This window comes from Erwinia tasmaniensis Et1/99 (assembly GCF_000026185.1).
GTDB classification, from domain to species: Bacteria; Pseudomonadota; Gammaproteobacteria; order Enterobacterales; family Enterobacteriaceae; genus Erwinia; species Erwinia tasmaniensis.
In genome coordinates this window covers 1,149,964-1,265,306 of sequence record NC_010694.1, presented here as the reverse complement: position 1 = coordinate 1,265,306, position 115,343 = coordinate 1,149,964, and the positions used below count along the sequence as shown (strand labels likewise).

The window sequence follows — 115,343 nt, the reverse complement described above, 5'->3', positions numbered from 1 at the left end:
TAGCACAAACATTGTGACAACTGCACCATTCTGACAGGCGCTCAAAGCGCTTTAACCGTTGCTTCTATAGATAAAAACCCAGACTCCGTCAGCGCTGTGACATGACTCGACAACGGGCATTGACTGACGACAACGTCACCCGGTGGCGGCAGGAAAAGATGAGGGATAAAATGGATTAGGCAAAAGAGGCATTTCAGCCGTAAAGCCCGTTGCCATTGCGTGCCAGGGAAGACAAAAGAGAACCGCGCAGATGTTATCTCAAGGGGCAATGGGAGGAGCGGGAGAACAGCGCCATTGCGGTAATGGGAACATAAACAGCAGGATGGGCGAAGGCTCAGCGTCCGACCTCATCTTTCTTGTATGATGCCCGCATCCGTGAACTTGCCTACTTCGAAAATGACTACATCCATAATAAAAAAAAATAGTACATATAATTATTTTTAATGGTTCCCTGGTGTCGGGCAGTATACGCCTTCCTTGCGCACCTTACTTTTGCGGCTGACATGCAGATTGCCAGCCTGTTCCTTCATTTCATGGTTATAGTAGCATCATAAAAGCGCTTGGATCGAGTGTGTTTTGAGTGTCATTTTGTATTTTTTTTGAGTGTTATTTTTTTTCCCGATTTATCAACAGGATGTATTGGTAAAAAAAATTTCTTATCACGCCATGATCATGTAACATTTGTTAATGTATTGCTGAAATTCTTCACGCTCAGGCCACGCGACAACTATTCAACTGACGACGATCATGGACAAAAAAACAACAAACCTGCACAAAATCCACGAGTTGCTCGATGAAAAAGGGGTTGATAAAAGAAAACAGGCTTCGACCGTGGCAGACATACTCACCATTAAATACAACAGCGCCAGGCAGAAACTCGATGGTAAAAGGGGTGTGACGATTGCGGAAATAAAGAAAATATACCGCTACTTCAACGCCTCTTTTGATGGTGGCAGAGAGCACAACTGCATTTTCGTTATCAAGGATATGCACGTAAGATGCAATGTAGAGGTTGACGCGGAAGCCACGGAAAATATCGAAAAAGAAGAAAACTATGCGTTCAAGGATGGTCAGAATTATATTATTGATGCTAATTACCATCAGAAAAACACAAAGATGTATCGCGTCAGAAAACTCGATTTCCTGCCAGCACCCAGAATCGCTATACTTGACAATGATGCCGATATCCTTGAGTTATTAAAGTCCGTTTGCAGCAGGTTTGGCATCGAAGCAGAAATATTTCAAACGAAAGATGAGATCTTACGGGAAATAGGCAATAAGAGCTTTGATTGTTTCATTATTGACTGGCTGTTAGATTACGGAGAAAACTCCGAACGGGTGATTGAGGCCATCAGAGAAAAGAACGATCGCTGCCCTGTTATCCTTCTCACCGGACAGCTCAATCAGCATGAAAAAGAGATTGGCAAAGCGATAATTAAATACGACATTGAAATTATTGAGAAGCCGACAAGAACGTTAATTCTCTCATCCATTCTTTTGAACACCCTGTTTTTTAAAGATTGAGGTTAATCAATGAGCATCACTTTCCATAAGTTAACTGAGCAACACCTGAAGGACGTTTACGATATCAGATTTTCAGTGCATGAAAATCTGGTACACGGCCATCAGATCCAATATCTGCAAAGAGAACAGGCTCTGGATGACATCCGTCAGGGCGGCGGATGGATTTGTAAAAAAGATAACGACTGTGTGGGATACGCATTGGGTATTTTTATTCCTGAACCCTTAGTTGGCGGGCTGTTTGTTAAGCCTGAATATCACCATAAAGGCATAGGATCACACCTTCTTTCACTGGTCACAACGTGGTTTTTTGAACAGGATACATCGGAAATTAGCCTGACCACAGATGCGGGATCAAAAGCCGAACGTTTCTATCGACAGCGTGGATGGCAGCCGGCGGGCGTTGATGAGTTTGGTCAGCTAATATTTAAAAAATACCGGGAAAATATATGAAATATATTCTTTTCGTGTTTTCAATCTTCTTCAGCTACTTCTGTCTGGCTCAAGGAGACAGTCTGGTTTTAGTCAATAAGGGCATCAGGGTTAACATCACGACCCCCGACTTGGAAAAAATGCCGTCTTTGGAAATAAAGACCTCCACAAACTTCACGCCAGAGAGCGTTTTCACCGGAGTCAGACTGAAAGATCTGCTGGAGGCTTACCATGTCAGTTCAGGATCAATACGCGTATTTGCACTGGATGATTACAGTTATACGCTGCCCGTTGCCGAGCTGCTAAAATATAACGTCATTCTGGCTTACAAGAGAGATAACAACTATATTGACATTTCCGAAATGGGGCCATATGTGGTTATCTATCCCAGAGACAAGTATCCAGAGCTAAAGACATTAGACGTCAACGCGAAAACCGTTTGGCAGATCGGTACTATCGAGGCTCTGTAATGAAAAGAACATACCTGTACATGCTAATCCTGTTGTTAATGTTTAGCGTAATGATATTTAGCACGATAAATAAATTCAATAGCGTCAGAGAGCAGTACAAAGAGATTGAACCCAGCCTTGATAACTATTCAACCGCAGAGGTCACTTTCCTCGCATTCGAGCGCATGAGAATTTTTTTACTGTCGGGGGGAAGCCTCGAGGATTTTTCAATCAAAAAGAAAATTTTCGATTCAAAAATCAAAATTCTGCAAAACAAATCCAACAGCAACACCGATTTTTTCTACGACGACGAATTCCTTATTTTATTAAAAAAAATAAAAGATGAAAGCGAGCAATTGAGTGCAATTTACTCTACCAACGCCAATAATCCGGATAGAAACGTCAAAGCCCTTGCTTTTATGCCGCAAATGCAGTCGAGCATGATGGACTTACAGGAGGTTATCTACAAAATTCAAATAGACCACTTTAACACCACAAAAAACATCATAAAAGATAACTCGGCTTACGCCAAATATTATGCCTTATTATGTATCATTCTTTTCTTTGTACTAATTATACTTTTGTGGCGGCACATTACAAAATTGAAGCAAACTTTACTTGAAAAGAACGTATTTATTTCCGCCATATACCATGAGCTATCAGGATCGATCCAAAAAATACAGATATCTTCTGAAATGATAGATGTCAGCGGTGATTATACTGAAGCCTACAGGCATATAAAAAATATAAAATCGCATTCCGAAAAAATATTCCATCAAACCAGAGAAATTCTCGAATACTCGAAAATAGAAACAGGTAACACACGGCTAAACAACTCAGCATTTTATCTTAAGGAACTAATAAATGAGTCACAACTCCCCTTTCAAAATAATAATAACAATAATGTTTTTATACCACGCTGCACGTCAAAGAATAAACGCATTCAGTCCGACAAGCAAAAATTACTCTCAATCATTATCAATTTATTAGATAACGCCGACAAGAACACAAAAAATGGCAGAATTTACCTGTCCATAAAAATTACAGGTTCTCATCTTTACCTGCGCGTAAAAGATAATGGTTGTGGATTTGATATAAAGAAACTCAACACGCTTTATCGTCCTTTCAATCAGGGTGCTGAAAAGGAAACCCGGCAAGGACTTGGTTTGGGGCTTACCATCATAAAAAACTTTGTCAAAATATTTAATGGCAAAATCCGAGTGAAATCCCGTCAAAATATGGGTTCAACATTCCTGATACGTGTTGATGTAGGGTCTGCATAGCTTTGCATCAACAATTAAATAGGGCTGTTCAAGGTAAAGCTTGAAAAAACATGAGCTTTTACGCTAAGATAGCGCCCCGGTTTAGCAGTGATGCGCCGTATCCCAATGTCTCCTTAGTTAAATGGATATAACGAGCCCCTCCTAAGGGCTAGTTGCAGGTTCGATTCCTGCAGGGGACACCATTTGCACTTCCCAGTACGTTCCAGAAAGTCTAACCCCCTCCCCTTTACATACAGCAATATAACAGCGTACCCACTTCCCATGGCGTCCAGCTATATCTCATGGGTTCTATACATGGTTGTGCATAGCATTGTGTGTAACCAGGTTCGATTTTTTTCTATACACATGCTGCTTATCTGATATCCCAATTAAACGCTAAAACACTGGAAAACCCTACACGCTCAACAATGCCGAGGGTCTGTTGCTTCTTGTTGAGGTGAACAGCGCAAAGGGCTGGCGTTTTCGCTGTCGCTTCGTTAGCAACCCCGAGATGCTCTCTTTTGGCATTCACGGGGAAGTCTACCTGGCTGGGGCACGCCGTAAGCGTGATGAGGCGCGTTCGATACAGGCAAAAGGAATCAACCCCAGCGATGCCCGTAAAGCCAAAAAGATAGCGCTGCTTTTGTAAAGACACCCGTTTGAGTTCCACACACTTTTTGAGGTTCCGGCGTAATTGACCTTCTCCCTGAAACAGGGATTTCTTCATTTTTTTCAGTACCGGCGTAAAGTAGGGTTTCCGACCTTTCTTACCCTGAACAAATAAGGTCATCCGGCATGAAAAAGACGCGTTATACCGAAGAGCAGATCGCTTTTGCCCTGAAGCAGGCAGAAACAGGTACGCGGGTGGAGGAAGTCTGCAGAAAGATGGGGATTTCTTTGGCCGGTGCAGAAACCCGCATTCGTTAGGGTGTACAGCGGATCCCTATCCTGCTGCGGCGCGAGGGCTGGCTGGTTAACCACTAGAAAACCCATCGGATTTAACGTCTGGAAGGGCTGAACCTGCGGTCAAAACGCCCGCGGCAGTACGTGACGGCCAGCACATGCGTATCCGCCCGGCCGTGAGCGCTGTGGATCCGTGCCCTGACTGTAGTCGATAATTTTAGTCGTGAATGCGTGGCGATCGAGGTAGGCCAGGGACTTCGCGGTGACGATGCGGTCGACGTGATGGAATGGATCAGGCAGACACAGCAGCGTGTAACACGGCGGCTACAGACGGACAACGGCAGCGAATTTATCTCGAAAACGCTGGATCACTGGGCGTATACAAACGGGGTAACGATGGACCTCTCCCGCCCCGGGAAGCCTACAGATAACGCCCTGGTTGAGTCATTTAACGGCAGCCTGCGTGAGGAATGTCTGAACGTGCACTGGTTCCTGTCACTGGAATATGCTCAGAAGAAGATCGAGCACTGGCGGCAGGAATATAAGCCGTAACGGCCACATTCCTCGTTAAATAACCAGACTCCTGCAGAATTTGTCCGAAGCCTGCTAACAGGCCCGGATCCCTGATTTATCCTGGCACCGATATTGGGAGGAAACCGCTCTAGCTATGGCTGCACTGATATTGGACCAGGGTCATGTTCGAGAACTAACTGGGCTTATTCGCGTTTAAATTCAGGACTGAAATTTCTTCTGTTCATTGGAAAACCTGTGTTGTTCTGAGGTCAGCATATCACCTCTGTTCAGGTGCCAAAATTCAGTAAACCACCACAGAACAACTATAATTTTAGTTGAAATTCTATACGCATGAAGATAGCCACCTCGTAAATTGTGGTCTTTGGTGATATTATGAATTTGATTTTCGCTATTAGACGCAACAAAATATATTTATATTAATGGGATTTAAAATGGAAAATAGGAATAGATTAAATTACAGTATAGGGATATTCTTCTTACTATTTGCTTCATTCTTTCCAGCATATGTATTCGACTACGCATTTTATGATGACTATTCATCATTAAATAATATCTTGTCTGGAAATACCCCATCAATGAAATGGGATATAGAATCAGGGAGGCCAACTTATGCTATATTCAGATATTTAGCCGAGGTATCTTCGAATGGAATAGAGTCATTCTCATTCCTTCGGTTAATCTCTGCACTAAGCGTTGGTATACTAGGCGTAAGGATATATCATTTCCTTAGTAGAAATGACATATTTAACAGCCCAGAGAAAAGGGCTTTTCTTGCTGTTTCGCTATGCCTCACCCCATGCATACAGGTTTATACGGCGTGGGCAACATGCTTCCCTTTTGTTATCTCATTAATTCTAGCTCTTGAGTCTTACTCGTTGATAAGCTCAAATAAGATAACGCCTCTAAGATTTTCATCGTCTTTGCTATTGATTTTTTTATCATTTGCAATTTATCAACCAACTGCGATGGCCTTTTTGGTTTTTTGTTTTCATTAAAAACATCCTTGGCAATGACAGGGTTTATATAAAAAACCTTATCCCTCCTTTCTTCGTATCTTTATTTGGAGCTATATTCTCCGCATTCCTTGTTAAAGTTTTACCTTCTATCATATATGGTGATAGTGAAGGCCTTGAAAGGTCAAAGCTGGTAACAGGGTATAAGGAGAAAATATATTTGTTTTTCGATGGCCCGATAAGTTACTCGGTTTCAAATTATGATATTACCACAAATTTACATTATGCAATATTCAGCGGTTTTTTAATTTCCATTGGCGCGCTAGTATTATTTAAAAGTAAGGGCGGGTTATATAAACTAGGCTTATCTGTTATTCTTCTTGTTGGTTCATTTTCGTGTAATTTGGTTATAGAGGAATCTTTCACATCCTTTAGATCTATTGTCGGGATTGAAATGATTGTTGTCTGTTTAATGTTTATTGCCTTGGTATCAATGACAAACTTCATCAAGCGACATCAAAAAATAACTTTCCTGTCAATGGCCTTGGTGCTCTCTTCTCTTTCCCAATACAATATCATAAGAGGCTTTATAATCCCGCAGAATGGAGAGCTTCATGCGATAACGGGAGAATTATCCGCCAAAATTGACAGAGAATATAATGGCAAGGTTATGTTTGATATTAGCGATCCGGCATATAACGTCTTCTCTAATGTACAGAGAAGCGATGAATTTGGCGGTATTTCCTCAGCTGCACCCTGGGTTATTAAGGGTATGGCAGAGCAAATTAAAAAAGTTAAAGGTTATAACTTCACAATACCTGATAATTATATAGTTTCAGAAAATAACCACTGTGATGAAGACTGCATAGTAATTAAGCCTGGTGACGCAATGCGTAAAATCAACATAGCTTACTAAGAATATCTGGCCCTTTCGGGCCAGATATTCAATAGCGCTTCTATTCAGTAAGCGGATAACTTGCAGTGGCATGCAGTGTTATATTTTTGTCTAGTTCCATTAAATATGTTGGCAACTTTGTCTGACATGCCAGGAGCATAAACCGATTCAATCGGCACCCCTGAAGAGGCTACTTTTGACATAGAGATAGCTGGAGATTCTATAAGGGGATATTTGTACACCCAACAGTATGATATGTTGGACGCAATAGAGGTCTTTTTGGTTTGCAGCTTTGAATTTAATTCCAAATTCATATTACCTGAAAGGGTTATATCTAATTCGGTCCCTGATGCTGTATTGGGGACGCCCTATATACCGTATGTAGAATAAGATCCAGAGTAATAGCAAATTAGCTTTACGCTTTTCTTCCCTGCATCCGCATCGGGTAAAACTTTCTATCACCAAAGCTTACAGGCATTTCGCACGCATCTTTAGTTATTTCTATTGAATTGTGTGAAACCCCATGGCTTCCTTTTCTAAATCTGATCCCCCAATTTTCATTCCCGGCCTGAAACTTCCAGCCCCCCATAGAATATAAAAAGTGCAGCCGTCATCAAACTGAATTCCGCTAGATGCTAACCTTACACAATCCTTAGCTCCATCAAATGGAGTTCCACCATAGAACCTGCACGGGCCTTCAATGTTCTCCGCATACCTGTATGTAATAGATGAACCCGTTCCAGCGTTGTTTTCGCCGTTAGATACGTGTAGACATCCCGATGTTACCAGACAGAGTGCTAGTGACTTAAAAAACCATCGTACAGCGCATGACCAATTCAAGACCCGTTAATCATTCCTACATGGTGTATCGCTGAGTCATAGGGGTCTGCGCAATGCCAGCCCTCTTTTCCGCAATTAGTTATTCGGATGCTGTAAATACTAGACTCAAACCACGGCGCGAGGTAATCCAAATGTTGGTCTATGTCGTCTGTATAAGCCCTTTCTCTGCGCAGTTTATAAGATCTATATTGAACAATGCGGTATCGGGAACCCCATATGGCTATACCATGCCCTGTATGGCGGCTGGAATAATGGAACTTGCTTCCCGTCTACGCCACCGTCGATAACAAAATCAGACAATGTAAAATGGTAAGCAAATTCTGAAGCGTTACTGCTTATTGTCTCTCAAAGCCAAGATGAGTTAACACCCAGTATCACACTTTTATTTCTTCCGGGTTTGCGCCTGATTACCGTTGGTCTTTCAGCCCCCTGCATCAGGGTATGGGCATAGTTAGTCAGAGAATCTACAATCTATGTGCCGGGGGGCAGATATATGGCTAAAGGCGACCCAGCGCTGTTATTTTCTTTCGCTATATCAATCAATGCCTGCATCACGGAGGTGTCATCTGTCACCCCATCACCTTTAGCTCCGAAATCTTTTATACTAACAGTGTCTGCGCTCTTATTGTGCAGAGTAAGTGCAACGGCTCCGGCATATGGCTGGCTGCTTGACGCCGATCGGGGCATCACCAGGCCATCTTCAGTGCTGGACAGTGTCGAGTTACCCACGCTTACCCCTGCATCTAAAGAATTGCCATTGGTTTCCTGTCGGGAGGATGCAGGGGACACCAGAAAAACCTCTTCAGCAGGCTCCGTGAGTTAAAACATCGTTTAAACAATACGATAAGAACATCCCCAAAAAAAACGTACTCACCATATCCGACAGTCCCGTAACTCACTGCGGGTAAAATACCGGGTAAGCCAGTTCGTCTTTTAACAAAAATGCTGTCATACGGTATTCAAAACGACCGTGGCAAAAAACCACGTCGGGTGATGCGCGACGGCGATACCGGTATTTAAATGAGTGCCAAAGGCGCTGTCGCAAGCATAAGCCGACATTCGCTGCGGCTGGATAAGCTTATTGTCACCAGCACATTCAGGGATGCCATAGCTGCATCCCCTATTGATTCATGGTTCTATCAGTATGAATTCAGGCCCGCGATGGCGCGCACGTCGCTCCCGGTGGGTGCCTGATGAATGCGTAAGCCAAACTCGTCCACCACGGCAAACACATGGTCAAAAATATCAGCCTGAATGCTTTCGTATTCCAGCCATGCCACGGTGTTAGTGAATGCGTAAATTTCAAGCGGTAAACCTTCCGCTCCTGGCGCCATCTGGCGCACCATCAGCGTCATGTCCTGGCGTATGGAGGGATGCTGGCGCAGATATTCATTCAGATAGGCGCGAAAAGTGCCGATATTCGTCATTTTACGCTGATTCAGAATGGAGGCTGGCCCCGCATTCTGTCCATTCCAACTGGCGATTTCTTCCTGGCGCATCTCCATATAAGGTGACAGCAGGCGCGCATGAGCCAGCTTTTCCTGCTCTTCCTCCGTCAGAAAGTGGATGCTGGTCGTATCAATGTTGATGCAGCGCTTGATGCGACGACCGCCAGAGGCCGACATACCGCTCCAGTTTTTAAATGCGTCGGAGACCAGAGCATAAGTCGGTATGGTCGTAATGGTGTTATCCCAGTTACGCACTTTTACCGTGGTCAGACCAATATCCGTCACCGCGCCGTCAGCCCCATATTTTGGCATCTCCAGCCAGTCTCCCAGCTTCAGCATATTGTTTGCAGAAAGCTGAATGCCCGCGACCAGGCCCAGGATTGGGTCTTTAAATACCAGCATCAGGACGGCTGCCATTGCGCCCAGCCCGCTGATCAGGATCGCCGGAGATTTTCCAATCAGCAGCGAAATCATCATAATACCGATGACAATAGCGGCGATCAGCTTGATGCCCTGTAGCAGCCCTTTGAGCGGGAACTGCGCGGCAAAGGCGAAACGGTTTGATAAGCTGTTCACCACATCCAGCAGCGAGAAAAACGACATCAGGCCGTAGAGCATGACCCAAAGCTGCGCACAGGTTGACAGAATAGCCGCCGCGTCGCTGTCCTTATTTAGCCATAGTACCGCCTGGACATTGACAATAATCCCCTGCAGCGTAAAGGCCAGCCGGTGAAAGAGCTTATTTTCGGTCAGGATATGCAGCCAAAGATGTGAGCTGGCCTGAGCACGCTTTTCACAGACGGCCAGAACGATGCGGTGCAAGATAAAGTGAACGACGATTGCCGTAAGAAAAATGATGGCAAAAATAATCGTCAGCGAAATAGCATGATTAGGCTCAATACCAAACTGTTTGAGTTGTGCAATCAATTGCTGCATAGCGTCTCCTTAAAAACCAGCGGTGATCATGCCTTGAGCAACGGACAGGTTCAACCCTTGTTGGCAAATGTTGGTCACCTTTGCGCCTGAACGCATTTATCATCATAAAAAAAGGTGGATATTCAGCGGATTGATTTTGCCGCCGGGGCTTAAACTGCTGGGCATATTGCTGACTTTACCCCGGAGTTCATCGTGCCAGATAAAGATCCTGTTGTTGAGCGCCTCTCTTTAGAGGTTCTTGCGCTACGTAACATTGTGCAAATGCTTATCGCCTATGGCAATGTGCCGACCGGCGGCAAGCTGAATAAGTATCTGGAAAAGGTCGCTGATGACGTCGAACATCGCGATGAACGTGACGCAAATAAGGCGATCGCCAATGTGATCCGTAGCTATATTCGCTGAGCGCTTTGCAGCCCGGCATTCGTCGGGCTATCTGTCTTACGCCCCCTCCGGCCAGTTGCAAAGCGTTGGGCAGGAAATCTCTTCCCTTGTTATCGTGAGCAACCTTAGCAATCAATACCGTTCATGTCGCTACAGGTGCCGTTCATTCCCTGCCAGAGGCAGTTCATTCCCCTATTCCGCGCCGCACCCATCCCTGCCGTTATTATGTCCCCATCGAGATAGTTGACATTTCCTTCGGGAGAAGCCCTGATGAACTCACCTACCGCCAGTCACAAGATACACCGCACCCGTTGTTTAACCCTGATCGGCACCATCATCACCCAGTTTGCCCTGGGATCGGTCTACACATGGAGTCTTTTCAATGGTGAGCTGTCGTTAAAAATGGCGGCTCCAGTGAGCCAGATCGCCTTTTCATTTGGTTTATTGAGCCTGAGCCTGGCGCTGGCTTCTTCCGTCGCGGGAAAGTTACAGGATCGGTTCGGCGTACGTCATGTCACCCTCGGGGCCGGCCTGCTGATGGCCATCGGCCTGGCGCTAACCGCAAGCGCTAACAACCTGTTTATGCTCTATCTGAGTGCCGGAGTGCTGGTGGGACTGGCGGATGGCGCGGGCTATCTGATGACGCTGTCTAACTGTGTGAAGTGGTTCCCTGAACGCAAGGGCGTTATTTCCGCCTGTGCGATCGGCGCATACGGTCTCGGCAGCCTGGGCTTTAAATTTATCTGCGGTTTTTTGCTCAGCGTGACCAGCCTGGAGATGACGTTTATGATTTGGGCTGTTATCGCCATGAGCATGATGACGATCGGCGCCTTATTAATGAAAGATGCGCCCCTTCAGGCGGTTAGCGTTCGCGTCGCTCATACGGCGCGGGATTATTCATTTGCCGAGTCGGTGCGTATGCCCCAGTACTGGATCCTGGCCCTGATGTTTCTGGCTTCATGTATGAGCGGCCTGTATGTGATTGGCATCGCAAAAGACATTGGCGAAGGCATGGTGCACCTCAGCACGCAAACCGCTGCCCAGGCGGTCACCATCATTGCGATAGCTAACCTCAGTGGTCGCCTGATATTGGGTATTCTGTCGGACAACGTCGCGCGTATTCGGGTGATCACCCTGGCGCAGCTGGTGTCACTGGCAGGTATCAGTATCCTGTTGTTCAGCCGGATGAATGAAAGTACCTTTTTTATCGCGGTTGCCTGTGTCGCCTTCAGTTTTGGCGGTACGATCACCGTTTATCCCTCGCTGGTAAGCGACTTTTTCGGACTGAATAACTTGAGTAAAAACTACGGGGGAATTTACCTCGGTTTTGGGATCGGCAGCGTCATGGGATCTCTGGTCGCCTCGCTCTTCGGTGGCTTTACCATGACCTTTAGTCTGATTATGGGCCTGATGGCGATCTCATTACTGCTGTCGATCACCGTGCGAGCGCCATGCAAAGCGGTGGAAAAGTCAGGCGCAGCGCGCCTGATTGCCAGCTGAATAGCGAGATGCCCGCAGCAGCTCTGCCTGCGGGCATCTCCGGATTACTGCTGGAGGAACAGCGGTTCAGGAAGGCCGGCAACCGCAACCCTGACGGCAAACAGATCGCCGGACTGCGGGTACTGTGCCAGTTCCTCCGCGCTGCGGTCTTCTCTCGATGAGGTGATGTACAGGGTCTTCAGATCCGGGCCACCAAAAGCGACCATCGTCGGCCAGCGTACCGGCAGCGGGATTTCATCAACAATATCCCCACTGTGCGGATCGAGGCGGATAACACGCCCTCCGTCAAACATTGCCGCCCAGTAATAGCCTTCACTGTCTACCGCCGCCCCATCCGGGATCCCGCCCTGCTGCTGGATAAAGTGACGTACCACCTCGCGCTGACCGATTTCCCCTCTGTCCGCATCCATCGGATAACGATAAAGCACGGCATTCGGCGTATCGCTCTGATACATCCACCGTCTGTCGGGAGAAAAAGCCAGCCCGTTGGAGATCATAATATCGGCGGCCTGCTCGGTAAGTTTGAGCTGATTATCCACGCGGTAGAGTTTCGCGCCGTTGCGATCCTGCGGTTCCCACAGGGTGCCACACCAGAATCGACCAAACGGATCGACGCGGCCATCGTTAAAGCGGCTGCGTGGCGCATCGCCGGGGTTATCGGCGATCCGGCGGGTGATTTCGCCACGATGATTGAGATAACAGATGCCGCCGCGCAGCGCGGCGATCAGCCCCCCGTCTTCACACAGGCCAATACAACCAATATCCTCCGCCACCGGCCAAACCTGATGCTCTCCGCTGGACGGATCGAAGCGGTGCAAAGCAGGGGCCAGGATGTCAACAAACCACAGCACCTGTTGCTCCACGCTCCACAGCGGGCACTCGCCTAATTCTGCCTGTACTGATAAGACATTTTCTACCCGGTAGGCCATCTTCAGCTCCTTGCTGGTATGTATGTACGTTTGTTTGGCTAAAGCTTAGGTTATTTTTTCAGGCTGCCGCAGGATAGTGTAGACAGATTTACTGAGGATGAGCAGGCGCTGTTGGCCCGCATTACCTGTCCGGATAAGAAAATGAGGGGAATGTGGCCCTTAGAACCGATTTGCAATGGCTTGTGGAACAAACCTGTACGCGTATATCGGGCGGGCATCGTCCTACCCGCCCTCGCTTTAGCTTTTGATACGGTAATTGCACTGATACCAGGCTTTCATTAATCCCGGTATATGGCTTTCCTGCGGTTCAAGCGCTTCAACTTTATCAAAGCCCCGCTCGGAGCAGTAATGTTCAACGTCTTTTTGCATCGCGGTCCGATCGACCTGGCCGGGTTTAAAACGGTACTGAACGCTATTGACCGCCGGATCTTCATCCACCCTTTCATAAGCGCCGGGTTTGCCCGAAGTACAACCGGCTAATACGAATAGCGCCAATGCAGCTATCGCTTTTTTTTTCATCATGGCTCCTTCTTCTGGTGTCGCATCATAACAACTCCGACACGGACAACTATCAGACACCGGCGCATTTGCAAAATTTTACTTAACTAATGCAATGTTTCCCCGATTGAATTGATTCAGGGATCCATGTAGCGGAGTCTGACTATCAATGCGACTATGCTCACAGACAACGCACTAAGTCTGCACAACACCAGGAATTATAAAAATTAAAAATAGTTATGCCCGCGCAAGCGGGCTTTTTTTTAGGGTACTAGTTATCTGAACCGCCAATAATCATACGCAACACGCTTGCTGAATCGTTATCTGTTAGTGCCAACACGGACTGATAAAGGTCAATGGTCATATCGCAAAGCTTCGTTTCATCAGCGCCCGGCTCACCGGGGGTATTCAGCGTCTGCAAATCACTGCCCCAGCGGCTATAAAGCGCCTGCACCACTTTCTGTAGCTGTTGCCGCCCACGGGATGACTCAACCGGCGGCGCGCCATCATCGCTATGCTGTAGCAGGGTATCCATTGCCGACAGGTCGCGCGCGATCAGATCCTGCGGCAGCAGTTCACCGATGTTCACTCCGCCTTTTACCTGTGGAAACAGGAAACGGAAACACTGTGCGGAGCTGCGCTGACGAACCTGTTTCATTTCCTCCAGCGAAACCTGCATATAGGCAATCAAATCCCGATCGCGGGCGGTATTAATACGCTGGTTCAGCAGGTCGGCGGCCATCGGCCGCAAGAGTTCAACCGCCTGACGAAATGGCATCCCCTGACGCAGATGGTCGATCAGCCTGTCGCTGGCCTGTTGATAAAGCGCCGGCTGTTGCAGCCTGATGGTCCGCCAAACGGGGAGAGAAGCCATCTGCGTTCGGGCATACTCAATGCCTGCCTCTTGCTGGCGCTGCGGGGCCACCCAGCGGTAGTAGCCGATATTGCCGACCAGGACTGGCAGCATAAATAGCAATATGGCCATGGGTGCGGTCAGTTTTTGTTCTTTCCACAGCCATCGAGTCAGCACCAGCCAAAATACCGTTGAGAAGACTGAGATAAGAATAGCGTTCGAAGTCAAAATAATTTCCTGAAGTGTTCAGACCAGAGGCGCGAAGGTTAACGTCAGTCAACGCGTACATCGACCAGTACCGTGCAGCTGGCGCGTTCGATGACGGCGGCGCTGCATGAGCCTTTTAGCAGGCGATTAAATGAATTGAGCTGGCGACGCCCCATGATAATCATCATCGCCTGAAGTCTGTTGGCTTCAGCAACAATCGTGGATGCCGGCTCCCCGGCCACGATGCGCCCACGCGCCGTCACCCCGGAGCGCTGTAACTCGGCCAACGCCTGACGCACCGCCGCTTCAGCCGTGTTTTGCTCATCCCGCGCCATGCCATATTCGCTGGGATCTTCGCCGGCTTCAATTTCCAGCGGCCCACAGGCACAGCTGGCGTCGACACAACACAGCACCACCACCGAAGCCCGCAAGGCCAGAGCCTGAGTGCTGGCCAACGCAACCACTTTACGGGCCATCATTGATCTATCGATGGCGACTAAAAGCGTTTTCATTTGCTTCTCCTGTCGGTCACATTTCGCTGCGTTTTTCGATTTTTTCTGCTGCACATTCTGCACATGTTCGCCATGCGTTAATAATGCGGGCAGTGCCAGCGCGCTCATCACTGAACAAAGCCGATGTTCGAGATATTGTGATTTTCATAAGCATAATTGAACGTAATTGTAGCATCGTTCGACCCTTTTACGGTCAAATGGCGATGTTGCCATATCATCAGTCGCCAAAACCAATGATACGACAAATAATAATGAGCCGGGTGGGTTAATCAGCAACAAAGGCGTACAAAGAGGTTATGCGGGGAAATGACAGTTAAAGTGAAGCTCTTTTATCCTGTTGACCTGATAACGCATAAAACGGCCCGGGTTAAGGTATCAGTCAGCTTGTCTGACTGATACCTTTCTCTCCGCAGAATTACTTCACGTTCGTTTTGACCGTGGCTGGCAACACGCCTTCGGCGCGGAACATAGATTTGATCCCTCTCACCGCCTGACGAATACGGTCACTGTTTTCAATCAGCGCAAAACGTACGTGCGTATCGCCGTAATCACCAAACCCGATGCCCGGTGATACGCAGACTTTTGCCTCCTGCAACAGCAGTTTGGCAAACTCCAGCGATCCCAAATGTGCATAGCGCTCGGGGATTTTCGCCCAGACATACATCGAGGCTTTGGGATTATCCACCATCCAGCCCGCCTCATGCAGGCCTTTCACCAGCACATCGCGACGACGTTTATATTTCTCCGCAATGTCACGCACGCACTGCTGATCCCCTTCCAGCGCCGCGATGGCAGCCACCTGTAGCGGGGTGAAGGTGCCGTAGTCGTGATAGCTTTTGATGCGTGCCAGGGCGGCTACCAGCTCTTTATTGCCAACCATAAAGCCAATACGCCAGCCGGCCATATTGTAACTTTTCGACAGGGTGAAGAATTCAACCGCCACATCCCGCGCGCCCGGCACCTCCATAATGGAAGGGGCTTTCCAGCCGTCGTAAACAATATCTGCATAGGCGAGGTCGTGGATAACCAGCACGTTATACTGCTTCGCCAGGGCGATGACCCGCTCAAAGAAGTCCAGCTCCACGCATTGCGCGGTAGGATTGGAAGGGAAACCGAGGATCATCATTTTCGGCTTCGGGTAGCTTTCACGGATGGCTCGCTCCAGCTCGTTGAAGAAATCCACCCCGGCCACCAGCGGCACGGAACGCACCTGCGCGCCGGCGATCACCGCGCCGTATATGTGGATCGGATAGCTGGGATTTGGCACCAGTACCGTATCACCGTGATCGAGCGTGGCCAGCATCAGGTGGGCCAGCCCCTCTTTCGAGCCTATCGTCACAATCGCTTCGGATTCCGGGTCAATCTCAACCTGGTAGCGGTCGGCATACCAACGCGAAATGGCGCGGCGCAGACGGGGGATCCCGCGTGATGTGGAATAGCCGTGCGTGTCTTCACGCTGTGCCACGGTACAGAGTTTTTCCACGATATGAGGCGGGGTCGGGCCATCAGGGTTGCCCATACTGAAATCAATGATGTCTTCACCACGACGGCGTGCGGCCATCTTCAGTTCCGCAGTGATATTAAAAACGTACGGCGGCAGGCGTTCAATACGGGAGAAACGACGGGGGGATTGGTTGTCAGTCATAGCATCCTCTGATTTACGTAAGCGCCCGGACCGTCCGAGCGACGCAGACCACTTGAAGTGGTCGAGTCATGAACATAACGTAACCGTACTGAAGCTGTCGAGAGGCAGAATAAAATATTTCAATCGCGCGGATTAATGCGGCCAAACAGCCAGTCATTTACCCACCGACCGTTAAACAGATAATTATCTCGCAAGGTTCCTTCCAGCGCGAAGTTGTTCTTTTCCAACACCCGCCGCGAAGCCTGGTGCCCCTCCACCACCTGGGCTTTCAACTTATGAAATCCGCAATCGCTGAAAAGAAGGTCGCACAACGCGTCCAGCGCCTCGCTGCTGTAGCCCTGGCCGAAATGCTCACGAAGCAGTGAATACCCCACCTCCGCCTGACGATGCGGCATCCATTCGGGCGTGGCCCCCATTAAGCCAATACTTTCCCCGCTCTCTTTCAGACGGATCACCAGGCAGAGCATATGAAAACTGGTAGCCTGCCACGGCATCAGCCTGTCGTGAAAACGCTGGCGGATATCGGCCAGCTGCGGCACCGGGCTGATAAATTCCATGCAGGCGGCATCGCTATGCACCTGAAGAAACAGCGGCCAGTCTTCGGGCTGCAGTCGGGTGAGGGTCAGTCGTGGTGTGATTAATTTCATATACTCGCCTTAAATGGGGAAAAACGACTTGAGAGATATCGCTTTAACTGCCGTATTTGCGCCCTGTCTTTGACATCGTGACGACACAACAGTAACCCATTTATAACAGGTGTATAAAGATGACATCTCTTAAAATGGACAACGTTCCCGCAGAAATTTGTACCATAAAACCCGATTCAGGCGGCAAGATCGCCGAACTTGATGCTGAAGCCGGACGCACGCTGGCTATCAGCGAAAATTCTATCCTCTTTACCCAAAGGTTTTTCCTCAATTCCTGATATAGGGCCAGACGATACCCTGTTCTGGCACTACGATGTGGTGCGCGCGGTTGAAAGTGAGCATCAGGGCGAATTTGACAGCAAAGTGATGAATACCGCCGCCGATGATGCTGAAGTGAGCTCTGGCGGTCGCGCCGACGGATGCAATCTGATGCCGCTGAGAGATAGACAGATGCGGAGGACCCACTGCATTCGGGCCGTGACGATCGTTTGCCGCCCCCCTTGCTGGTTGTGCAGAGGTTTTAGCTCCCCCCCCTGGCTGGCCCTTCTGCTGGCACATCCCCAAGGCTTTCCTTATGATGTAAACCTGTTTTCCACCAGCCGAGTCGCCCGTGTATTCGATGTTTGAGATGCTTCTTGCGGTTTTTGATCGTGCAGCGCTGATGTTAATCTGCCTGTTTTTTATCACCCGAACCCGACATTTCCGCCAGCTGCTGCAAAAAGAGCAGCATTCGCGACAGGAGCTGTTCGCGGTTACCGCCATTTTCTCACTGTTTGCCCTTTTCAGTACCTGGACCGGTATCCATGTCGAAGGATCGTTGGTAAACGTGCGCACTATCGCCATTATGTCCGGCGGCATCCTGTTTGGCCCCTGGGTGGGTATCGCCACCGGCGTGATTGCAGGGCTACACCGTTTCCTTATCGATGTTCACGGCGTTACCGCTATCCCCTGCCTGATGACCAGCATTATCGCCGGGATCGTTTCCGGCTGGATAAATATCAACATCACCAAACGGAAACGCTGGAGCGCGGGGATTATCGGCGGCATGGCCTGTGAGTCACTGACCATGCTGCTTATCGTACTGTGGACGCTGCCGAAAGCGCGCGGCCTGGATATCGTCGCGGAGATCGCCGTTCCGATGATCCTCGGCACGACCAGTATTGGCCTGATCGTACTGCTGGTGCAGAGCGTTGAGGGGGAAAAAGAGGCCATTGCCGCCCGTCAGGCGAAGCTGGCCCTGGATATTGCCAACAAAACCCTGCCACTGTTCCGTCAGGTCAACAGCGACTCGCTGCGCCAGGTTTGTGACATTATCCGCCGTGATATTCATGCCGATGCCGTTGCTATGACCAACACCAGCCGGGTTCTGGCCTATACCGGTGTCGGTGAGAATAACTACCATCACGGTGATAAAAGCATCAGCCCGACCACCAGCACGGCGATCGTGGAGGGAAAAATCATCATCAAAAACAATGATGAGACACACCGCACCCCTGAAATCCGCTCTATGATAGTTATCCCGCTTTGGGAGAAAGGTGACGTCACCGGCACGCTCAAGATCTACTACCGCCATGCGCATCGTATTACCTGGTCGCTGAAGGAGATGGCGGTAGGGCTGTCGCAGATCATTTCCACTCAGCTGGAGGTTTCCCGCGCCGAACAGCTGCGCGAAATGGCGAACAGGGCCGAGCTGCGCGCATTGCAAAGCAAAATTAACCCTCACTTTTTGTTCAACGCGCTGAACGCCGTTTCTGCGTCAATCCGCCTCAATCCCGATACTGCCCGCCAGCTTATTACCAATTTGTCACGCTATCTGCGTTACAACCTTGAGCTTAGCGATGATGAGATTATCAATATCAAAAGAGAGTTGTGCCAGATCAAAGACTATATTGCCATTGAGCAGGCACGCTTTGGCGATAAGCTGACGGTCATTTACGATATCGATGAGGATATCAATTTTTCTCTTCCCAGCCTGCTTATTCAGCCGCTGGTGGAGAATGCCATCATCCACGGCATTCACCCCTGCCGGGGCAAAGGCGTGGTGACGCTAACCATCGAGGATTTGGGCACGCACATACGCATTGCGGTGCGCGATACCGGCTATGGCATCAGCGAGGAGGTGCTGACGCGCGTAAAAAACAACCAGATGCCCGGCAACAAAATTGGGCTATTGAACGTCCACCACCGGGTGAAGCTGCTTTACGGCGAAGGCTTGCAGATCCGTCGGCTTGAACCCGGCACGGAGATTGCCTTTTGTATGACGAAAAGTGCATCAGGCCCGGCACAGAACCCGATATTCGGCGAACGTAACGTGGGAAAATGACGTGAAAGCAATCATTGTTGAAGATGAAGTCCTTGCCCAACAGGAGTTAAGCTGGCTGATACGTCAGCACAGCCAGATCGCCATTGAGGGCGTTTTTGACGATGGGCTGGACGTGCTGAAGTACTTACAGGGCAATCACGTTGACGTGATATTTCTCGACATCAATATACCGTCTTTCAACGGTATACTGCTGGCGCAAAATATCAGTAACTTCGCCAAAAAGCCGCTAATCGTCTTTATTACCGCCTGCAAAGAGCACGCGGTGGACGCCTTCGAACTGGAAGCCTTTGACTATATCCTGAAGCCCTGGTCTGAAATGCGTATCATCACCCTGCTGCGCAAGCTGGAAAACCAGGCGCATCACCATGACGCCCTCCTTAACACCCGCGCATCACACCCGGCCGCGCACAGCATTAATCTGGTCAAAGACGAACGCATTATCGTGACCGATATCAGCGATATCTACTACGCCGAAGCGCATGAGAAGCTGACCTTTGTTTATACGCGGCGTGAGGAGTATGTTATGTCGATGAATATGAGCGAATTTTGCAGCCGCCTGCCGGAGGAGTATTTCTTCCGCTGCCATCGCTCGTACTGTATCAACCTCAGCAAAATCCACGAGATAGAGCCCTGGTTTAACAACACTTACATCCTCAAACTGCGCGACCTGGCATTTCAGATACCGGTCAGCCGCAGTAAGGTGAAGGCGTTTCGCCAGCTGATGCGTTTGTGACAGGGCCGTAACAGGGAGGCGCTGGGCGTTACAGCACGCGGCCCAGCGTCTGACGCAGATGGGCGCCAGACCCCAGCAGCCCCGGATAATCGTGGGTAATAAGGTAAACCGGGATCGGCGCGACATAATCTTTAAAGCGGCCTTTGTCTTCAAACGCCGCGCGGAATCCAGAGGCTTTAAAGAATTCAAGGAAGCGCGGCACGATGCCACCGGCAATATACACGCCGCCAAAAGTGCCGAGGTTCAGCGCCAGATTGCCACCAAAACGCCCCATAATGACACAGAACATCGACAACGCCCGGCGGCAGTCGGTACAGGTATCCTGCAACGCGCGCTCGGTGACATCGCGCGGCTTCAGATCTTCAGGCTGGCGGTGGTCTGACTTAACGATCGCGCGGTAGAGGTTAACCAACCCATTGCCGGAGAGAATACGTTCGGCGGAAACGTGCCCCAGCTCTTCGCGCAGCACCTCAAGGATCAGATCTTCCTCCTCGCTATTGGCGGCAAAATCGACATGCCCCCCTTCGCCCGGCAGACTGACCCAGCGTTTATCAACATGCACCAGGTGCGCAACGCCGAGGCCGGTTCCGGCGCCGTAAACGGCAACGGGCTTATCTTCAGCCGGCGTGGTGCCGCCGAACTGCATCAGATGTTCCTCTGACAGCATCGGAATAGCCATTGAAACGGCGGTAAAATCGTTAATGATCTCCAGCGAGTCAAAAGCAAGATTCGCCTTCATGCTACTGGTAGAAAAAGCCCAGTCGTGGTTGGTCATCTCAACCCAGTCGTCAGTGATTGGGCAGGCAATGGCAATACAGCCATGTTTGATATCCTGCTGTTTTTCAGCCAGATAAGCGCGGATCACCGCTTCCAGGCTGTCATAATCTGCCGTGGAGAACGTTTTGGCCTGGGAGATGGCGCCGTTATCTATTTCACACAGTGCCAGACGTGCGTTAGTGCCGCCGACATCTCCCACCAAAGCATACTTAGTCATTGTGATTTTGCTCCGCTTACGTCAATTAGACACACTATAAATCTCCACCGCTGAAACAACAACGCTCACCGGGGAAAAGGTGAGCGTTATGTTCCCTGCTACATTAACCATGTTCAACGCCGTTGCCCAAGGGTAACAGTCTGAATTACGACTAAAAAGCACGTTCAGCTACCATTGCGCTGGTGCAGGGCGCGACTGACTGAAGCCAGCAGCGGCGGAACATCAAGCCTCGGCAGAACCACTTCCACCAGCGACAGTTGCTCACGATGTTCCAGCCGCTGCATGATTTCGCGTAGCTGCGCCGTGTGCGTCACGCGCCAGCTCTGCGCATCACTGCCAACGTCAAGGGTTTGCGGCAGCCGCGTCCAGTCCCAATGGGCAATATCGTTATAACGCTGCTGCGCCCCGTGTATCGCGCGTTCTACGGTATAACCATCATTATTTAACAGGAAAATAACCGGCTTTTGTCCGTCACGCAGCATGCTTCCTAACTCTTGCACCGTCAGCTGGGCGGAGCCGTCGCCAATAATCAGCACGACCCTCTGCTGCGGTCGTGCGGTCTGGGCACCAAACGCCGCTGGGAGCGTATACCCTATCGACCCCCACAGTGGCTGTATCAGCAGCCGGACGTCCTGCGGCAGGCGCAGAACTGCGGTGCCAAAGGCCGCCGTGCCCTGGTCGGCCAGCACAATGTCACCGGGGCGAAGAAAATCCTGTATCGCATGCCAGAACGTATTTTGTGTCAGGGCGTCTGACGGCTGCTCTACGCTTACCGGCGGGGCCACTATGCCCTGCTGCCAGCCCTGACCATATTGCTGCGCTAGCTGATGCAGCGCCTTGAGCGCATCCGCCATCGGTATCTGCTCAAAATTTTGGCCAGCCACGCTGCTGGCATGCAGGCCAACATCAATATTTTGACTACGCGCGATCCGCTGGGTAAAACCGGCGGTAATCGTATCGGTATATTTGACGCCTACGCTGATTAATACATCACTGCTTTCAATGACATCACGCGTGCTGTCGGCGCTGGATGCCCCGGCGTAGGTTCCGGCAAAACCGTAGAGCATTTCCGGGAGCACGCTTTTGCCCATCAGCAAAGTGGCAAAAGGCATCGGAACCTCCGTCAGCCAACGTTGCAATCTCTGCCGCTGCGCTGCCCGATCGGCAAGGAAGTCGGCCAGCAGCGCCACGCTGTTGGCCGACGCCAGCAAAGATTGTGCCGCATCGACAAAGGCCGCCAGCTGCTCCTGGTCGCAGTGCAGGCGCAAAGGCAGCGGTGACGAAGGTGGAGATAGCAGGCTCTCTGCCACATTTGTCGCCAGCAGAAGATAGACCGGACGACGCCTGGTCAGCGCCTCGACCAGCACCCGATCGATTTCAGCGGCGGCGTTGGTCGGGGTCAGGACGCTGCTGGCGACAGAAATTTCCTGCTGCATACGAATAAAATGACCGAAGTCGCCATCGCCAAGCGTATGGTGCAGCAGCTCGGCGTTGTTTTGTGACGTTTGTGACGGCGCGCCGACGATGTGAACAACCGGCAGATACTCAGCGTAGCTACCCGCCACGCCGTTTATCGCACTGAGTTCTCCTACGCCAAAGGTGGTCAGCAGCGCGGCCGCGCCGCGACAGCGCGCGTAGCCATCGGCAGCATAGGCCGCGTTCAGCTCATTGGCACAGCCAACCCAGACCACATCGGGATTATCGATCACATGGTCAAGGAATTGCAGATTGTAGTCGCCCGGCACCCCAAACAGGTGACCAATACCGATTTCATTTAAACGGGTGAGCAGATAATCGCCAACGGTATACTTGTTCATCACGCTACTCCTTTCGGGTATGTGATCTGAGTATTAGCGATATTTATGAACTGTTTCAGGAATCAGCATAAGAATATGGCAACTGAACGTTACACCCCTGCCACCGTTGCTAAGTTGCGATCTGTCGCGCGCTTTGCAAATTTGTAAACGTATACACTGGCAGACCATCGACCGCTCCATCGTTTTAATTGCAGGGTTTATTCATGGTCTATCAGGCAGATATACAGCGTTATCACAAAATGACCTGGCACCGTTGTGGGCACAGCGGCCTTAAACTTCCGGCTGTCTCACTCGGCCTGTGGCACAATTTTGGTGACAGTTCGTGCGCGGATAATGGTCGTGACCTGCTGCGTCACGCGTTTGATAACGGTATCACTCATTTTGACCTGGCGAATAATTACGGGCCGCCCCCCGGTTCAGCTGAAGAAAATTTCGGTCGCGTATTGCGTGCAGATTTCGCCAGCTACCGTGATGAGCTGATTATTTCCAGTAAAGCAGGATATACCATGTGGGAGGGGCCATACGGAGACTGGGGGTCGCGAAAATATCTGATTGCCAGCCTCAATCAAAGTCTGAAACGTATGGGGGTTGAGTATGTGGATATTTTTTATCATCATCGCCCGGACCCGGAAACGCCGCTTGAAGAAACCATGACCGCACTCGATCACCTTGTGCGCCAGGGGAAAGCGCTTTATGTCGGCCTGTCTAATTATCCGGCAGAGCTGGCGGCCACGGCCATTGCGTTGCTAAAAGGTCTCGGTACGCCCTGTCTGATCCATCAGCCCAGGTATTCAATGTTTCACCGCGCGCCTGAAGAGGCCCTGCTGGATGTGCTGGCACAAAGTGGAGTGGGCAGTATCGCCTTCTCTCCGCTAGCCGGTGGCATACTGACAGACCGCTATCTCGATGGAATTCCGCAAGACTCGCGCGCGGCCAGCGGCAGCCGCTTTCTTAGCAGTGAACAGCTCACCCCGGAAAAGATGGACAAGGTGCGGCGCCTGAACGCCCTCGCCGTTCAGCGCGGGCAGAAACTATCGCAAATGGCGCTGGCCTGGGTACTACGCGACCGTCGCGTCACCTCCGTTCTGATTGGCGCCAGTAAAACCAGTCAGATTGATGATGCGATACACATGCTGGCAAATCGCGACTTTACTGCGCATGAGCTGGAGAAAATTGAGTCCATTTTGGGCTGACAGCCCTCAATGTGTGCTATCAGGTCATATCAGAAATATTAAAACTCTCGCGGCTGATGGGGTTGTTGTGCATAACCCACCCTGCGCCAGACATGGCGCTGGACCCGGAAGCGATAACCGCCGATATTTCTGGTTGCGGGCTCCGCGTTAAGCCTGTGTTTACAGATTTAACGCCATCGCCACCAGCAGGTAGCCATTGAGCGCTATCACCACCACTACAATAAGCCGACCGAAGTTCTGCATCAAACGCGAATTAACCATATCGCCCATCAGCCCGGGGTTACCGGTAAATGCCAACAGGGGTATCAGCGCCAGCGCAATACCGAAACTTAACAGTACCTGGCTCATGACCAAAATACGCGTCGGTTCCCATCCTGCGAGGATGACGATAAACGACGGCAGCATAGTGATGACGCGTCGCAGCAACAGCGGAATGTGAAAGTGGATAAAGCCCTGCATCACAACCTGCCCGGCCATCGTACCCACCACGGTGGAGGACAGCCCGGCAGCGAGCAGACTCAGGCCAAACACCAGCGCCGCAGCTTTCCCCAGGAGCGGATCGAGCGTCAGGTAAGCCTGATCGAGATCGGCAACCCCGCTGTGACCGCTGAAGTGGAAGGTGGCTGCCGCCGTAGCCATCATCGCCAGATTGACAAAACCGGCAATCGTCATGGCAATCGCCACATCGAGTTTGGTCGAGGAGTAACGTTCAGAGCGCGAGCCCTGATCGCCGCTGTTTTGCGTGAGCGACGAGTGCAGGTAGATAACATGCGGCATGATGGTTGCCCCAAGCACCCCTGCCGCCAGCAGCACGGCATCTGCCGTGGGCAGCGATGGCACCGCCATGCCCTGTAGCAGGTCGACAACCTTGGGCTGCGAGAAAAACAGTTCAATGACGTAGGCCGCAGCGACAAACAACAGCAGGCCCCCGATCACCAGCTCCAGTGGTTTCTGACCTCGGTTTTGCAGCATCAGTATCAAAAATGTTGCCACCCCGGTGAGCATCGCGCCCTGCAACAGAGTCACGCCAAACACCAGCTTGAAGCCGATGGCGGCACCGATAAACTCCGCCAGATCGGTAGCCATGGCAATGATTTCCGCCTGCACCCAGTAGAACCACACCGCCGGACGAGGAAAACGGTCGCGGATATGTTCAGCCAGGTTTTTTCCGGTAGCGATGCCAAGCTTGGCCGACATAAGCTGGATCACCATCGCCATCACGTTGGCCCAAACGACAACCCACAGGAGCTGGTAGCCGTAGGAAGCGCCAGCCTGAATATTGGTGGCAAAGTTACCGGGATCGATATAGCCGATGGCGGCAATAAAGGCTGGCCCCATCAAGGCAAATTTGATTTTACGATTGCTGCGGACGCTTCGCTCCACGGTGCGGCTTTCCGACATAACGATTACCCCTGCTGCCTTACGGCAATGTTGCCTTTAAAAGACAAAGATTATCCGGTAAACCGGTTCTGATTATAGGTATTACTGCGATAGCCAGCGCTATAAGGTATAGCAATGGCTATATCTAACGCGAAAAAAAACGCACTTAGATTTTCCGGCACTCCTCACACTGTAGGATATTAGGAAATGACTTACCAGCCCTATGGTTATATTTTAGACACCCATGGGTTCTCTTGTTACTAAAGTAACAAAGATGGGTCATGTGTTTTCGGACAAATTGTTACATTGGCGTTAACTTGTGTGACAAAGGTGGATTAACGGGATCTTGTGACGATAGGGAATTATTATATTGCAGCACAGATCTCGTTTTTCCGCCCCTTGTTACATAGAATGTGCAACGAAATATAACAGCCCTCAATTTTGGAGCAACCATGTCCCGCTTTCTACACTTTGCTTTAGCACTGGTGGTGGTCACACTGCTGGCGCTGTTGGTCAGCCGCGACCGAAAAAATATCCGTATCCGTTTCGTCATCCAACTGCTTGTGATTGAAGTTTTGCTGGCCTGGTTCTTCCTTAACTCCGAAGCTGGCCTGGGGTTTGTTAAAGGATTTTCGGATCTGTTCGATAAATTATTAAAATATGCGGCGCAGGGAACCAACTTCGTCTTCGGCAATATGAGCGATAAAGGTCTGGCATTCTTCTGGCTTAACGTACTCTGTCCTATCGTCTTTATCTCCGCGCTAATCGGTATTCTGCAACACTTCCGCATTTTGCCTATTATCATCCGTGCGATCGGCACGATCCTGTCGAAGATTAACGGTATGGGTAAACTGGAGTCGTTTAACGCGGTAAGCTCGCTGATTTTGGGACAGTCAGAAAACTTTATCGCCTATAAAGATATCCTCGGCAAAATGTCTGAGCGCCGCATGTACACGATGGCAGCCACGGCCATGTCGACCGTTTCTATGTCTATCGTCGGTGCTTATATGACCCTGTTACAGCCGAAGTATGTGGTTGCGGCGCTGGTTCTGAATATGTTCAGCACCTTTATCGTTTTATCGTTAATCAATCCCTACCGCGTTGATAGTGAAGAAGACCTGAAGCTGGGTAATACTCATGAAGGGCAAAGCTTCTTTGAAATGCTGGGTGAATATATTCTCGCCGGTTTCAAAGTGGCGGTGATCGTTGCAGCCATGCTCATCGGTTTTATCGCGCTCATCTCCGGGATAAATGCGCTGTTTGACACCATTTTTGGCATCAGCTTCCAGGGTATTCTCGGTTACGCCTTCTTCCCCTTTGCGTGGGTGATGGGAGTGCCAAGCAATGAGGCGTTACAGGTAGGCAGCATTATGGCAACCAAACTGGTTTCCAATGAATTTGTCGCGATGATGGATCTGCAAAAAATCGCCGGCACGCTGTCGCCGCGTGCTGAAGGCATCCTGTCGGTGTTTCTGGTCTCATTCGCCAACTTCTCCTCAATCGGTATCGTTGCCGGTGCGATAAAAGGACTGCATGAGCAGCAGGGAAATGTGGTGTCACGTTTTGGCCTGAAACTGCTTTACGGTTCAACGCTGGTAAGCGTGCTGTCCGCATCGATTGCCGGACTGGTACTTTAACCGCGCTTGCGGGGCCGCCCGGCCCCGCAATACTGTTCGCTACCTGCCCCACTCTCCGCCTGCCCCTACCCGCATTAAGAGCGCATTCCATTACCCATAAAGGTTAACACTTCATTTATCCGTTCAGAGAAGAAGGTCTGCGCAGTGGTCAGGTGAACGGCTAGGATCACGGTTGTTGGTGCTGAAAAAATCTAACGAGAAAAATCCGCCTGAGCAGATTATTGAGGTGTTGATGTTTTTTGATTTGGTGGAGATAAGCGGGATCGAACCGCTGACCTCTTGCATGCCATGCAAGCGCTCTCCCAGCTGAGCTATACCCCCACTACAGAAAAGTACCGATTTTTCGGAGCCACCCATCTTCTGGATAAGATGTGGTGGAGATAAGCGGGATCGAACCGCTGACCTCTTGCATGCCATGCAAGCGCTCTCCCAGCTGAGCTATACCCCCAAGCCGAAAAACCGTGTCGTGTTGACGGCGGGGATAATATGAAACGCCGGGGATGGTGTCAACGTCAAATTAGCAATCTGCGTGCGATCGCCGAAAAAGCCGCCAAAGCGGCGAATAAAGCGCTAATCGGCCGTTTATTCCCCGTATGATTTATCAGCATGCCGCACCGCGCCGGGTCTTGTTAATCTCGGGTTAAATACCCATCGGAATAAACTTGTTTTTGTTAATCCACCATGCAAAACTGCGGCGGATTTTGGCTGCCAGCCCCATACTGCACGGGACGCATATGTCGCTCCGTAAGCGACGGGATCTGGCACTTTTTCCGTTCTTTATTACACCAGAGCTATTATGTCTTTGCACACACCAAAAGAAATTTCGGCTGTCGCCGTTCAGGCAGGCGTTATGAAAAGTCGTACTCCCATTTCTTCTTTACTGATCCTCGGTTTTCTTGCCGGTGCCTTTATCTCATTTGGCTTTCTGCTGTACATCCGCGTGGTCACGCAGCTGCCGGTAGAATGGGGGTCATTTGGCACCTTGCTGGGCGCGGCGGTGTTCCCGGTTGGGATCATTCTGACCGTACTTGCCGGTGGCGAGCTGCTGACAGGAAATATGATGCTGCTGCCGATTGCATGGTTTGCCCGGCAGATCAGTGCCTTCAGCGTCCTGCGCAACTGGTTCTGGGTAACCATTGCCAATTTCATTGGCAGCATTGCCATCGCCTGGTTCTTTGGTCATGTGTTAGGTTTGACCGAAGGTGAATTTATGAAAAAGACGGTGGCCGTCGCCAGTGCCAAAGTCAATGCAGATTTCCTGCACGCATTTATTTCCGGCATTGGCTGTAACTGGCTGGTCTGCCTGGCGACCTGGCTGGCTTTTGCCAGTAAAGATGTCGTAGGCAAAATTTTTGGCATGTGGTTCCCGGTAATGGCTTTTGTTGCCATCGGATTCCAACACGTTGTCGCTAATATGTTTATTGTTCCTGCTGCCATATTTGCCGGCTATCTTAGCTGGGGAGAATATCTGCCGAACTTTGTCGCCGTATTCCTCGGGAACGCCGTTGGCGGCGCGATCTTTGTCGGGCTGGCCTACTTTGTCGCCTTCCGCTCACCTGCCGAAACTAGCACCCTTTCCCGCTAACTTTCTCCGCCCCTGTTAAATCGCAGGGGCTAATTTTCCTTTCCGTCTTTTTACTCTCTATTATCTCAACGTTAGTGATTTGCGTTAGTTGTTCATGTGATGAATTGCTGTAATATAGTTACGGACTTATTCGGCAAAATGGATATTTAAAATGAAAAAGGATTGGTTAACGCCGGAAGAACTGGCACAGCAAACGGGTTTTAGCAGGCAGACAATTAATAAGTGGGTTAAGAAAGAGAACTGGACTACCGCACCAAAACCCGGCGTTCAGGGTGGAAAAGCGCGTATGATCCATATTGATGAACGCGTCAAAATCTTCCTTAAATCCACCCGACATGCCGCAGAGCCAGGTGCTCACTATCGTGTGAATCAGAATACATTGCCCGCACTGTTAGTCACCTCGGTACAGCAACTGAGCAGTGAAGAACAGGATAAGCTGGCCGCCTTGCTGCTACGTGAAGGCATTCAGGGCATATTACAGCGCTTAGGGATCAGCAGTTAATAAAAAAACCCGGCCATTTTTCGGCCGGGTTTTTTATTGCACTGTAATGTGCGTTACGCTTCGCGGGTTGCGATATAGGCCAGCGCTTTTTCGATACGCGCCACGCTACGCGCCTGGCCAATGGCATGAACAGTCACGTCCAGCGCCGGAGACTGTCCCGCTCCGGTCACCGCAACGCGCAGCGGCATGCCGACTTTGCCCATTCCCACTTCTAACTCATCAGCCGCTGCCTGAATGGCCTGGTGAACGCCTTCTGCCGTCCAGTCGCTCATTGCTGCCAGCTTATCACGGACGACTTCCAGCGGCTGACGCGCCACCGGACGCAGATGCTTCTTCGCCGCATCGGCATCAAATTCGTCGAACTCTTCATAGAAATAGCGGCAGGATGCCGCCATCTCTTTAAGAGTTTTACAGCGCTCACCCAATAGCTTCACCAGCTGCGCCAACTGCGGGCCGGTGCGGGTGTCAATGTTCTCCTGTTCGATATGCCATTGCAGATGAGTCGCCACATATTCCGGAGCCAGTGAATTGATATAATGATGATTCAGCCACTGTAACTTTTCAGTATTAAAGGCACTGGCTGACTTGCTTACCACATCAAGTTCAAACAGCTTTTTCATTTCATCAATACTGAATATTTCCTGATCGCCATGAGACCAGCCCAGGCGCACCAGATAATTCAGCAAGGCTTCCGGCAGGTAGCCGTCATCGCGATACTGCATGACGCCCACCGCGCCGTGGCGTTTTGACAGTTTTTTACCATCGTCGCCCAGGATCATTGAAACGTGCGCATAAACCGGCACCTGGGCACCGATCGCTTTCAGGATATTGATTTGACGCGGGGTGTTGTTGATATGGTCTTCACCGCGGATAACATGGGTTATTTCCATATCCCAGTCGTCAATAACCACGCAGAAATTATAGGTTGGGGCGCCGTCGGTGCGGCGGATGATCAGATCGTCCAGCTCCTGATTACTGAATTCAATCGGGCCACGGATCTGGTCGTCAAAGATAACTGAACCTTCCTGCGGGTTACGAAAACGCACCACGCAAGGTTCGTTTTCCGCATGATGCTCATGGCCGTCACGACAGCGACCGTCATAACGTGGCTTTTCACCGTTGGCCATCTGATTTTCACGCAGCGTTTCCAGACGTTCCTTTGAGCAATAGCATTTATAGGCGCTACCGGCTTCCAGCATCTGGTCGATAACCGTGTTGTAACGGTCAAAACGCTTAGTCTGGTAGTACGGGCCTTCATCCCAGTCGAGATTAAGCCAGTTCATGCCATCCATAATGGCATCGATAGCCTGCTGGGTTGAACGCTCCAGATCGGTATCTTCAATACGCAACACGAATTCACCGCCGTGATTACGGGCAAACAGCCATGAATACAGTGCGGTACGAGCACCGCCAACGTGCAGGTAGCCAGTTGGGCTGGGAGCGAAGCGGGTTTTGATTTTCATTAATGAATGCCTTATTACGCGGAGGCTTTGGCCTGAGTCAGCACAGAATTTTAGTGGGAGACATTCTAACACCTGCGTGCGAATCCTCAACGCCAATCCCCGTTTGCTGGCCTCTCACGGCATGCAATTGTTTTGGCAACTCTCTGTTTTTGGCTGAAATGAAGGCATGATGGCTATTTTTACGACGAACACACATTTTACGCTGAAAAAGCGTTGACTCATTTCAACCGTTCCCTATAATGCGACTCCACACAGCGGGGGTGATTAGCTCAGTTGGTAGAGCATCTCCTTTACACGGAGGGGGTCGGCGGTTCGAGCCCGTCATCACCCACCATTCATTAATGAATGATGCCCGCTAAGAAAGAATAGCAGTATACGAATGTTGAAGTTTGGGTGATTAGCTCAGTTGGTAGAGCATCTCCTTTACACGGAGGGGGTCGGCGGTTCGAGCCCGTCATCACCCACCATACTTCATAATTCGGCAGCAGTAACGATATGGGTGATTAGCTCAGTTGGTAGAGCATCTCCTTTACACGGAGGGGGTCGGCGGTTCGAGCCCGTCATCACCCACCATATCGGGTCGTTAGCTCAGTTGGTAGAGCAGTTGACTTTTAATCAATTGGTCGCAGGTTCGAATCCTGCACGACCCACCAATGTAGAAAGGCACCCTAAAGGTGCCTTTTTGCTATGCGCAATTCGGGCAGGGTTCGAACCTGCAGCAGGTCGAGTCGAGCGCAGTGAGACAACGTTGCCAGCGGCAACGACCCGCAGGGCGAGGCGCAGCCGACGTCATCCTGCACAACCCACCAATGTAGAAAGGCACCCTAAAGGTGCCTTTTTGCTATGCGCAATTCGGGCAGGGTTCGAACCTGCAGCAGGTCGAGTCGAACGCAGTGAGACAACGTTGCCAGCGGCAACGACCCGCAGGGCGAGGCGCAGCCGACGTCATCCTGCACGACCCACCAATGTAGAAAGGCGCCCTAAAGGCGCCTTTTTGCTGTGCGCAATTCGGGCGGGGTTCGAACCTGCATCGAGAAAACCTCCCGCCTAACCCCTTCCCTACATTTTCTTATCACTTATTTTACGATTTCAAGCCTCAAGTCTGACGCGTTTCACTCCGATAACCCATAAGGCTAATCACAACAGGAGAGAAAGATGACAACCATTAGTGGCAGTAGCAGCGCATCCACCGGCTCTACGGGAAGCAGTTCAGTCTCGCAGACGGCCAGCATCACTAAACAGATTATCAAACTGCAAGATCAGCTTAAAAGTCTCAGCGATGAAAAGTCTCTGACGGCAGAGCAGAAAGCAGAACAGCAGCAGATGATAGAAAGCCAGATTGCCATGCTGGAAGCCCAGCTGGCACAAATCCAGCAGCAGGCCGCCGAGCAACAGCAAGAGAGCAAAGCGGCAGACAGCGGCGGCAGCAAGGTTGCAGACGGCGTCAACCGCCCGACGGAAAAGAATAAGTTAGACGTCTATATTTAAAATGCTGAGGTGTTGGCTCGCTGTCGCGTCAGCACCTCGGCCTGTTGGCGCACCTCTTGCCAGATGACCTCTGCGGCTGGGGTCAGAGAGCGGTTTTTGCGTCTGACCAGCATAACGGTGCGATTTATCTCTGGCACAATGCGTTTCACCATAAGAGGACTGCCCTGCGGTAACGGCAGCGCCAGCGCGGGAAGGATACTGATACCAATGCCAGCCTCCACCATCGGATAGAGCGTGGCCGGATGGCCTATTTCCTGAACGATCTCAGCCTGCACCTGCTGCAAACGTAGCGCTTCGTCAATCAGCACCCGGCTACCGGATGAATAGTCCTGTAACACCAGCGTACGCTGATTCAACATGGGCCAGTAAACCGTTTGCCGGTGCGCCAGCGGATCGTCCTGCCGACACAGCAGCAGGAACGGCTCTTCGAGAATGGCCTCACACTGCAAATCGTCTGCCTGTAGCGGACCTATCACAATGCCAAAATCAACCTCCGCATGACGGATGCTTTGCAGTACCCACTGCTGCGGGCGGTCACGTAGCATAATTTTGATTTCCGGGTAGTGTAACTGACTGCTGGCAAGGCATTGCGGCATCAGATGTGCAGAAATGGTCTGACTGGCGGCCACCCTCACCGTTCCGCTACGCTGCTGCCCGTAGCTGCGCACGTCCAGAAGAGTCGTATTCAGCTCTTCCAGCATCCGTTCGAGACGACTGGCGAGCTGTTCCCCGGCCTCCGTCAGCACCACTTCACGCGTAGTACGGTCAAGCAGGCGAATGCCCATTTCGCTTTCCAGCTCTTTAATACTGTGGCTGACCGCTGACTGGCTTAGCCCAATTGACTGCCCCGCCTGACTGAAACTTCCCTGCTTAGCAACGGCGACAAAGACGCGCAGCTGACGTAACGTGTAATTCATCTATTATTCTCATATATGAATTCAATAAATCAATTTTATTTCTAAAACTACCCGGCGCACAATAGCCCAATCTGTATTTAACCAGGTATTAACCATGGGCATTTTCCGTATCGATCCACTGATGTTGAAACTGATTATTACCGTGCTGCTGGCTTCCTTCCTGCCCGCCCGCGGTCATTTTGTTGATGTATTCGAGTGGCTGACGACCGCTGCCATTGCCCTGCTGTTCTTTATGCACGGCGCAAAACTCTCACGCGAAAAAATTATCGCCGGTGGCGGACACTGGCGTCTTCATTTGTGGGTGATGTTCAGCACTTTCGTGCTGTTTCCCGCGCTGGGCGTGCTGTTTGTCTGGTGGCACCCCCTGCAGTTAAGCCAAGAGATCTATACCGGCTTTATGTATCTGTCGATACTGCCAGCCACCGTGCAGTCGTCAATAGCTCTGACTTCACTGGCCGGAGGCAATGTCGCGGCGGCGGTATGCAGCGCATCGGCCTCCAGCCTGCTGGGGGTATTTATTTCCCCTTTGTTGGTGAGCCTGCTGATGAATGTCCACGGCGATGTTCCGGGCGGCAGCCTTGAACAAATTGGCAAGATTATGCTGCAGCTGCTGGTGCCGTTTGTGGTCGGGCACTTATCCCGGCGCTGGATCGCCAGCTGGGTGGAGCGAAACCGCGGTCTGATCGGCAAAACCGATCAGGCTTCGATTTTGCTGGTGGTCTATTCGGCCTTTAGCGAAGCGGTGGTGAACGGTATCTGGCACCGGGTGGGTGTGATGACGCTGGTATGGATTGTCGTCGGCAGCCTGGGCCTGCTCTTTGTGGTATTGGCGATTAATCTTACTGCCGCACGCCTGTTTGGCTTTAACCGTGCCGATGAAATCACCATTCTGTTCTGCGGGTCGAAAAAGAGTCTGGCCAACGGCGTGCCGATGGCCAATATCCTGTTCCCCTCCGCCGCGGTCGGGATTATCGTGCTGCCCCTGATGATTTTCCACCAGGTACAGCTGATGGTCTGTTCAATGCTCGCGCAGCGCTATAGAAAAGCCGCAGAGAAGCAGCTTGTGCAGCAAAAAGAGACCGACAGCCAGGCGATGGCCGGGCCGCAGAAGTAATGCCCCAAACGCCGGCGCAGCGATCGCGCCGGCGTTTGAGTCAGTCAAAGGCAACCGATTTTACTGTGGTTGCTTTAACGGTTTGATCAATCCCTCTAAGCCTTCAATCTTGACGGCTAAAGTCATCTGCATCAGTTCACCGAGGTGCCCTTGAGGAAACTCATCTTTACGGGCAAACCACAGCAGATACTCCTCCGGCAGATCGATCAACACGCGGCCTTTGTATTTACCAAAGGGCATCACGGTGTTAGCCATTTCAATCAGATGTTCTTTTTCCATGTCACTCACCGAGTAAGCGCATCATTTCCTGCTCATCAATGACGTCGATCCCCAGCTCCTGCGCTTTAGCCAGTTTGGAGCCTGCGGCCTCACCGGCGATCACCAGATCGGTCTTTTTCGAAACGCTGCCGCTGACTTTGGCACCCAGCGCCTGCAGTCGCTCTTTGGCATCATCGCGGGAAAGAATGCTCAGTGAACCGGTCAGTACTACGGTTTTTCCGGCAAACGGACTGTCGATCTCTTCCGCTTTAACCACCACAACGTCTGGCCAGTTCACTCCGGCTTTTTCCACCAGCAGGCGGATAATTTCGCGGTTACTCTCTTCATCAAGGAAATTGCGCACGTGGCTGGCGACCACTTTGCCCACGTCCGGTACCGTGATCAGCGTATCAATGTCGGCCGCCATCAGCGCTTCCAGCGTGCCAAAATGAGCCGCCAGGTTGGCCGCCGTTGCCTCCCCGACTTCGCTGATGCCAAGCGCATACAGGAAACGGGCGAAGGTAGTTTGCTTCGCTTTCGCCAGCGCATCCACCACGTTCTGAGCTGATTTCGGCCCCATACGATCCAGTCCGGTCAACTTGCCCGCCGTCAGCTCAAACAGCTCTGCCGGGTTCTTGACATATTCTTTATCCACCAGCTGGTCGATGATTTTCTCACCCATACCATCAATATCCAGCGCCCGGCGTGAAACGAAGTGTTTTAAAGCCCCCTTGCGCTGTGCGCCGCAAATCAGGCCGCCGGTGCAGCGCGCCACCACTTCCCCCTCTACGCGCTCCACGTCCGAACCGCACACCGGGCAGTGCGTTGGAAAAATAACGTCACGCGCACCCTCGGCAGATTCCACTACGCTCATGACCTGAGGAATAACATCACCAGCGCGCCGAATAACCACGCGATCGCCGATTCTCAGCCCCAGCCGCTCAATTTCATCGGCGTTATGCAGGGTGGCGTTGCTCACCATGACTCCGGCGACCAGCACCGGCTCCAGCCTGGCAACAGGCGTAATGGCTCCGGTACGTCCAACCTGGAATTCGACGTCACGTACCGTTGTTATCTGCTCCTGCGCCGGGAATTTAAACGCCACGGCCCACCGCGGCGCGCGCGCGACAAATCCCAGCTGCTCCTGTTGCTCCAGGCTGTCCACCTTAATCACCACGCCATCAATATCGAAGCCAAGCGCCGGGCGGTCCGCCTCAACCTGGTGGTAAAAGTCCAGAACGTCTGACGGACTGTGGCAGAGGCGCACGCGGTCGCTGACCGGCAGCCCCCAGGCCTTGAACTGCTGTAGACGCGCCATATGGCTGCGCGGCATTTCGCCACCTTCCAGCAGACCCAGACCGTAGCAGAAGAAGGTGAGCGGGCGTTTAGCGGTGATACGCGGATCGAGCTGACGCAAAGACCCGGCGGCGGCATTACGCGGATTAGCGAATATCTTTTGACCGCCGCGGCGCGCCTGCTCGTTCATTTTCTCGAACCCTGCCAACGGCATAAACACTTCGCCACGCACCTCGAGCCGTTCAGGAATGTTGTCGCCGCTCAGACGCAGTGGAATGGCTCTGATGGTACGCACGTTGGCGGTAATATTCTCGCCCGTGGTGCCATCGCCACGGGTGGCTGCACGCACCAGTTCGCCCTGCTCATACAGCAGGCTAACCGCCAAACCGTCCAGCTTCAGCTCGCAGCAGAAGGTGAGATCGTCACTGCTTTTTAGCCGATCCTGCACGCGTTTATTAAATGCCCGGTAGCTCTCTTCATCAAAGGCATTGTCGAGCGACAGCATAGGCACTTCATGGCGCACCTGTTCAAAAGCGCTGAGCGGGGCTGCCCCTACGCGCTGGGTAGGTGAGTCCGTGGTCAACAGCTCTGGATGTGCAGCCTCCAACTCCCGCAGCTCGCCCATCAGGCGATCGTATTCCGCATCCGGCACTGCCGGCGCATCCAGCACATGATACTGATATTCATAATGGCGAAGCAGGGTTCGCAAATGGGTGATTTTGTCTTGTAAGGATTCCATAGCGGCACCATCAGAGATAAAAAACCCCCGAAGATCGGGGGCCTGGAGAGAGTAATCAGGGTGATTTAGTGACTGTTAGCGTCGATGACGTCACGGATACGTGCTTTATACGTCTCCAGCTTTTGCGGCGTCATCATACGACGCTCATCGTCAAGTACCACGCCACCCACATCATCAGCGATTCGCTGTGCGGATTGCAGCATCAGCTTAAAGTTTTGATGAGCATCACCATAAGACGGCACCATCATAAAGATGGACACGCCGGGGGTAGAGAATTCAGACATATTTTCTGGGTTAAACGACCCCGGCTTCACCATATTCGCCAGGCTGAACAGCACCGGGCCGCTGCCTGCCGGATTCAGGTGACGATGGAAGATATTCATCTCACCAAACTGGAACCCTGCCTGCAATACGCCCTGCAACAGCGCTTCACCGTTGATGCTACCGCCGGCGTGAGCCGAAACGTGGAGCACCAGGACGGTCTCTTTCTGTTTAGGCTGCGACTGGGGTTCAGGCGTTTTCTGAGCCGGCTCGGCTGGTGCTGGCGCAGTCTCTGCGGCAGCAGGAGCCGCTATATGGCTGGTTTCCGGCTGATCCGGCTTATGCGTTTCGGGGCGCGCACGAGAGGCGTGCGGCGGCTCACCACTGAACAGCGGGTCCTCACCTGACGGCTCTTCGACCTTCGGCTCTGGGCGTTCCGGCACGGGCTGCGCTTTACCGTGACGCGGCGGCGTGTCTCCGGGATCCAATTCCCCCAGGGAAGGCTCCGGCGCTTCGGCGGAGGCGCGGTGCGTACGCACTTCCCCCACGCCTTCTTCGTCATCCTCGAAAGCTTCTTCTCTGTTCTGTTTTAAACGCTTGTGCGGGCGATCGCGAAAAACGGATGAGCGCTCTTTACGGCTGGTCCACAGGCCGTGCAGTAAAAGCGCTATTATGGCGATCGCGCCAACAACGATTAATATCAGACGCAAATCCTGCATCATTGTATTCTCTGTTGTTCCAGTACCTTGCCACCGCGGCAAACTTTATCCTCTAACTGTATTTGCCAGAGTACACAAGTGCAAGTCCGGGCAGTATTTTCTCACAAATATCCCGCTTTGAGGGTGCTTATTTGCTGTTTTTTCATTCACTCGACCTCTGGTGAGCAGAAAAAGGTGGGTTATGATAGCCACAATCTTGCCGAATTAAGGAGAAATGCACTTCATGTCACAACACAATGCTGACTCGTCGCCTGGCGGCTTACACTATTTCAGCGCTGGCTGGAAGCTGATCCGCCTGCCGGGCATTCGCCGTTTTGTCATTATGCCGCTGTTGGTCAATATTATCCTGATGGGGGGCGCCTTTATCTGGCTGTTCCAACGTCTGGGACACTGGATACCTGAACTGATGGAGATGGTGCCAGGTTGGCTACAGTGGCTAAGCTATCTGCTGTGGCCGCTGCTGGTACTGTCAATCATCCTGGTCTTCAGCTACTTTTTCTCCACTATTGCTAACTGGATTGCCGCTCCTTTCTGTGGGCTACTGGCTGAACAGCTTGAGGGAAGATTGACGGGTAACCCACTGCCCGATAGCGGCTGGAGTGGACTGGTGAAGGATCTGCCGCGCATCCTGAAGCGCGAATGGCAGAAGCTGGCTTACTATCTTCCTCGCGCGCTGGGGCTGCTGGTACTCTATTTTCTACCGGGCTTTGGCCAGACCGTCGCCCCGGTCCTGTGGTTCCTGTTCAGCGCCTGGATGATGGCAATCCAGTACTGTGACTATCCGTTTGACAATCACAAAGTGAGCTTTCGCCAGATGCGCTCCGCTATGGGGCAGAACAAAACCATGAGTATGCAGTTCGGCGCTTTGGTTAGCCTGTTCACCATGATCCCCCTCCTCAATCTTGTGATCATGCCGGTGGCGGTATGCGGAGCCACCGCCATGTGGGTAGACCGTTACCGTTCCGAGCTGCGCCTGACATCCCCGTCCAGAGCGTTGTGATGATCAACTCACCCAACGCATTTGCCTGCTACGGATGAGCATTTCGGGGGGTGTAAAAGCCGCCCGGATTGCCATTTCACCCGCCTTATGCCATTTAGGCTGGGCTTATTTCTGCTAAACATATCTATATACGATTTCTTCACTTCACGGGCTGATTGAACAAGGTATGCTCTATGCGTTCCCAATATTTCATACAGTTAAGGACGGGCTATGAGTAAGATATATGAAGACAACTCTTTAACAATCGGTCATACGCCGCTGGTTCGACTGAACCGCATCGGTAATGGACGCATTCTGGCAAAAGTTGAGTCGCGTAATCCTAGCTTCAGCGTCAAATGCCGTATCGGTGCCAATATGATTTGGGATGCAGAAAAACGCGGAATTCTGAAGCCGGGAATTGAACTGGTTGAACCCACCAGCGGCAACACCGGCATTGCTCTTGCCTACGTTGCGGCAGCGCGTGGCTATAAACTCACGTTAACGATGCCGGAAACCATGAGCGTAGAGCGCCGTAAACTGCTCAAAGCGCTGGGCGCGAATCTGGTGCTGACCGAAGGCGCTAAGGGCATGAAGGGCGCCATCAGCAAAGCGGAAGAGATCGTCGCCGGCGATCCGGATAAATTCGTTCTACTGCAACAGTTCAGTAATCCGGCAAACCCAGAAATTCATGAAAAGACCACCGGTCCGGAAATCTGGGAAGATACCGACGGCGAAGTGGACGTATTTATTGCTGGCGTGGGCACTGGGGGCACGTTGACCGGGGTTACGCGCTATCTGAAAAATACCAAAGGGAAAAAAGATCTTATTTCGGTTGCGGTAGAACCAACCGATTCACCGGTCATTGCCCAGGCGTTAGCAGGGGACGAGATCAAACCCGGCCCCCATAAAATTCAGGGGATAGGTGCAGGCTTTATCCCCGGCAATCTTGAGCTCAATCTGATCGATCGCGTTATCGCTATCAGTAATGAAGAAGCGATCTCAACCGCACGGCGCCTGATGGAAGAAGAAGGTATTCTGGCCGGTATCTCCTCAGGCGCAGCCGTTGCCGCCGCGTTGAAGTTGCAGGAAGATAGCGCGTTTGCAGAAAAAAATATCGTGGTCGTACTCCCCTCGTCCGGCGAGCGCTACCTTTCCACCGCACTGTTTGCCGATTTGTTTACCGAGAAAGAGTTACAGCCGTAGACGTGGACAGGCAAAATTGTCTATAAAAGCACCCATCAGGGTGCTTTTTTGTGGAGTGCGTCAAACTTTTACTACCTGGAAGATTGATTTTACCCTCGATGGTCTGGTATTTAAGCTGGCAATTATTTCGATCCGAAAAATTAATCGGTCACAAATTAGAGCTGGCTGAATCGATTTACTTATTTGGCGCAGCAAGACAAATGACGGCATAATGAGAAGTGGATGAGTGAGACGAAGATCCAGAATTTTCTCTTAACTTTTACTCCATCTTACCAGCGCATTTTCTGGCACGTTTTTGTACTATGCCAGTGCGACTCACTACAGGTTAAAGCCCGCCATTTGGCCAGGCTTTAAATCCACAACACCAAACTTAATTTAGTTGGGGAAACATAATGTTCCAGCAAGAAGTCACCATTACTGCACCAAACGGCCTGCACACTCGTCCGGCAGCTCAGTTCGTTAAGGAAGCTAAAGCCTTTACTTCAGATATCACCGTAACCTCCAACGGCAAGTCTGCCAGCGCAAAGAGCCTGTTCAAATTACAGACTCTGGGCCTGACGCAAGGCACAGTAGTGACCCTGTCAGCAGAAGGCGAAGACGAGCAGAAGGCCGTCGAGCATCTGGTCAAACTGATGGCAGAGCTTGAGTAATCAGTTCGCTATCCAGCGCAGTAAATTCGGACCGAATAATACAACATTGATTGATCGCGGACAGACCGCCCGCAACGTTGCTTTGGTAAAATGGCCAAAACGTAACGCATCGGTTTGCATCATTCGTCCGACTCGCTGAGTGGAATTACCGCAGAGGTTATCTGGGTATCCTTCCTCAGACGATAATCAGAAAGAGAAAAGGTAGGGTTATGATTTCAGGCATTTTAGCATCACCGGGTATCGCTTTCGGCAAGGCGCTTTTGCTGAAAGAAGATGAGATTGTTATTAACCGGAAAAAGATTTCTGCCGACCAGGTCGACCAGGAAGTTCAGCGTTTTCTTGAAGGTCGTCAAAAGGCTGCCGAGCAGCTTGCCGCGATCAAAATCAAAGCCGGTGAAACCTTCGGCGAAGAGAAAGAAGCGATCTTCGAGGGGCATATCATGCTGCTGGAAGATGAAGAACTTGAGCAGGAAATCATTGCTCTGATAAAAGACGAGCACGCCACCGCCGACGCCGCTGCCTTTTCTGTTATTGATGGCCAGGCGAAAGCACTGGAAGAGCTGGATGATGAGTATCTGAAAGAGCGTGCTGCCGACGTACGTGATATCGGTAAACGCCTGCTGCAAAATATTCTCGGTCTGCATATCGTCGATCTCAGCGCCATCAACGAAGAGGTTCTGCTGATCGCTAAAGATCTGACTCCGTCAGAAACGGCCCAGCTGAACCTGAAAAAAGTATTAGGCTTTATCACCGATATTGGTGGCCGTACGTCGCACACCTCCATTATGGCGCGCTCGCTGGAGCTGCCGGCTATTGTCGGCACGGGTGACGTGACCAGCCAGGTGAAAAACGATGATTTTCTTATCCTTGATGGTGTAAACAACCAGGTTTACGTCAATCCAACGCCAGAAAAAATAGAAGAGTTAAAAGCCGTTGCACATCAGTACACCAGCGAAAAAAACGAGTTGGCGAAACTGAAAGATCTGCCGGCCATCACTCTCGACGGCCATCAGGTTGAAGTCTGTGCCAACATCGGTACCGTGCGTGACGTGGCGGGAGCAGAACGCAACGGCGCTGAAGGCGTAGGTTTGTACCGTACCGAATTCCTGTTTATGGATCGTGAATCTCTGCCAAGCGAAGATGAACAGTTCCAGGCTTATAAAGCCGTTGCGGAAGCGGTAGGCGCTCAGGCCGTCATCGTACGTACTATGGACATCGGCGGTGATAAAGACCTGCCGTATATGAACCTGCCGAAAGAGGACAACCCGTTCCTCGGCTGGCGCGCGATACGTATTGCGATGGATCGTACTGAAATCCTGCACGCACAGCTACGTGCTATTCTTCGCGCTTCTGCCTTTGGCAAACTGCGTATCATGTTCCCGATGGTGATCTCCGTTGAGGAAGTTCGCTTCCTGAAAGCTGAACTCGACACCCTTAAGGCCCAGCTGCGCGCCGAAGGTAAAGCTTTCGACGAGCAGATAGAAGTCGGTATCATGGTGGAAACCCCTGCTTCTGCAGTCATTGCCCATCATCTGGCGAAAGAAGTCGACTTCTTTAGTATTGGGACAAACGACCTGACGCAGTATACTCTGGCGGTAGATCGCGGTAACGACCTGATTGCGCATCTTTATAATCCTATGTCTCCTTCTGTGCTGACGCTGATCAAGCAGGTTATTGATGCTTCTCACGCTGAAGGTAAGTGGACCGGCATGTGTGGTGAGCTGGCAGGTGACGAACGTGCTACACTACTGTTATTAGGAATGGGGCTGGACGAATTCAGCATGAGTGCCATTTCTATCCCACGCATCAAGAAAATTATTCGTAACACCAATTTTGAAGATGCGAAGGCGTTAGCAGAGCAAGCTCTGGCTCAGCCAACGGCGGATGAGTTGATGAACCTGGTGAATAAGTTCATCGAAGAAAAAACACTCTGCTGAAACTGAGAGACGCTGGCACAACATTACTGCTTAGGAGAAGAACATGGGTTTGTTTTCAAAACTATTTGGCGATAAGTCAGATTCTGCATCGGGTGCTATTGAAATCGTAGCACCGCTATCGGGCGAAATCGTTAATATCGAAGACGTACCGGATGTGGTTTTTGCGGAGAAAATTGTTGGCGATGGTATCGCGATCAAACCTACAGGCAATAAAATGGTTGCGCCAGTTGATGGCACCATCGGAAAAATTTTCGAAACCAACCATGCGTTTTCCATTGAGTCTGACAACGGCATCGAGCTGTTTGTCCACTTCGGGATTGATACGGTTGAGCTGAAAGGTGAAGGCTTTAAGCGTATCGCCGAAGAAGGGCAGAAAGTGAAGAAAGGCGACGTGGTGATCGAATTTGATCTTGCGTTGCTGGAAGAAAAAGCGAAATCAACGCTGACGCCGGTCGTGATCTCCAATATGGACGAGATCAAAGAGCTGGTTAAGTTGACGGGCAGCGTGGTTGTGGGTGAGACCCCGGTTATTCGTATCAAAAAATAATCGCGTCCCATCATGAAAAAAGCCCCTTTATTACAGGGGCTTTTTTTTAATTTCGTTTATCCCCTGTGACCGGCATTATCAGAATGCGGTCTGTGAATGTAAAAAAATTCATTTACCCTTTGCCACAAAACGAGCTTTGATCTGACCGGTTACATCTTCCAGTGCGGCAGACGGATAGTCAGCTCCAGACCGCCATCGCGCGCATTCACCGCGCCGACCTCCCCGCCGTGAGCGCTCACCACCTTACGCACGATGGACAGCCCCAGCCCGTAGCCTTTGCCTGACAGCGGCGAATTAACGCGCACAAACGGGTCAAAAATGCTGGAAAGCTTGTCGGGATCCACTCCCGGACCACGATCGCGCACGCTGATTGCCAGCCAGCCGTCTTCCTGTCGCAGGTTAATCAGCACCTGCTGGCCCCCGGATGAGAAACGCAGCGCGTTACGCACCACGTTTTCAAGCGCGGAACGGATCAGGTTGGCATCTCCTTTCACGGTGTAATCATGATGGGTATCGGCTTCAAGCAGGATCTCAACTCCCGGTATTTGCGCCTCGTAGCGCGCATCGTTAGCCACCGCTTCCAGCAGTCCCAGCAGATCGAGATACTGTTCATCGGGCAGATCCTTATGCTCCGCCCGCGACAGGGTAAGCAGCTCGCCGATCATCTTATCCAGACGCCGCGCCTCTTCATCGATCCTGTCGAGTGAGGCGTAAACGGAGTCGGGCGTCTGCCGCGCTAACCCGGTAGCCAGCTGCAGGCGTGCCAGCGGCGATCGCAGTTCGTGAGAAACGTCGTGCAGCAGCTCTTCACGTGCGCTGACCAGTACCGAAAGCCGCTCTACCATCGCATCAAAATCCCGCGCTACCGCCGACAGCTCGTCATAACGGCGGCGCATTTGCGGAAACAGGCGCACGGAGAGATCGCCTTTTGAGACACGAGCAAAGCCCGCCCGCAGCTGGCGCATTGGACGCGTCAGGTTCCAGGCAAGAAACAGGCTGAATAACAGTCCGCAGATGCCGCCGGCAATAAACAGCGGCTGCGGCATATTGAGAATGCTGTGCGGCCGACGATCCATCCCGCTGTTTGCACGCATGCCGGCCACGTTATAACTGAGCTGATAGTGATGTCCGTCTGCCCCACTGACCGATTCGACAATCTGCTCCGGGAATTCTCCGGGAGGAAGGGCCCGATCCCGCTCACCCGGCAACGTCTCATCCAAGGGAAAACTATCGGTTCGCCGCACCGAAAAAAACTGCCGATCATCCGAAGGCCAGTCGGCCAGCATAGTATTCAGCGCGTCCGGGCCACCGCGCCGCAGCACGGATACGGCAGAGGTCATTTGCAGATTAATAATCCGCCTGGTGGCAAGATTTTCAGGCGGTTCGTGGTGTTTACCGTACAGGCTAAAACCCAGCCACAGGAGTTGCGTAATGGCAATAAATGTTAGCCAGAAGCCCAGCAGGATTTTCCAGAATAGAACACCACGGAAACCGGATTTCATCGGATACGGTAGCCGATACTGCGTACCGTTTCGATATTAATAGCATCATGCGTTAATGCCGACAGCTTCTGGCGAATGTTACTGATATGCACGTCCACGCTGCGATCGTAAGCCTCACGCGGGCGGCCCAGCCCCTTTTCCGAAAGTTCATCCTTCGATACCACACGTTCAGCGGAGCGCAGCAGAAGATCGAGCAAATTAAACTCCGAGGCGGTGAGATCAAAAGGCGTATTCTGCCATTTGCTGATGCGCGTAGCCGGGTTTAACGTCAGGTCACCCCATATCGCCTCATCGGTGTGCTTTACAGAAGCCGGCGGCTCTTCAACACGCCGGAGCACGGCACGCAGGCGCGCAACCAGTTCACGCGGATAGCAGGGTTTTGGCATATAATCATCCGCCCCCATTTCCAGTCCAATCACGCGATCGATGTTATCTCCCTTTGCCGTTAGCATGATCACCGGCAGGCGGCCGTGCTGTCGCACCTGCCGCAAGACATCAATACCACTCATATCGGGCAGCATGATATCGAGGATCATCGCGTTGTAGTCCCCGGAAAGCGCCCCCTCCACCCCGGCTTTACCGGTTAACACCAATGATGCATCAAAACCTTCGGCAATCAGGTACTCGCTGAGCATGGTGCCCAGCTCAAGGTCGTCATCGACCAGTAAAATTTTCATACGCGATCTCTCAATAATATGGACGCTATTTTCACCCGTTAATGGGCAACGCGCAGCACCTTTTACCCAATCCTTACAGTATGACAATAGCGAGCCACTCGTCTGCTATCGATCGAAAAATGGTGAAATCATGCGCTTTGAGCGGGTGGAAACGGCCGTTAGTTTCGGATGCAAAAGAGGCGATCAGTACACGCCGGTCGACAGATAGCGGTCACCGCGATCGCAGATAATTGCCACTATCACGCTGGTGGGGTGAGCGCGGGCGATGCGCAACGCCCCGGCAACGGCACCGCCAGAGCTGACGCCACAGAATATCCCCTCCTTCCTCGCCAGCAGACGCATGGTCTCTTCTGCTTCTCGTTGCGACATATCCAACAGGCGGTCAACCAGTTCGGGCCGGTAAATGCCCGGAACGTAGGCTGCGGGCCAGCGGCGGATGCCGGGAATACTGCTGCCTTCGGACGGCTGTAGCCCGACGATTTCCACTCCCTGGTTTTGCTGTTTGAGAAAACGACCCACGCCGGTTATGGTGCCGGTGGTGCCCATGCTTGAGACAAAATGCGTCAAACGCCCCGCCGTCTGCTGCCAGATTTCTGGCCCGGTAGTGAGAAAATGCCCCAGCGGGTTATCGGGATTATTAAACTGGTCCAGTACCTTTCCCTCACCGCGTGCGGCCATCTCCAACGCTAAATCGCGCGCGCCCTCCATTCCCTGCTCGCGGCTGACGAGGATCAACTCCGCGCCGTAGGCGCGCATCGCCGCCTGACGCTCGACGCTCATACTTTCCGGCATCAACAGCTTAAGCACATAGCCTTTCATTGCGGCGATCATCGCCAAAGCAATACCCGTGTTGCCGCTGGTGGCCTCGATCAGGACATCACCAGGATGGATATCACCCCGCGCTTCCGCCTGCTGGATCATGGACAGCGCCGCGCGATCCTTTACCGAACCGGCAGGATTGTTGCCTTCCAGCTTTAGCCAGATCTCACTGCCATTATCCGGCGTCAGCCGCTGTAGCTGGATTAAGGGTGTATTGCCAATCGTATTTTCGAGTGTGATCACGTCAGGCTTCCCAGCATGAGATAAAAGGGGCTGGAATTCACCAGCCCCTTGAGGAAATAAGTGTCAGCAAAGGAAAATATCAGGCGCTTTCAGCAAAGGCAACCGGTCGTAACAGGCTATTGCCGTGATAAAGGCGCGCATTTTGCAGGCCAACGAACAGGCGTTCGCCGCGCTGCGGGGCAGCATGTCCGCCTTCCAACACCACGGTAAGCGGCTCGGCGCTCCACCCGGCGGGCTCCAGAACCAGCTGCCAGTAGTGCCCGCGTGGACTCACCTCCAGTATTTGGGCAGGCAAAGGGGTTTCCAGGCTACTCTGACGGCTGACGTCGACTTCCCACGGACGCAGAAACAGCTCCACTTTTCCCTGATGCGCCGGGGTGTATGCCAGCGGCCAGTGGTGCGCGCCAACGTGGAACTGGGAACCATGCACTTCGCCGTCGAAACGGTTCACCTCCCCAAGAAACTCCAGCACGAAGCGGGTTGCAGGATCGCGCCACACTTCGTCCGGCGTGCCGACCTGTTCAATATTGCCCTGGCTCATCACCACCACGCGATCCGCGACTTCCATCGCCTCTTCCTGGTCATGGGTGACAAACACGCTGGTGAATTTCAGCTCTTCATGCAGCTGGCGCAGCCAGCGGCGCAGCTCTTTGCGCACCTGCGCATCCAGCGCGCCAAAAGGCTCATCCAGCAACAGAATTTGTGGCTCTACCGCCAACGCACGCGCCAGAGCCACGCGCTGCTTCTGTCCACCGGAAAGCTGGGCAGGAAAACGCCCGGCCAGGTGCCCCAGCTGCACCATATCCAGCAGACGGGTCACTTTCTGCTTAATCTCAGCCGCAGACGGCCGCTCGCGGCGCGGCAATACTTTCAGACCAAAGGCAATATTGTCGAATACCGTCATATGGCGAAACAGCGCGTAATGCTGAAAGACAAACCCTACCTGGCGGTCACGGGCGTGTACCCGACTGACGTCTTTTCCATGGAAGCTCAAACGACCGCTGTTCTGGTTTTCCAGCCCGGCGATAATGCGCAGCAGCGTGGTTTTACCCGAGCCGGATGGACCCAATAATGCCATCATTTGCCCGGAGGGAATATCCAGCGAGATATCGTTCAGGACCTTCGTCCGGCCAAAGGATTTATTGATGTTGCCGATCTCAATGCTCATGGTGTTCCTCCCGTTGCAAACGCTGTTGCTGGCTTTCTAAGCGCCACTGTAATGCGCTTTTCAGAAACAGCGTCACTATCGCCATCAGGGTTAACAGGGCCGCGGCGGTAAACGCGCCAACGCTGTTGTAATCCTGATGCAGTAATTCAACCTGTAATGGCAGCGTATAGGTTTCGCCGCGTATTGCCCCCGACACCACTGAAACCGCACCAAACTCACCGATGGCGCGTGCGTTGGTCAACACGACACCGTAAAGCAGCGCCCAGCGGATATTCGGCAGAGTCACGCGCCAGAACATTTTCCAGCCGGAAGCCCCCAGCAGCACCGCGGCCTCATCTTCGTGACTGCCCTGGCTTAGCATTACCGGGACCAGTTCGCGCACCACAAACGGGCAGGTGACAAAAATCGTCACCAGCGCCATACCCTGCCACGAAAACATCAGCTGGATACTGTGAGCATCCAGCCAGCCGCCAACCGGGCCATTCACCCCCCAGAACAACAGATACATCAGGCCCGCCACGACCGGCGACACGGCAAAGGGGATGTCGAAGAGCGTCAGCAGCAGCTGGCGTCCAGGAAAGGTAAAACGCGTGACCAGCCAGGCCAGCAGGGTGCCAAACACCAGGTTTACCGGCACCGCGATCAGGGCTATCAGTAGCGTAAGCCAGATGGAATGCAGCATATCCGCATCGCGCAAATTGCTGAGCGTTGCCATTAGCCCTTCGGAAAAAGCAGTGGCGAATATCGCCACCAGCGGCACGACCAGCAGCAGCAGGGATATCACGGCTCCGGTGCCTATCAGCGCCCATTTTCCCCACTGGACGGGCGCATGACCCGCGTCTTTAACATTGCTCAATTCAGCCATTATTGCCCCCCAATGCGACGACCAAAGCGACTTTGCAAGGTGTTAATGGCAAACAGCAGCAGCAGAGAAGCCGCGAGGATCACGGAAGCAATGGCGCTGGCCGCCGGATAATCGAACTCCTGCAAACGGACAAAAATCATCAGCGAGGTCACTTCGGTTTTCCACGCGATATTACCCGCGATAAAAATGACCGCGCCAAACTCGCCCAGACTGCGGGTGAAAGAAAGCGCCGTTCCTGCCAGCAAGGCCGGGCCAACTTCCGGCAGCACAACGCGGCGGAAGCTCTGCCATGGCGTTGCGCCGAGCGTTTCAGCGGCCTCTTCATACTCTGGCCCCAGCTCTTCCAGTACCGGCTGCACGGTGCGCACCACAAAAGGAATGCTGGTAAATGCCATCGCCACGGCAATACCGAGCCAGGTGTAGGACACCTTAATATCAAACTGTGCCAGCCACTGCCCGTACCAGCCGTTGACGGAAAACAGGCCGGCCAGCGTCAGCCCGGCTACCGCCGTTGGCAGCGCAAATGGCAGGTCCATCAGACCGTCAAGCAGTGCGCGCCCCGGGAAGCGATAGCGCGTCAAGATCCACGCCATCAGCATGCCAAACAGCGCGTTAAAAATAGATGCGACTCCGGCGGCAATCAGCGTCACTTTATACGCAGCCATCACCTGCGGGTTGGTGATCACCTCCCAGTACTGGGCCAGCGTCATCTGCGAAAGCTGCATCAGCAGGGCGCTGATCGGCAGCAGCAGGATCAGACAGGTGAAAAACAGGCTGCTGCCCAGGCTGATGCCAAATCCAGGCAGTACGCGTTTACTCCGTGTTGCCAACATTAATCACGCCCCGCCGATAAAAGCTTGTCAAGTTCGCCACCGCTGGCGAAATGCGTTTTCATAACCCTCTCCCAGCTGCCAAATTCCTGCTCAACCCTGAACAGTTCGGTGTGCGGGAAACGATTTTTTTGCTGCGCCATCAGCTGCGGATTATCCACTCGGTAATAGAAGCGCGTGATAATATGTTGGGCGGATGGCGTATAAAGATACTTAAGATAGGCTTTGGCAGCCTCTTCGCTGTGGTTTTGTTCAATATTTTTGTCAATCCAGGCCACCGGAAACTGTGCCAGGATATTGGTTGGCGGCACGATCACCTGATAGCCATCCTGTGAATAGCGGTCGCGAAGGGTATTCACCTCGGACTCAAAGCTGATCAGCACATCACCCAGGCCACGATCAACGAATGTGGTGGTTGCTCCACGGCCGCCGGTATCAAACACCACTACGTTTTTCAGCAGCTGCGTCATGAACTTTTCCGTTTTCGCCTTATCATTGCCATCGGCACGATCGGCAGCGCCCCAGGCCGCCAGCCAGGTATAGCGCCCGTTACCGGAAGTTTTTGGATTAGGGAAAACCAGCTTCACATCGCTACGCACCAGATCGTGCCAGTCGTGGATGTTTTTAGGATTTCCTTTACGCACCAGGAAAGCCATCGTTGAATAAAATGGCGAGCTGCCGTTCGGCAGGCGTTGCTGCCAGTCGGCCGGGATCAGCTTGCCCCTGTCATGCAGGATTTGCACATCGGTTAGCTGGTTATAGGTGACAACATCCGCTTTCAGCCCCTGCAAAATCGCCAGCGCCTGCCTGGACGAACCGGCATGAGACTGTTTGATCGTCAGCGTATCTCCGGGGTGTTCCTGCGCCCACTGCTTTTCAAATGGGGTATTCAGGGCCACAAACAGCTCGCGCGAAACGTCATAGGAGCTGTTTAGCAGCTCTGTTGCCTGAGCACTCATACCCAGCAGCAGCGACAGTACGCTGGCAGAGACGGCTTTTTTGATCGTCGGTAACGTCATTATGTACCCTGAATATGAACCGGCTGGGCGGAAAAAGTGTATTAAGTTTATTGATAACCAGCGGTAAAGACGTAGCGGTTTTATATACCGTTTGGTGCTTTGCAATGATAAAACGCTATAAGCCTGTGGGATGGGTTATGTCGTAGGTGGGATAACGCGTTGAGGAGAAAACGAAAAATGGCACGTACCGCAAACGGCCTTCCCCCGGCATAAGGTCTGGCGTTATCGCACGCCAGCCAGATCTCATACCGGGGAAATCGGGGGTGAACAGCATTCACTTTTTAAGGCTGAACTAACGCCGCCAGATAATTTTACTTAGGGTCCAGCTTTTCAGGGTTTCATCGGAAGGGATTAATCCTTCTGGCCCGTGCCAGTCGCCGCTGAACACATAGCTGATATGCTGGCTATCCGGCGCTTTGCATTCAATGCTGCCACCGTTTTCCCCGCTCCCCTTCTGACAGTTATTGAAGGCCTTTTGATAAATCGCGCTGAACGGCGTACCTGTTTTCACCCCGCTGGCGGTGGCAATCTGGCTGTCGGTGACATCAATGCGGCTGACGGTGCTCTGCCCGGTTAACTCCAGCTTAACCTGCTTATCGTTGCCCAGCGCCTGCCAGAAGTGAACAATGCTGCCGTCTGCGGTACGCATCCCCTGCCGCAGCGGGTAATTCCCGTTCAGGCCGTCAGTCAGCGCCTGCTGCTGTAGCGGCGTACTCCCGTTTATTCCGCCGACTCCCTGCTCACTGACCAGTAAGGGGGAGGAAAACCAGTTCAACGGTGACAGGCTGGACCACGACCAGGATATGGGGTTCCACCATGTTGCAGAAGAATCGCTTGCGGACTGCGAGGTGGACGCCGCGCAGCCTGCCAACAGCACGCTGCCCGCCAGCAACGCGGGTCGAATAATATTCATGACAACTCCAGATAGTATTAACAAGGTTTCCTGATTAGCTTGTTGGAGTACTAATCGGCACAAAAGTTTTATTTAGTGGTTTTCAGCAGGATCAAAGCAGTCACGCAGCCGCCGAGAATAGAGCAGCGTCAGCAGCGCCACGCCGTCCAGCAGAGATGTCAGCAGCAGCAGGTCGGAGGTGCCGACATCGTCCTGCCACGATCGGAAGAACGGTAGCAGCAACGTCAGTACCAGAGTCACTAGCAGCACCCAACGCCAGGCCAGCCAAAGACGCGGAAGACGCTGCCGGTAGCCGGTTAACAGCAGCCCAAACGCGGCCGGCACGCCCAGGCATAACCCCAGCCAGAAACTGTGGTTATCCGGGTAACACAGTTCCAACAGCTGCGAGCCCTGCTGCCCTGAAGCGCCGGCCATGACAAACAGCAGCCAGGTGCGCGCCTGCAGGAGCAATATCGCCCAAAAGGAGAGCGGTAGCCGCAGCTGGCCTTTGTTGTCGTAATCATCGGGAAGATATTTCACGTTGAATCGCTTTATAAAGAGGGATACCGTCAATCTCAACACCATTGGCATCGCAGCAGGTCAGATACACCGCTAACAGAATGGGCTTAGCGGTCAGATCCGCCACAACGTCGATGATGATGTGAAATCAGTACTCACGATCTTCAATCAAACGCTTACCTAACAGCTGGCTGTCCTGGGTCTCATAGTCCAGCTTTTCATAGAATCCGATCACCGCATCATTTTCTTCTCGCACCATCACGTTAATTTTCGGGCAGCCGCGGGCGATAAGCTTCTTCTCCAGGCGATTAATCAGCGCGTTGGCGAAACCTCGCCCCTGATAATCAGGATGTACGCCGAGATAATAGGCCGAGCCACGGTGACCGTCATAGCCCCCCATCAACGTACCGACGATCTCACCGCCAGCCACCGCTACCAGGAACAGCTCTGCATCGTGATTTAGCTTACGCTCAATATCCATTTCAGGATCGTTCCACGGGCGCAACAGATCGCAACGCTCCCAAAGGGTAATCACTTCTTCAAAATCATCTTGCCGGAATGCACGAATTTCCATCAGATTTAGCCTGTCATTGCGCTTAATTAGCTGATTATCACGCATTCTTCTGCTGGCGCAAGTCCATTGGTCCACCTTAAGGAAAAAAAGGGGCGGTAAGGGCTATTACCTGACTGAAATAGTTAGTAAAAGTCTGACATAGTTCCCCTCTCGCCGCGGTGAGCCGGTTACGATATAACGGTGAACACCTTTGGCTACCGGATGCCGTGATGAAAAAAATTTCCCAGATGACGCCGCTGACCAGCCGCCGCCAGCTTCTACTCTCCGGGCTGGCCCTGGCACTACTGGCGACCAGATCAACGTCCGCGCGGGCAGAACCGCGGGTTACGCGCCCGCACACTTCCCGCACCAAACCGTCAACTCCCGGCAAAAAAATCGTCATGATCGATCCGGGCCATGGCGGGATTGACTCAGGTGCGGTAGGACACGGCGGCTCGGAAGAAAAGCATGTGGTGCTGGAGATCGCTAACCATATCCGCCAGCAGTTGAGCACCCATCCGCATATTGAGGTGCGCCTGACCCGTGAAAGTGACCACTTCATCCCGCTGGGCGAGCGGGTCGAGATCGCCCATCAGCACGGAGCCGACCTGTTTATGTCGGTACACGCCGACGGGTATACCAGTCCGAGCGCCAACGGGGCTTCGGTCTTTGCCCTGTCAAATCGTGGAGCCAGCAGCACGATGGCGCGCTATTTATCGCAAAGAGAAAACGCCGCGGACCGGGTTGGCGGAGTGCAGGCCGCCGACAAAGATCGCTATTTGCAGCAGGTGCTGTTTGACCTGGTGCAAACCGATACCATCAAGAACAGCCTGATCCTCGGACAGCATCTGCTGGGGCAGATCCGCCCGGTGCACCATTTGCACAGCCAGCATACCGAGCAGGCCGCCTTTGCGGTGTTGAAGTCGCCTTCTATTCCCTCAGTGCTGGTAGAAACCTCATTTATCACTAACCCCGCCGAAGAAAAATTGCTTGGCACCACGGCGTTTCGTCAGAAGATTGCCGGAGCCATCGCCGACGGCATCGTCAGCTTTTTTGATCGCGACGAGACAACCAGGCGCACAGGCTGAAGCAAATGACGTATAATCCGTGCGTCTTTTTGCATAGGATCTTCTTATGAACACACCCGATATCGCCCAGGTTAAGCGGTTCTTACTCAACCTGCAGGATGAAATTTGTCAGAAGCTGGAGCAGGCAGACGGTGCCGCCCGATTTGCCGAGGACAGCTGGCAGCGTCCCGGCGGCGGCGGCGGGCGAAGCCGCGTGCTGCGTCAGGGCCGGGTGTTCGAGCAGGCGGGCGTTAATTTCTCTCACGTACATGGCGATGAGATGCCCGCCTCCGCCACGGCTCACCGTCCCGAGCTGGCAGGGCGCAGCTTTGAAGCGCTGGGCGTTTCGCTGGTTATCCATCCGGAAAATCCTTATATCCCTACCAGCCACGCCAACGTGCGGTTCTTTATCGCCGAGAAACCCGGAGCCGACCCGGTTTGGTGGTTTGGCGGCGGTTTCGATCTCACGCCCTTTTATGGCTTCACCGAGGATGCGGTGCACTGGCATCAGACCGCCTTTGACCTCTGCCTGCCTTTTGGCGCAGAGGTGTATCCACGCTACAAAAAATGGTGCGATGACTACTTCCACCTGAAACACCGCAACGAGCAGCGCGGGATTGGCGGGCTGTTCTTCGACGATCTGAATGCACATGGCTTTGACCAGAGTTTTCGTTTTATGCAGGCGGTGGGTCGCGGTTTTTGCGATGCCTATCTGCCGATTGTTGAGCGCCGGAAAGCGCTCACATGGGGCGAGCGTGAGCGCGATTTTCAGCTCTATCGCCGAGGTCGCTACGTCGAGTTCAACCTGGTGTGGGATCGCGGCACGCTTTTTGGCCTGCAAACCGGCGGGCGTACCGAGTCGATTCTGATGTCGATGCCGCCATTGGTGCGCTGGGAATATGACTACCAGCCGCGGGAAGATAGCCCGGAAGCGGCGCTGTACCGTGATTTCATCGTCGTCAAAGAGTGGCTTTAAGCTAACGAAACGGGTTGGTTGCACCGCCCGCCCGTTTGCTTTTCAGATTGTGGTGGCCGGTCTCCGGCCCTTCTTGTTTCCCACCGCCGCGCACATAGCGGCCCGCTGCGAAATTGAGCCATATGTGCCACGGCCCGTTATCCACGCCACGTTTTTTACGCTAACTGCTACACTTTTCACTAACGGTAATTCTGGCTTTACGGCCGGACCATTGGGCGAACCCATCGCAACAATCAGGGAAAACGCATTTTCATTGCTACAGGTCTGATGCAATGTTACCTCATCGCATTCAGCCGTGGCGCGTAGCATTCTCATCATACTCTGATCTCAACTACCGTACTGACAGCGTCACGCTTGCCTCTGCATTACCGATTGCTTATCAAGGAGCTTATATGAACCAGCTAGACGCACTGAAACAATTCACCACCGTGGTGGCTGACAGTGGCGACATTGAATCCATACGTAATTATCACCCGGAAGATGCCACCACCAACCCGTCTCTGATCCTAAAAGCCTCCGCACTCGACTCGTATAAACACCTGATCACCGATGCCATCGACTACGCTAAAAAGCAGGGTGGCAGCAAAGAGACTCAGATCATTAATGCCAGTGATAAAGTCAATATCAACCTCGGTATGGAGATCCTGAAAAGCGTGCCCGGCCGTGTCTCAACTGAAGTTGATGCGCGCCTCTCCTACGACCGTGGAATGTGCGTGACCAAAGCCGAAAAGCTGGTAAGAATGTATGAAGAGCACGGTATCGACAGGTCACGTATCCTGATCAAACTCGCCTCCACCTGGGAGGGGATCAGGGCCGCAGAAGAGCTGGAGAAAAACGGCATCAACTGTAATCTGACGCTGCTGTTCTCCTTCGCCCAGGCACGCGCCTGTGCCGAAGCCGGCGTGTTTCTGATTTCACCTTTCGTAGGCCGTATCTATGACTGGTACAACAGCCGTAAGCCGCTTGACCCCTACATTGCCGATGAAGATCCCGGCGTCAAGTCAGTGCGCAGCATCTATGAGTATTACAAACAGCACCGTTACAACACCGTCATTATGGGCGCCAGCTTCCGTAAAGTTGAGCAGATTCTGGCGCTGGCCGGCTGCGACCGCCTGACCATCTCGCCTAACCTGCTGGAAGAGCTGCAGGCAAGCACCGCGCCGGTTGAGCGTAAGCTCATTCCGTCGACCGAAGCCTTTAACCAGCCAACGCCGCTGAACGAAGCCGAGTTCCGCTGGCAGCACAACCAGGACCCAATGGCGGTCGATAAGCTGGCAGACGGCATCCGTCAGTTTGCCATTGACCAGCAGAAGCTGGAAGACGTGCTGGCCGCTCGTCTGTAATCCGCTTTCTTATCAACACACCATTTATCGGGGTGGACTGAACGTCCGCCCCGTAAACTTCGGGAGAAACTATGTCGTCACGTAAAGAGCTGGCTAACGCCATTCGCGCACTCAGTATGGATGCGGTACAAAAAGCGAAATCGGGCCACCCTGGCGCACCAATGGGAATGGCTGATATCGCTGAAGTCCTGTGGCGCGACTTTATGCACCACAATCCGAACAACCCGGCGTGGGCCGATCGCGACCGTTTTATCCTCTCCAACGGTCACGCTTCGATGCTGCTCTACAGCCTGCTGCATCTCACCGGCTATGACCTGCCGATGGAGGAGTTGAAAAACTTCCGTCAGCTTCACTCAAAAACGCCGGGCCACCCGGAAATCGGTTACACCCCAGGCATTGAAACCACCACCGGGCCATTGGGCCAGGGCCTGGCGAATGCCGTGGGTATGGCGATTGCTGAACGCACGCTGGCCTCCCAGTTTAACCGCCCCGATCACGAAATCGTCGACCACTTTACCTACGTATTTATGGGCGATGGCTGTCTGATGGAAGGCATCTCGCACGAGGTCAGCTCTCTTGCCGGCACGCTGGGGCTGGGCAAACTGATCGGTTTTTACGATCATAACGGCATCTCTATCGATGGTGAAACCGATGGCTGGTTTACCGACGACACCGCCAAACGTTTCGAGGCCTACCACTGGCATGTGATCCACGATATCGATGGCCACAACCCGGAAGCCGTCGCCGCAGCGATCAAAGAAGCGCAGAGCGTCACGGATAAGCCCTCGCTGATTATCTGTAAAACTATTATCGGCTTCGGTTCGCCAAACAAAGCCGGTAAGGAAGAGTCGCACGGCGCCGCGCTGGGCGATGAAGAAGTGGCCCTGACGCGTAAACAGCTGGGCTGGAATTATCCGCCGTTTGAAATCCCGCAGGATATTTATGCTCGCTGGGATGCCAGAGAAGCGGGTGAGAAAGCAGAGAAAGCATGGGATGCCAAATTCGCCGCCTATCAGGCCGCACATCCTGAGCTGGCGGCGGAGTACACCCGCCGTATGGCTGGCGGTATGCCGGACAACTGGCAGGCAGATACGCAGAAATATATCGAGGAGCTACAGGCTAATCCGCAGAAAATCGCCAGCCGCAAGGCGTCGCAGAATGCGCTTGAAGCCTACGGTCCGCTGATCAAAGAGTTCCTGGGCGGCTCTGCTGATTTAGCGCCCAGCAACCTGACGCTCTGGTCCGGTTCCAAATCGATTAAGGAAGACACCGCGGGTAACTACATTCACTACGGCGTACGTGAGTTCGGCATGACGGCAATCGCCAACGGTATTGCTCATCATGGCGGTTTTATCCCCTATACCGCGACCTTCCTGATGTTTGTCGAGTATGCGCGTAACGCAGTACGCATGGCGGCATTGATGAAGGCGCGCCAGATTCTGGTTTACACCCATGACTCGATTGGTCTGGGGGAAGATGGCCCAACGCATCAGCCGGTTGAGCAGATAGCCAGCCTGCGCGTCACGCCAAATATGAGCGTCTGGCGCCCCTGTGACCAGGTGGAAACCGCCGTGGCCTGGAAACATGCCATTGAGCGCCACCACGGACCTACCGCGCTGATCCTGTCACGTCAAAACCTGGCGCAGCCAACACGCAGTAAAGAGCAGTTGCAGAATATTTCGCGCGGTGCGTACGTGCTGAAAGACAGCGACGGCGCGCCGGAAGTGATCCTGATTGCAACAGGCTCCGAAGTGGAAATTACGCTGGGCGCGGCTGAGAAGCTCATCGCCAGTGGTCACAAGGTGCGCGTCGTGTCGATGCCATCCACCGATCTGTTCGATAAACAGGATGCCGCCTACCGCGAGTCCGTGCTGCCATCTACCGTGACGGCGCGCGTGGCGGTCGAAGCCGGTATCGCGGATTACTGGTACAAATACGTTGGCCTGAATGGCGCGATCGTCGGCATGACCTGCTTTGGTGAATCGGCTCCGGCAGATAAACTGTTCGCAGAGTTTGGCTTTACGGTAGAAAACATCGTGAGCCACGCCGAGGCATTGCTGAAGCCACACTGATTTTTGCGGCAAAATACGGTGCCTCAATACCCTCATCATCTGACCTGATGAGGGTTGGCAAAATGACTGGCTAGTCCTGCGGGCTGGGTTCGGTGATAAACCGTCCCCGGCCCATTTATGATCTGGGGTGTCTGCGGCTTTGATCCTGCGCCACCCAGGCTTCGCTTAAGCCAATTTGATGTCCGGCCAAGTTCCAGGGGCTTGCCGGCCGCTAATCGAGACGCAGCTTTCCCGCCAGTAAAGCATGCTGCAACAGCATCACCGTCTTGCCGTCCTTAATACGGCCGTCTTTGACCATCTGCCACGCCTGTGGGAAGGTCATTTCCAGCACCTCTATGGCTTCATCCTCTACCCCACCGCCATCATTTTCACGCTGCGCATCGCTGTATTCCGCCGCAAAGAAATAGAGCAGTTCGGTGACGCCGCCGGGCGACATAAAAAGCTCAAACAGCTTTTCCACCTCGCCGATGGCATAGCCGGTTTCCTCTATGGCTTCTTTGCGAATGCAGTCTTCCGGAGAGTCATCGTCCAGCAGTCCGGCGCAGGCCTCAATCAGTTCTCCTCCGGGGTTACTGCCATTTACCCAGGTAGCGATGCGGAACTGACGCGTCAGCACTACGCTGTTTTTTTCGCGATTATAGAGCAGTAGGGTGGCCCCATTACCGCGATCGTAGACTTCACGTTTATGGCGTAAAACGGTGCCGTTTTTAGCGGTGAGATGGTAGGTATAGTTGCGCAGGACAAACCAGTTTTCTGACAGGATTTTATTTTTTATGACGTCAATCTTGGCTGGCATAGTGGCTCCGTATAAACGTTCGGCAGCCTTCAATTCTAGGGGGTTTTGCCGCATACGGCGACGGGATCGTCATAAAAAAGGCGGTGCCATTGCCGGCACCGCCCGGTATCAATCAATGATTATGTTGTTCCTGCGCCAGCGCGTTAACACGCTTACGTGCACCAAACCAGCCGAGGATCAGCACCACCGCAATTAACGGAATCGATGCGATCGTGTAGGTGCCGTTCGGATAGTCAAACGCCATCAGTACCAGTACGCTGCCGAGGAACAGCAGCGTCAGCCACGAGGTGAACGGAGCCCACGGCATCTTAAAGCTAACGTCTTCGGCCTTGCCCTCTTTAATCGCTTTGCGCAGTTTCATCTGGCATATCACGATAAACGCCCATGAGGAGATAATGCCCAGCGCCGCAACGTTCAGGACGATCTCAAACACGCTGGAAGGCACGATATAGTTAAGATATACGCCGATAATATAGACGCCAACGGTCACCAGAATGCCCATATAAGGAACCTGCTGACCGCTCATTTTAGACATAAATTTCGGCGCCGATCCGCCCATCGCCATCGAGCGCAAAATACGACCGGTTGAATAAAGACCGGAGTTCAGGCTGGACAGCGCGGCGCTCAGTACCACGATGTTCATAATACTGCCAACGTACGGCACGCCCAGTTTAGAGAAGAACGTCACAAAAGGACTTTGCCCGGCCTGGTACGCATTCCACGGCAGCAGCATAACCAGCAGCACCACCGAACCTACGTAAAACAGGCCAATACGCCAGATAACGCTATTGATCGCCTTTGGCAGCATGGTTTTCGGGTCTTTACATTCGCCCGCTGCGGTTCCCACCAGCTCAATGGAAGCAAAAGCAAACACGACCCCCTGCACCAGGACCAGTGCAGGCATCAGGCCATTGGGGAAAAAGCCCCCGTTGTCACTGATCAAATGAAAACCGGTAGCGTTGCCATCCAGCGGCTTACCGCTGCCGAGGAACACCACGCCGACCACAAGAAAGATGACAATGGCCAGCACCTTGACCAGGGCAAACCAGAACTCCATTTCGGCGAACCACTTCACGCCGATCATGTTCATGGTGCCGACAATCGCCAGTGCGCCCAGTGCAAACACCCATTGCGGCACGTCACCAAATGCGCCCCAATAGTGCATATAAAGCGCAACGGCGGTGATATCGACAATGCCGGTCATCGCCCAGTTAACAAAGTACATCCAGCCAGCCACATAAGAGGCTTTTTCACCGAGAAATTCGCGGGCGTAAGAGACAAAATTTCCGCTTGATGGACGGTGTAATACTAATTCGCCCAGCGCACGCAGAATGAAGAAAGAGAAAACACCACAAACCAAATAGACCAGCGCCAGTGCCGGTCCCGCCGCCTGCAGACGAGCGCCAGCACCGAGGAACAGGCCCGTACCGATTGCGCCGCCGATGGCAATCATTTGAACATGACGATTGTCCATTGCCTGATGGTAACCAGAGTCATGAGAGTTTAACCAACGTCTTCTTGCAGCGCGTTTTTCTGCGCCGGTTTTTTTATCTGCTTTCATTTTTAATCCTAGTTGTCCTGTCCACAATGCGATGCGGTTACCTGTCCTGGGTATCCTTTATTCTTATAGGCCAACCAAACGTTTGCTTCTGTTGGCACATGTTTGAACAATTCCCCTGCCGGCTGGAATTTTATCTCTGCCCCTCTCAGGGAAAATGCGGCGATGCATCCTAACCCTTCTACTCAAATGACGCAAAAAATCCAGGGGGGAAATCGTGAGCTTATGTGATTTTTGTCGGACAACGCATAAAAAAACCGACCGCGAAAGGCGGTCGGTCAGTGGCAACACGAAGGGCTACACGGGGACGTGAGGATAAGGGAGGAATAGGGTTAACGGTATATCTCAGCGTTGCCCAGCCACTGGCTGGAGTCACCGGGGTTACTCACCCCGATAATCCGGTAGCGACTGGCCCCCAACGCATCGGCTTTTTTCGCCAGCTTGCGGGTGGCGTCATCTAAGCTCCCTCTGACACCGGATATGGACACGGTGCCCATGCTCTGCAAGCCGCCGACATGGCTGTTATCTACCTGAATAGCTGCCAGGGTCGAGAAGGAAGCCATAGCCAACAGACTGGCCGCAACCAGGATCGGCAATTTTTTGTTCATTTTTCGCTCCTCAAACTGTACACGTTGATCACAAGGATCATTATGACCCGCTGAATGAAAAGCATCGTTAGCACCAGGTAAAGGCGGTATAAGTATTGTCGACTACATCGAGAAACCGTTGTCTGGTGGTAAGAATGTATGTCCAATACGGGATGAGGTAACCCATTGCGATCCAGGCTAACGATTATCACGCTCGGAAGTCCCCTACCATAAATGACATCTGAATGGCGCCCTGTTGATAGAACCCCATGCGCCAGGAGGGACTTACGTAACCGTATGCCTGACAACGATGACTAAAGTCTTTTCAGACAAGGAGGAACCGTGAAGGAAGCACAAAAATGTAAGGTGCTGATTGTAGGCGAGCACCCACTGTTACGCCGTAGCCTGTATCAGCTGCTGGCAATGGACCGGCGATTTAACATGATTGTCGAGGCAGGTGACGGTGCAGAGGCGCTAGTCAAGGCACGCCAGCTGCATCCGCAGCTGATCCTGCTGGATCTGAATATGCGGGGAATATCGGGTCTTGATACCCTGAACGCGCTCCAGGCCAACGGCATCGAATCACCGGTTGTCGTGCTGACCTTTTCGGCTAAACGCAGGGATTTCACCGTGCTGCGGGAGGCCGGAGTCAAAGGATATCTGCTTAAAAATAGCGATCCGGAAACACTATTGGCACAAATTATTGTGGTAGCAGAAGGCGGCGTGGCCTACAGCCCCGGTCTGGAGGCTCCCGATGCCCTGGACAAATGGATACACAACCCGCTTGCTATCCTTACTGTACGTGAGCAAGAGGTGATGAGGGAGGTCGCCAGCGGATTGGCCAATAAGCAGATAGCAGAAATGCTGGCGATATCGGAACAGACGGTAAAAGTGCATATACGCAGCGTGCTGCGAAAACTCCACGTTCGTTCGCGCGTTGCGGCAACCGTGCTGTGGCTGGAGTCCTGCCGATGAGGCGAATTAAGGGCGTGATCTGGCGTCGCGCACGATAATTTACATTATCTCCTCAATTTCTTCACGATTACTGGCGCTGTGGCGGGTAGAGTGATTCACTGCCGCAGCGTATTGAATAAATGAAGATTACCCCTGAACCAGACTCAATATGCCACCGGTGAGCGATAAACAAGGTACGCTTATATTTATTCGGCTAACGGCTGTGGAGTTTCTTTAAGATGGCGAATTTTTTTATCGACCGCCCTATTTTTGCATGGGTGCTGGCGATCCTGTTGTGCTTAACCGGAGGGCTGGCAATCGTCTCCCTGCCGATTGAGCAGTACCCCGACCTGGCCCCACCTAACGTTCGCATCACCGCTAATTATCCCGGTGCCTCAGCTGAAACCCTGGAAAATACCGTAACCCAGGTGATTGAGCAAAATATGACCGGCATCGATAACCTGATGTACATGTCTTCACAGAGCAGTAATACCGGCCAGGCGACCGTCACCCTGACATTTGAGGCCGGCACAAATCCGGATGAAGCTCGCCAGCAGGTGCAAAATCAGCTGCAAACCGCCATGCGTAAATTACCCCAGGATGTGCAGTCACAGGGGGTTACCGTCAATAAAACCGGCGATACCAATATACTGATGGTGGCGTTCGTATCAACGGACGGCAGCATGGACAGACAAGATATCTCTGACTATGTCGCCAGCCATTTGCAGGATCCGCTAAGCCGCATTAACGGCGTGGGTCAGGTGGACGCCTACGGTTCTCAGTATGCGATGCGTATCTGGCTCGACCCTGACAAGCTGATTGACTACGCGCTGACCACCACGGAAGTGGTTGATGCCATTAAATCGCAGAACAGTCAGATTGCGGTTGGCCAATTAGGCGGCCTGCCGTCGGTCCCCAGCCAGGCGCTGAATGCCACGATAAATTCGCAGTCGCTGCTGCAAACCCCGGAACAGTTCCGTGCGATAACGCTGCGCGTCAATACCGATGGTTCGGTCGTGACGCTGGGTCAGGTCGCGCGCATTGAGCTTGGCGCAGAGAAATATGATTATCTGAGCCGCTACAACGGGATGGACGCTTCAGGGCTGGGGATCAAGCTGGCATCGGGTGCCAATGAACTGCAGACCGATACGTTGGTCCGCGCGCGTCTTGACGAGCTGTCACGCTTCTTCCCTCACGGCCTGAAAGCTGAGATCGCTTTTGAAACATCCCCCTTTGTGAAGGCATCTATTGAAGACGTGGTGAAAACCCTGTTTGAAGCCGTACTGCTGGTTTTCCTGGTGATGTACCTGTTCCTGCAAAATTTCCGCGCCACGTTAATCCCAACGATTGCCGTTCCGGTAGTCCTTTTTGGCACGTTCGGCGTACTTTATGCCTTCGGCTACAGCATCAATACCCTGACCATGTTCGCGATGGTGCTGGCAATCGGCCTGCTGGTAGATGATGCCATCGTGGTGGTTGAAAATGTCGAGCGTATCATGACGGAAGAGGGCCTTTCCCCGCGTGACGCCACGCGTAAATCAATGGGACAGATTCAGGGAGCGCTGGTGGGCATCGCGCTGGTGCTGTCGGCAGTGTTCGTGCCGATGGCTTTCTTTGGCGGTACCACCGGCGCTATTTATCGTCAGTTCTCGGTCACCATCGTCTCAGCAATGGTACTGTCAGTCCTGGTGGCGATGATCCTCACCCCTGCCCTGTGCTCTACCCTGCTCAAACCTCTGGCCCAGGGGAGCCATCACGGACGGCGCGGCTTCTTCGGCTGGTTCAACCGTATGTTTAACCATAATGCAGAACGCTATAAGGATGGCGTGGGGAAAATGCTCGCTAAAGGCGGGCGTTGGCTGCTGGTATATCTGGCATTAATCGGTGTGATGGCATTGCTGTTTATTCGCCTGCCCGGCTCGTTTCTGCCGTTAGAAGATCGCGGTATTTTCACCACCCAGGTTCAATTACCGCCTGGCTCAACCCTGCAACAGACGATGAAAGTGGTGGAAAAGGTCGAACACTACTATCTGACCCACGAACAAAATAACGTGCTCTCCGTATTTGCCACCGTGGGCGCCGGGCCGGGCGGGAACGGGCAAAACGTGGCGCGCCTTTTTGTGCGCCTGAAAGACTGGCAGGACAGACACGGCAGCGATAACAGCTCCTTTGCGATTATCGAACGCGCCACCCGCGCATTTCGCAGTATAAACGAAGCAAAAGTGGTTGCCAGCAGCCCGGCAGCCATCACCGGGCTGGGCAACTCTGCGGGTTTTGATATGGAGCTACAGGATAATGCGGGTCTCGGACATCGCGCATTAATGAGCGCACGCAATACGCTGCTGGACATGGCGCAGAAAAATCCCTCGCTAACGCGCGTACGGCATAACGGGCTGGATGACAGTTCACAGCTGCGCATTGATATCGACCAACGTAAGGCGCAAGCGCTGGGTATATCCCTGGATGACATCAACGCCACGCTGCAAACCGGCTGGGGATCGAGCTATGTTAACGACTTCCTTGACCGTGGTCGGGTGAAAAAAGTCTACGTACAGGCCGATGCACCATTCCGCATGCTGCCTGACGATATCAGCAAATGGTATGTCCGCAACGACAGCGGCGGGATGGTGCCGTTTACCGCCTTCGCCCGCTCACACTGGGAAAGCGGCTCACCGCGCCTTGAGCGTTATAACGGCTATTCGGCGCTGGAGATTGTCGGCGAATCGGCGACAGGTGTCAGCAATGGTGCAGCAATGGACGTGATGGAAAAGCTGGTCGCCCAGTTACCCGTCGGTATCAGTTTGCAGTGGACAGGCGCATCATTGCAGGAACGAATGAGCGGAGCGCAGGCTCCTGCGCTCTATGCCCTGTCTCTGTTAGTGGTATTCCTGTGCCTGGCCGCTCTTTATGAAAGTTGGTCAATCCCCTTCTCGGTCATGCTGGTCGTGCCGTTGGGGGTGCTGGGTGCCCTGATCGCCACCTGGCTGCGCGGGCTGGAAAACGATGTCTATTTTCAGGTCGGATTGCTGACGGTCATCGGGCTGTCGGCGAAAAACGCCATATTGATTGTGGAATTCGCTAATGAGATCAACGCTCGTGGTCAGGAGCTGGTAGCGGCAACGCTGGAAGCATCTCGCCAGCGGCTGCGGCCAATCCTGATGACGTCACTGGCGTTTATTTTTGGCGTGTTGCCAATGGCCATCAGCCAGGGCGCTGGATCCAGCAGCCAGCATGCGGTAGGGACTGGGGTACTGGGCGGGATGATCTCCGCCACAGTGCTGGCGGTATTCTTTGTTCCCCTGTTTTTTGTCATGGTGCGGCGGCGCTTCCCGCTGAAAGATAAAATACGCTAAATATAAAAAAGGCAGCCCGCGGGTGGCTGCCTTTTATTATTTTACTGAAAGTAGAAGCAGATCAACATGATACTGCAACGTTCTTCTTGACCGTATTACTTACGTAACATCTCTTCAATGAAGTCTTTCCAGTTCCCCAGTTCTAAATCAATCATCATCACTCCTCTTTTGGTTCTGCTGCATTTTAAGATTAACCTTATAAAAACACCAGATATATCTCTCAACCAGGGTGGAGCGATTGCCGATGACAGCTTGCATTCTCCAACGAATGCCTGCCCTCGCAAGCGCCATCGGTAGAGGGTTTCTTCATTAATTAAAACGTCACCTTGAGTCAACGCGCGATAAATATTATCCGGCAGACGGAAGCTAGATATTTTACGAGATCCCGGAGCACGGGAGGAAAACGATTTTTTGTTATGATAAAGTTTATATTTCCATCGTTTTACAAAGGGAGATAAAATACTGCCAGCCTTTTTAATGCCTAACTTCAACCAACCACAGCATTGTCCAATATACCCATCACTTCTTCATCAATAAAAAATGAAAATCAATGCCCCCCATATTTATTGCGTGGTAAGTTAAAAAACCACTTTATCAGGAATAAACAAAAACGGAATACAGTCTCTGAATAACGTTTTTTAATCATTCTCGGCATGAAGTCACCCGTTGAAATCAGCATGAATCATAGCTGACTTCTTCTCCTCGCTACTCATATTAATGAGCGTGCGAAAAAAATTAAATTTAACCAGCCTGATTATACAAGGAAGAGATCAATGGCAACACCCGCTTATTACAGAAATGGCGTGCCCTATGGCGCAGACGGACGTGTCATCATCACCATCACCGGCGGCCCTATCGGCCCCGGCTCAATTGCCGGCACCAAAACGGAACGCCCGGTCTATGTCGGCTGGCCCGGCATGGAAAGCGCAATGTCGCACGGAATTGGCCCCGTTACTCATTACGACCCGCATAAATCGGGCCATCATAGCCTTGAATCCATCAGGGAAGGGCAAGCGCAGATTAATGAACTTATCATCAAAGCGAAAAATGCTCATCATTACGATGATGAAAAGATCGTTCATGATTCGATGAGTTTACTGGAGTCACTAAATAAATCTGGCCTGATCCATCACGCCGTTCTCCAGGCAGCAGCGGCCGTATTACAAGAGGCCACCACCGCGTTACAGGAAAATAGACTGCTAAGAAATAAAGCCGGGCAGGATGTGAATATCAGCACGCAGGCTGCCGTCACGGCATTTGAGCAATTCGTTCAACGTGACGATGTCAAAATGCAAAACTTTCGCGATGCTCGTCCATTTGTGTTTGATTTCGTGTTGAGCATCAGCCCTGTTTATCGCCATATAATAACGCTCTGGAATACGCTTTACTTGCCAAAAATTCAGCAGGAAATGGAGGAAAAAAACAATCTCGTTACCTACTTAGATCGAGTAAAAATAATCTGTACTGATATTATTAATAAAACGGAAAGCCTTAATAATGAAAAGGTAAGTATTGAAAATGCGGAACAAGCCTTAAAAGCGCAGGAAGAGCGAAAAACAAGACCAGTCACGATCAATGATGTTAAAAATCCGGTCATTGAAACGGCTATTAAGCCTCTGGCCCCGGAGCCGGTTCTCACCGATCCCATTGTGATTGAGCCCGTTGTTATTGAGCCTCCATTATCTCCTTTTCTTACGTTCAATGCTGATCTCGCCTTGAAAAAACCAACGGCACTGATACCCCTGGTGCCAATAAAATCACCTCCGATTCGGCCACTACCGTTAAGTCCATTCTTAGCCGCAAAAATAGAGGGGGATGATGAGAAAGAAATGGGTGAAATTCTTAGTGCCATTAAATTCACTTCGGATTTTTATAAAGAGTTGACAGAAAAATGGGGAGAGAAGTCGGCTGAAATTGCGCAAGAGTTGGCATGGGAGGCAAAGGGAAGGCAGATACGTAACGCCGATGAAGCGCTGGAGGCATTTGAAAAATATAAGAACGTGCTAAACAAAAAATTCAGCACCAAAGATCAGGAGGCGATCGGCAAGGCGCTTGAATCACTTTCCCAAGATGAAATGACGAAAAACTTTGCCAGATTCAGCAAAGGATTTGGTCTGATCGGCAGCGGAATAGATGCTTATGAAACGGCGATAGAGTTGAAAAAAGCGATGGACACCAACAACTGGAGACCTTTTTACGTCAAGCTGGAAACCCTAGCAGCCGGTAAGGTGGCAACGTTTCTGACCGCGTTTGCATACAGCATCATCCTGGGCACGCCGATGGGCATTTTAGGGTTTGCCTTAATAATGACGCTGGTTGGTTTTTTTGTTAACGATAAGTTTGTAGAAAAAATAAACAGAAAATTAGGTATTTGATCGTTATCGACCATATTGCGTTTTTGACAAAGCAAACGTTTCCTCAACCGTTGATAATAATGACCTGAGCGGGGAATATGATACGGCAGCACCTTTACCCCGTATGGCCTTAAATATTCCCCGCCACCAGCCTGGCGCGGCGGGAGAGGAAAACCGGCGAACCGTCACGCCGTAGCGGCGGGTAGAGAGATCATTTAAGAATAACCACTTTGTCATAGCCCCCGCTTTCACTGTCAATATGGGTTTTTGCATCCGGGTGCTCTTGTAAAACCATCTCGACAATATGAGAAAATTCCTTACATCGGGTTGTTTTTTTGCGGGTCAATACGATAGTCGAACGTGTTTCTTCAACCGCATGTGCAGCAGACTCTTTCATATAGTTCATCGCGCGCTCCTTCTGAAAAAATTTCTCGGCCTGATAAGTGACACTGATGGTGATTATGCTCCACCTAATCGATCAAAAACCGGTTGAAAACCACATAAAACAGAAGGGTACATCAGTCGGCATTGGCCGGACAAGACGTAAAACTCCTGGTTATGCGTCTGGTATAACAACCTTATCCCCATCTCTTCATCCGGCGGTTCAACGCTTTCTTTATCGCCTCTTAATCCATATGGGCGAGAATAAAGGCTTAATGTATAAGCCCCGTGCTAAGAACAGGTACAAGGTGTGGATCGAAACCCACCTGTAGGGCATTATCTGTAACTAATTGATTAGTCACGACGGCTGCCGGTTCAGGCTCTCCCCGTTTTGAACGCGGCACGATCCATAAGGTAAATATTCCATGAAAGACAATGCTCAAAAAGGTGTGTTGAGGCTCTACGGCATTAAGAACTGCGACACCATCAAGAAGGCACGCAGGTATCTGGATGCCAGCGGCGTGGATTATCAGTTCCATGACTACCGCGCTGACGGGCTCGACGCGGAGCTGCTCCAGAGCTTTATCGCAAAGCTTGGCTGGGAGGCGATGCTCAATACGCGTGGAACCACCTGGCGGAAACTGGATGAGTCTGAACGTGCCGCGGTGAACAATTCGTCCAGCGCGCAGGCATTAATGCTCGCCCACCCGGCAATCATTAAACGCCCGTTGCTCCACGCCCCGGATGGCTCTATGCTGTTGGGCTTCAGCGAATCCACTTATCAGACGTTTATTCAGGAGAAGTCATAACTATGCACTGTCCGGTCATTGAGCTGGCGCAACAGCTTATTCGTCGCCCTTCCCTCAGCCCTGATGATGCCGGTTGCCAGGCCATCTTGATTGCTCGACTACAGGCGCTGGGCTTCACCATTGAGACGATGAATATTGGCGATACGCTTAATTTCTGGGCGTGGCGCGGCAAGGGGGAAACCCTGGCCTTCGCCGGTCACACCGACGTGGTGCCCACTGGTGATGTCACGCGCTGGAACAATCCACCGTTTGAACCGACTATCCGCGACGGCATGTTGTACGGCCGCGGTGCGGCCGATATGAAAGGTTCGCTGGCGGCAATGGTCGTTGCCGCTGAACGTTTTGTTGCTAACTATCCGCAGCATGAGGGCCGTCTGGCGTTTTTGATCACCTCAGATGAAGAGGCAAGCGCCACTAACGGAACGGTAAAAGTGGTGGAAGCCCTGATGGCGCGTCATGAGCGCCTGGATTATTGTCTGGTCGGTGAGCCTTCCAGCACGGAAGTGGTGGGTGACGTGGCAAAGAACGGTCGCCGGGGCTCCATCACCGCTAATCTGACGATCCACGGCGTACAGGGCCATGTGGCCTATCCCCACCTTGCGGATAACCCGGTACATCGTGCCATGCCCGCGCTGAATGAGCTGGTTGCCACCGAATGGGATAAAGGCAATGAATTCTTCCCGCCAACCAGTATGCAGATTGCCAACGTGCAGGCCGGTACAGGCAGCAATAATGTCATTCCCGGCGACTGTTTCGTCCAGTTCAATTTCCGCTTCAGCACCGAATTGACCGATGTCATGATCCAGCAGAAGGTGCAGGCGCTGCTTGAACGCCATCAGTTACGCTACAGCATTGAGTGGAAACTCTCCGGCCAGCCGTTCCTTACCTCACGGGGCAAGCTTGTTGATGCGGTGGTCAACGCGGTTGAGCACTATAATGAAATCAGGCCGCAGCTGCTCACTACCGGCGGGACCTCCGACGGGCGCTTTATTGCACGCATGGGTGCACAGGTGGTAGAGCTGGGGCCGGTGAATGCCACCATTCATAAAGTTGATGAGTGTGTGAAGGCCGCTGATTTGCAGCTGCTCAGCCGCATGTATCAGCGGATTATGGAACAGCTGGTCGCTTAAAGGTGAAAAAATGGAATGGTTAAAAGAGTACTGGTGGATCCTGGTGATCCTGCTGATGGTTGGCATTCTAATGAACGTCTATAAAGACCTGAAGCGTATCGATCCCAAAAAATATCTGGACAACAAGCCAGACCTTCCGCCGCACCGGGATTTCAATCATAAGTGGGATGATGATGAGGACGACTGGCCCAAAAAGAAATAACGCCGGTTCTCCTCTCCAACCCCGGCGAACAGGCCGGGGTCACCGCAACTGCACTGAAATTTGTCCCCACGCTTCAACAAACGGGCAAACGTAAGTGGACCAACGGCAACCCTACCCTAATCCGCTAACCCACCGGCGGCAGCACAATGCACGCGGCTCATCCAGCAAGAGTAATCCCTGTTCCGCCTCGCGCCGCCAGTCGATCAGCAGCGCCTTACGCCCGGCCAGGGAAAAATGCTGGCATATCTGTGTGACGCTCTGCCCTTCTATCAGTGCAGCGTACAGCAGCGGAAGCCGACAGGCCTTCTGACTGACCAGCCGCCCCAACGCCGCCAAACTGGCTTCGTACGGCCGCTGCGCCCAGGCAAATCCGGCCAGCTCCTGCCAGTCATCCTCATTCAGCTGCCCATCGAAGCCCGTGGCCAGCGGTAAATTTTCCTGATCCAGCAGCTGGCGCAGCCAGTAACCATCACGCGCCAGCCGCCCCGTCGCCCGCTCCGTCAGCCGCTGACCGGCGCGGGTCAACGGGTAGAGAGCCATTGCCGTATAACATCCGCTGCTGGCCTCGCGCTGACTACCAAAACGCACCAGCTGAAAACCGCAGCGCTGCCAGAACCGCCACAGCCGCGGCGTGAAGCCAAAACTGACCGATAGAAAATCCAGTCCGCTCGCCGCGCGGCAGCTGCGGGATATAAGCTGCTGTCCGATACCGCGCCCGCGCAACGTGGGAGCAAGGGCAATGCGGCTGATACGCCGCGAACGCAGCTGCGGGGCTTCAGGCTGGCCGGCGTGCGCCGCCAGCGACTGTGCAACAAGGTTACCTCGCGGGCGGCGATAACCCGCCCAGACGGCGGTGGCAAGTTCGGCGCTCAGCCCGCCCTCATCCACCAGCCATAACGCGCCCTGGATATCATCCCCTTGCAGCGCCGCGCTGAAATGCATGCCGGGAGCATCCATCATCCGGCGCAGATCGAGGGGGGACGTTCGGTAGTGGGCGCTGGTCAATAACCGGTAGACGGCGGCCATGCGATCGGGACGGCGCGCCCAGTCGCCCTGCTCTAAAGACCGGATATCCACCGCATCTGGCCGGGGAGCAGATACCGCATCCTCGAACAGCAGCGCCCGGCTGATAAACTGTTCCAGCGGATCTTCCGCCGCATAGCGCAACGGCAAATCCAGCTGATGAGCGGTAACGTTCGGCAGCGCGGCACAAAACTTCAGCAAAAAGCCGCGCCCGGTGCCCTCATAGCCCTGAACCGTTGTCGTCATCAGCACATAAGGGAACAGGGCAACCAGCTGCTGTAACAGAGGTGACGGGATGGCTGCGGCCTCATCAATCAGCAACCAGTCGATGCCGGCCCGCAGCCGGTGCGCTTCAGCAAGCAGCCGATCGGGAGCGACAAACCGGAAGTGCTCTCCGGCATAGTGAGCCAGCACGTCCGTTGAGACTTTCGCAGGAGCGGTCACCAGGCTAAGCCCCGGCCAGCGCGCGGCCAGCATCCCTGCCAGCGCCGATTTGCCACGGCCACGCGCGGCGGTCACCACATAGATTCCAGGCTTAGCGCACAGGAGTGCGGCCAGTACCTGCTGCTGCTGACCGCTGTTATCACCCGGCCTGGTCAGCGGGTCAGGCAAATCGGGTACGGAGCAGCCATGATGCTGACGCCACAGCACAATACGGTTATCTTCCAGCAGCAGCTGCTGGAAACGGTGGATAAAAAAAGGAGAGGGAATGGGGCTGTCGCCTTCGCTCCAGCGTATTGAATCAGTATCTGGCTGAAGCGGCCACCGTTGCCATTCGGGAACCAGCATCACCAGCCAGCTTCCGGCTTGCAGCGTTCCAGCCAGCGCTGCCAACGCTTCGGCATGGAAACCTCGCCGGGCATCAAAAAGAACGTGGTGAAGCTCGCGTCCAAGCAGCGTCCGTACCGCCTGCGGCGTACAGTACTGCGCGGTAAGCGGCTGTTCGCCCACCGTCAACCAGTCACCGGGAAGTTGCGCCATACAGACGGCGGCCTGCTGTTCACACCAGGAAGCATCACCGCTGATGACCAGCAGGCGACGCCAGCCCAGCCTTTCGATTTGGCCTGTCGCCTTGAGCAAATCACTCACCGATGTTTAATCGGCAAAGGTATTACATTGAGCGGGATTGCCACCGTCGAAACCTTTTTTGAACCAGCTGTAGCGTTGCTGTGAAGTGCCGTGGGTAAAGCTGTCCGGCACCACGCGCCCCTGACTGCGCTGCTGCAGGCGGTCATCACCAATCGCCTGAGCCGCGTTAAGCGCCGATTCAAGATCGCCGGTTTCCAGCACCTTCTCCTGCTGCATATAGTAGCCCCAGACGCCAGCAAAGCAGTCTGCCTGAAGTTCCATCTTCACCGACAGCTGATTCACCTGGGTCTGGTTAGCTCCCTGCTGCATCTGACGCACTTTCTGATCGATCCCCAGCAGGTGCTGCACATGGTGTCCAACCTCATGGGCGATGACATAGCCCTGGGCGAACTCCCCTCCCGCCCCGAGTTTGGTTTTCATTTCGTCATAAAATGAAAGATCGATATAAACCTTACGGTCGCCCGGGCAGTAGAAAGGCCCCATGGCCGACTGACCGCTGCCGCAGGCGGTCGATGTTTGATTGCGGTACATCACCAGGGTGGGGGCCTGCCAGATTTTGCCCATTTTCTGGAACAGCTGCTGCCAGGTGTCTTCGGTCATAGCAAAAATGGTGCGGGTAAACTGCGCGGCCTCATCATCCTTCGGTGACGACTGCTGCTGGGTTGTCGGCGCAACGGAAGAACTTCCGCCGCTCAATAACGGACTGAGGTCGTAACCATAGTAACCAGCCACTATCACCACAATCAGCAGAGCGATGCCGCCTTTACCACGGGGAATGCGCATGCGCCCACCGCCAACGGTGCCTGACTGATCACGGCGGTCTTCCACATTGTCGCTTTCGCGACGCCCTTGCCAACGCATAACTGTCCCCTTGAAATTGATTCTTGTTTTATGGCTGAGTCGATTTTAGTCGCAGAAGGCGGGGAAAACCAGAAAACGCGAAAAAGCGCGTGATATTATGCAAAAGGCCAGGTTTCCCTGGCCCCGGCACTGCGCGGTAAATAAGGGTAAATCAGTCCAGCTTCACGCCCAGACGGTTTGCCACTTCTTCGTAGGCTTCTATCAGGCCACCCAGGCTTTGGCGGTAACGGTCTTTATCCATCTTATTCAGAGTGTCTTTGTCCCACAGGCGTGCGCCATCCGGGGAAAACTCGTCGCCTAATACCACTTCGCCCTTAAACAGGCCGAACTCAAGTTTGAAGTCCACCAGGATCAGGCCCGCATCGGCAAACAGCTTGCTGAGTACCTCGTTCGCCCTGTACGTCAGTTCGCGCATCCGCGCCAGATGCGTTTGGCTTACCCAGCCAAACGTTTCGCAATAGGATTCGTTCACCATCGGGTCGTGTTTAGCATCATCTTTAAGGAACAGGTCAAACAGGGGGGGATTAAGGATCATGCCCTCTTCCACGCCCAGGCGCTTCACCAAAGAACCCGCTGCGCGATTACGTATCACGCATTCCACCGGTACCATATCCAGGTTTTTAACCAACGCTTCGTTATCAGAGAGCAGGGCCTCCATCTGCGTTGGGATACCGGCTTCCTGCAGTTTGGTCATAATAAAATGATTGAACTTATTGTTAATCATTCCCTTACGATCGAACTGTTCGATACGCTCACCGTCCAGCGCTGACGTATCGTTACGGAATTCGAGTACCAACAGATCCGGGTTTTCAGTGCTGTAAACGGTTTTCGCTTTTCCGCGATACAACTCAGCTTTCTTTTGCATCTTGTTAACTCCACTCCAACGATAATGAACTGTACCCGGCATCATTCAGGCCGCAGGTAGATAACCATCGGGCAGGCAGAACCCACCCGTTAAAATTTGTCTGGCGGAATTATATGTTCCGCGGTTGAAAAACCGAAGCAATCGTTTACGCAGCGCCAAATTAAAAAGGCCGGAGGGTTTCCGGCCTTGTGGCTTACTTGCTGAAAGCGGCCTGGAACACCGCCACCAGCGCATCATTTTGCGACTGGGTCAACGGATGCCCTTTCGGATCGAGTAACTGCAGGCTGCTACGGTTATCCAGGTCACCGACCTGAAGTTTGTAATCACCATTTTTCAGTTGCGGGTCTTTGGCTCCCAGCTCATCGAAGGTGCTGCTGTCCGGTGCGCTGTATGACACTTTCAGGCTACCCTGCGAACGGTTGTCATCCTTGACCTGCATACCAATGCGTTTCAGCGTAGCAGGCAGGCGTTGCCAGACCACGTTGAACGGCGCGCGCAGGATCAGGTTAGGCAGGCCGGTATCATCGGCGCCGCTCTGTACATCAATTTGCGTCGGGCTACGGCTTGCTGCCGCATCTTCACGGTGGGTTTCTATCTTGTCCAGGCCCGCACTGATTTCGTTTAACATCTGCGCCGTGTAACGCTGGATCTGTACCGGAGAGTTAACCACTTTGTCCTGCTGTTGCAATTCAAGTAGCTTCACCATCAGCGCCTGCTGCCTACCCTGTTGCTGAACGCTCAGCTGGTAGCGGCCACGGTACTGATTGTCTTCATCTGCCCGGTTCCACTGAACCCAGTCGGTGGTCAGGGTTTGACGGGCATCCTGACGATCGGCTATAGGGAAGTTAGCGGCCTGAACCACCTCAATCACCTGTGTCCAGATGGAGCCGCTACGGCTGTCAATCAGCAGCGTACCGGTGTTACCGGCAAACTGGCTGCGGGTACCGTTCATTAGCGCCAGAGTCTGTGCCGGTGGACGGATATCAAGCTGCTTACCCACCGCGCCTTTTCCATTGACGGGCGGAACATCGAAGTCGCCGTTTTGTATTGGCAGGATCATGCCAGCAGGCGCGTGCAAATCGCTAAGATCGGTGGCCTGTAGGTAGGATTCATCACCGCTTACCTGACGCTTGTAACGCTGGTCATTGGAACAGGCTGCAAGCAGCATCACTATAGACAGTCCCACCACTTTCGCTACCGCGGACTTTTGTACTGAGTAAACCATCAATTCTCCCTAAATTTAAAGCAGGGCTGCATCTTTAAGCGCCTGCTCAACAACCGAACAACCGGCATCGGTCAGCGGCGTCATGGGTAGACGCAGCGTATCGGTTGCTATTAATCCTAATCGTTTCGCGGCCCATTTCACCGGGATAGGATTGGGTTCCACAAACAGTTTCTGATGCAAATGCATCAGGCGCTGGTTCAGGAGGCGTGCTTGCGCAAAGTTACCCTGCCGTGCCAAAGCACAGAGTTCAACCATTTCGCGCGCGGCGATGTTTGCCGTCACGGAGATAACCCCGTGCCCGCCCAGCTGCATGAAGTCCAGTGAGGTAGCATCATCGCCACTTACCAACACAAAGTCATCATTTACCAGCTGTTGGATCTGACTTACCCGCGATAAGTTCCCGATGGCCTCTTTTATTCCGATAATATTTTTTATTTTGGCCAGGCGACCAACGGTTTCCGGCAGGAGATCGGTGCCGGTACGCGAGGGAACGTTGTACAACATTTGCGGCAGTTCGGTATTTTCCGCAATGGTTTTAAAGTGCTGGTACAACCCTTCCTGCGTCGGACGGTTATAATAGGGGGTTACAGTAAGACAACCGACAACGCCTGAATTTTCAAAACGTTTAGTCAAACAGACGCCTTCAGCGGTAGCATTAGCCCCGGTGCCGGCAATGATGGGAATACGCCCATCGGCTAATTCCAGCGTCAGCAGAACCACATCACCATGTTCATCGTGGCTTAGGGTGGCTGACTCGCCGGTCGTTCCAACAGAAACAATTGCCGAAGTTCCGCTGGCAACATGATAATCGATCAGTTTTTTCAGGCTCGCGCGGCAGACATTTCCTTTGTCATCCATCGGTGTAACGAGCGCAACAATACTTCCCGTAAACATTAGTCATCCCCTCGACAAACAAGTGCTTCATGGTACGTTTGACAGTGTAATAAAAGCAAGCGCGCAGGTAGGCCTATGTGCTTGTCAGCAGTTTTTTTTATGTTTACCTTACTGTTATTAGCATTTAGACAGGAAGCTTGATTTTGCCGCAGCCATCGCAACACCACCTGGTTATCACCGCACTGGGCGTTGACCGTCCCGGGATCGTCAATACCATTACTCGTCATGTCAGCAGCTGCGAATGTAATATCGAAGATAGCCGTCTTGCTATTCTCGGCGAAGAGTTTAGCTTTATCATGCTGCTGTCCGGCAGCTGGCATGCGATAACGCTGATTGAGTCCACGCTTCCGTTGAAAGGGGCCGAACTGGAGCTGTTGGTCGTGATGAAACGCACCAATGCCAGCCTGCGGCCATCGATGCCAGCCACGGTGTGGGTACAGGTAGAAGTGGCAGATTCCCCACATATCATTGAGCGCTTTACCGATCTATTTGATACGCACCAGATGAATATTGCGGAGCTGGTTTCACGCACGCAGCCAGCGCAAGACAATAAGCCCCCGCTGCTCTACGTTCAAATAACGGCGCACAGCCCGGGCAGCCAGGATGCTTCTTTTATTGAACCGGCCTTCCATCAGCTATGTACAGAGTTACACGCTCAAGGCACTATTAAAGCCGTTTCCCACCACGGCGTTTAAGGTGCGAAACGGGTGTAATGTCCCCTTAATTTATGACGATAACTAACGGAGAGTAGTAATGAATCCACTGAAAGCCGGCGATATGGCACCGAAATTTAGCCTGCCCGATCAGGATGGTGAACAGATAAACCTAACCGACTTCCAGGGGCAGCGCGTCCTGGTATACTTTTACCCGAAAGCCATGACGCCGGGCTGCACCGTTCAGGCCTGCGGTCTGCGTGACAGTATGGACCAGCTGAAAAACGTTGGGGTTGACGTACTGGGCATCAGCACCGATAAACCGGAAAAGCTATCGCGCTTCGCCGAAAAAGAGCTGCTGAACTTCACCCTGCTATCTGATGAAGATCATCAGGTCAGCAACCAGTTTGGCATTTGGGGCGAAAAAACCTTTATGGGAAAAACCTATGACGGCATACACCGCACCAGCTTCCTGATTGACGCCGAGGGTAAAGTTGAGAAAGTCTTCGACGACTTCAAAACCAGTAATCATCACGATATCGTGATGAATTACCTCCAAAACGCGTAAACTTTGACGGCGGAACGCACCCTCCGGGCCGCCGCCATACGGGCGATGACGGCCCTGTAACGCTTTGCGCCAGCCAAACATCCTTATTGACGCTCTGCTGGCGCGCCACTTTTTATACCCAACGTGCTTTTATGGCGCATCCTGTGCGACGATCACACAGTTGCGCCCGGCATTTTTTGCCTGATAAAGCGCATCATCCGCCTGCACGAAGGTTTGATGCATGTCAGCCTCATCATCAGGTGCCCAGAAAGAGATACCGACGGAGACAGTCACATGCCCCACCGCCTCAAGGCGGATTTGCTCAATATGTTCACGGACCCTTTCAGCGATCATCAGCGCAATATCGCGATCGGCCCCCGGCAGGATCATGAGAAACTCTTCCCCACCATTACGGCAGATAATATCGCTTCTTCTCGCGGTCTTTGCCAACTGCTCCGCCACGGTTTTGATCACCTTGTCGCCGACAGCATGGCCAAACGTGTCGTTCACGCGCTTAAATCTGTCGATATCCAGAGCCAGTACGGCAAACTCCTGGCGGGCAGAGAGAAAATAGTCCAGCACCGCATAGAGACCGCGCCGATTAAGCAGCCCGGTCATCGGATCGGTTTGAGTTTCACTTTTCAGACGCCCTATCTTGTCCTGCATCAGCGCGATCCCAGCCAACATCGCCCGCTTAATCTGCGAGGACTCGTAGTACCACGAACGAATACTGTTGATCTCGTGTGAAACATTTTTCGTATCCATGCGGCTGGCTTTGCGCGCCAGCTGCCAAAGGGGAAACGCGATACGCCGTGCGAGGAGCAGCGCGAGGATCACCGTTAACAGGGCAAAAGGCACCGAATTTTTCAGTACCTGCAACAGCAGGCTGTTTAGCGGTAACAGCGTGGCTGCGGTCGGTTTCAGTGAGACAATCGTCCAGCCCGTTGAGGGAACCACGGCATAGCCAGCCAGTCCGGGTTTACCGTCCGGCATGACCACTTCAAGCCTTCCATTGCTGGCCTCTTTTCGCTGTTGCCGGGTAATCAATGGATCGATAGTTTTGCCCACCAGACTGCGATCCTGGTGATACAGCAGCCGGTTTTCACTGTCGATCACGTACAGCGAAGATCCGTCCCGATAAAACTGCTCGCCCAGGAGAACATCAAGAACGCTCTTCTTTTTCAGATAGATCGAGCCCCCCACGAAGCCCAGATAGCCGCCGCTTTTCGACCAGATGGGGCGTGATATAAATACCAGCAGATTGTTTGCGGTCGAGAGACCGGGTTGACTAATCAAAGATTTACGCTCGGCAAGTGCCTGCTTTGCCGCAGAGGAGCTAAGCTGCATGCCCTTTAGCATCAGCGATTCTGGTGAAATGGCGCGCACCCAGCCACGAGAATCGGCTATCACCACCGAGTTAAAACTGTGGGTTTGTCCGCGCAGTCGGTCAACTTCATCCTGTAGCCTGCTCTCGCTGCCGCTTTCTTCACTCAATATGCTAGCGCTGTAAGAGAGCTGTGATCTGGCAAGATCGAAAAATACCTCGGTGGTCGAAGCAAGCTTCGTCGCATAAACCCTGTTCGCTTCCAACGTATTGTCGATCAGTACCTCTCGCTGTACCCGCCAGCTGGCGTACAAAGAATTAGCAAGCGTGATCACGATACTGGCGACCGCCAGCAGGGTAATTAAGGTGCGCAAGTCCGTTTTGAGGCGGTTGAGTCTCAACGCAGACTCTCCATTAATAAAAGCATTCTAATCAGTGCCTTATAATATCGTTATGTGTTAGCCATGTTCGAACCCGTCCTGAAAAAGGCCGATCGTACGTGGCTAAATATGTTCAGTAATAATATAACATTTATCGGGTGAATGAATTTTCAAATCAATAGATGATTTCGCATTGACCCGCGCACAACGTCGCTGTTATTACGGCATTCACCCTGCAGACACACCATTTTTATCCGTTTCTTTCATTGCATGCAGTGGTTACTATATAGGATTGGTGCAGTGGAAAGATGACACAGAACATTTTACGCCGCTTTGGCGGTTAAAACAGCATTTCCTTTTAGGGTCTCGTATGTCTATCCGATTGAAGAAAATCCTGCTGATCTCGCTGCTCACCTCGGCCGTAGCCGCGAGCGCGCTTCCGGCTCACGCCGATGTCAGCGATAACCTGCCGGATATTGGCACTACGGCGGCGGGCACGCTATCGGTTAACCAGGAGCTGGCAATGGGCGATTTTTATGTCCGTCAGCTAAGGGCCAGCGCCCCGATCATCAACGACCCACTGCTCAATCAATATATCAACCGGCTGGGCCAGCGTCTGGTAGCGCATGCCTGGTCGGTAAAAACCCCCTTCCATTTCTATCTGATCCGCAATGATGAAATTAATGCGTTCGCTTTTTTTGGCGGCAACGTGGTTCTGCACTCTGCGCTGTTTCGCTACAGCGATAATGAGAGCCAGCTGGCGTCGGTTATGGCCCATGAAATCTCGCACGTCACCCAGCGTCACCTGGCACGATCGATGGAAGAGCAACAGCGCAACGCTCCCCTCACCTGGGTGGGGGCACTAGGATCGATACTACTGGCCATGGCCAGCCCGCAGGCGGGAATGGCGGCGCTAAGCGGTACGCTCGCCGGCACGCAACAGGGGATAATCAGCTTCACCCAGCAAAATGAACAGGAGGCAGACCGTATCGGGATTCAGGTGCTGCAACGTGCCGGCTTCGACCCGGAAGCCATGCCGGACTTTCTGCAAAAACTTGCCGACGCATCGCGCTATGCCTCAAAACCGCCGGAAATTTTACTGACGCACCCGCTGCCCGACAGCCGCCTGGCCGATACGCGTAACCGCGCAAATCAGATGAAGCCTGTAGTTGTCCAATCCTCCCAGGATTACTTTATGGCGAAAGTCAGGGCGCTGGGCATGTTCTCCACCGGGAAGAACCAGCTGAATGACGACCTGCTCACCCTTCTTTCACGCGGCAACAGTCGCGAGCAGGCCGCAGCGCAGTATGGCAAAGCGGTACTGCTGCTGGGTGACGGTAAATTTTCTGATGCTCTCAACATCATCACCCCGCTGCTGGCAAAGCAGCCTGACAACGTCTGGTATCTGGATATCATGACCGACATTGATATCGGACTGAAGCAGCCGCAGCGGGCGATCGGCCGCCTGCTGGCGGTAAAGAGCGACATCAGCAACAGCCCGGTCATTCAGCTCAACCTGGCTAATGCCTACGTAGAAGCGAAGCAGCCTGCCAATGCCAGCAAAATTTTATATCGCTATACCTGGGCGAATAAAGACGATGCCAACGGCTGGGATTTACTGGCACAGGCGTCTTCCCAGCTGGGGCTAAGCGATGAAGAGCAGGCCGCCCGGGCTGAAAGTCTGGCATTAGCCGGACAGCTTGACCAGGCGATCCGCAGCCTGAGCAGCGCAAGCGCTGCGATGCCGCTGGGGAGCCTGAAGCAGGCTCGCTATGATGCGCGCATAGATCAGCTGCGCCAGCTGCAGCAGCGTTTTCGCCAGTATCAGAAATAATAAGGGAGAGCACCTTGAGCAACGTACAAATCTATCATAATCCGCGCTGCTCGAAGAGCCGCGAAACGCTGGCGCTGCTAAGAGCACAGGGCATTGAGCCACAGGTTATTCTCTATCTTGAAACGCCTCCCGACATCGCCACGCTTGCCACGCTGTTGCAGCAGCTGGGGATGAGCAGCGCACGCGAGCTGATGCGCATCAAAGAGAATGACTATATTACCCTGGGTCTGGATGATGTGCAGGTTGGGGAATCGCAGTTGATGCACGCCATGGCCTCACGGCCGAAGCTTATTGAACGCCCCATTGTGGTTGCAAACGGTCAGGCGCGTATCGGCAGGCCGCCACGGAAGGTGCTGGAGATCCTTTAGAGCTCCAACGCCTCTTTCACAAAAGGAATGGTTAGCTTGCGCTGGGCGCTGATGGAGGCGTGATCGAGCCGATCCAGCGTCACGAACAGCGTGCGCATTTCGCGATCGAGGCGTTTCAAAAGAAAGCGGCCCACGTCTTCGGGCAGTTCAAAACCGCGCAGTCGGGCGCGCAGCTGCAGCGCTTGCAGTTTATCCTCATCGGAAAGAGGCTGCAGTTTATAAATTTGGCCCCAGTCCAGGCGCGAAGCCAAATCCGCCAGCTTCAGATTGAGCTGGCGCGGAGGACGATCCCCGGTGATCAGCAGCCGCGTTTTTCCGGTTTCTAAAATGCGATTATAAAGATCGAAGATCGCCATTTCCCAGAGTTCATCGCCTGCAATACATTCAATATTGTCGATGCAGACCAGCGACAGCTGCTCCATCCCGTCGAGCACTTCAGGCACAAACCAGGTGCGTTTATCCAACGGAACGTAGCCGACCGCATCGCCCTGCGCCGACAGTTCCGCGCAGGCGGCATGCAGAAGATGACTGCGCCCCCCGCCTTCGCGCGACCAGAAGTAAAAATAGCTGCCATGATGCTGGTGCAGTGCGCTCTGCAGCGCGGCCAACAGCGATGTATTCTCACCCGGCCAGAAGCTGGCAAAGGTTTCGTCATCGGGTAGGTAAAGTGGCAGTGAAAGCTGTGCCGGCGTGTTCAGAATCACCTCAGGTTTTGAGCAGGCGGAAAACGTGAAAATTCTAACACAATTCGGGCTGGATCATGAAACGCTATGCGGGGATGCCGAAGTTAGAAGCGGTGAGGACGCGCATTGTCCTGGCGAAAAGGGGCAGCAGCGTGCTGCCCCTTCAGGTTTACTGCGCGTCGTGACGCTTATCCGTCACCTCGATAACCTCTTCTTCTTTGCGTAACAGGCTGAACGCCTTGAAGATCAGGCTGAGCACAATGCCGACGATCGTGGCCAGCGCCATGCCTTTGAGTTCAGCAGCCCCGATATGCACTTTTGCCCCGCTGACGCCGATAATGAGGACAACCGACGTCAGGATCAGGTTTTGAGCCTTGTTATAATCCACTTTCGACTCAATCAGCACGCGAATACCGGAAGCGGCAATAACCCCGTATAGCAACAGCGAAACGCCGCCCATCACCGGCACCGGCACCGCCTGGATCGCCGCAGCCAGTTTGCCAATGCAGGAGAGCAGGATCGCCAGAATCGCCGCACCGCCAATCACCCAGGTACTGTACACGCGGGTGATCGCCATCACGCCGATGTTCTCTCCGTAGGTGGTATTCGGCGTCGAGCCAAAGAAGCCGGAGAATACGGTGGAAATCCCGTTGGCAAACATTGAGCGATGCAGCCCGGGATCTTTCAGCAGATCCTTCTTAACGATATTCGCCGTCACGACCAGGTGGCCCACATGCTCGGCGATCACCACCAGCGCAGCAGGCAGAATGGTGAAAATGGCGTACCACTCAAAACGCGGCGTATAGAAGGTAGGCAGAGCAAACCAGTGGGCTTCGCGTACCGGCGTCCAGTCGACCATCCCCATTTCCCAGGACAGTGCATAACCTGCCAGCACGCCGACCAGGATTGGGATAATGGCGAGGAAGCCGCGGAACATCACCGAACCAAAGACCGTGACGCCCAGCGTGACCATAGAGATAATGATGGTTTTATTGTCAGGCGCTGCGCCGTCAGCCGGTAATAAACCCGCCATGTTCGCCGCCACGCCCGCCAGTTCAAGACCGATCACCGCCACAATCGCGCCCATTGCCGCCGGGGGAAACATCACGTCCAGCCAGCCGGTGCCGGCTTTTTTAACAATCAGCGCCACCAGACAGAACAACACGCCGCAGAGAATAAAACCGCCCAGCGCCACTTCGTAACCCAAAGGCAACAGCAGCAGGACCGGGGAGATAAACGCAAAACTCGATCCCAGATACGCCGGGATTTTGCCCTTGCAGATTAACAGATACAGCAGCGTACCAATGCCGTTGAACAGCAGTACGGTGGCCGGATTGATATGGAACAGGATCGGCACCAGCACGGTGGCACCAAACATGGCGAAAAGATGCTGGAAGCTGAGTGGAATGGTTTGCAGCAACGGCGGCCGCTCGTCTACACCAATTGCACGACGTGTCATACGATTATTACCCCTTAGTGTGAGCCATAAAAAAGCCGACTCTGCGGTCGGCTTGTTAAATCAAACGTTATGTTGCAGCACCCTTGTGGCTGCATGCCAAATCGCCAAGGCATGCCGCCCTCACCCGCGCACGGGAAACGGAGCGTAAACAGGCCGTTGCGATGGGCTGCTGCATCCTTTATTTGGTACCGAAAATCTTGTCACCCGCATCGCCGAGGCCGGGGATAATATAGCCCTTCTCATTCAGCCCCTGGTCAACAGACGCCGTGTAAAGCTCTACGTCCGGGTGCGCCTTTTCCAGCGCGGCGATGCCTTCCGGCGCAGCGACCAGCACCAGCACTTTAATGCTGCTGCAACCGGCTTTTTTCAGCAGGTCAATGGTCGCGATCATCGAACCGCCGGTAGCCAGCATCGGGTCGACGACCAGCGCCATACGCTCTTCAATATTTGAGACCAGCTTCTGGAAATAAGGAACAGGCTCCAGGGTTTCTTCGTCGCGGTAGATGCCAACCACGCTAATTCGCGCACTCGGCACGTGTTCCAACACGCCGTCCATCATGCCCAGACCGGCACGCAGGATAGGGACAACGGTAATTTTCTTACCTTTGATCTGATCGACAGTGACCGGACCATTCCAGCCTTCAATGGTCACCTTCTCGGTTTCCAGGTCGGCGGTGGCTTCGTACGTCAGCAGGCTTGCCACTTCTGATGCGAGCTCACGGAAACGTTTGGTGCTTACGTCATCTCCCCGCATCAGACCCAGTTTATGTTTGACCAGCGGGTGTTTGACTTCCACGATCTTCATTGTTGTTCTCCCGGCGTGTTAAGCTGCAAAAAAAAATCGCGAGATTATAGCGCCATTTTCTCTGCTGCCCTATCACTTAGTGCAAATGTTTCTTTCTGCCGTCCGTCCTTTATAAGCATTGCCTGGGATCCGGGTCTACGCAACAATTGAAAAGATGACGCTCGCAAACGTTTGCCTGCGCTGGTAGAATTGCCGCGCTCTATTTTTACCACCACACCAATCGCAAACCGCGTGGGGATTTCGCAGTGACCGACAAAACCTCTCTCAGCTATAAAGACGCCGGCGTAGATATCGATGCGGGTAATGCTTTAGTCGACCGTATCAAAGGCGTAGTGAAAAAGACTCGTCGCCCGGAAGTGATGGGTGGCCTGGGCGGTTTCGGTGCCCTTTGTGCCCTGCCACAAAAATATCGTGAGCCGATCCTGGTGTCCGGCACTGACGGCGTTGGCACCAAGCTGCGTCTGGCGATGGATCTGAAACGCCATGATGCCATTGGCATCGATCTGGTCGCCATGTGCGTGAACGACCTGGTGGTATCAGGCGCAGAGCCGCTGTTTTTCCTCGACTATTATGCTACCGGCAAGCTCGACGTCGACACGGCGGCCAGCGTGATCACCGGTATCGCAGAGGGCTGTTCACAGTCTGGCTGCGCACTGGTCGGCGGCGAGACCGCTGAAATGCCGGGCATGTATCACGGTGAAGACTATGATGTAGCCGGCTTCTGCGTTGGCGTGGTGGAGAAATCCGAGATCATCGACGGCAGCAAGGTGGCAGAAGGGGACGTGCTGATCGCTCTCGGTTCAAGCGGCCCACACTCTAACGGCTACTCGCTGGTGCGCAAAATTCTGGCATTCAGCAACACCGACCCGGAAACCACCCAGCTGGAAGGCAAGCCGCTGGCGGACCATCTGCTGGCCCCAACGCGCATTTACGTGAAGAACATTCTCAGCCTGATCGAACAGGTCGACGTGCACGCTATTGCGCACCTGACCGGCGGCGGCTTCTGGGAAAATATCCCACGCGTGCTGCCGGATAACACCCAGGCCGTGCTGGACGAGTCAAGCTGGGAGTGGCCAGCCGTCTTTGGCTGGATGCAGCAGGCCGGGAACGTCAGCCGCTTTGAAATGTACCGCACCTTCAACTGTGGCGTCGGCATGGTGATTGCTCTGAGCGCGGCGGATGCGGACAAAGCGCTGCGGCTAATGAATGATGCGGGTGAGAAAGCCTGGAAAATCGGCGTGATCAAAGCCTCTGACTCTGAAGAGCGTGTGGTCATCAACGCATGAAACGCATAGTCGTGCTGGTTTCTGGTAACGGAAGCAATTTGCAGGCCATTCTCGACGCCTGCCAGCAGGGACGGATCGACGGCAGCATCGCTGCCGTCTTCAGCAACAAACCCGGAGCTTTTGCACTGGAGCGGGCGCGTGCCGCTGATGTTGATGCCCACGTGCTGGAAGCGGCCCCGTTCGCCAGCCGCTGCGCTTTCGATCGTCAGCTGATGCAGGAAATTGACGCCTATGCGCCCGATCTGGTGGTGCTGGCAGGCTACATGCGCATCCTTAGCGCAGAGTTCGTCGATCGCTACGCCGGACGCATGCTGAATATTCACCCTTCCCTGCTGCCGAAATATCCGGGCCTGCATACTCATCGCCAGGCCATTAAAAATGGCGACGAGGAGCACGGCACCTCGGTGCATTTTGTCACCGAGCAGCTCGACGGCGGCCCGGTAATTTTGCAGGCGAAAGTGCCGGTTTTCAGCGATGATACGGAAGAAGATGTCGCCGCTCGGGTACAGCATCAGGAACATGCTATCTACCCGCTGGTGGTGAGCTGGTTTGTTGCTGGCCGCCTGGCTATGCGTGATGGCGCGGCCTGGCTCGACGATCGACGGCTGCCCGCCGCCGGTCATGCCCTCGACTAAACACAGCGCCCCGCTCTGGGTTGAACTTCACGTCGGCCCACTTCAGCCATACCTTCCGGTAATATAATCTTCGGTACGCCGCTGGCGCGGCGTGGTAAACAGCGTATCGGTCAAACCAAACTCCACCACGCTCCCCTGATGCATAAACGCGGTATAGTCGGATACACGCGCCGCCTGCTGCATGTTGTGCGTCACCAGAATCAGGGTGAAATGCTGTTTCAGCGTGGTCATCAGTTCTTCAATCACCAGCGTTGAAATAGGATCGAGGGCCGAAGTGGGTTCGTCCAGCAGCAAAATCTCCGGCTCTATGGCAATGGCACGGGCAATGACCAGACGCTGCTGCTGCCCGCTGGAGAGCGTCAGGGCATTCTGCCACAGGTTATCCTTTACCTCTGCCCAGAGAGCCGCAGCACGCAGCGCACGCTCTACGGCTTCATCCAGCACGCGCCTGTCGCGAACCCCCTGTAAACGCAGGCCGTACACCACGTTGTCATAAATGGATTTAGCAAAGGGATTGGGCCGCTGAAAGACCATGCCAACCCGGCGGCGCAGCGCGCAGAGATCCTGTCCGGCTGCCTGAATCGAGTGCTGTTGCAGACGGATATCCCCGCTGATACGGCAGCTTTCGATGGCATCATTCATGCGGTTAAAGCAGCGTAGCAAGGTCGACTTGCCGCAGCCCGAAGGGCCGATGAGCGCGGTGATACGATGGGCGGGCACCCGCAGGCTGATCTCATTAAGCGCCTGTTTCTCGCCATACCACAAGCTCAGATTATCCAGTTCCAGCGCGGTATCCGCATCATCAATAGTGATTGCCATAAAGAGTTCCGAGTTAATGCATCAGCGCACGGTAGCGCTCGCGCAGACGATGGCGCAATATCATCGCCATCAGATTTAAAGCCAATATCAGTAATACCAGCAGCAGCGCTGTGGCAAAAACCAGCGGGCGATCGGCTTCGGCATTAGGGCTCTGGAAAGCCAGATCGTAAATCTGAAACCCGAGGTGCATAAACTTACGGTCGAGATGCAGGTAAGGGAACAGCGCATCGACCGGCAGTTCCGGCACCTTTTTGACCACGCCCACCAGCATCAGCGGTGCCGTTTCTCCGGCGGCGCGCGCTACCGCCAGGATCAGACCGGTCAGCATGGCGGGCGCGGCCAGCGGCAGCGTAATATGCCACAGGGTTTCCGCCTGGGTCGCCCCCAATGCCAGCGACCCCTGACGTAGCGAGGGGGGAATGCGCGACAGCCCTTCTTCGGTGGCAACAATCACGACCGGCAGGGTGAGCAGTGCCAGCGTCAATGAAGCCCAAAGCAGGCCGGGCGTGCCAAAGGTGGGATTGGGCAGCGTGGCGGAGAAAAACAGGCGGTCAATGCTGCCGCCCACCAGCCAGACAAAGAAACCGAGACCAAATACGCCATAGACAATGGAGGGAACGCCCGCGAGGTTAACGACCGCGATGCGCACCAGACGGGTCAACCCGTTATTTCCGGCATATTCGTGCAGCCAGATTGCCGCCACCACGCCTAACGGCATCACCACCACGGACATCAGTAGAACCATCAGGATGGTGCCGAAAATCGCCGGGAATACGCCGCCCTCACCAAGATTACCGTCTCCGGAGTCACTGACAAAAAGCCACAGCTGGTGACCAAAATGCCGCCATTTCATCCCGGTGGTCATGGCATTTGGCTGCCAGGCGGCGGCGATCTGCGCCAGCGGGATTTCGTGCCTGACGCCGCCAGCATCGCGCAGTATCAAAACGGTACTGCGACTCTCCTGATCCAACGTCGCCAGGACAGACGACTGGTTCGTAAACTGTCGCAGCAGCTCGGCGCGGTCCGATTCATACGCAGACTGGGATTCCGGCGTATAGCGCTGATGAATGCGTTGCTGCCGTCTTGTTTGTTCAAGCTCACCAATCTGCGCATTGAGTCGCGCCAGCGTCACCCGACGCAGAGTCTCCGCCTCATCAAGGATCTCATGAGTCTGTATCAAACGCTGCTGCAAAGTCTGAAAAAGATTTTGTGCGGTCAGCGGGTGCTGGTCTTCCAGCAGTCCCTCGAACCAGCCGTAGGCATTGCCGCCGGAGCGCCGTTGCAGCACGATGGCCTGCACGGGCGTTTCCTGGCGCAGGATGTCGCTGGCAAGCAGCGGGCGAAAATCCGCGCTATCGGCATCGCGGTTACCGGTTTTAATCAGATAGCGCGTGACGCTTTCCGGCAGATTTTCCGGATGCGGCTGGCCGCTATCCTGTAGCTGCTGGCGCGACACCTGTTGCATTGAGGTCACCTCACCCAGCATCTGCACCTGCCCAGCCGGCGCATTTAGGGTGAAAAGCACCAGAGGCTGCGGCCAGAAATAGCGTAATCCCTGCCAGGCAAGCAGCGCGATAAGCAGCAGAAAAGCCAGCAGGCTAACGGACACCGCTCCGGCGGTTAGCCAGCGCCAGCGGTTATTACCCGCAGCCGCATCGTTCATCACTGTATCTCCCACTGTCGGTAACGCTGCCGCAGGCGCTGGCGCACCAGTTCAGCAAGGGTATTGACCACCAGTGTAAATACCAGCAGCACCAGCGCCGATAAGAACAGCACACGATAGTGAGCGCTTCCTGCCGCCGCTTCCGGCATTTCTACCGCAACATTGGCCGCCAGCGAGCGCAAGCCTGCGAACAGTCCGCCGTCGGTTTCAGGGGTATTTCCGGTAGCCATCAGCACAATCATCGTTTCTCCTATCGCCCGACCAAATCCAATCATCAGAGCCGCAAAAATACCGGATGATGCAGCGGGGAGAACCACTCGCGCCAGCGTCTGCCAGGGGGTGGCACCCAGCGCCATTGAACCTTGTCCGAGTGAAGCGGGCACGCTGAAAATGGCATCCTCAGAAAGGGTAAATATCAATGGGACCAGGGCGATCCCCATCGCCACCCCCGCCACCAGCAGATTGCGCTGCTGATAATCGGCACTTAAACGTTCCGCCAGCCCCTGCCCCCAAAGTGCCTGCTCCAGCAGCGGGATTGCCCACAGGGCAAACGCGGCGCTTAACAGTAATAACGGCATCAGCAGCAGCACTTCCTTTCCTTCCGTGCGCCAGCGCTTTTGCCACCTGGACGGTAATTTTTGCACCGCCCAACTGCACAACAGCAGCATTGCCGCGAGGATCAGCGGCAATAGCAGAACGCCGAGCAGGCGGTCGGCCACCCTGGGGGCAAGCCACAGCCCTGCAACCAGCCCAATGACCACACCCGGCAGCGCCCCCATCATTTCAATAGCGGGTTTCACCCAGCGTCTGAGGCCCGGCGTCATAAACCACGCGGTATAGATAGCGGCGGCCAGCGCCAACGGCGTGGCAAATAGCATTGCCAGGCCCGCCGCTTTTAACGTTCCCACCACCATCGGCACCAGGCTATATTTTCCCTGGTAATCATCATTGGCCGAGGTCGACTGCCAGACATAATCAGGTTCAGGGTAGTTTTCATACCAGACTTTGTGCCACAGGCTGCGCCAGCTGACGTCTGGCCAGGGATTGCTCAGGCGATAGTGTTGCCAGGTGCCGGCGCGCTCCACTAACAGCCCATCGCCTTCGGGAGCGAACTGCGCCATCTGTGCACCGGGCGGCAGCTGACGGCTAAGGATGGCCCCCTGCTGCTTGCTGGCAAACAGCCGGAGTTCGCCCTGCGGACTCAGGGTGGCAAAGACGCGACGATAAGGCTCAGTCACCATCAGCGGTTGCCACTGCGCGTCGACGAAATGGCGAATAAAGCGCAGCTGTGGCCCCCGGCCGCTGGCGATATCAAACCACTGCCCTATGCCCCGCTCGTCCGCAATCAACAGTGAAGTCCCGCCACTTAACAGCCTTATATCCGTGGGCTTTTGCGCCAGCGTCAGAGACTCGCGCAGCCGGGGTTCACCGCTGCCGACGATCCACACCTGTAGCTGCGTGCCGGACAGCGTATACAGCTTACTGCCGTCGGGCGCGAGCAAAAGACGCTCGACGCCGCTGATATTCAGCCGGTAGGTTACCGCAGGCTGTCGCTGCGCCTGCAAACGCCGCAGGACAACATGACTGGGCGTGGCCAGTGCTACCTGCCAGCTATCCTCAGCGCTCTGTGCGAGAGCAAAATGCCGGACGTTATCTTCACCGCTTGAAAGCGGCGTATCGCCAAGAGGAAATGTCCAGCGTGGATTTGCGCCAGAGGTAAAATCGGGTTGCACCAGCACCATCGTGCCGCGATCTGACAGCAGCAGCACGCTGTGATTGTCCATGCTGGCACTGGCCCGGATACGACCGGGCAGTAGCATCAAGGCCGGGGAAGTCGGTTCAGCATTGAGCGGAATAAAACGCCCACTGCCCTGATGATCAATACGCCAGCCCCACTTCTGCTGCCGATCCATCCCCAGGGCTACCGCCTCATTGCTTTGCCGCAGCGCGATCGGGCTTTCTGCCTGAAAGCCCGGGGCGATAAACAGCGGCACCACGACCCAAATCAGCCAGAAAAGCAGCAGCATCATGACCAGTAAGATGGCCATCCCACACGCGGTCACCACGCGCCGCGTCAGCCTTTCAATAAAGCGGCGATGCCCGGCGTTGTCGTGAACGGGGATTGGGCGGTCGGTCATGTCAGAGTGGCTTTCCATGTTAGTTCAAAACCGTTATGTTGCCCGTCTGTGATTAATAAGACAATCAACATTCACCGGGCGTTGGACAATGCTGCCATACTGTCGCCATAATGTTTCAGGATAATGGCTACCTTTATCCTGAAGCAGCGAACGGAGTAAAAATGGGTCAGGAAAAGTTGTATATTGAAAAAGAGTTAAGTTGGTTATCCTTTAATGAACGCGTTTTGCAAGAGGCGGCAGACAAGACTAACCCGCTGATTGAACGTATGCGCTTTCTTGGCATTTATTCCAATAATTTAGAAGAGTTTTACAAAGTTCGCTTTGCTGACCTTAAGCGCCGAATTCTTATCGGTGAAGAACAGGGTATTCCCGGCACGCCGCGTCACCTGCTAAAAAAAATTCAGGCGCGGGTACTGAAGGCCGATCAGGAGTTCGACAGCCTCTACAACGACCTGCTGCTGGAGATGGCACGTAATCAGATCTTCCTGATCAATGAACGTCAGCTTTCACCGAATCAGCAAAGCTGGCTGCGCCACTACTTCAAACATCATTTACGCCAGCACATTACGCCGATCCTGATAAACCACGACACGGATTTAATTGAGTTTCTTAAGGATGACTACACTTATCTGGCGGTAGAGATCATCCGCGGAGAAGAGATAAGCTACGCGCTGCTGGAGATCCCGTCGGATAAAGTGCCGCGTTTCGTCAATCTGCCCCCTGAAACGCCGCGCCGCAGAAAGCCGATGATCCTGCTGGATAATATTTTGCGTTACTGCCTGGGTGATATTTTTCGCGGCTTTTTTGATTATGACGCGCTTAACGCCTATTCAATGAAGATGACGCGCGACGCGGAATATGACCTGGTCACAGAGATGGAATCCAGCCTGCTGGAACTGATGTCATCAAGCCTGAAGCAGCGCCTGACGGCTGAGCCGGTGCGCTTTGTCTATCAGCGTGATATGCCGGATGCCATGGTGGAGCTGCTGCGCAACAAGCTGAATATATCCAATTACGACTCGATTGTGCCCGGCGGACGTTATCATAACTTTAAAGACTTTATTAGCTTCCCCAACGTTGGCAAAGCCAATCTGGTGAACAAACCGCTGCCGCAGCTGCGCCACATCTGGTTCGACCGTTTTCGTAATGGATTTGATGCTATCCGTAACCGCGATGTGCTGCTCTACTATCCCTATCACACTTTTGAACATGTGCTTGAACTGCTGCGCCAGGCCTCTTTCGACCCGGCGGTGCTGGCAATCAAAATCAACATTTACCGCGTTGCAAAAGACTCGCGCATCATTGACGCGATGATCCATGCCGCCTACAACGGTAAAAAAGTTACGGTGGTCGTGGAGCTTCAGGCTCGTTTCGATGAAGAAGCCAATATTCACTGGGCAAAGCGTCTGACCGAAGCCGGAGTCCATGTGATCTTCTCGGCTCCGGGGCTGAAAATTCACGCCAAGCTGTTCCTGATCTCACGACGTGAAAACGGGGAGATCAACCGCTATGCGCATATCGGCACCGGTAACTTTAACGAAAAGACCGCACGGCTTTACACCGATTACTCGCTGCTGACCGCCGATGCGCGCATTACCAATGAAGTGCGACGCGTATTCAACTTTATTGAAAACCCGTATCGACCGGTGACTTTCGAGCACCTTATGGTATCGCCACAGAATTCGCGGCAGATGCTGTATCAGCTGATCGATAATGAAATAGCCAATGCGCAGCAGGGCATCCCTGCCGGGATAACCTTGAAGATCAATAACCTGGTGGATAAAGGTCTGGTCGATCGCCTGTACACCGCTTCCAGCGTAGGCGTCAAAGTCGAACTGGTGGTGCGCGGCATGTGCTCATTAATACCCAATCTGGAAGGGATCAGTGATAATATCCGGGTGATCAGCATCGTTGACCGCTATCTGGAGCACGATCGCGTTTATATTTTTGATAACGCCGGAGATAAGAAGGTATTCTTATCTTCAGCAGACTGGATGACGCGCAATATTGATTACCGGATTGAAGTCGCCGTTGCCGTACTCGATCCCATTCTGAAGCAGCGCATCCTGGATATTATTGCCATTCTTATGAGTGATACGCTGAAGGCCCGCTTCGTTGATAAAGAGCTGAGCAACAGATATGTTCCGCGCGGTAATCGCCGTAAGGTTCGTTCACAGCTGGCGATCTACGAATACATTAAATTACTTGAACAGCCTGACTAACCATTATGCCAATTACCCCTAAAAGTATCGCCAAACCGCAGGAATTCGCGGCTATTGACCTGGGTTCAAACAGTTTTCACATGGTGATTGCCCGCGTGGTAGACGGAGCCATGCAGGTACTGGGACGCCTTAAACAGCGTGTACATCTGGCGGACGGACTGGACAATGATAATGTCCTGAGCGAAGACGCGATCCAACGCGGTCTCGGCTGCCTGGCGCTCTTCGCCGAGCGCTTACAGGGTTTTAACGCGACCAATGTGACCATCGTCGGTACTCACACCTTGCGCCAGGCGGTGAATGCACAAGAGTTTCTCCAGCGCGCGGCAGAGGTGATCCCCTATCCTATCGAGGTGATTTCAGGCAATGAAGAAGCGCGGCTGATCTTTATGGGCGTGGAACACACCCAGCCGGAAAAAGGGCGCAAGCTGGTTATCGATATTGGCGGTGGCTCCACCGAACTGGTGATTGGCGAAGATTTCGAACCTAAGCTGGTTGAAAGCCGACGCATGGGCTGCGTCAGTTTTGCCAATCTCTATTTCCCTGATGGCTGCATCAGCAAAGAGAATTTTTGTCGCGCCCGGCTTGCCGCGGTACAAAAGCTGGAAACGCTGGCCTGGCAGTACCGTCTGAAAGGCTGGCAGTTTGCGTTAGGTGCTTCCGGCACCATCAAAGCGGCCTGCGAAGTGCTACAGGCAATGGGAGAGAAGGATAAGCTGATCACCCCGGAGCGCCTGCAACTTCTACAGGACGAAGTCATCAAGCACAAATCTTTTGATGCCCTTAGCCTGCCGGGGCTATCGGAAGAGCGCAAACGCGTGTTTGTGCCGGGCCTGGCGATCCTGTGCGGCGTTTTTGATGCCCTTGCCATCCGCGAACTGCGCCTGTCTGACGGCGCGCTGCGCGAAGGCGTGCTGTATGAGATGGAAGGCCGTTTCAGACATCAGGACATTCGCAGCCGCACGTCGCGCAGCCTGGCGGATCATTATGCTATCGATAGCGACCAGGCACGCCGCGTGCTGGAAACGACCGAGCAGCTGTACGAACAGTGGCGCGACCAAAACGCGAAGCAGGCAAATCCGCAGCTGTGTGCGCTACTAAAATGGGCGGCAATGCTGCATGAAGTCGGGCTGACCATTAATCATAGTGGTATGCAGCGTCACTCTGCCTACATCCTACAGAACACCAATTTGCCGGGGTTCAACCAGGAGCAGCAGACGCTGCTGGCCACGCTGGTACGCTATCATCGTAAAGCGGTTAAGGTCGAAGATATGCCGCGCCTGACGCTGTTTAAACGCAAACAGCTGCTGCCGATGGTGTTTTTGCTGCGCCTGGCGACGCTGTTAAACAACCAGCGCCAGGCCACCACTAAGCCAGGCTACCTGAAACTGCATACCGATGAGGGCAACTGGACTCTGACTTTTCCGCGTGATTACTTCAGCCAGAACAGTCTGGTCCAGCTGGACATTGAGCGCGAGCAGAGTTACTGGAATGACGTGACCGGCTGGCAACTCACCATTCGCGAAGAGGCGTAAACCGGCCCGTATTATTCTACCGCGCGCGCCGCGGCCGCGGGGGGCGACGTGATATGTCGCTCATCCCGTCGCCACAGCGCGAAAATGACTGGATACCATAAACTGACGCTCATGACCGCACTTGCTGCTTACGACCTTTGCACAAAATACTCGCTCGGCACGCCACACTCCGAATTAACAGAGGCGCTACCGCATATTGAGGGAACCCGCGCGCTCGACATTGGTTGTGCTGGCGGATGCAACTCACTCTGGCTAAATGCTCAAGGCTTCGACGTCACGGCCTGGGATAATAACGCGGCCAGACTCGCCCGCCTCAATACCATTGTCACTGCCGAGAATATTTCCGGGGTGCATAGCGCGCTGCACGATCTCAACGGGCTACGTTTCAACGGGGCTTATGATCTGGTGCTGTCTACGGATGTCATGATGTTTCTACAGCCGACAACCGTGCCGCAACTGATTGCCGATATGCAGGCCAGCACGGTGCGCGATGGCTACAACCTGATCGTGTCGGCCATGGACAGCCGCGACTATCCTTGTCACGAGAGCTTTTCGTTTACCTTCAGGTCCGGCGAACTGAGTCACTACTACCGCAAATGGCATATTGTTAAATACAATGAGAATGTCGGGCAGCGACATTGCACCGATAAAAACGGCCAGCCCGTCCCGTTGCGCTTTGCCACCCTGCTGGCACGGAAGGCCAGCGTTAAGGCCTGAGAACCTCATCAGCCTCTGTGGTTCCAGAGGCCAGATCCTGCAACGGTATTGGCATACCGACGATTTCTCCCTGCAGGTAGTCGACACCCAGCTTACGCAGCTCCTCGGCGACCTCTTCCGTTTGCACAAACTCCGCGACGATCTGCATCCGCTTCAGTCGCGACACCGCGCAAATAGACACGATTATCTGGTAGTCCAGACTATTATTCAGCATATTGCGCACGAAGCTCCCGTCTATTTTCAGCATGTCGACCTGCGCCCGTTTCAGGCGTGAATAGCTGGCATAGCCCGTGCCGAAATCATCAATCGCCACGCGACACCCCAATTTCCGTAACTGGGCCAACGAGCGGTTACCCCAGCTGTTGTCGCTCAGCATGGGCGACTCTTTCACTTCAATGATCAGCTGCCAGGGCTCCACACCGTGGGTTTTAAGGCTGGAAGCAATCTCCTCCGTTAGCTGCGGTCGGCACAGCGTGGCGGCGAATAAATTGATCGCGAAGCGGATCCCAGGCAGCCGATCGCGGTGGCGATGAATAAATCGCAACGCCTGCTCCAGCACCATGCGGTCCACTTCCCAGGTCAGTCCAAACTCCTGCACCACCGGTATGAAACTGGCGGGTTGAATATATTCCCCCTGCGTATTCACCATACGCAGCAAAATTTCATAGTAATCGTCGCCACGGACCCCGCAAATTTTTTGCGACATCAATTGAAAACTGCCGTTCTGCAAGGCGAACTGAATATCATGCAGCATCGCCAGCTTTTCCGTGATATGGCGCTGTACCGTGACGTTGGTCGACTGTTGCAGATTGACCGCGTGGCCACTGCGCAGTGAGGTTTCTGCCAACGCGCTCATTTCACCCAACAACTCATACAGGTGTAGTACCGGCGTATTCACCGTACAGTAGCTAAGACCAATATCGGGATGGATCGGCAGACCATCCCAGCTCAGGTGATAACTTTTAATGCGCGCCTCCAGCTCTTCAATACGTGACTGAAGAACGGCATGATTCAGGCGAATGACCAGGTCAAAGCCAGGCAGCTGATAAATGCTCTCGCCGGCAAACAGATTAGGCCGCAGATAAATAGCCAGACTCCGCTTGTACTGGATACGCAGCCGCAGTCCGTAGGTGCGACTTAACCGGTCAAGGTCGGGAATGCGCAGAAAGCAAAGTGAGGAGCATGAAACGAATGCCAGATCCTTATTCAGGGCGCGTAAATTCGGCAGCCCGATGATCGGATCGGTCAGCGCCAGTTCTTTTGCGCGCGTCAGCAATTGGCGCTGGCGTGTGCTTATCGCTGACATCAGCAAAATCACCAGCGTAAAAACCAACAGATAGGCGGAAATAACCAGCAGATTGTAGGGCTTCATTACCGTCAGATCCATAAAACGGTCACGCAGCTGATAAAGCACGACCAGCAGTATGCCCCAACTCAGCGAGGTAAAAAGATATCCAAAACGCAGCGCGGCCCATAGCATCAGCGGTAATAAAAGCGGCAGACCGTACTCGGTCGTCAGCAGGTTATCCTGATTGGCCCTAAATAGCGTCAGCATGATCAGCAGTGACATCAGTAACACCAGCCACAGCAAAAATTCTCGCCACGTTACGCCCGCAGAAATCTGGCGTTGGCAGCGGTTCTTTAACATGATGATAAATCGCGGGTTACGCAGCAGGCGCAGTGAAAAATAGAACAGGGGTACGGTACCCAGGGATGCCAGTAGTAACGACTGATAGTTAAGTAAGGCGCGCAGCGAGAATGAATCGTCGACAAAAACCGAATAATGAAGCGGCAGTATTCCGATAGGAAGCACCAGCTGGGTTAAAATCACAAACAGGGTAGATATCACCAACACCAGCCAGATCAAACGAATGCTGACCTGACTCAGCTCGCCCGGACTGACGCTCCAGCGAGTTTTAATTTGCGTACGATAGCCCCACCAGCCCGCAGCTAATGAGGCAAGGAACATTCCCACAAGCACTAACACCTGCGGCACGGTGTAGCGTCCTAAATAGTGGAAGCAGAGAGCAACAGCAATGCCTGGAAAAGCTCGCCAGTCAAACACCATCAGCATAGCGATCATCATGGCGATGGGTAAATAGATCAGATAGACATAGCCATCTGAAATCCAGAGGCGCACCGACAATGCAGAAGCGACGGGTAGCATCACCAGCGCGAGCAGCAGCGGCAATCCCCACCAGCGAGCGGTAAACTTTTCCAGCATTCTCGTTTTTTTCATCGTTTAGTCTTTATTTAATATTTTTATTCGCAGCGTTTCAACATCATAGCCGACTATTGTATGGCATATTTATGAAAAGTGTTTATGGCAAGCTGAACCGATTAAAATCATATGAACCACTTTAGTCAGCTAAAAGCAATGATTCAGTCAAGCATACTTAAAAAATTTTCATCGATATTGATAGTAGCGTCAAGACGTAGAAAACCTCGAGCGGCGCCAATAATTAGCTCGAAAGCGCGCTGTTTATCATTGACCTTTACCGGCAACTGTGACTCAATATTCCATCGCCCGCTTGGGCATACTACAGGATTCACCGCGTGAATAACGCTATGTTATTAAGAAAACGTAACAAGACCAGTCACCTCACCCGCGTTATTTTGCTTGTCAGCTTTATCATTTTGCTGGCACGGCTGATATATGTTGTTCCCGGTGCAATTCAGCATCACCAACAAAAAAAACTCTCATCGGAAACGCCTGTCAGCGTTGTTAAATAAAAGTAATCATTGGCGCCCCCTTCGCGAAGCAAATGTTTTTCCTGACATTTGCCCACACGCTGCTGCCTGAAATCAGCTAAGATATAATTCTTATTTCCGTCAGACAAAAGGATATTGCATGCCTTTAGCCCCTTCTCATGTCCAGCAATTGGCTGAAGTCCGTAGCCGCATTCTTAATCTGCTGCTATCTGATAAAGATCTTGTCGATACCCTTCTGGAGCGTCCACGGCGTGAATCACCTGCTGAAGCAGACATTCATCAGCAGCAGGTTGAGGAGATTAAGCAAACATTACCGCTGCTGCACGCCGCTGATATCGCCGACCTGCTGGAAGCATTGCCCGAAGACGAACGCCTGGCGCTCTGGCGGCTGATAGGTAACGACCGACGTGGTCATGTACTGCTCGAAGCCTCGGAAAACGTCTGGGAAAGTCTGATTGAGGAGATGAGCGACCGCGACCTGTTACGTGCTATCAAGCCCCTTGATATCGACGAACAGGCCTACCTGGCCAAATATCTGTCGCGCGATCTAACGGGCCGACTGCTGACATCGCTCGACCCGGCACTGCGTTCAAACGTACTGGAGGTCATGGACTTTGATCGCGACCGCGTCGGCCGCATCATGGATTTCAAACTGGTCACGGTACGTGCCGACGTGACGTTAGCGACCGTACAACGTTTCCTGCGTCGCAAAAAAACCATTCCAGACGGCACCGATAAACTGTTTATCACCGATAAGAACAATATGCTGCTGGGCGAGCTGCCGCTGACGGATATTTTGTTGAATACGCCGGAAAAACGGGTGTTCGAAGTGATGAATAACAGACCAACCAGCTTTCTTATCGATGATAAGGCTGAAGATGCTGCCGGGGCGTTCGAGCGTTATAACCTGATTTCTGCGGCCGTCATCGATGCCAGAGGGAAACTGATGGGCCGTGTCACCATTGATGATGTGGTCGACCTGGTGCGTGAAGAGAACGACAGCAATATCCGAAAAATGGGGGGTGTGAACCCCGAAGAGGATGTTTTTGCACCCATCAGAAAATCGGTGCGAAACCGCTGGGCCTGGCTGGCAATTAATCTGTGTACCGCCTTCGTTGCTTCGCGGGTCATTGGTCTGTTTGAAAACACCATTTCACAGCTGGTGGCGCTGGCCACGCTGATGCCGATCGTTGCGGGAATTGGTGGCAACACCGGCAACCAGACGATTACGATGATCGTGCGCGCAATGGCGCTTCATCAGGTAGAACCGGCCAACTTCTCCTTTTTAGTCGGGCGCGAACTGGGCGTTGCCCTGATCAACGGCATATTCTGGGGCGGCGTCATGGGAGGCATCACCTGGGCGATGTATGGTAACCCGGAACTGGGTGGCGTAATGATGCTGGCGATGCTGCTTAACCTGCTGCTGGCAGCGCTGATGGGCGTATTGATCCCGCTGCTGCTGATTAAGTTGAAACGCGATCCGGCGGTAGGCTCCAGCGTATTGATCACCGCTCTGACCGATACCGGCGGCTTCTTTATCTTCCTCGGGCTGGCGACAATTTTTCTTCTTCACTAAGGGTGACAGGGACTCTTTCGGGCATAAATTAATCACCGGTGGTGATTATTGTGATAAGCCGCCCAGATCCTTTACCTCCATCTCCTCTAGTCTAACCTGGCCTTTCTGCTGGTGGCCTAACCCCGGCGGCAGAAAAGTCAGGTTAGCTATCATCTAAAAAAAGGATATCTCCCTCACCCGCAAAGGATGCTGTATGAGTTCATCAAGCGCAGTTCACCCAACGGGTAAACGGGAAGAGAAGGCATGGAGGCGTACCGTCTGGCGCATCTTACCAATTCTGACCATCAGTTATATTTTCGCCTATCTCGACCGCATCAACGTCAGCATTGCCAAATTGCACATGTCCGGCGATCTCGCCTTTTCTGAAACCGTTTACGGGCTGGGTGCCGGCATCTTCTTTATCGGTTTTTTCTTTTTCCAGATCCCAGGTAACATTCTTCTGCAACGCATTGGGGCGCGTCGTATGCTGGCCGCGCTGCTGATATCCTGGGCAGCGATCGCCCCACTTACCGCGCTGGTCACCACGCCAGGCCAGTTTTATACGGTTCGCTTTCTGCTTGGTCTGACCGAGTCCGCTTTCTATCCTGGCGTGATCCTCTATCTTTCGATGTGGTTCCCTTCTTATCGGCGCGGAAAAATATTTGCCCTGTTTGCCGCCGCCGTGCCGCTATCCGGGTTGCTCGGCGGCCCGATTTCCGGCTGGATTATGACCAGTTCCCACCAGCATTTAGGAATGGCAGGCTGGCAGTGGCTGTTTATCCTTCAGGGCACACCTTCATTGCTTATTGGCTTGCTGCTCTTCTGGCTACTCCCGGAACGCATTGAGCATGCCGGCTGGCTGGATCCTGAAGAAAAGTCGTTGCTGAACGCTCGCCTACAGGAAGATGCGGTGCAGGACACGGCGACCGCACAGGCAACGCTGAACAGCGTGCTGTGTAACGGCAGACTGTGGCTGCTCACCTTTATCTATTTTTGCCTGATTGCCGGTTTCTACACCGTCAGCTTCTGGCTACCCACCCTGGTACAGAACGCCGGAACCCAGGATGTGTTTACCGTTGGCTTGCTGACAGCCATTCCCTACACGGCGGCCATTATCACCATGCTGGTGGCGGCCAGAAGCGCGGACAGGCACCGCGAGCGCCGCTGGCATTTAGCGATTATCGCCACAGTCGGGGCCGTGGGCATGGTGACCTCTGCCCTGTACAGCGACAACCTATGGGTGGCAATGTTTGGCCTGACGCTCGGTGCAGCGGGTAGCCTGAGCACTCTGCCGCTGTTCTGGAGCCTGCCAACGGCTTTCCTCGGGGGCACCATGGCGGCAGTCGGTATTGCGCTGATTAATTCTTTCGGCAACCTTGCCGGGTTTGTCGCCCCGTACCTGATGGGGGTACTCACCGATCTGACCCACTCCACGCTGAGCGGCATGCTGATCATTTCCTGCACGCTGTTGGTCGGCGCTGGGGCGATATTTTTTATCCCCGGCCGCATCGTTAACCGCTAACTGTACGGAGGAACCTGATGCATATCGTTATCACCGGCGCTGCCGGGCTGCTGGGAAAAAAGCTGGTCCAGGCCCTGCTGACTAAAGGTTTCCTGACGAACCAACGGGGGCAATTAGAGGCGATAGAACGCATTACCGCTATTGATATCGCAACGCTGGAAGGGATCGTCGACCCGCGACTGCGTTCAATTAGTGCGGATATCAGTCAAACTTCTGAACTGGAATCGTCGATCGACGCCCGTACGGACAGCGTGTTTCACCTGGCGGCGATCGTGTCCGCTCAGGCGGAGCAGGATTTCGAACTGGGCATGAGGATCAACATCGATGCAGCACGTCGGATGATGGATCGCCTGCGCCATCTGCCACAGCGCGTCAGGCTGGTGACGACCAGTTCGGTGGCGGTGTTTGGGGGCAGCCTGCCGCTCAAGGTTGAGGACAGCAGAGTGTGGATGCCGCAGAGTTCCTACGGGACGCAGAAAGCGGTGAATGACCTGCTGCTGGCAGATTATAGCCGCAGGGGCTTTATCGACGGACGCAGTCTGCGGATGCCAACCATTGTGGTGCGTCCGGGCAAACCCAATGCGGCCGCATCCAGTTTCGCCAGCGCTATTATCCGCGAACCGCTTAATGGTGCAGCGGCCAACTGCCCGGTCAACCCTCTGATGCGATTGTGGCTGATGTCACCGGCCAGGGCAGTACAGGCACTGATCCATGGCCATGAACTGGATGTCAAACGGCTTGATCAGGGGCGAGTGATTAACCTGTGCGGCCTGTCGGTGACGGTGGCGGAGATGTTAGCATCGCTTCAGCGCCTGTGCGGTGATGAAACCGCATCGCGCGTCAGCTTCCAGCCGGATCGGGCAATTGAGGATATTGTCAATTCGTGGCCGGGTAATTTTCATGCTGATTATGCGCACAGGCTGGGTTTTCAGGCCAATGCCTCATTTGATGAAATCATAAATGAATATCTGGCGGAACTCGCCTGAACGGATGGATAGGGGTTACCCGCACCTCCGCTTCTTCGCGATTAGGAGGATACACAAAAGAAAAATCACGGGCCAGGGATAGAACGCTATCTGTCGCTCGCGCAATCAGGTGGTGCCGAATCCGGCTTTACGAGCGCAGTAATTCGGCACGGTTCAGTCAGAACGATTTCAGACCTTCAGCATTTTCACCGTGGCATCTACGTCTATTTCATCTTCAGAGAAAATTAACGTCGTGTCCTGGAAGGTGGTGATCGCCAGTTTCTTCAGCGAGCGTGTTTCGCCGGGTTCAACGGCTGATTTTGGCCTGATACTATTCATCAGTACCCCCACAGAAAGCACGGTATTTTCTTTATCGATACGGGTTTCGGCAGGCACTTCTTCGCTATAAACCAGGTAAGACCGGATCGAAGCAAGCTTAAGGCGCTCACCCGCAATACAGATGTATTTGCTTTCCGGCGCGACCTTCACCGCATAAGCTGACAGCCCCTTGCTATTCGTAGTGGGCTCAAAGGTCACCGCCGCATCTTTTTTAATCAGCTCGGGGTTGGCAACCTTAATCACATGAAAATAGCGGTTGTCACCGTTTTCATCTTTTATAAATCCAAAACCCTTATCTTTAAACCAGGTTGTGATCGTTCCGTTCATCGCCATTACTGCCTGCCTAATCGTTTATCTACTCAAATTTCGCAGCGCGCAGTGTAAAACACAATGCCTGCGCAGACTACGTCTTTGGTTTAAGTCTGGACGATAATTTGCTGAACGGCCAGATTCGCCAGCTGGCCGTAAATTCGTTATCATCCGCTGCCGCTCCCCACCCTGGCAGCCTGATGTCTACGATCACCGATACCTTTATAGCCCCGCCCTGTGTTGAAGAGATAGAGATCCTCTATCAGGACGAACACCTGGCGCTGATTAATAAACCCGCCGGGCTGCTCAGCCTTTCGGGGAAAAACCCGCAAAATATCGATTCCGTGCATCATCGGTTGGTACGGATATTCCCCGGCTGTACCCTGGTCCACCGCCTTGATTTTGGCACTTCCGGACTGATGTTGATCGCCCGTAATAAGGCTATTAATGCCGCCCTGTGTCAGCAGTTCAGCCAGCGCAAGGTCGCCAAAATGTACAGTGCGCTGCTCTGCGGGCACCTGGACAATGACGGAGGGGTTATCGATGCGGCGATTGCCAAAGATCCGGCGCTGTTCCCGCTGATGTCGATTTGCGCAATCCACGGCAAGCCCGCACGATCGCGCTACCAGGTCACCGCACGCTTTTACCACGCGTTGCAGGACGGCACACGACTACCGTTGACGCGGGTACAGCTAACCCCGGAAACTGGCCGCACGCATCAGCTACGCATTCACTGCCAGCAGTTGGGCCACCCCATTTTGGGCTGCGATTTGTATGGCGGCCGTCTGCTGCCGGGCACGGAACGGACGCCACGGCTGATGCTGCACGCCAGTGAACTGCATTTTGTGCATCCGATCGGCGGAGAAGAGATCAAAGCACATCACCCCTGCCCGTTCTGAACACGCAATCCCCTGTCATGATGCCGCAGCGAAGCCGCGCGGCATCATAAAAAAATCACAATTGATTGTTTAATAAAACTATTTTAAGGTAAACCCGCAAAAAAATCTTTACCACATCAAATCATCAGGAATTTTAAAGTCGGCATACGGATCTTCTTCATTTTCCTCATCCTGACTGAGTGCGCTATTCAATACGATGCTGCTCGCATCACGCTGCGCGATTTTATCCGCGACGATCGCTGGGATAATCGCATATTCACTCTCTGCGCTATGACCGTTAACCAGGCGAGCAATGGCGAGACGCCCGCTCACCAGCTGAGCTTGCGTGGTCTTATCAACAGCTATTTTTTTAATCAGGTTATTATCTGTGAAGTTAAAATCGATGACGCCTTTTGCAATCACAACCCGATTCATTTCAATAAGCTGCTTCACCTGAGCCTTATACTCTTTGGATAAGGCGGCCTGCTTTTGCTGTTCGTTTAGCTGCTGATCGCGCTCAAGCTGGGCTTTTTTATTTTCTTCCACGGCCTCTCTTGCCTCACGAGCCTGAACGCGTGATTTTTTAGCCGTCCTTTGGACTTTAGCCATTTTTTTGCTGCTCACTAGCCCAGCTTTGAGCATCTGCTCTTGTAAGGTGAGTTTTGTCATGTTCGTTTCTAAACCCGTTGAGAAATTTGTCGGATTATACCCGTAATTTTAGAGGCTGTGCCAGGGTGCCGTACCCAGGCGCCGTTTGGTTTGAGTTTAAGGATGCCACCGCAGGTCGGCCGATGTGCTATCGGAGCGGGATACCATGTCAGGCCTTGGTTTTGGCTTTTGGACCGATTTTTACGGCTAAGGGCGTGAAACGGACTGATAAGCCTGTTAAGTTAAGTGAAAACGGGGGCATAACTGACCGTTCTGAATGTCAGTCAAAGGAGGCTGGTCATCTCAGTCGTGGGCCATGAGGGACGGGGGCTTTTGCAACAATGCTGCACAAGCGCCAAATCATGAAGGTGGCTCATGTTTTGATGAAATTAAATCACTTTTACTCAATCGATGAGTCTGGCATAAAGTATGCAGTACAATCAGTACCAGACAACATGAAGGCCTGAAGGCCAATAAATACTAAAATCAGACAAGAAAATTTGAAATTGCTGTAAAACAAGAATTAATTTCAGGTTTTATATCGGAAATCAGGATACCGCATCGCGATGAATAAAGAATTTACATTTACGATTAAAAGCATTTCCTTCGATGAAAATTATAACCCATCCGAGAATACGCGTATCACGACCAACTTTGCTAATCTAGCCAGAGGTAACATGCGCCAGGAGAATTTGCGCAACACCTTAGCGATGATTGATCATCGTTTTAACACCCTGGCACATTGGGATAACCCCAATGGCGATCGTTACTCTGTCAAACTTGAGATCGTTTCCGTTGAAATGGACGTTGAAGGCAAAGGCAATACCTTCCCGGTGATTGAAATATTAAAAACGAATATTATCGATCGAAAAACCAACGAAGTCTTTGAAGGTATTGTTGGCAATAACTTTTCCTCTTACGTGCGAGATTATGACTTCAGCGTATTGCTTCTAGAGCACAACAAGGGGAAATCCGAGTTCAGCACCCCAGAAAACTTCGGTGATTTGCATGGAAACCTGTTTAAATGCTTCGTTAACTCAAATGAATACAAAAATAATTTCCATAAATCGCCTGTAATATGCCTGAGCGTCTCTAATAAAAATACCTATCATCGAACTGAGTACCAGCATCCAGTATTGGGCTTCGAATACCAGCAAAATAAACCGTCCATGACCGATCATTATTTCCAAAAAATGGGACTACGGGCCCGTTACTTCATGCCAGCAAACGGTGTTGCGCCTTTGGCTTTCTATTTTTCCGGTGATTTAACGGGCGATTACACGGATCTTGAGCTTATTAGCACCATCAGCACGATGGAGACGTTTCAGAGAATTTATCGACCTGAGATCTACAATGCCAATTCTGTAGCAGGAAAAGAATACCAGCCAAACCTGGTCAACCCGGATTATGCATTAACTCAAATTGTTTATGATCGAGAAGAACGTAGCCAGTTAGCTATTGAGCAGGGTAAGTTTACCGAAGAGCACTTCATCAAACCATACAGGACTATTCTTGAGCAATGGTCTGCTAATAACGTTCTCTGATTAAACAAAATACAAGGTCATCTGTTATGAAAATATTGTTACCTACCTCAACGTCGGGCAGTTTGCCTAAACCCTCCTGGCTTGCACAGCCCGAGACGCTGTGGTCCCCCTGGAAATTGCAGGGTGATGAGCTGATTGAGGGTAAACAGGATGCCCTACGTTTGTGCCTGGAAGACCAACGGCAGGCCGGTATTGATATCGTCAGCGATGGCGAGCAAACGCGCCAACATTTTGTTACCACGTTTATTGAGCACCTCGACGGGGTGGATTTTGAGAAACGTGAGACGGTTAAAATTCGCAATCGTTATGATGCGAGTGTACCGACAGTCGTCGGCGCTGTGGCTCGTCAGAAACCTATTTTTGTCGAAGATGCAAAGTTCTTACGTCAGCAAACCACGCAACCCATCAAATGGGCGCTGCCAGGCCCGATGACGATGATAGATACGCTCTATGACAGCCACTACAAAAGTCGCGAAAAGCTCGCCTGGGAATTCGCTAAAATACTCAATCAGGAAGCCAGAGAATTAGAGGCTGCCGGTGTCGATATCATCCAATTTGATGAGCCGGCATTTAACGTCTTCTTTGATGAGGTGAATGACTGGGGGATTGCCGCGTTAGAAAGGGCAGTTGAAGGACTTAAATGCGAAACTGCTGTGCATATTTGCTATGGATACGGCATCAAAGCCAACACGGACTGGAAAAAGACGCTGGGATCAGAATGGCGGCAATATGAAGAAATCTTCCCCAAACTGCAAACGTCTCATATCGATATCATCTCGCTCGAATGTCAAAACTCTCGCGTTCCAATGGATCTTATTGAGCTTATTCGAGGCAAAAAAGTGATGGTAGGGGCCATTGACGTGGCAACCAACAACATAGAGACCCCTGAGGAAGTTGCCAATACGCTACGCAAGGCGCTTCAGTTTGTCGATGCTGACAAACTCTATCCTTCGACCAACTGTGGCATGACTCCCTTATCTCGTCGCGTCGCAAGAGGCAAACTGCATGCGTTAAGTGCAGGCGCAGAAATCGTGCGAAGAGAACTCGCGGCGAATTAACTTCGCCAAAAGTGAGTTTAATTGAAGGAAAGCCAGTCCGGCTTGAGCGATCTGATCAATCGCCAGATATCCCAGATCTTCAACCGGACTGAGCATTCATGATCGTGCTCAGCATCGTGATTTCCCCCCGTGCGATCCTCCTGTCGCTGACCTGCTTCTCCGCTGATTGAGCTGGAACGCCAATGTCCGCTGCCGGGTTGAAGTCGTCTCACGATCATGACGTGTCGGATATGAGCTGTGAGTTCTATTAGCGATGCGCGCTTCTTAGGTAATAAAGTAAAAATTGTCGCAATCTGAATCGACAGTAAGCGTGAAGTCAGGAGCGTCAGGTCTGACTTCGAGTGCACTGGCGTCATCATGATTTAACCCTTGATTATCGCTATGAGGTCGCCAGTAACCATCGGTACAAAGCAGCAATACCTCTCCATGGTGCCAACTAAAATTTAGCTGGTCTGGCAGGGTAAATCGACGAGCTTTTAAAACTCGTGTGAGGAAACAAGCATAGCTTTCATCTAACTCCGGGAAAGTGTTAACCATAATATGAGGCTCGTTAACCCAATTAATATTACAGTGATTGCTTTTTCCCAGCCTGCAATCGCCGACATAAACGATCTCTCCGCTACGATCCTTTAAGTCAATGTCAATCAGAGTATAACTGGCACTCTCGGTAAGATAGTCCGGGATCAGCGTCCGGTGAATGTCTTTCAGAAGCGTCAAGACCGATCCATGTTCTTGCTTTATGTAACTCGTCAACAGTGTTTTTGCCCAATGTTCAGCCAGACGACGGGATGCTTTACCTTTATCTGACGAATCAACAATAACCGCAGTAAAATGGTTACCATTCGCTCTGATGGCCACATAATCATTATTATTCTTATGGGATGAGCCCTTTTGGCTTTTCCAGGATATATGCATTAGCATGAAGTCCTGGTGACTATCTCTTCAATACGATCAAATATAATTTTCTCACGCTGGCTACTACTGTTGCTTTGACTGCTCACTGCATATTCAAAATTAGTGTCGCTCAGTAACTGGCTAAGTTGCTCTGAGATAAATGCCTTAACTGCATCTGGTGCACTGCCTAATTCACTAATTAATTCTTCACGCCCGTCGATTAAATTAATGATATCCTCAATGTCGCGGCTGGTTAATGCATCTCCCTGCCCTCTGCCAAGCCAGGCTTCGAGTTTGGTGGCAATAAAGTAGACCGGAGAAACAAGCTTTATAATGATGTCTTCATTAAGTTGATAATCAAAAGCATTTTCCATGGCTTCTTTATACCATCTGTTACTGAAACCCAGAATAGCTTCATCATCTGGCATAATATCTACACGCAGTTCATTCAGTTGCATTGCGCAAATGGGGATATCTTCATCTTTATCCGGGGCAACAATTTTGAATCCCTTCTCCTTTAATTTTTCCTGAAGAGCATGATAACTTGCATAACTAATCACATGAACAATTAAGTCTACATCATCTGTGTGCCGGACTTGCTCTGCAGTAACCTCATCCGTCAGTAAAAGTGCAGTAGTACATCCTCCGACAAAAGTGACCTGCTTCACCAAATCAGGCCCTAATGCACCCGCCACTTCGACCAGCATACGCTGTTGCTGTTTAGCTTCCATGGATCATCTCTCCGTAAACATATTTTCCAGCATATTTGCGGCTAAGCCCGCTTCACGCTGATTTCCGAGCCTGATAGCATCCACCAGAGCAAGCATGGCATATAAATCACCATCCTGCCGAACAGCATAAGGAACGCTATGAAATAAAGGTATCACTTTTAATCCTTTGCTTTTTGCTCTTTCATCAGGCCAGACCGCGATTAACTCACCCGAACTGAACAGCTTTTCATTTAACACAGGAGCAGAAAAAGAGGTGGCTATCCCACGCGTTAGTTCTCCCATTCTGACGGGGAAGACATACTTTATCCCGTAGATGACAAATTCGAGTAGGGATTTCTTATTAGTTCTCGGCACACCATATTTACGGTCTTTCTTAGCCAGACCAATATCCGTGCATCTTTTAACAGACTCTGCTATTTGTGTTTTACTTATGCCCGTCGCTTTTTCCAAGCTACGAACGGTATAAAGACTCTCACGGTAAGCTTCAATCTCACTAAATTCAATGATCCCTTTCTGCTTCAGCGTTTCTTCTTCTGTGATGTCCCAGTCCTGCCATAACTCAGGCCGCGGCCTTAAATTTTCGGCACCGTTTAGATGCTTTTCCTGACGTTGCAGCGATACCAGCTTCAATAATAATAAAACATCTTGACCTTTCATACTCCAATCCACCTCGTCGTCCCGAGTCCCGGGACTAGGGACAATGCTGTGTTACTCAAGCAAATAAAGCAAGAGAAATTTGCGATCGAGCGGTAGCATGAAGCATGAAGCGAAGTTTCTTTCACCGACGGGCTAAGGGCATGGGAAGCTGCGTGAGCAATGCTGGCAGCGACAAAACCATTTAAATATCTATTTTTTATTAAGTTACAAATGATAACACCATCAACAATTCCATTAAAAAAACCGTGCTTCCCGTTACTAATCGCTGCCAGAAAATGCCAGACACAAAAACAAAAAAGCCCGCAATTACGCGGGCTTAGAGGTATTTTATTACTTAAACGTGCCAGCTATAGCCAGACGTTAAATCATTCCCACTCAATAGTCGCCGGTGGTTTTCCAGAGATATCGTAAACCACGCGGGAAATACCGTCGATTTCGTTGATGATGCGGTTTGAAACGCGGCCGAGGAACTCATACGGCAGATGCGCCCAGTGCGCGGTCATAAAGTCGATGGTTTCTACCGCACGCAGGGAAACGACCCAGTCGTACTTGCGGCCATCGCCCATCACGCCTACGGAACGCACCGGCAGGAACACGGTGAACGCCTGGCTGACCTTGTTATACAGGTCGGCTTTATGCAGCTCTTCAATAAAGATAGCATCGGCACGGCGCAGCAGGTCACAGTACTCTTTTTTCACTTCGCCCAGTACGCGCACACCCAGCCCTGGTCCAGGGAACGGGTGACGGAACAGCATGGCGTGCGGCAGGCCCAGCTCAAGACCAATTTTGCGCACTTCATCTTTGAACAGCTCTTTCAGCGGTTCAACCAGACCCAGCTTCATCTCTTTTGGCAGGCCGCCAACGTTATGGTGTGATTTAATCACGTGTGCCTTACCGGTCGCCGAAGCGGCAGATTCGATCACGTCAGGGTAGATAGTGCCCTGCGCCAGCCATTTCACATCATTGAGCTTAGTGGCTTCTTCATCGAATACTTCAACGAAGACGCGCCCAATAATCTTGCGCTTGGCTTCCGGTTCATCGGTGCCGGCCAGCGCGTCAAGGAAACGGTTTTCCGCCGCCACGTGGATAATATTCAGGCCGAAGTGGTCACCGAACATCTCCATCACCTGCTCCGCCTCATTCAGGCGCAGCAGGCCGTTATCAACGAACACGCAGGTCAGACGGTCGCCAATAGCGCGATGCAGCAGCATTGCGGTAACGGATGAGTCAACGCCGCCGGACAGGCCCAGGATCACCTTGTCGTCACCCACCTGCTCGCGCAGACGTTCAACGGCATCTTCGATGATCTTAGCAGGCGTCCACAGCGCTTCACACAGGCAGATATCGCGCACGAAGCGCTCCAGCAGGCGCAGCCCCTGACGGGTATGCGTCACTTCTGGGTGAAACTGCACGCCGTAGAAACGTTTCTCTTCGTTAGCCATAATGGCAAACGGACAGGTGTCGGTGCTGGCAACGGTGACAAAATCAGACGGGATGGCGGTGACTTTATCACCGTGGCTCATCCACACGTCCAGCAGCGGCTTGCCGTCTGCGCTGATGGCATCTTCGATATCGCGGATCAGCGCGCTCTGGTTTTTCACTTCCACCTGGGCATAGCCGAACTCGCGCTCGCTGGAGCCTTCCACCTTGCCGCCCAGCTGCAGCGCCATCGTCTGCATGCCGTAGCACACGCCCAGCACCGGTACACCGGCGTTGAACACGTAGTCCGGGGCACGCGGGCTGTCGTGCTCGGTGGTGCTTTCCGGACCGCCGGAGAGGATGATGCCGTTAGGATTGAACCCACGGATCTGCTCTTCGGTAACGTCCCACGCCCACAGCTCGCAGTAGACGCCCAGCTCGCGCACGCGGCGTGCGACCAGCTGGGTGTACTGTGAACCGAAATCGAGGATCAGGATGCGATGTTTATGAATATTTTCCGTCGTCATTGGGCTATTCCAGGGCGATGTCATACAAAATTCGGGATGGGGTAAAACGCCCGGCCAGGCCGGGCGGGCAGTCTTGGGTTATCAGGAACCCATACGGTAGTTCGGCGACTCTTTGGTAATGGTGACGTCGTGAACGTGGCTTTCCGAAATACCGGCACCGCTGATGCGCACGAATTCCGCTTTGGTGCGCAGCTCGTCGATAGTAGCACAGCCGGTCAGACCCATACAGGAGCGCAGGCCGCCCATCTGCTGATGCACGATCTCTTTCAGACGGCCTTTGTACGCCACGCGACCTTCGATACCTTCCGGCACCAGTTTGTCCGCCGCATTGTCGGTCTGGAAATAACGATCGGAAGAGCCTTTCGACATCGCGCCCAGGGAGCCCATACCACGGTAAGACTTAAATGAACGCCCCTGGTACAGCTCAATTTCGCCCGGTGACTCTTCTGTGCCTGCCAGCATGGAGCCGACCATCACCACCGCAGCACCGGCGGCGATCGCCTTAGCAATGTCGCCAGAGAAGCGGATGCCGCCATCAGCGATAACCGGGATACCGGTGCCTTCCAGCGCGGCAACGGCGTCAGAAACGGCGGTGATCTGCGGTACGCCCACGCCGGTAACAATACGGGTAGTACAGATTGAGCCAGGGCCGATACCGACTTTGACCGCACTGACTCCTGCTTCCGCCAGCGCCAGCGCGCCAGCGCCGGTCGCCACGTTGCCGCCAACGATTTGCAGATCGGGATATTTAGCACGGGTTTCACGGATGCGTTGCAGAACGCCTTCAGAATGACCGTGAGAGGAGTCGATCAGCAGCACATCTACGCCAGCAGCAACCAGCGCGTCGACGCGCTCTTCATTGCCAGCGCCCGCACCAACGGCAGCACCAACGCGCAGGCGGCCGTGCTCATCTTTACAGGCGAGAGGTTTACGTTCCGCTTTCTGGAAGTCTTTGACGGTGATCATGCCCAGCAGATGGAAACTGTCGTCCACCACCAGCGCTTTTTCCACGCGTTTTTCGTGCATTTTATGCAGCACCACTTCGCGCGCCTCACCTTCTTTCACCGTTACAAGGCGCTCTTTAGGTGTCATCACCGCGGAAACCGGCAGGCTCAGGTCGGTGACAAAGCGAACGTCACGTCCGGTAATAATACCGACCAGTTCGTTTTCGCCGTTGACCACCGGGTAACCGGCAAAGCCGTTACGTTCGGTCAATGCTTTCACTTCGCTTAGTGCGGTGGTGGGCAGCACGGTCTGCGGATCGGTGACCACGCCACTTTCATGCTTCTTCACCCGGCGAACTTCTTCCGCCTGGCGCTCAATGGACATATTTTTGTGAATAAAGCCCAGACCGCCTTCCTGCGCCAGCGCAATGGCCAGACCCGCTTCGGTCACGGTGTCCATAGCAGCAGACAGCATGGGAATGTTCAGACGGATAGTTTTAGTGAGCTTAGTGCTGAGGTCGGCGGTGTTTGGCAGCACCGTGGAGTGAGCAGGAACGAGCAGAACGTCGTCGAATGTCAGGGCTTCTTTAGCGATTCTTAGCATGGCAATATCTCAACCTCAGGGTGAATGAGAACTTGTAAAATATTGCCGCGGCATTATACAGGCCGGAATCGATTGCCTCCAGCATTATTTACTTAAAACTCTTGATCCCCTGAACCAGGGATGTAGTATCAATGGATTAACCCGCTGATTTAAAGTTTGATCTTCATCACATGTCGCAACCGCCAGGCACCAATATTTTTACCGTGAGCCGTCTTAATAGCACAGTGCGCAAGCTGCTGGAGATGGAAATGGGCCAGGTCTGGCTGAGCGCGGAGATCTCTAATTTCTCCCAGCCCTCTTCCGGCCACTGGTACTTTACGCTGAAAGACGACACGGCTCAGGTTCGCTGCGCGATGTTTCGCAACGGCAACCGCCGCGTCACCTTCCGCCCGCAAAATGGCCAGCAGGTGCTGGTGCGCGCCACCATCACCCTGTATGAACCGCGCGGTGACTATCAGCTGATCGCCGAAAGCATGCAGCCTGCCGGGGACGGCCTGTTACAGCAGCAGTTTGACCAGCTGAAGCAGCGCCTTATGGCAGAAGGGCTATTTGAACAGGCGCATAAACAGCCATTGCCAGATCCGGCGCGTCAGGTCGGGGTGATCACCTCCTCCAGCGGCGCTGCGTTACACGACGTGTTACGCGTGTTACAACGCCGTGACCCTTCTCTGCCCGTGGTGATCTACCCCACTCCTGTGCAGGGCGCAGAAGCGCCTACAGGCATCGTACGCGCCATTGAGCTGGCCAACGCCCGTAAGGAGTGCGATGTGCTGATCGTCGGTCGCGGCGGCGGCTCGCTGGAAGATTTGTGGAGCTTTAACGATGAGCGCGTGGCGCGGGCGATTTTTGCCAGTCGTATACCGATTGTCAGCGCGGTGGGTCATGAAACCGACGTCACCATTGCCGATTTTGTTGCCGACCTGCGCGCCCCAACGCCTTCCGCCGCCGCCGAGCTGGTCAGCCGCGATCAGATTGAGCGGCTGCGCCAGCTACAGCAGCAGCAGCAGCGTATGGAAATGGCGATGGATTATTACCTCGCGCGACAGCAGAGCACGTTTACCCGCCTGCAGCACCGTTTACAGCAGCAGCATCCGCAGCTGAGGCTGGCGCGTCAACAAACCGCGTTAATGAAAGTACAGCGCCGACTGGACGACGCGCTGCAACAGCATCTGCGCCAGGCCACGCGTCGCCAGGAGCAACTCGGCCAGCGCCTCAACGCTTTCCGCCCGGAGATGCGTATTGAACGGGCAAGCCAGCAGTTACAACAGTGGCAATACAGGCTACGGCAGGCGATGCAGCAACGGCTTGGCACAGGAAAACAGCACTTTGGTCAGCTTGCCGCCAGGCTGGAGGGCGTCAGCCCGCTGGCTACGCTGGCACGCGGCTTCAGCGTTACCAGCACCGCCGAGGGTCAGGTAGTTAAAAAAACCGGACAGCTGCATCAGGGTGACACGCTGAAGACCCGTCTCGACGATGGCTGGATAGAAAGTGAAGTCACCGCCATCACCCCGCTGAAAAAAACACGCAGGCGCAGCACCTGATTGTCGCGCCGCCCACTATTTTCGGCTGAGGCGGCGACTACCTGTCTGACATTTATTGTTAAAAAAAGAGCCTGATGTCCCCTGCGGACGCCGGAGCACTGTCGTGCTCCCATTTCCACAGCAGTGAAGCTGGCCCCCAACGTGACGTTTAGCAGGCAAAAAAATACCCCTTCACTGCTGAAGGGGTAGAGTTAATACCGTCACCTTAACTATTTATCCAGCGCGTAGGCGATCACGTAATCACCGCGATCCGGCGACTGACGCGCCCCGCCCGCAGAAATCAGGATGTACTGCCTACCGGTTTTCGGTGATTTGTAGCTCATCGGCCCGCCCTGGCTTCCAACCGGAAGACGGGCTTTCCACACCTCTTTACCGGTTGAGGTATCGAAAGCGCGCAGATAATAATCCTGAGTTCCGGCGATAAACACCAGGCCACCCTGCGTGGCGAGCGTACCGCCCAGCGTTGGCATGCCGACCGGCATCTTCATGCGCATTTTAATGCCAAACGGCCCGGTATCCTGCACTGTCCCTACCGGAACCTGCCATACGATTTTCTGCGTTTTCAAATCGATTGCGGAAAGCGTGCCGAACGGCGGTTTCTGGCAAGGGATACCCAGCGGAGACATAAAGCGGTTTTTGTTTACCGCATACGGCGTGCCTTTTAGCGGCACCGCTCCCATCCCGGTATTCACCGACTCGCCGCCATTGCCGGCTTTTGCATCGGCTTTTGCTGGCAGCATCTGCACCCACAGGCCAAGACGCATATCGTTGGCGAAGATGTAATGATTATGCGGATCGGTCGACAGGCTGCCCCAGTTCATACCGCCCAGCGATCCTGGGAAGCTGAGAGAGACGTCCGTACCCGGAACGGTATACAGGCCATCGTAGCGCATCGATTTAAAGCCGATACGGCAGGCTAGCTGGTCAAACGGCGTGGCTCCCCACATATCCGACTCTTTCAGAGTTTGCGCGCCAATCTGCGGCATCCCGACGGATTTCGGCTGGGTTGGCGTATACTGTTCGTTGGGAATATTGCCGCGCTTAACCGGCACTTCCTTCACTTCGGTCAGCGGCCGGCCGGTCAGACGATCCAGCACGTAAATTTGTCCGGCTTTGGTGCCAAACACCACCGCTGGTTTAGTGCTGCCATCTTTTTGCGGGAAGTCGATCAGGCTTGGCTGCATCGGAATGTCGAAATCCCATAAATCGTTATGCACGGTCTGATACACCCATTTCTCTTTACCGCTGGTGGCATCCAGCGCGAGAATGGAAGCCCCATACCTGTGGTCAAGCGCGTTACGGTTGGCCCCCCACAGATCGACTGAAGAGCTGCCCATCGGCAAAAAGACGGTGTTCATGGCCGCATCGTAAGACATCGGCGCCCATGAATTCGGCGTGCTGCGAACAAAGTTTTTTCCGTCCTTCAGAGAAGCGTTAGGCTCCTTGTTACCGGGATCAAACGCCCAGCGCAAGGCACCGCTGACGACATCAAAACCACGCAGCACGCCGCCCGGCATATCGGTCTGCACGTTGTCCGCTACGCGGCCGCCTACCACCACGGTCGTACCGGCGAGGGTCGGAGCAGAGGTCAACTGATATTTAGGATCGCTGGCTTCGCCCAGACCGGCTTTCAGATCAACAAAACCTTTGTTGCCGAAGTGCTGGCACAGCTCGCCATTATCGGCATTGATCGCCACCAGACGCGCATCGATAGTGTTCATCAGA

The 115,343-nt window shown here is 53.0% G+C and carries 102 protein-coding genes, 7 tRNA genes, 2 other RNA genes and 1 pseudogene (1 of these 112 running past the window's edge); 57 read left to right on the top strand and 55 right to left on the bottom strand.

The genetic code is table 11. The annotated features are described in order from the left end of the window. Positions 1-747: 747 nt before the first annotated feature. From ETA_RS06765 to ETA_RS06745, 5 genes are all read left to right on the top strand, one after another. The gene (locus ETA_RS06765) at positions 748-1,524 is read left to right on the top strand and encodes a helix-turn-helix domain-containing protein (RefSeq protein ID WP_012440878.1); all 777 of its coding nucleotides are present in this window, start codon (positions 748-750) and stop codon (positions 1,522-1,524) included. A 9-nt stretch (positions 1,525-1,533) separates the two neighbouring features. Then, a complete protein-coding gene (locus tag ETA_RS06760; protein ID WP_012440877.1) occupies positions 1,534-1,974 on the top strand; it encodes a GNAT family N-acetyltransferase in 441 nt (146 codons plus the stop codon). Further along, the gene (locus tag ETA_RS06755) at positions 1,971-2,423 is read left to right on the top strand and encodes an oxidoreductase (RefSeq protein WP_012440876.1); all 453 of its coding nucleotides are present in this window, start codon (positions 1,971-1,973) and stop codon (positions 2,421-2,423) included. Before ETA_RS06760 ends, ETA_RS06755 begins: the two co-directional genes overlap by 4 nt. Beyond that, positions 2,423-3,685 (top strand): sensor histidine kinase, encoded by a 1,263-nt coding sequence (locus ETA_RS06750; RefSeq protein WP_012440875.1) that lies wholly within the window; start codon positions 2,423-2,425, stop codon positions 3,683-3,685. The genes ETA_RS06755 and ETA_RS06750 overlap by 1 nt, the downstream gene beginning before the upstream one ends. Before the next feature lie 107 nt (positions 3,686-3,792). Further along, a tRNA-Arg gene (locus ETA_RS06745) sits at positions 3,793-3,867 on the top strand. 170 nt (positions 3,868-4,037) lie between these two features. Here ETA_RS06745 and ETA_RS20740 read toward each other — a convergent pair. After that, positions 4,038-4,391: a hypothetical protein gene (locus ETA_RS20740; protein ID WP_456236298.1), complete on the bottom strand. Its 354-nt coding sequence runs from the start codon at positions 4,389-4,391 to the stop codon at positions 4,038-4,040. A 68-nt stretch (positions 4,392-4,459) separates the two neighbouring features. On the opposite strand from ETA_RS20740, the pseudogene ETA_RS19705 reads away from it, so the two are divergent. Both ETA_RS19705 and ETA_RS19695 read left to right on the top strand, forming a co-directional pair. After that, positions 4,460-5,194 (top strand): annotated as a pseudogene (locus ETA_RS19705) (IS3 family transposase). An 849-nt stretch (positions 5,195-6,043) separates the two neighbouring features. Next, a complete protein-coding gene (locus ETA_RS19695) occupies positions 6,044-6,970 on the top strand; it encodes a hypothetical protein (protein ID WP_049778746.1) in 927 nt (308 codons plus the stop codon). A 1,290-nt stretch (positions 6,971-8,260) separates the two neighbouring features. Here ETA_RS19695 and ETA_RS20690 read toward each other — a convergent pair. Both ETA_RS20690 and ETA_RS06715 read right to left on the bottom strand, forming a co-directional pair. Further along, positions 8,261-8,476 carry a glycosyl hydrolase family 28-related protein gene (locus tag ETA_RS20690; protein ID WP_012440872.1) on the bottom strand — a complete coding sequence of 72 codons (216 nt, stop codon included), beginning with the start codon at positions 8,474-8,476 and terminating at the stop codon, positions 8,261-8,263. A 452-nt stretch (positions 8,477-8,928) separates the two neighbouring features. After that, positions 8,929-10,173 (bottom strand): mechanosensitive ion channel family protein, encoded by a 1,245-nt coding sequence (locus ETA_RS06715; RefSeq protein ID WP_012440871.1) that lies wholly within the window; start codon positions 10,171-10,173, stop codon positions 8,929-8,931. Between the two features lie 192 nt (positions 10,174-10,365). On the opposite strand from ETA_RS06715, the gene ETA_RS06710 reads away from it, so the two are divergent. Both ETA_RS06710 and ETA_RS06705 read left to right on the top strand, forming a co-directional pair. Next, positions 10,366-10,575: a hypothetical protein gene (locus tag ETA_RS06710; RefSeq protein ID WP_042958749.1), complete on the top strand. Its 210-nt coding sequence runs from the start codon at positions 10,366-10,368 to the stop codon at positions 10,573-10,575. A gap of 249 nt (positions 10,576-10,824) precedes the next feature. After that, a complete protein-coding gene (locus ETA_RS06705) occupies positions 10,825-12,054 on the top strand; it encodes an MFS transporter (RefSeq protein WP_012440870.1) in 1,230 nt (409 codons plus the stop codon). Between the two features lie 44 nt (positions 12,055-12,098). On the opposite strand, the gene ETA_RS06700 is transcribed toward ETA_RS06705, so the two are convergent. From ETA_RS06700 to ETA_RS06675, 6 genes are all read right to left on the bottom strand, one after another. After that, positions 12,099-12,983 (bottom strand): SMP-30/gluconolactonase/LRE family protein, encoded by an 885-nt coding sequence (locus tag ETA_RS06700; protein WP_012440869.1) that lies wholly within the window; start codon positions 12,981-12,983, stop codon positions 12,099-12,101. A gap of 237 nt (positions 12,984-13,220) precedes the next feature. Next, entirely contained in the window at positions 13,221-13,502 is a 282-nt protein-coding gene (locus ETA_RS06695; RefSeq protein WP_012440868.1) for a putative periplasmic lipoprotein, read from the bottom strand. A 250-nt stretch (positions 13,503-13,752) separates the two neighbouring features. Continuing rightward, the gene (locus ETA_RS06690) at positions 13,753-14,562 is read right to left on the bottom strand and encodes a hypothetical protein (RefSeq protein WP_042958748.1); all 810 of its coding nucleotides are present in this window, start codon (positions 14,560-14,562) and stop codon (positions 13,753-13,755) included. Between the two features lie 44 nt (positions 14,563-14,606). After that, positions 14,607-15,053 (bottom strand): universal stress protein, encoded by a 447-nt coding sequence (locus ETA_RS06685; RefSeq protein WP_012440866.1) that lies wholly within the window; start codon positions 15,051-15,053, stop codon positions 14,607-14,609. A gap of 415 nt (positions 15,054-15,468) precedes the next feature. Continuing rightward, positions 15,469-16,698, bottom strand: a complete 1,230-nt coding sequence (gene alaC, locus ETA_RS06680; protein WP_012440865.1) for an alanine transaminase — start codon at positions 16,696-16,698, stop codon at positions 15,469-15,471. A 119-nt stretch (positions 16,699-16,817) separates the two neighbouring features. After that, a complete protein-coding gene (locus tag ETA_RS06675; RefSeq protein ID WP_012440864.1) occupies positions 16,818-17,345 on the bottom strand; it encodes a GNAT family N-acetyltransferase in 528 nt (175 codons plus the stop codon). 119 nt (positions 17,346-17,464) lie between these two features. Here ETA_RS06675 and ETA_RS20100 point away from each other — a divergent pair, with 119 nt between their 5' ends. The 4 genes from ETA_RS20100 to ETA_RS06660 are packed head-to-tail and all read left to right on the top strand — an operon-like array spanning position 17,465 to position 20,401. After that, positions 17,465-17,623, top strand: a complete 159-nt coding sequence (locus ETA_RS20100; RefSeq protein ID WP_162012982.1) for a hypothetical protein — start codon at positions 17,465-17,467, stop codon at positions 17,621-17,623. Then, positions 17,547-17,972, top strand: coding sequence for a YbiU family protein (locus ETA_RS20685; protein WP_012440863.1), 426 nt, complete (start codon positions 17,547-17,549; stop codon positions 17,970-17,972). The genes ETA_RS20100 and ETA_RS20685 overlap by 77 nt, the downstream gene beginning before the upstream one ends. 1 nt (position 17,973) lies before the next feature. Then, a complete protein-coding gene (locus tag ETA_RS06665; protein WP_012440862.1) occupies positions 17,974-19,668 on the top strand; it encodes a sensor histidine kinase in 1,695 nt (564 codons plus the stop codon). A gap of 1 nt (position 19,669) precedes the next feature. Then, positions 19,670-20,401: a LytR/AlgR family response regulator transcription factor gene (locus ETA_RS06660; protein WP_012440861.1), complete on the top strand. Its 732-nt coding sequence runs from the start codon at positions 19,670-19,672 to the stop codon at positions 20,399-20,401. Positions 20,402-20,429: 28 nt separating this feature from the next. On the opposite strand, the gene glk is transcribed toward ETA_RS06660, so the two are convergent. Then, complete coding sequence (gene glk / locus ETA_RS06655) at positions 20,430-21,395, bottom strand: glucokinase (protein WP_012440860.1); 966 nt, start codon at positions 21,393-21,395, stop codon at positions 20,430-20,432. Positions 21,396-21,559: 164 nt separating this feature from the next. Further along, a complete protein-coding gene (locus tag ETA_RS06650) occupies positions 21,560-23,212 on the bottom strand; it encodes an alpha-keto acid decarboxylase family protein (RefSeq protein WP_042958744.1) in 1,653 nt (550 codons plus the stop codon). 203 nt (positions 23,213-23,415) lie between these two features. On the opposite strand from ETA_RS06650, the gene ETA_RS06645 reads away from it, so the two are divergent. Next, the gene (locus ETA_RS06645; RefSeq protein ID WP_012440858.1) at positions 23,416-24,405 is read left to right on the top strand and encodes an aldo/keto reductase; all 990 of its coding nucleotides are present in this window, start codon (positions 23,416-23,418) and stop codon (positions 24,403-24,405) included. Between the two features lie 159 nt (positions 24,406-24,564). Here the strand turns inward: ETA_RS06645 and ETA_RS06640 are convergent, their stop codons facing one another. Beyond that, positions 24,565-25,806 (bottom strand): Nramp family divalent metal transporter, encoded by a 1,242-nt coding sequence (locus ETA_RS06640; protein ID WP_012440857.1) that lies wholly within the window; start codon positions 25,804-25,806, stop codon positions 24,565-24,567. Between the two features lie 431 nt (positions 25,807-26,237). Here ETA_RS06640 and ETA_RS06635 point away from each other — a divergent pair, with 431 nt between their 5' ends. Next, positions 26,238-27,422: a NupC/NupG family nucleoside CNT transporter gene (locus ETA_RS06635; protein WP_012440856.1), complete on the top strand. Its 1,185-nt coding sequence runs from the start codon at positions 26,238-26,240 to the stop codon at positions 27,420-27,422. 245 nt (positions 27,423-27,667) lie between these two features. On the opposite strand, the gene ETA_RS06630 is transcribed toward ETA_RS06635, so the two are convergent. Further along, positions 27,668-27,743, bottom strand: a tRNA-Ala gene (locus ETA_RS06630). 51 nt (positions 27,744-27,794) lie between these two features. Further along, positions 27,795-27,870, bottom strand: a tRNA-Ala gene (locus tag ETA_RS06625). Between the two features lie 348 nt (positions 27,871-28,218). Here ETA_RS06625 and ETA_RS06620 point away from each other — a divergent pair. Together ETA_RS06620 and ETA_RS06615 are read left to right on the top strand one after the other, a co-directional pair. Further along, a complete protein-coding gene (locus ETA_RS06620) occupies positions 28,219-29,007 on the top strand; it encodes a formate/nitrite transporter family protein (protein ID WP_012440855.1) in 789 nt (262 codons plus the stop codon). A gap of 151 nt (positions 29,008-29,158) precedes the next feature. Next, the gene (locus ETA_RS06615) at positions 29,159-29,509 is read left to right on the top strand and encodes a YfeC-like transcriptional regulator (protein WP_012440854.1); all 351 of its coding nucleotides are present in this window, start codon (positions 29,159-29,161) and stop codon (positions 29,507-29,509) included. Between the two features lie 53 nt (positions 29,510-29,562). Here ETA_RS06615 and gltX read toward each other — a convergent pair whose 3' ends face one another. Then, complete coding sequence (gene gltX / locus ETA_RS06610; RefSeq protein ID WP_012440853.1) at positions 29,563-30,972, bottom strand: glutamate--tRNA ligase; 1,410 nt, start codon at positions 30,970-30,972, stop codon at positions 29,563-29,565. A 258-nt stretch (positions 30,973-31,230) separates the two neighbouring features. Here gltX and ETA_RS06605 point away from each other — a divergent pair. The 7 genes from ETA_RS06605 (at position 31,231) to ETA_RS06585 (ending at position 32,460) form a co-directional block, all read left to right on the top strand. Then, positions 31,231-31,306 (top strand) — tRNA-Val (locus ETA_RS06605). Positions 31,307-31,363: 57 nt separating this feature from the next. Continuing rightward, positions 31,364-31,439, top strand: a tRNA-Val gene (locus ETA_RS06600). 30 nt (positions 31,440-31,469) lie between these two features. Further along, a tRNA-Val gene (locus ETA_RS06595) sits at positions 31,470-31,545 on the top strand. A 4-nt stretch (positions 31,546-31,549) separates the two neighbouring features. Further along, positions 31,550-31,625: transfer RNA gene (locus ETA_RS06590), tRNA-Lys, on the top strand. Positions 31,626-31,656: 31 nt separating this feature from the next. Next, positions 31,657-31,781, top strand: a non-coding RNA gene (locus ETA_RS18800) — RtT sRNA. A 31-nt stretch (positions 31,782-31,812) separates the two neighbouring features. After that, a non-coding RNA gene (locus tag ETA_RS18795) (RtT sRNA) lies at positions 31,813-31,937 on the top strand. Positions 31,938-32,127: 190 nt separating this feature from the next. Beyond that, positions 32,128-32,460 carry a FlxA-like family protein gene (locus ETA_RS06585; protein ID WP_042958743.1) on the top strand — a complete coding sequence of 111 codons (333 nt, stop codon included), beginning with the start codon at positions 32,128-32,130 and terminating at the stop codon, positions 32,458-32,460. Here ETA_RS06585 and ETA_RS06580 read toward each other — a convergent pair. Continuing rightward, a complete protein-coding gene (locus ETA_RS06580; RefSeq protein WP_012440852.1) occupies positions 32,457-33,377 on the bottom strand; it encodes a LysR family transcriptional regulator in 921 nt (306 codons plus the stop codon). The two genes, ETA_RS06585 and ETA_RS06580, sit on opposite strands and share 4 nt — an antisense overlap. A 94-nt stretch (positions 33,378-33,471) precedes the next feature. Between ETA_RS06580 and ETA_RS06575 the strand changes: the two genes are divergently transcribed. Then, entirely contained in the window at positions 33,472-34,491 is a 1,020-nt protein-coding gene (locus tag ETA_RS06575) for a bile acid:sodium symporter family protein (protein ID WP_012440851.1), read from the top strand. A 60-nt stretch (positions 34,492-34,551) separates the two neighbouring features. Here the strand turns inward: ETA_RS06575 and ETA_RS06570 are convergent, their stop codons facing one another. The 3 genes from ETA_RS06570 to zipA form a co-directional block, all read right to left on the bottom strand. Further along, positions 34,552-34,770, bottom strand: coding sequence for a DUF3820 family protein (locus tag ETA_RS06570; protein ID WP_012440850.1), 219 nt, complete (start codon positions 34,768-34,770; stop codon positions 34,552-34,554). Position 34,771: 1 nt separating this feature from the next. Then, positions 34,772-36,784 carry an NAD-dependent DNA ligase LigA gene (ligA, locus tag ETA_RS06565; protein ID WP_012440849.1) on the bottom strand — a complete coding sequence of 671 codons (2,013 nt, stop codon included), beginning with the start codon at positions 36,782-36,784 and terminating at the stop codon, positions 34,772-34,774. A gap of 65 nt (positions 36,785-36,849) precedes the next feature. Continuing rightward, positions 36,850-37,767: a cell division protein ZipA gene (zipA, locus tag ETA_RS06560; RefSeq protein ID WP_042958742.1), complete on the bottom strand. Its 918-nt coding sequence runs from the start codon at positions 37,765-37,767 to the stop codon at positions 36,850-36,852. 220 nt (positions 37,768-37,987) lie between these two features. On the opposite strand from zipA, the gene cysZ reads away from it, so the two are divergent. The 5 genes from cysZ (at position 37,988) to crr (ending at position 43,080) form a co-directional block, all read left to right on the top strand. Further along, positions 37,988-38,764 (top strand): sulfate transporter CysZ, encoded by a 777-nt coding sequence (gene cysZ / locus ETA_RS06555; protein ID WP_042958739.1) that lies wholly within the window; start codon positions 37,988-37,990, stop codon positions 38,762-38,764. A 210-nt stretch (positions 38,765-38,974) separates the two neighbouring features. Then, positions 38,975-39,946: a cysteine synthase A gene (gene cysK, locus ETA_RS06550; protein ID WP_012440846.1), complete on the top strand. Its 972-nt coding sequence runs from the start codon at positions 38,975-38,977 to the stop codon at positions 39,944-39,946. A gap of 392 nt (positions 39,947-40,338) precedes the next feature. Continuing rightward, positions 40,339-40,596 carry a phosphocarrier protein Hpr gene (ptsH, locus tag ETA_RS06545; protein WP_012440845.1) on the top strand — a complete coding sequence of 86 codons (258 nt, stop codon included), beginning with the start codon at positions 40,339-40,341 and terminating at the stop codon, positions 40,594-40,596. A 209-nt stretch (positions 40,597-40,805) separates the two neighbouring features. Then, positions 40,806-42,533 (top strand): phosphoenolpyruvate-protein phosphotransferase PtsI, encoded by a 1,728-nt coding sequence (gene ptsI, locus ETA_RS06540; RefSeq protein WP_012440844.1) that lies wholly within the window; start codon positions 40,806-40,808, stop codon positions 42,531-42,533. Between the two features lie 43 nt (positions 42,534-42,576). After that, the gene (gene crr / locus ETA_RS06535; RefSeq protein ID WP_012440843.1) at positions 42,577-43,080 is read left to right on the top strand and encodes a PTS glucose transporter subunit IIA; all 504 of its coding nucleotides are present in this window, start codon (positions 42,577-42,579) and stop codon (positions 43,078-43,080) included. Between the two features lie 149 nt (positions 43,081-43,229). On the opposite strand, the gene ETA_RS06530 is transcribed toward crr, so the two are convergent. From ETA_RS06530 to ETA_RS06485, 10 genes are all read right to left on the bottom strand, one after another. Next, on the bottom strand, positions 43,230-44,582 hold the full coding sequence (locus ETA_RS06530) for an ATP-binding protein (RefSeq protein WP_012440842.1): 1,353 nt from the start codon (positions 44,580-44,582) through the stop codon (positions 43,230-43,232). After that, the gene (locus tag ETA_RS06525; RefSeq protein ID WP_012440841.1) at positions 44,579-45,259 is read right to left on the bottom strand and encodes a response regulator transcription factor; all 681 of its coding nucleotides are present in this window, start codon (positions 45,257-45,259) and stop codon (positions 44,579-44,581) included. The genes ETA_RS06530 and ETA_RS06525 overlap by 4 nt, the downstream gene beginning before the upstream one ends. A gap of 183 nt (positions 45,260-45,442) precedes the next feature. After that, positions 45,443-46,321 carry a cysteine synthase CysM gene (gene cysM, locus ETA_RS06520; RefSeq protein WP_012440840.1) on the bottom strand — a complete coding sequence of 293 codons (879 nt, stop codon included), beginning with the start codon at positions 46,319-46,321 and terminating at the stop codon, positions 45,443-45,445. A gap of 79 nt (positions 46,322-46,400) precedes the next feature. After that, positions 46,401-47,489: a sulfate/thiosulfate ABC transporter ATP-binding protein CysA gene (gene cysA, locus ETA_RS06515; RefSeq protein WP_012440839.1), complete on the bottom strand. Its 1,089-nt coding sequence runs from the start codon at positions 47,487-47,489 to the stop codon at positions 46,401-46,403. Further along, positions 47,479-48,354: a sulfate/thiosulfate ABC transporter permease CysW gene (gene cysW, locus ETA_RS06510; RefSeq protein ID WP_012440838.1), complete on the bottom strand. Its 876-nt coding sequence runs from the start codon at positions 48,352-48,354 to the stop codon at positions 47,479-47,481. Before cysW ends, cysA begins: the two co-directional genes overlap by 11 nt. After that, positions 48,354-49,187, bottom strand: coding sequence for a sulfate/thiosulfate ABC transporter permease CysT (gene cysT, locus ETA_RS06505; protein ID WP_012440837.1), 834 nt, complete (start codon positions 49,185-49,187; stop codon positions 48,354-48,356). The genes cysW and cysT overlap by 1 nt, the downstream gene beginning before the upstream one ends. Beyond that, complete coding sequence (locus ETA_RS06500; RefSeq protein ID WP_012440836.1) at positions 49,187-50,203, bottom strand: sulfate ABC transporter substrate-binding protein; 1,017 nt, start codon at positions 50,201-50,203, stop codon at positions 49,187-49,189. Before ETA_RS06500 ends, cysT begins: the two co-directional genes overlap by 1 nt. Before the next feature lie 292 nt (positions 50,204-50,495). Next, positions 50,496-51,116 carry an RpoE-regulated lipoprotein gene (locus ETA_RS06495; RefSeq protein WP_012440835.1) on the bottom strand — a complete coding sequence of 207 codons (621 nt, stop codon included), beginning with the start codon at positions 51,114-51,116 and terminating at the stop codon, positions 50,496-50,498. Between the two features lie 72 nt (positions 51,117-51,188). Then, positions 51,189-51,680 carry a DUF2919 domain-containing protein gene (locus ETA_RS06490; RefSeq protein ID WP_042958737.1) on the bottom strand — a complete coding sequence of 164 codons (492 nt, stop codon included), beginning with the start codon at positions 51,678-51,680 and terminating at the stop codon, positions 51,189-51,191. Between the two features lie 82 nt (positions 51,681-51,762). Continuing rightward, positions 51,763-52,188, bottom strand: coding sequence for a GNAT family acetyltransferase (locus tag ETA_RS06485; protein ID WP_012440833.1), 426 nt, complete (start codon positions 52,186-52,188; stop codon positions 51,763-51,765). Positions 52,189-52,397: 209 nt separating this feature from the next. Here ETA_RS06485 and amiA point away from each other — a divergent pair, with 209 nt between their 5' ends. From amiA to tkt, 4 genes are all read left to right on the top strand, one after another. After that, positions 52,398-53,255 carry an N-acetylmuramoyl-L-alanine amidase AmiA gene (gene amiA, locus ETA_RS06480; protein WP_012440832.1) on the top strand — a complete coding sequence of 286 codons (858 nt, stop codon included), beginning with the start codon at positions 52,398-52,400 and terminating at the stop codon, positions 53,253-53,255. 46 nt (positions 53,256-53,301) lie between these two features. Beyond that, positions 53,302-54,210: an oxygen-dependent coproporphyrinogen oxidase gene (gene hemF, locus ETA_RS06475; RefSeq protein ID WP_012440831.1), complete on the top strand. Its 909-nt coding sequence runs from the start codon at positions 53,302-53,304 to the stop codon at positions 54,208-54,210. Between the two features lie 392 nt (positions 54,211-54,602). Next, entirely contained in the window at positions 54,603-55,553 is a 951-nt protein-coding gene (gene tal, locus ETA_RS06470; RefSeq protein WP_012440830.1) for a transaldolase, read from the top strand. Between the two features lie 71 nt (positions 55,554-55,624). Continuing rightward, entirely contained in the window at positions 55,625-57,625 is a 2,001-nt protein-coding gene (gene tkt / locus ETA_RS06465) for a transketolase (protein ID WP_012440829.1), read from the top strand. Between the two features lie 211 nt (positions 57,626-57,836). On the opposite strand, the gene nudK is transcribed toward tkt, so the two are convergent. The 3 genes from nudK to ETA_RS06450 form a co-directional block, all read right to left on the bottom strand. Beyond that, positions 57,837-58,421 carry a GDP-mannose pyrophosphatase NudK gene (gene nudK, locus ETA_RS06460; RefSeq protein ID WP_042958735.1) on the bottom strand — a complete coding sequence of 195 codons (585 nt, stop codon included), beginning with the start codon at positions 58,419-58,421 and terminating at the stop codon, positions 57,837-57,839. 112 nt (positions 58,422-58,533) lie between these two features. Next, positions 58,534-59,982 carry an L-asparagine permease gene (ansP, locus tag ETA_RS06455; protein ID WP_042958734.1) on the bottom strand — a complete coding sequence of 483 codons (1,449 nt, stop codon included), beginning with the start codon at positions 59,980-59,982 and terminating at the stop codon, positions 58,534-58,536. 329 nt (positions 59,983-60,311) lie between these two features. Further along, positions 60,312-60,587, bottom strand: a complete 276-nt coding sequence (locus tag ETA_RS06450; protein ID WP_012440826.1) for a YdgH/BhsA/McbA family protein — start codon at positions 60,585-60,587, stop codon at positions 60,312-60,314. A gap of 321 nt (positions 60,588-60,908) precedes the next feature. On the opposite strand from ETA_RS06450, the gene ETA_RS06445 reads away from it, so the two are divergent. Together ETA_RS06445 and acrD are read left to right on the top strand one after the other, a co-directional pair. Then, complete coding sequence (locus ETA_RS06445) at positions 60,909-61,541, top strand: response regulator (protein ID WP_012440825.1); 633 nt, start codon at positions 60,909-60,911, stop codon at positions 61,539-61,541. Between the two features lie 218 nt (positions 61,542-61,759). Next, entirely contained in the window at positions 61,760-64,873 is a 3,114-nt protein-coding gene (acrD, locus tag ETA_RS06440; RefSeq protein ID WP_012440824.1) for a multidrug efflux RND transporter permease AcrD, read from the top strand. Between the two features lie 95 nt (positions 64,874-64,968). Here acrD and ypfM read toward each other — a convergent pair whose 3' ends face one another. Beyond that, positions 64,969-65,028, bottom strand: a complete 60-nt coding sequence (gene ypfM / locus ETA_RS19885; RefSeq protein WP_004158969.1) for a protein YpfM — start codon at positions 65,026-65,028, stop codon at positions 64,969-64,971. 618 nt (positions 65,029-65,646) lie between these two features. Here ypfM and ETA_RS06435 point away from each other — a divergent pair. Next, a complete protein-coding gene (locus ETA_RS06435; RefSeq protein WP_012440822.1) occupies positions 65,647-67,248 on the top strand; it encodes a colicin-like pore-forming protein in 1,602 nt (533 codons plus the stop codon). A 190-nt stretch (positions 67,249-67,438) separates the two neighbouring features. On the opposite strand, the gene ETA_RS06430 is transcribed toward ETA_RS06435, so the two are convergent. After that, positions 67,439-67,633, bottom strand: a complete 195-nt coding sequence (locus tag ETA_RS06430) for a hypothetical protein (protein WP_012440821.1) — start codon at positions 67,631-67,633, stop codon at positions 67,439-67,441. 400 nt (positions 67,634-68,033) lie between these two features. Here ETA_RS06430 and ETA_RS06420 point away from each other — a divergent pair, with 400 nt between their 5' ends. The 3 genes from ETA_RS06420 to ETA_RS06410 are packed head-to-tail and all read left to right on the top strand — an operon-like array spanning position 68,034 to position 69,749. After that, the gene (locus ETA_RS06420) at positions 68,034-68,417 is read left to right on the top strand and encodes an ArsC family reductase (protein ID WP_012440819.1); all 384 of its coding nucleotides are present in this window, start codon (positions 68,034-68,036) and stop codon (positions 68,415-68,417) included. Positions 68,418-68,419: 2 nt separating this feature from the next. Further along, positions 68,420-69,547: a succinyl-diaminopimelate desuccinylase gene (gene dapE, locus ETA_RS06415; protein ID WP_012440818.1), complete on the top strand. Its 1,128-nt coding sequence runs from the start codon at positions 68,420-68,422 to the stop codon at positions 69,545-69,547. Between the two features lie 10 nt (positions 69,548-69,557). After that, complete coding sequence (locus ETA_RS06410; RefSeq protein WP_012440817.1) at positions 69,558-69,749, top strand: YpfN family protein; 192 nt, start codon at positions 69,558-69,560, stop codon at positions 69,747-69,749. A gap of 111 nt (positions 69,750-69,860) precedes the next feature. Here the strand turns inward: ETA_RS06410 and ETA_RS06405 are convergent, their stop codons facing one another. The 5 genes from ETA_RS06405 to dapA form a co-directional block, all read right to left on the bottom strand. Further along, positions 69,861-71,861 carry a tRNA(Met) cytidine acetyltransferase TmcA gene (locus ETA_RS06405; protein WP_012440816.1) on the bottom strand — a complete coding sequence of 667 codons (2,001 nt, stop codon included), beginning with the start codon at positions 71,859-71,861 and terminating at the stop codon, positions 69,861-69,863. 6 nt (positions 71,862-71,867) lie between these two features. Beyond that, entirely contained in the window at positions 71,868-72,722 is an 855-nt protein-coding gene (ypfJ, locus tag ETA_RS06400; RefSeq protein WP_012440815.1) for a KPN_02809 family neutral zinc metallopeptidase, read from the bottom strand. A gap of 151 nt (positions 72,723-72,873) precedes the next feature. Continuing rightward, entirely contained in the window at positions 72,874-73,587 is a 714-nt protein-coding gene (gene purC / locus ETA_RS06395; protein ID WP_012440814.1) for a phosphoribosylaminoimidazolesuccinocarboxamide synthase, read from the bottom strand. 193 nt (positions 73,588-73,780) lie between these two features. Next, positions 73,781-74,812 carry an outer membrane protein assembly factor BamC gene (gene bamC, locus ETA_RS06390; RefSeq protein WP_042958732.1) on the bottom strand — a complete coding sequence of 344 codons (1,032 nt, stop codon included), beginning with the start codon at positions 74,810-74,812 and terminating at the stop codon, positions 73,781-73,783. Positions 74,813-74,827: 15 nt separating this feature from the next. Further along, on the bottom strand, positions 74,828-75,706 hold the full coding sequence (dapA, locus tag ETA_RS06385) for a 4-hydroxy-tetrahydrodipicolinate synthase (RefSeq protein ID WP_012440812.1): 879 nt from the start codon (positions 75,704-75,706) through the stop codon (positions 74,828-74,830). A 143-nt stretch (positions 75,707-75,849) separates the two neighbouring features. On the opposite strand from dapA, the gene ETA_RS06380 reads away from it, so the two are divergent. Further along, complete coding sequence (locus ETA_RS06380) at positions 75,850-76,401, top strand: glycine cleavage system transcriptional repressor (protein ID WP_042958730.1); 552 nt, start codon at positions 75,850-75,852, stop codon at positions 76,399-76,401. A 58-nt stretch (positions 76,402-76,459) separates the two neighbouring features. After that, entirely contained in the window at positions 76,460-76,927 is a 468-nt protein-coding gene (gene bcp, locus ETA_RS06375) for a thioredoxin-dependent thiol peroxidase (RefSeq protein WP_012440810.1), read from the top strand. Positions 76,928-77,056: 129 nt separating this feature from the next. On the opposite strand, the gene ETA_RS06370 is transcribed toward bcp, so the two are convergent. Next, positions 77,057-78,631 carry a sensor domain-containing diguanylate cyclase gene (locus tag ETA_RS06370; RefSeq protein ID WP_012440809.1) on the bottom strand — a complete coding sequence of 525 codons (1,575 nt, stop codon included), beginning with the start codon at positions 78,629-78,631 and terminating at the stop codon, positions 77,057-77,059. Positions 78,632-78,980: 349 nt separating this feature from the next. On the opposite strand from ETA_RS06370, the gene bepA reads away from it, so the two are divergent. Beyond that, positions 78,981-80,444: a beta-barrel assembly-enhancing protease gene (gene bepA / locus ETA_RS06365; RefSeq protein ID WP_012440808.1), complete on the top strand. Its 1,464-nt coding sequence runs from the start codon at positions 78,981-78,983 to the stop codon at positions 80,442-80,444. 14 nt (positions 80,445-80,458) lie between these two features. Continuing rightward, positions 80,459-80,812, top strand: a complete 354-nt coding sequence (arsC, locus tag ETA_RS06360; protein ID WP_012440807.1) for an arsenate reductase (glutaredoxin) — start codon at positions 80,459-80,461, stop codon at positions 80,810-80,812. Here the strand turns inward: arsC and hda are convergent. From hda to upp, 3 genes are all read right to left on the bottom strand, one after another. Continuing rightward, on the bottom strand, positions 80,809-81,510 hold the full coding sequence (gene hda, locus ETA_RS06355) for a DnaA inactivator Hda (protein ID WP_231853318.1): 702 nt from the start codon (positions 81,508-81,510) through the stop codon (positions 80,809-80,811). The two genes, arsC and hda, sit on opposite strands and share 4 nt — an antisense overlap. Before the next feature lie 154 nt (positions 81,511-81,664). Continuing rightward, positions 81,665-82,954, bottom strand: coding sequence for a uracil permease (uraA, locus tag ETA_RS06350; RefSeq protein WP_012440805.1), 1,290 nt, complete (start codon positions 82,952-82,954; stop codon positions 81,665-81,667). 178 nt (positions 82,955-83,132) lie between these two features. Continuing rightward, entirely contained in the window at positions 83,133-83,759 is a 627-nt protein-coding gene (gene upp / locus ETA_RS06345; RefSeq protein WP_042958728.1) for a uracil phosphoribosyltransferase, read from the bottom strand. 245 nt (positions 83,760-84,004) lie between these two features. On the opposite strand from upp, the gene purM reads away from it, so the two are divergent. Together purM and purN are read left to right on the top strand one after the other, a co-directional pair. Beyond that, a complete protein-coding gene (purM, locus tag ETA_RS06340) occupies positions 84,005-85,045 on the top strand; it encodes a phosphoribosylformylglycinamidine cyclo-ligase (RefSeq protein WP_012440802.1) in 1,041 nt (346 codons plus the stop codon). Next, positions 85,042-85,680, top strand: coding sequence for a phosphoribosylglycinamide formyltransferase (gene purN / locus ETA_RS06335; protein ID WP_012440801.1), 639 nt, complete (start codon positions 85,042-85,044; stop codon positions 85,678-85,680). The genes purM and purN overlap by 4 nt, the downstream gene beginning before the upstream one ends. A gap of 42 nt (positions 85,681-85,722) precedes the next feature. Here purN and pstB read toward each other — a convergent pair whose 3' ends face one another. From pstB to ETA_RS06320, 3 genes are read right to left on the bottom strand one after another with little or no spacing between them, the layout of a single operon-like run. Continuing rightward, positions 85,723-86,499, bottom strand: coding sequence for a phosphate ABC transporter ATP-binding protein PstB (gene pstB, locus ETA_RS06330; RefSeq protein WP_012440800.1), 777 nt, complete (start codon positions 86,497-86,499; stop codon positions 85,723-85,725). Between the two features lie 13 nt (positions 86,500-86,512). Then, entirely contained in the window at positions 86,513-88,162 is a 1,650-nt protein-coding gene (gene pstA / locus ETA_RS06325; RefSeq protein WP_012440799.1) for a phosphate ABC transporter permease PstA, read from the bottom strand. Next, the gene (locus ETA_RS06320) at positions 88,162-90,318 is read right to left on the bottom strand and encodes an ABC transporter permease subunit (RefSeq protein ID WP_012440798.1); all 2,157 of its coding nucleotides are present in this window, start codon (positions 90,316-90,318) and stop codon (positions 88,162-88,164) included. Before ETA_RS06320 ends, pstA begins: the two co-directional genes overlap by 1 nt. Before the next feature lie 143 nt (positions 90,319-90,461). Between ETA_RS06320 and ppk1 the strand changes: the two genes are divergently transcribed. The 3 genes from ppk1 (at position 90,462) to tehB (ending at position 94,771) form a co-directional block, all read left to right on the top strand. Beyond that, the gene (gene ppk1 / locus ETA_RS06315) at positions 90,462-92,522 is read left to right on the top strand and encodes a polyphosphate kinase 1 (RefSeq protein WP_012440797.1); all 2,061 of its coding nucleotides are present in this window, start codon (positions 90,462-90,464) and stop codon (positions 92,520-92,522) included. Positions 92,523-92,527: 5 nt separating this feature from the next. Next, positions 92,528-94,054 carry an exopolyphosphatase gene (ppx, locus tag ETA_RS06310; protein WP_012440796.1) on the top strand — a complete coding sequence of 509 codons (1,527 nt, stop codon included), beginning with the start codon at positions 92,528-92,530 and terminating at the stop codon, positions 94,052-94,054. Between the two features lie 111 nt (positions 94,055-94,165). Continuing rightward, on the top strand, positions 94,166-94,771 hold the full coding sequence (gene tehB, locus ETA_RS06305) for a tellurite resistance methyltransferase TehB (protein ID WP_012440795.1): 606 nt from the start codon (positions 94,166-94,168) through the stop codon (positions 94,769-94,771). Here the strand turns inward: tehB and ETA_RS06300 are convergent. After that, positions 94,761-97,010 (bottom strand): sensor domain-containing phosphodiesterase, encoded by a 2,250-nt coding sequence (locus ETA_RS06300; protein WP_012440794.1) that lies wholly within the window; start codon positions 97,008-97,010, stop codon positions 94,761-94,763. The genes tehB and ETA_RS06300 overlap by 11 nt on opposite strands. Before the next feature lie 317 nt (positions 97,011-97,327). Here ETA_RS06300 and ETA_RS19180 point away from each other — a divergent pair, with 317 nt between their 5' ends. The 4 genes from ETA_RS19180 to denD all read left to right on the top strand — a co-directional run bounded on the left by ETA_RS19180 (position 97,328) and on the right by denD (position 101,546). Continuing rightward, entirely contained in the window at positions 97,328-97,504 is a 177-nt protein-coding gene (locus ETA_RS19180) for a YfgG family protein (protein WP_071819164.1), read from the top strand. 118 nt (positions 97,505-97,622) lie between these two features. Further along, entirely contained in the window at positions 97,623-99,059 is a 1,437-nt protein-coding gene (gene mgtE, locus ETA_RS06295; RefSeq protein WP_012440793.1) for a magnesium transporter, read from the top strand. A 193-nt stretch (positions 99,060-99,252) separates the two neighbouring features. Further along, positions 99,253-100,560 (top strand): MFS transporter, encoded by a 1,308-nt coding sequence (locus ETA_RS06290; protein WP_012440792.1) that lies wholly within the window; start codon positions 99,253-99,255, stop codon positions 100,558-100,560. 17 nt (positions 100,561-100,577) lie between these two features. Continuing rightward, positions 100,578-101,546, top strand: a complete 969-nt coding sequence (gene denD, locus ETA_RS06285; protein ID WP_012440791.1) for a D-erythronate dehydrogenase — start codon at positions 100,578-100,580, stop codon at positions 101,544-101,546. A 168-nt stretch (positions 101,547-101,714) separates the two neighbouring features. Here denD and ETA_RS06280 read toward each other — a convergent pair whose 3' ends face one another. Next, a complete protein-coding gene (locus tag ETA_RS06280; protein ID WP_012440790.1) occupies positions 101,715-102,197 on the bottom strand; it encodes a cold-shock protein in 483 nt (160 codons plus the stop codon). 176 nt (positions 102,198-102,373) lie between these two features. On the opposite strand from ETA_RS06280, the gene ETA_RS06275 reads away from it, so the two are divergent. Next, positions 102,374-103,072: an RluA family pseudouridine synthase gene (locus ETA_RS06275; protein ID WP_012440789.1), complete on the top strand. Its 699-nt coding sequence runs from the start codon at positions 102,374-102,376 to the stop codon at positions 103,070-103,072. A 108-nt stretch (positions 103,073-103,180) separates the two neighbouring features. Here ETA_RS06275 and ETA_RS06270 read toward each other — a convergent pair whose 3' ends face one another. After that, complete coding sequence (locus ETA_RS06270) at positions 103,181-103,720, bottom strand: DUF2058 domain-containing protein (protein ID WP_012440788.1); 540 nt, start codon at positions 103,718-103,720, stop codon at positions 103,181-103,183. Between the two features lie 545 nt (positions 103,721-104,265). Between ETA_RS06270 and ETA_RS06265 the strand changes: the two genes are divergently transcribed. Next, positions 104,266-105,243, top strand: a complete 978-nt coding sequence (locus ETA_RS06265; RefSeq protein ID WP_012440787.1) for a DUF1852 domain-containing protein — start codon at positions 104,266-104,268, stop codon at positions 105,241-105,243. 26 nt (positions 105,244-105,269) lie between these two features. Further along, the gene (locus ETA_RS06260; RefSeq protein WP_012440786.1) at positions 105,270-106,301 is read left to right on the top strand and encodes a methionine synthase; all 1,032 of its coding nucleotides are present in this window, start codon (positions 105,270-105,272) and stop codon (positions 106,299-106,301) included. A gap of 264 nt (positions 106,302-106,565) precedes the next feature. Here ETA_RS06260 and ETA_RS18680 read toward each other — a convergent pair whose 3' ends face one another. The 5 genes from ETA_RS18680 to guaB form a co-directional block, all read right to left on the bottom strand. Further along, complete coding sequence (locus ETA_RS18680) at positions 106,566-107,216, bottom strand: hypothetical protein (RefSeq protein ID WP_012440785.1); 651 nt, start codon at positions 107,214-107,216, stop codon at positions 106,566-106,568. Beyond that, positions 107,216-107,926 (bottom strand): hypothetical protein, encoded by a 711-nt coding sequence (locus tag ETA_RS06250; protein ID WP_012440784.1) that lies wholly within the window; start codon positions 107,924-107,926, stop codon positions 107,216-107,218. The genes ETA_RS18680 and ETA_RS06250 overlap by 1 nt, the downstream gene beginning before the upstream one ends. Before the next feature lie 3 nt (positions 107,927-107,929). Continuing rightward, entirely contained in the window at positions 107,930-108,583 is a 654-nt protein-coding gene (locus tag ETA_RS06245) for a hypothetical protein (protein WP_012440783.1), read from the bottom strand. A gap of 365 nt (positions 108,584-108,948) precedes the next feature. After that, positions 108,949-110,529, bottom strand: coding sequence for a glutamine-hydrolyzing GMP synthase (guaA, locus tag ETA_RS06240; RefSeq protein WP_012440782.1), 1,581 nt, complete (start codon positions 110,527-110,529; stop codon positions 108,949-108,951). Positions 110,530-110,610: 81 nt separating this feature from the next. Then, a complete protein-coding gene (gene guaB, locus ETA_RS06235; RefSeq protein ID WP_012440781.1) occupies positions 110,611-112,077 on the bottom strand; it encodes an IMP dehydrogenase in 1,467 nt (488 codons plus the stop codon). A gap of 170 nt (positions 112,078-112,247) precedes the next feature. Between guaB and xseA the strand changes: the two genes are divergently transcribed. Continuing rightward, a complete protein-coding gene (gene xseA / locus ETA_RS06230) occupies positions 112,248-113,618 on the top strand; it encodes an exodeoxyribonuclease VII large subunit (RefSeq protein WP_012440780.1) in 1,371 nt (456 codons plus the stop codon). A 209-nt stretch (positions 113,619-113,827) separates the two neighbouring features. On the opposite strand, the gene ETA_RS06225 is transcribed toward xseA, so the two are convergent. Then, positions 113,828-115,343, bottom strand: the 3' portion of a protein-coding gene (locus tag ETA_RS06225; RefSeq protein WP_012440779.1) for a glucose/quinate/shikimate family membrane-bound PQQ-dependent dehydrogenase. Its footprint extends 914 nt past the window's final position; 1,516 of the gene's 2,430 nt are visible here — the last part of the coding sequence; the start codon falls outside the window, past its right edge; it ends in the stop codon at positions 113,828-113,830.

Bases quoted from the DNA above. Each gene is read 5' to 3' on its own strand.
- ETA_RS06765 (WP_012440878.1), top strand. From the start codon at position 748: ATGGACAAAAAAACAACAAACCTGCACAAAATCCACGAGTTGCTCGAT.
- ETA_RS06760 (WP_012440877.1), top strand. From the start codon at position 1,534: ATGAGCATCACTTTCCATAAGTTAACTGAGCAACACCTGAAGGACGTT.
- ETA_RS06755 (WP_012440876.1), top strand. From the start codon at position 1,971: ATGAAATATATTCTTTTCGTGTTTTCAATCTTCTTCAGCTACTTCTGT.
- ETA_RS06750 (WP_012440875.1), top strand. From the start codon at position 2,423: ATGAAAAGAACATACCTGTACATGCTAATCCTGTTGTTAATGTTTAGC.
- ETA_RS20740 (WP_456236298.1), bottom strand. From the start codon at position 4,391: ATGAAGAAATCCCTGTTTCAGGGAGAAGGTCAATTACGCCGGAACCTC.
- ETA_RS20690 (WP_012440872.1), bottom strand. From the start codon at position 8,476: ATGCCCCGATCGGCGTCAAGCAGCCAGCCATATGCCGGAGCCGTTGCA.
- ETA_RS06715 (WP_012440871.1), bottom strand. From the start codon at position 10,173: ATGCAGCAATTGATTGCACAACTCAAACAGTTTGGTATTGAGCCTAAT.
- ETA_RS06705 (WP_012440870.1), top strand. From the start codon at position 10,825: ATGAACTCACCTACCGCCAGTCACAAGATACACCGCACCCGTTGTTTA.
- ETA_RS06700 (WP_012440869.1), bottom strand. From the start codon at position 12,983: ATGGCCTACCGGGTAGAAAATGTCTTATCAGTACAGGCAGAATTAGGC.
- ETA_RS06695 (WP_012440868.1), bottom strand. From the start codon at position 13,502: ATGAAAAAAAAAGCGATAGCTGCATTGGCGCTATTCGTATTAGCCGGT.
- ETA_RS06685 (WP_012440866.1), bottom strand. From the start codon at position 15,053: ATGAAAACGCTTTTAGTCGCCATCGATAGATCAATGATGGCCCGTAAA.
- alaC (WP_012440865.1), bottom strand. From the start codon at position 16,698: ATGACTGACAACCAATCCCCCCGTCGTTTCTCCCGTATTGAACGCCTG.
- ETA_RS06675 (WP_012440864.1), bottom strand. From the start codon at position 17,345: ATGAAATTAATCACACCACGACTGACCCTCACCCGACTGCAGCCCGAA.
- ETA_RS20100 (WP_162012982.1), top strand. From the start codon at position 17,465: ATGACATCTCTTAAAATGGACAACGTTCCCGCAGAAATTTGTACCATA.
- ETA_RS20685 (WP_012440863.1), top strand. From the start codon at position 17,547: ATGCTGAAGCCGGACGCACGCTGGCTATCAGCGAAAATTCTATCCTCT.
- ETA_RS06665 (WP_012440862.1), top strand. From the start codon at position 17,974: ATGCTTCTTGCGGTTTTTGATCGTGCAGCGCTGATGTTAATCTGCCTG.
- glk (WP_012440860.1), bottom strand. From the start codon at position 21,395: ATGACTAAGTATGCTTTGGTGGGAGATGTCGGCGGCACTAACGCACGT.
- ETA_RS06650 (WP_042958744.1), bottom strand. From the start codon at position 23,212: ATGAACAAGTATACCGTTGGCGATTATCTGCTCACCCGTTTAAATGAA.
- ETA_RS06645 (WP_012440858.1), top strand. From the start codon at position 23,416: ATGGTCTATCAGGCAGATATACAGCGTTATCACAAAATGACCTGGCAC.
- ETA_RS06640 (WP_012440857.1), bottom strand. From the start codon at position 25,806: ATGTCGGAAAGCCGCACCGTGGAGCGAAGCGTCCGCAGCAATCGTAAA.
- ETA_RS06635 (WP_012440856.1), top strand. From the start codon at position 26,238: ATGTCCCGCTTTCTACACTTTGCTTTAGCACTGGTGGTGGTCACACTG.
- ETA_RS06620 (WP_012440855.1), top strand. From the start codon at position 28,219: ATGTCTTTGCACACACCAAAAGAAATTTCGGCTGTCGCCGTTCAGGCA.
- ETA_RS06615 (WP_012440854.1), top strand. From the start codon at position 29,159: ATGAAAAAGGATTGGTTAACGCCGGAAGAACTGGCACAGCAAACGGGT.
- gltX (WP_012440853.1), bottom strand. From the start codon at position 30,972: ATGAAAATCAAAACCCGCTTCGCTCCCAGCCCAACTGGCTACCTGCAC.
- ETA_RS06585 (WP_042958743.1), top strand. From the start codon at position 32,128: ATGACAACCATTAGTGGCAGTAGCAGCGCATCCACCGGCTCTACGGGA.
- ETA_RS06580 (WP_012440852.1), bottom strand. From the start codon at position 33,377: ATGAATTACACGTTACGTCAGCTGCGCGTCTTTGTCGCCGTTGCTAAG.
- ETA_RS06575 (WP_012440851.1), top strand. From the start codon at position 33,472: ATGGGCATTTTCCGTATCGATCCACTGATGTTGAAACTGATTATTACC.
- ETA_RS06570 (WP_012440850.1), bottom strand. From the start codon at position 34,770: ATGGAAAAAGAACATCTGATTGAAATGGCTAACACCGTGATGCCCTTT.
- ligA (WP_012440849.1), bottom strand. From the start codon at position 36,784: ATGGAATCCTTACAAGACAAAATCACCCATTTGCGAACCCTGCTTCGC.
- zipA (WP_042958742.1), bottom strand. From the start codon at position 37,767: ATGATGCAGGATTTGCGTCTGATATTAATCGTTGTTGGCGCGATCGCC.
- cysZ (WP_042958739.1), top strand. From the start codon at position 37,988: ATGTCACAACACAATGCTGACTCGTCGCCTGGCGGCTTACACTATTTC.
- cysK (WP_012440846.1), top strand. From the start codon at position 38,975: ATGAGTAAGATATATGAAGACAACTCTTTAACAATCGGTCATACGCCG.
- ptsH (WP_012440845.1), top strand. From the start codon at position 40,339: ATGTTCCAGCAAGAAGTCACCATTACTGCACCAAACGGCCTGCACACT.
- ptsI (WP_012440844.1), top strand. From the start codon at position 40,806: ATGATTTCAGGCATTTTAGCATCACCGGGTATCGCTTTCGGCAAGGCG.
- crr (WP_012440843.1), top strand. From the start codon at position 42,577: ATGGGTTTGTTTTCAAAACTATTTGGCGATAAGTCAGATTCTGCATCG.
- ETA_RS06530 (WP_012440842.1), bottom strand. From the start codon at position 44,582: ATGAAATCCGGTTTCCGTGGTGTTCTATTCTGGAAAATCCTGCTGGGC.
- ETA_RS06525 (WP_012440841.1), bottom strand. From the start codon at position 45,259: ATGAAAATTTTACTGGTCGATGACGACCTTGAGCTGGGCACCATGCTC.
- cysA (WP_012440839.1), bottom strand. From the start codon at position 47,489: ATGAGCATTGAGATCGGCAACATCAATAAATCCTTTGGCCGGACGAAG.
- cysW (WP_012440838.1), bottom strand. From the start codon at position 48,354: ATGGCTGAATTGAGCAATGTTAAAGACGCGGGTCATGCGCCCGTCCAG.
- cysT (WP_012440837.1), bottom strand. From the start codon at position 49,187: ATGTTGGCAACACGGAGTAAACGCGTACTGCCTGGATTTGGCATCAGC.
- ETA_RS06500 (WP_012440836.1), bottom strand. From the start codon at position 50,203: ATGACGTTACCGACGATCAAAAAAGCCGTCTCTGCCAGCGTACTGTCG.
- ETA_RS06495 (WP_012440835.1), bottom strand. From the start codon at position 51,116: ATGAATATTATTCGACCCGCGTTGCTGGCGGGCAGCGTGCTGTTGGCA.
- ETA_RS06490 (WP_042958737.1), bottom strand. From the start codon at position 51,680: ATGGTGTTGAGATTGACGGTATCCCTCTTTATAAAGCGATTCAACGTG.
- ETA_RS06485 (WP_012440833.1), bottom strand. From the start codon at position 52,188: ATGGAAATTCGTGCATTCCGGCAAGATGATTTTGAAGAAGTGATTACC.
- amiA (WP_012440832.1), top strand. From the start codon at position 52,398: ATGAAAAAAATTTCCCAGATGACGCCGCTGACCAGCCGCCGCCAGCTT.
- hemF (WP_012440831.1), top strand. From the start codon at position 53,302: ATGAACACACCCGATATCGCCCAGGTTAAGCGGTTCTTACTCAACCTG.
- tal (WP_012440830.1), top strand. From the start codon at position 54,603: ATGAACCAGCTAGACGCACTGAAACAATTCACCACCGTGGTGGCTGAC.
- tkt (WP_012440829.1), top strand. From the start codon at position 55,625: ATGTCGTCACGTAAAGAGCTGGCTAACGCCATTCGCGCACTCAGTATG.
- nudK (WP_042958735.1), bottom strand. From the start codon at position 58,421: ATGCCAGCCAAGATTGACGTCATAAAAAATAAAATCCTGTCAGAAAAC.
- ansP (WP_042958734.1), bottom strand. From the start codon at position 59,982: ATGAAAGCAGATAAAAAAACCGGCGCAGAAAAACGCGCTGCAAGAAGA.
- ETA_RS06450 (WP_012440826.1), bottom strand. From the start codon at position 60,587: ATGAACAAAAAATTGCCGATCCTGGTTGCGGCCAGTCTGTTGGCTATG.
- acrD (WP_012440824.1), top strand. From the start codon at position 61,760: ATGGCGAATTTTTTTATCGACCGCCCTATTTTTGCATGGGTGCTGGCG.
- ETA_RS06435 (WP_012440822.1), top strand. From the start codon at position 65,647: ATGGCAACACCCGCTTATTACAGAAATGGCGTGCCCTATGGCGCAGAC.
- ETA_RS06430 (WP_012440821.1), bottom strand. From the start codon at position 67,633: ATGAACTATATGAAAGAGTCTGCTGCACATGCGGTTGAAGAAACACGT.
- ETA_RS06420 (WP_012440819.1), top strand. From the start codon at position 68,034: ATGAAAGACAATGCTCAAAAAGGTGTGTTGAGGCTCTACGGCATTAAG.
- dapE (WP_012440818.1), top strand. From the start codon at position 68,420: ATGCACTGTCCGGTCATTGAGCTGGCGCAACAGCTTATTCGTCGCCCT.
- ETA_RS06410 (WP_012440817.1), top strand. From the start codon at position 69,558: ATGGAATGGTTAAAAGAGTACTGGTGGATCCTGGTGATCCTGCTGATG.
- ypfJ (WP_012440815.1), bottom strand. From the start codon at position 72,722: ATGCGTTGGCAAGGGCGTCGCGAAAGCGACAATGTGGAAGACCGCCGT.
- purC (WP_012440814.1), bottom strand. From the start codon at position 73,587: ATGCAAAAGAAAGCTGAGTTGTATCGCGGAAAAGCGAAAACCGTTTAC.
- bamC (WP_042958732.1), bottom strand. From the start codon at position 74,812: ATGGTTTACTCAGTACAAAAGTCCGCGGTAGCGAAAGTGGTGGGACTG.
- dapA (WP_012440812.1), bottom strand. From the start codon at position 75,706: ATGTTTACGGGAAGTATTGTTGCGCTCGTTACACCGATGGATGACAAA.
- bcp (WP_012440810.1), top strand. From the start codon at position 76,460: ATGAATCCACTGAAAGCCGGCGATATGGCACCGAAATTTAGCCTGCCC.
- bepA (WP_012440808.1), top strand. From the start codon at position 78,981: ATGTCTATCCGATTGAAGAAAATCCTGCTGATCTCGCTGCTCACCTCG.
- uraA (WP_012440805.1), bottom strand. From the start codon at position 82,954: ATGACACGTCGTGCAATTGGTGTAGACGAGCGGCCGCCGTTGCTGCAA.
- upp (WP_042958728.1), bottom strand. From the start codon at position 83,759: ATGAAGATCGTGGAAGTCAAACACCCGCTGGTCAAACATAAACTGGGT.
- purN (WP_012440801.1), top strand. From the start codon at position 85,042: ATGAAACGCATAGTCGTGCTGGTTTCTGGTAACGGAAGCAATTTGCAG.
- pstB (WP_012440800.1), bottom strand. From the start codon at position 86,499: ATGGCAATCACTATTGATGATGCGGATACCGCGCTGGAACTGGATAAT.
- pstA (WP_012440799.1), bottom strand. From the start codon at position 88,162: ATGAACGATGCGGCTGCGGGTAATAACCGCTGGCGCTGGCTAACCGCC.
- ETA_RS06320 (WP_012440798.1), bottom strand. From the start codon at position 90,318: ATGGAAAGCCACTCTGACATGACCGACCGCCCAATCCCCGTTCACGAC.
- ppk1 (WP_012440797.1), top strand. From the start codon at position 90,462: ATGGGTCAGGAAAAGTTGTATATTGAAAAAGAGTTAAGTTGGTTATCC.
- ppx (WP_012440796.1), top strand. From the start codon at position 92,528: ATGCCAATTACCCCTAAAAGTATCGCCAAACCGCAGGAATTCGCGGCT.
- tehB (WP_012440795.1), top strand. From the start codon at position 94,166: ATGACCGCACTTGCTGCTTACGACCTTTGCACAAAATACTCGCTCGGC.
- ETA_RS06300 (WP_012440794.1), bottom strand. From the start codon at position 97,010: ATGAAAAAAACGAGAATGCTGGAAAAGTTTACCGCTCGCTGGTGGGGA.
- mgtE (WP_012440793.1), top strand. From the start codon at position 97,623: ATGCCTTTAGCCCCTTCTCATGTCCAGCAATTGGCTGAAGTCCGTAGC.
- ETA_RS06290 (WP_012440792.1), top strand. From the start codon at position 99,253: ATGAGTTCATCAAGCGCAGTTCACCCAACGGGTAAACGGGAAGAGAAG.
- denD (WP_012440791.1), top strand. From the start codon at position 100,578: ATGCATATCGTTATCACCGGCGCTGCCGGGCTGCTGGGAAAAAAGCTG.
- ETA_RS06280 (WP_012440790.1), bottom strand. From the start codon at position 102,197: ATGGCGATGAACGGAACGATCACAACCTGGTTTAAAGATAAGGGTTTT.
- ETA_RS06275 (WP_012440789.1), top strand. From the start codon at position 102,374: ATGTCTACGATCACCGATACCTTTATAGCCCCGCCCTGTGTTGAAGAG.
- ETA_RS06270 (WP_012440788.1), bottom strand. From the start codon at position 103,720: ATGACAAAACTCACCTTACAAGAGCAGATGCTCAAAGCTGGGCTAGTG.
- ETA_RS06265 (WP_012440787.1), top strand. From the start codon at position 104,266: ATGAATAAAGAATTTACATTTACGATTAAAAGCATTTCCTTCGATGAA.
- ETA_RS06260 (WP_012440786.1), top strand. From the start codon at position 105,270: ATGAAAATATTGTTACCTACCTCAACGTCGGGCAGTTTGCCTAAACCC.
- ETA_RS18680 (WP_012440785.1), bottom strand. From the start codon at position 107,216: ATGCATATATCCTGGAAAAGCCAAAAGGGCTCATCCCATAAGAATAAT.
- ETA_RS06250 (WP_012440784.1), bottom strand. From the start codon at position 107,926: ATGGAAGCTAAACAGCAACAGCGTATGCTGGTCGAAGTGGCGGGTGCA.
- ETA_RS06245 (WP_012440783.1), bottom strand. From the start codon at position 108,583: ATGAAAGGTCAAGATGTTTTATTATTATTGAAGCTGGTATCGCTGCAA.
- guaA (WP_012440782.1), bottom strand. From the start codon at position 110,529: ATGACGACGGAAAATATTCATAAACATCGCATCCTGATCCTCGATTTC.
- guaB (WP_012440781.1), bottom strand. From the start codon at position 112,077: ATGCTAAGAATCGCTAAAGAAGCCCTGACATTCGACGACGTTCTGCTC.
- xseA (WP_012440780.1), top strand. From the start codon at position 112,248: ATGTCGCAACCGCCAGGCACCAATATTTTTACCGTGAGCCGTCTTAAT.